We start from the raw sequence: 114,951 nt of genomic DNA on the forward strand, positions 1-114,951 counted from the left end.
ACTCGGGCGCCAGCGAGTCGATCGCGCATTGGAAGGAGAGGATCGGCCGCGCCAGCGACGGAGCAGCGTCGGAGGCCACGAGCACGGTCGAGCAGGTCACGGCCGGCTCACCGTGCATGTCCGCCGTCCGGTAGAGCAGCTGAACTGCTCTGGCCTGCAACGGAATCCGCCCCAGGAAGGCAATGGTGACGTCGCGGCTGCGCAGCGGTGTGCCGGGCGCCGCCGACTCCCACCCGGGTGGCGGCACACAGAACGGATCCGCGGCGGGCGGGACCGGTGCCACGGCGCGTTCATCGGTGTGCTGCGCCGGACCGGTCCACCGCGCGGGATCGACTGAGGTCATCATGCCGTCGGGACCCCCGGATGACGGATGGGCTCGTGACTCCCGTGGCCACGTCCGGCATGCAATTGCAGGGCACTGGTCACGAGTGCGAAGTGACTGAACGCCTGCGGCGTGTTGCCCAGTTGGCGCTTCCCTGCCGGGTCCCATTCCTCGCTGAGCAGCCCGACGTCGTTGCGCAGGTCGAGCAGCCGCTCGAAGAGCTCAACGGCCTCCGGCTGCCGCCCGGCCAGATGCAACGCGTCGACCATCCAGAAGGAACAGGCCAGGAAGAGACCCTCGCCGCCCGGTAGCCCGTCGTCGGAGTCGGAGTTCTGGTAGCGCAGCACCAGGCCGTCCCGGGTCAGCTCCCGGGAGATCGCGTCGATCGTGCCGAGCACCCGCGGGTCGTCGCCGGGAAGGAATCCCACCCTCGGGAGGATCAGCAGGCTCGCGTCGAGTGCGGTGGCGCCATACGACTGCACGAAGGTCTTGCGGTCGTGGTCGAAGCCGTGGGCGAGGACGTCGGCATGGATGGTGTCGCGCAACGCCTCCCATCGGTCGGCCGGCCCGTGCAGGGTCGGGTGACGGCGGACGGCCCGGGCCATCCGGTCGGCGGCCACCCAGGCCATGACCTTGGAATGTGTGAAGTGCCGCCGCGGTCCACGGACTTCCCACAGCCCGTTGTCCGGGGTGTCCCAGGTGCCCTCGAGATGTTCCATCAGCGCCACCTGGAGCGCCCAGGCGTCCTCCTCGCTCGCGAGGCCGGACTCGCGAGCCAGCGCCAGACCGTCGAGGGTCTCGCCCCACACGTCGATCTGGAGCTGGTCGGCGGCCGCGTTCCCGACCCGAACCGGCGACGAATTCTCATATCCCGCAAGCCAGTCCAGCTCGCTCTCGGGAAGCCTGCGAGTGCCGTCCAGGGCGTACATGATCTGCAGGTCGGCCGGGTCTCCGGCGACCGCACGGAGCAGCCACTCGCGCCAGGCCTTCGCCTCGTCGAGGTAGCCGCCCGCGATCAACGCCTGCAAGGTGTATGTCGAGTCGCGCAGCCAGCAGTAGCGGTAGTCCCAGTTGCGCGGGCCGCCGAGCTGCTCCGGCAACGATGTCGTTGCGGCGGCGAGGATCCCACCGGTCGGTTCGTAGGTCAGCGCCTTCAGCGTCAGCAGGGAGCGTCGGACCGCACCCTGGTAGGGGCCGGTCAGGTCATGACCGCGGTCGCACCATCCCTGCCAGTAGGTCAGCGTGTCCTGCAGCGCCTCCTCCGCGTCGACCGGCCTCGGGTGCTGCGCATAACTGGCCGACCAGGTCAGGACGAACGGGACCCGATCGCCCGCCGAGACGGTGAAGTCCGAAATGGTCGACCACTCATGGCCGCTCGTGGGCGCGGGCGTGCGCAGCCGTACGGCGTCGGGACCGGCGACGGCGAGCAACTGGTCGCCGTCGTGGTGCACCCACGGTCGCACTCTGCCGTAGTCGAAGCGCAGGGTGAGCTCGCCGTGCATCGACACGCGGCCGCTGACACCCTCGACGATCCGGACGATGTCGGGAGCCTGGCCGCGTGGCGGCATGAAGTCGATGATCCGCACCGTGCCGTCGGTGGTCTCCCACTCGGTCTCCAGGACGAGGGAGTCCTCGACATACCGTCGCCGCGTGCAGGTGCCGCCTGCTGCCGGTGCCAGGATCCAGCGTCCGGCATCCGGACCGTCCAGTAGGGCGGCGAAGCAGGCGGGCGAGTCGAAGCGGGGCAGGCACAGCCAGTCCACCGAGCCCTCGTTGCTGACCAGTGCTGCCGTCTCCAGGTCACCCAGGAGTGCGTAGTCCTCAATCCGCGCCATGCTTCGGCATGCTGCCACACCAGCCCGGGGACGGCCGGCCGCGACCGCTACCTGTGTCCGTCCGGCGGCGTCGTGCCGCAGATCAGTGCACGCGTGCGGGACGGTGTCTGCCCGAAACGTTCGCGGTATGCCGCTGCGAAGCGCCCGAGATGCGTGAAGCCGGCCGACCAGGCGATGTCCGCGACCGGCGCGTGCGGGTCGGCCAGCAACGCGCGATGGGCGTGCTCGAGCCGGATCTCCAGGAGCACCTGCGACGGTGACTTGCCCACATACTCCTGGAAACCGCGCTGCAGGCGGCGCACCCCGACCCCGGCTACCTGCGCGAGGTTCGCGGCGGTCCAGGACGCGGCCGGATCCGCCTCGATCGCGTCGATCACGCGGGTGACGATGCGAGGACGGGCCGGGGTCGTCGTTGCGTCCTGGTCCGGGAAGGCAGCAGCGACGAAAGCAGCGCTGATGGCGTGGGCGAGGTGCTCGGCGACCGTGCGATTGCGCAACATCGTCGGTGCGGCGAGCGCCTGATTCGCCAGCGACGTGACGAGCTCGATCCAGCTGCGTCCTTCGGGTGTGCGCAGGTCGAGCTGAGCAGGTATGTCGGAGTCGTTGCGCGCGGCGAGGGTGAGGACATCCCGCGTCAGCAGGTCCTTGTCGATCTTGACCCCGGTGATGGTGCAGTCCTTGGACCACCGCGACATGCGCGTCATGGTGTCGGGCGGGCACACCGTGGCGAACCCGTCGACCGAGGAGATCTCGCGACCGTCGACGCGTGCCTCGAGATACCCGCTGCGCGGGACGTTGATGGCATAGGCCCCGGGATGACCGGACTCGACGGAGACGTCGGCGCCCCAGCCGATGCTGGCAACGGTCAGCGGGCCGAAGCTGACGTGGCGCAGCGCCATCCGCGCGTGCTGGTCGGCGCGCAGCACGCGCAGGTCATGGGGGAAATAGGCGGCCGCCACCGAACTGGACGCTTCGTTCCAGTCGATCGAAGCCGCAGGGCCACCGCCGTCTTGCTGCATGTCATTCCGTCCGTGCCGTCGACTCGTCACATCACCGGCGTAGGTGGCAACGCTACTGCATCCCGCCCGCTGCGAACCCGGACCGCAACTGCCGGTTTCGCTATCCGGATCGTCGGTGCGCGATCCGGATTGTTGCGTGGGTCACATCGTTCCTAACGTCTCTGATCACCCGAACAGGAAGGAGGCCACTCATGGATGGACGAGCACTGCGCACCGTCTTCGGTGAGTTCGCGACCGGCGTCACGATCATCACGTGCACCCGTGATGACGGAACTCCGCACGGTGCCACTGTCACCGCGTTCATGCCCTTGTCACTGGAGCCGCCGCTGCTGCAGGTCGCTCTGACGCGCAGTTCGAAGGCGTGCACCTATCTGCGGAACGCCGCGTTCACCGTCAACATTCTCGCCGCCGACCAGTTGGAACTCGCGATGCATTTCGCCGGCCGCCCGATGGACGGCGAACCGGAGTGGGACGAGGGCCCCGCAGGACCGATCCTGCGCGGCTCAGCGGCAGCCATCCCATGTGGCCCGTGGGCCGACCACGACGGTGGCGACCACATCGTCTTCACCGGCGAGATCCTCGACGCCACCGTCCGCGACGTCGATCCGCTGCTGTTCTACCGGGGTTCGTTCCACGGCATCGGCGACGACCGCGCAGCCACGAAATGGACCGGTTTCCAGGACGACTCACTCTCCGGCTGGTTCGACGCAGGGACCAGCTTCACCGCCATCACACCGCAGCCCGTCGCCTCCGCGCCGGGCATCTGAGAGGACCGACAATGACCCAGACGACCGCACCGACCGAAAGCGTCTTCGACGGCGAGACCAACCCCGCCGCCGACCATCCAGCCAACCAGACCCAGACCTACGCGACTCGTCCGATGACCGGTGACGAGTACATCGAGAGTCTTCGGGACGACCGTGAGATCTACCTGCGCGGTGAGCGCGTGCAGGACGTCACCACGCATCCGGCGTTCGCGAATCCCGTGCGTATGACGGCCCGCCTGTACGACGCGCTGCACACGGGCGAGCACGTCGACACGCTGACCTCACCGACCGACACCGGCAGCGGCGGCGTCACGATGCCGTTCTTCAAGACCCCGAAGTCGTCGGCCGACCTGATCAAGGAACGTGACGCCATCGCCACGTGGGCACGGATGACCTACGGCTGGATGGGCCGCTCCCCCGACTACAAGGCCAGCTTCCTCGGCACGTTGCACGCCAACAAGGACCTGTACTCGCCGTTCGAGGCCAACGCCGAGCGTTGGTACCGCGAGTCGCAGGAGAAGGTCCTCTACTGGAACCACGCGATCATCAACCCGCCGGTGGACCGCCAACTGCCGCCGGACGAGGTGGGCGACGTCTACATGAAGGTCGAGAAGGAGACCGACGCCGGCCTGATCGTCAGCGGTGCCAAAGTGGTCGCCACCGGTTCGGCCATCACCAACTACAACTTCATCGCGCATTACGGGCTGCCGATCGGCAAGAAGGAGTTCGCGCTCATCTGCACGGTGCCGATGAACGCGCCCGGCGTGAAGCTGATCTGCCGCACGTCATACACCGAGGCGGCGGCGAAGCTCGGCACGCCGTTCGACTACCCGCTGTCGAGCCGGATGGACGAGAACGACACCATCTTCATCTTCGACAAGGTGCTGGTGCCCTGGGAGAACGTCTTCATGTATGGCGACGTCGACCGGATCAACAGCTTCTTCCCCCAGTCGGGATTCCTCCCCCGGTTCACCTTCCAGGGTTGCACCCGCCTCGCGGTCAAGCTCGACTTCATCGCCGGCCTGCTGATGAAGGCGCTCGACTGCACCGGCTCAGGAGGCTTCCGCGGCGTTCAGACGCGGGTCGGCGAGGTGCTCGGCTGGCGGAACCTCTTCTGGTCGCTCACCGAGTCGATGGCTCGCGACCCCGAGCCGTGGATCGGCGACGCCGTCATACCCAAGCTCGAATACGGGCTGACCTACCGGATGTTCATGATCCAGGGCTACCCGCGGATCAAGGAGATCATCGAGCAGGACGTCGCGTCCGGGCTGATCTACCTGCCCTCCAGCGCGCAGGACTTCCAGAGCGATGCGGTGCGCCCCTACCTCGACAAGTATGTCCGCGGGTCCAATGGCATCACCGCCGTCGACAGGGTCAAGGTGATGAAGGCACTGTGGGACTCGATCGGTTCGGAGTTCGGCGGGCGCCACGAGCTGTACGAGCGCAACTACTCGGGCAACCACGAGAACGTCAAGGCCGAGTTGCTCTTCGCCGCCGAAGCGCGCGGCGGCGCAGCATCGATGCGCGGTCTCGCGGAGCAGTTCATGAGTGAGTACGACCTCGACGGCTGGACCGTCCCCGACCTGTTGTCGCCGAAGGACTTCGAGTTGCTGGGTCGCTGAAACGCACGCGCCGTCGCTGCCCCGGCGCACCTTGCCGGGGCAGCGGCACCTCCAGGTCCAGGGTGCGGAACGCTCGGACGGCACCGCCGCAATCCGTCATACGCTCGCAGCGCAAACGAATCGGCCTGTGACAGCGACGAATTCGGTCGTATGGCGGGTCGCACCCTGCGGTAAGGAAAGATCGTGGCTTCGCCCATCCTGTGCAACGACCCAGGCAGCTTCCCGTGGAGTGTCTTCCACGTCCGCTATCCGGAGCTGCTCCAGCGGGTGCGTGACGCCTCGCCGTTCGGTCCCGAAGTGCGCGACCGACTCGACGAGCTGGGCAAGGAGATCGTCGCCGGTCCCATCGTGCCGCCGGACCCCCAGTGGCATGACCATGACAGTTGGGCACGGTGGCACGAGCCGTATGCCGGGAAGCCGTGGTCGGAGACGCCGTTCCTGTGGGCGGAGAACTACTTCTTCCGGCGGATCCTGGCGGCCACCGGCTTCTTCGAGCCGGGCGCAATGCACGGCATCGATCCGTTCGGGCCGTTCAAGTCGGCCGAGCTGGCGTCCGAGGCCACGGATTCGTTGCTGACCGAGTTCAATGCGCTGGCCACCGGTGCCGCAGACGATGCGCAGACCGAGGCACTGTTCTATGCGTCGCTGCAGGCCAATCACGCCGATCTCTGCTTCAATCTGGGCGCCGCCGGAGTGGGTGGCGCTCCGCCGGGAGCCGGCCTCCTGGTCGATGACACTCCGGCTGCGGTGCAACAGCTCACCTCGACGGCACCGGGCCGGATCGCCCTGATCGCGGACAACGCGGCCAGGGAACTCCTGCCCGACCTGTTGCTCATCGATCACCTGCTGCACCGCGGCCTGGCCGCCGAGGTCGACCTGTACGTCAAGCCCAGCCCGTATTTCGTCTCCGATGCCATGCCCAGCGACGTCATCGCCGCCCTCGACCGCTTGATCGGATTCGGCGGTCCGGCGACCGAGGCCGGTCGCAGGTTGTGGGACGCCGTACAGGTGGGACGTGTGGCGCTGCACTGCCAGCCCGACTTCTGCGCGCCCTTGCACCTGTGGGAGTTGCCCGCCGACCTGGTGCGGCGTCTTGCGACGGCGTCGATGGTCATCACGAAGGGCGACCTGAACTACCGCCGCCTGGTGGGCGACAACTGGTGGTCACCCACTCGTCCCTTCCGGGAGGCGGTGGACTGGCTCTCGGCGCCGGTGGTCGCCCTGCGCACTCTGAAGTCGGACGTGATCGTCGGCTTGGATCCTGCCGTGGTCGAGTCGCTCGACCAGGAGTCGGACGGGTGGCGCAGCGCAGGCACCAGAGCGGTCATCCAGTTCGCGGCGGACTGACCCGACAGGGCAGCGTCTAAGGTCGGTCTCGTCCTGATACGCCCTGCGGGAAGGAACCCGGATGACCTTCGAGACCCTGGAGCACGCGGTCGATGACGGCGTCCTGACGGTCACTCTCCATCGTCCTGAGCAGCTCAACGCGTTCACCGTGACGATGGCCGACGAACTGGAGCGCACCTTCCGCGAGGTCAACGCCGACGACACCGTGCGCGCGGTGATCGTCACCGGCGCCGGCCGCGCCTTCTGCGCCGGTATGGCGCTCTCCGTCGAAGGCAACGTCTTCGGGCTGGACGAGACCCGCGAGCCGGCCCTGGCGGACATGAGCGACCTGTCCGATCCGTCGCTGGCGCGGATCCGGGACACCGGAGGCCGGGTGACCCTGGCGATCCACGACTGCACGAAGCCGGTCATCGCCGCCATCAACGGTCCCGCTGTCGGGATCGGGGCGACGATGACGCTGGCGATGGATGCGCGGCTCGTGTCGACGAAAGCGCGTTTCGGCCTGGTCTTCGGGCGACTCGGCATCGTGCCGGAAGCAGCGTCGTCGTGGTTCCTGCCGCGCATCGTGGGGCTGCCGCGCGCTGTGGACCTCGCGTTGTCCGCGGACATCCTGGACGCTGCTGCCACCGTCGAAAACGGTTTGGCCACAGCGTCATACGAGCCGGATGAGCTGTTGCCCGCGGCGCGCCAGCTGGCCGACCGGTGGACCAGGGGCCGCTCCCCCGTCGCGGTCGCACTGACGCGTCAGATGATGCGTCGCAACTCGGCATACGAACATCCCGCGGACGCCCATCGCGTGGACTCGCTCGCGATGTTCTGGACGAGCGTCGGCGACGGCAAGGAGGGCGTCGCCGCCTTCCTGGACAAGCGCGACGCCGAGTTCACCGGCCGGGCATCCAGCATGCCCGGCTTCTACGACGAGTGGCTGGACGAAACACCCTGAAAACCCCAGAAGGAGACTGCAATGGCCGGACGGATGGATCCTGAGATCATGAAGCGGTTCCCCGTGGTCGACATCGAGGAGCTGCCCGAGGATCTGCGGGAGCGCATCATCGCGGTCGAGGAGAAGTCGGGATTCATTCCCAACGTCTTCGTCGGCATCGCCCAGCGACCCGATGAGATGCGCGCGTTCTTCGACTTCCACGACTCGCTGATGGACCGGGAGACACCGGGTCTGTCCAAGGCGGACCGCGAGATGATCGTGGTGGCGACCAGCGCCGAGAACGACTGTCTCTACTGCGTGGTCGCGCACGGAGCGATCGCCCGGATTCGCAGCAAGAACCCCTACATCTCCGATCAGCTCGCGACCGACTGGCGCAAGGCCGACCTCGACGAGCGGCAGCACGCCATCATCTCGGTCGCGGTGAAGCTTGCCTCCCGCCCGTCGGAGATCGTCGATGCCGACTTGGATCTGCTTCGGACACAAGGCCTTTCGGAGGATGACGTCTATGATGTGGGCGCCATCACGGCCTTCTTCTCGATGAGCAACCGGCTGGTGCACTGGAGCGGCCTGATGCCCAACAAGGAGTTCTACCTGATGGGTCGAGTGCCCCGCGAGAGCTAGTCGCTCGGTCAGGCCCTGTATGCCGCTCGCGTACGCTCGTCGGCCGGCAGGAACGTCTCCAGGTGCAGCCCTTCGAGTGCGGCATCGGTCGCCGTCGTCAGCCGTGCCACGGTGCTGAAGAAGCGCAACGGGCCGTCGTCCGATGACAGCTCGAGCACCACGACCGGCCCGCCGACAGGTGGCAGGGACTCGATGTCCACCAGCTGCGCGATCTCGTCCGCCAGTTCGACGTGGCGTGCATCGCGCGTCTGCGCCGCGCGATGACGCAGCTGCTGATGCAGGTGCGCGGCCCAGACGGGCAGGTTGCGGATCCGCGGCGCCATACCGTCCGGATGCACGCACAGCCGGATCACGTTGATCGGCGGCTCGAGCAACTCTGCCGAGCAGCCGGCCATCAGTCCGTCGACGGCAGCATTGGCATCGACCACGTCCCAGTGATCGTCGAGCAGCAGTGCCGGATACGGCAGATGCGCGTCCAGCAGGTCACGCAGCCCGTCCATGACACTCGACAACGACGCATCGTCGAGCGCACTGTCGGCATACCGCGGTGCGTAACCGCCGGCCAGCAGAATCCGATTGCGTTCTCGCAGAGGGATTTCCAGATGTTCGGCCAGGTGCAGGATCATCTGTGGCGTCGGTTGTGCCCGGCCCGTCTCCACCCGGCTCAGGTGTCGTGTCGACACGGTGGAGACGTCCGACAGGGCCTGCTGGCTGAGCGAACGGCTCTCCCGCCATTCGCGCAACATCTCTCCAACGGCTGCGCTCATGGTCGCAACCCTAAGCGAGCGGGGCACCGCCTCCATGACCTCCGAGGTCATGGCCGACCAGCACTCGCAGGTCGCATTCTCGTGTCGTTCACAAAAGCGCAGGCCGAGGAGAGAACGACATGAGCACCGCGGCACCCGGATACGTCATCGGCTACCTGGAGAACGTCGATGTCGGGCCGGAGATCATCGAATACATCGAACGTATCGAGGGAACCTTCGAGCCGTATCGCGGTCACTGGCTCGTGCACAACATGCCGCACGTCAACCATGAGGGGAATCTCCCGGGCAACATCATCGTCATCGGTTTCCCGTCCGTGACAGCAGCCCGCGAATGGTTCGCCTCCGAGCCGTACCAGCAGATCGCGCCGCTGCGGACCGAGCACGCCGAGTCGATCGTGCTCAGCGTCGAGGGCGTGCCCGAGGGCTACCGGGGCGCGGACACCACGGCGAAGATGCGAGCGAGCCTCGGGGCGGACTGAGCGTCGCCGGCCGCGGTGAGGATAGTGTGAGCTATATGCGACACAGTCGCATATAGCTCACACTCGTTCTCGCGAAAGGTGATCCACGTGTCCGACTACGACCTTCCGGACCTGCCCTACGACTACTCCGCCCTGGAGCCGCACATCTCCGGCGCGATCATGGAGTTGCACCACGACAAGCACCACGCGGCATACGTCAAGGGCGCCAATACCGCCCTCGACCAGCTCGCGGAAGCGCGTGACACCGACAAGCTCGGTCCGGTGAACCTGCTGGAGAAGAACCTCGCGTTCAACCTGGCCGGGCACGTCAACCACTCGGTGTTCTGGCCGAACATGAGCCCGGACGGCGGTGACAAGCCGGACGGCGAGCTCGGGCAGGCGATCGACGAATTCTTCGGATCCTTCGACGCGTTCCGCGCCCACTTCACCGCGAACGCCCTCGGCATACAGGGCTCCGGCTGGTCGATCCTCGCCTGGGACAGCCTGGGCGCCCGCCTGATCATCTGTCAGCTCTACGACCACCAGGGCAATCTGCCGGTGGGGCTCACCCCGCTACTGATGCTCGACATGTGGGAGCACGCGTTCTACCTGCAGTACCGCAACGTCAAGAACGAATACGTCGACGCATGGTGGAACATCGCCAACTGGGCGGACGTCGCGGACCGCTTCGCGCGTGCCCGCACGCAGACCGCGGGGCTGATCGTCCCGCAGGCCTGAGCTACGGAAGACTGCGCCGAGTGACGGCTCTCTCAGCGGGTGACGGTCGGTTCACGCCGTCACTCGCCGAAGAAGCCGTCACTCGCGGGGGTGATCCAGCTTGTCCAGGGCCGCCTTGAAGCGCGCGACGGTGCCGTCGACGTCGGACAGCTTGTCGAGACCGAACAGGCCGATCCGGAACGTCGAGAAGTCATCCGGCTCACCGCACTGCAGCGGGACGCCGGCCGCGACCTGCAGGCCGACCGGCTTGAACTTCGCACCGCTCTTCAGCTCGGGGTCGTCGGTGTGGACGACAACCACACTGGGAGAAGCGAATTCGTCGTCCGCGACGGAGTTGAAGCCCGCCTCGGCCAGCACCGCGCGCACCTTCGCCCCCAGGTCGACCTGCGCAGCGCGCAAGGTGTCCAGCCCGATCTCGCGGGCTTCGACCATCAGCGCCGCGTTGTGCGCGAGACCGTCGGTCGGCATCGTCGCGTGGTATGGCGTCTGGCCCTCGACATACGACTCGGTGATGAAGAGCCACTTCTTCAGATCCATGGCGAAGCTGGTGGACGTGCTCGCCTCGACAGCGGCACGTCCGGCTTCGTTCAGCATCACGTAACCGGCGCAGGGCGTGCCGCTCCAGCCCTTCTGCGGCGCGGTGACGAGCACGTCGACACCGAGATCGCCCATGTCCGCCCAGAGAGCACCGGATGCGACGCAGTCGAGCACGAAGAGGCCGCCCACTTCGTGCACCGCGGCCGAGACCGCCTGCACGTAGTCGTCCGGCAGGACGATGCCGGACGCCGTCTCCACGTGGGGCGCGAACACCAAGTCGGGGCGCTTGTCCCGGATCTCGGCGACGACCTCGTCGATCGGCGCGGGCTGCCAGGCCGCCTGATGCGCATCGCTGACCGGACGCGCGGGGCAGACGGTGGTCTCGTCGGTGATGTGACCCGCGTCGAAGATCTGCGACCAGCGGTAGGAGAACGCCCCGTTGCGTATGACGAGCGCCCGCTTCCCGGTCGCCAGCTGCCGGGCGACGGCCTCCATGCCGTAGGAACCACCACCGGGCACGATCGCGACGGTGTGCGCACTGTAGGTGCTGCGCAGGACGTCGATGATGTCCTGCATGACGCCTACGAAGCGCCTCGACATGTGGTTCAGGGAGCGATCGGTGAAGACCACCGAGTACTCCAGCAGGCCGTCCGGGTCGATGTCATCGTGTGGCAAGTTCACGATCGCACCGTGCCACATCCACCGCGGTCGGTGGTAGCGAGGTCCACCCTGCGGTTCACTCGGGCGTCGGCAACTCTCCGCCGTTGGTCCGCGAAGCCGCCTGCCTGGTGGCCAGCTCGGTCAGCCCCGCCGCCTCCGCGATGGATCGCCAGGTCATCCCGAGCTCGCGCGCCTCGACGATCAGGCGATCGCGCTCCGTGCGTGCCTTCTCCATCCGCCGGGCCGTCCGACGCAGCGCGTCAAGTTCGTTGCTCACGCCGCTTACCATACGTTCAATTAGGGGGATCGGACGGTTTCCCGGTCCATCCACACCGGCACTCCCTGCACATTCGATGTGCCGATGATTGCACGGGCGACGAAGCTGCCGCCCATGGTGGCGGCCGCATGATTCGCGGCCAGGAGATCGTGAGCGGTCCGTCCCGACTCCGCGAAGCTGACCGGACGCGACGGCTCGATCCTGTTCATCCGCGCTGCCACCATCCCGGCCCCGTGCCACACGAGTCCTGCGGCGATCGCGAAAAGCCCGAGGCCCACGGCGAGCTTCCTGAGCACGCGCAGCACGGATCGCAAATTGTTACTTCTGATGACGCCCCCCGATACCCTGACAACCTACTGTCACGTAAGTTGGTTGCTTACGTAAGTGACTGTAGATCCGCGGGTAGTGCTTGCATTGATTAATTGCAAGAGTTACTAGCGGGTTTCGTTACCCAGTGGTCATTTGTGCGCGACCGGAACCGGGCATCAATGCGAGCCACCGACCGGGACGGAACGATCTGCTGCGTTGCGTCGGGGCCGCGACCCCGAAACCACGCAGTGGTGGGCGACGTACCCCTGCGCCGGGGCGCTGACAGGTCAGCCGAGCACGCGCACGGTCGCGATCACGTCGTCGAGCATCGATTCGGTGAGCCGCCCGGTGAAGGTGTTCTGCTGGCTGACGTGGTAGCAGCCGACGAGTTCGACGGGGCCGCCCGGTGTGACCAGGGTGGCCCGAGCGCCGTGCCCGAATCTCGGCTTCGGCCGGGGCACCTCCCACCCGATCGCACGGGCGGTGGAAATCGTTGCGTCCCAACCGATCCCGCCGAGCACCAGGATGACGCGCAGCCTGTCGGCCGAGAGCTGGAGCTCACGCTCCAACCACGGCCGGCAGGTGGCCTTCTCGCCGGTGGTGGGCTTGTTGGCCGGTGGCGCGCAGTGCACGGGTGCCGTCATCCGTATGCCGTGCAGTTGCAGCCCGTCGCCCGCCGCCACCGACGAGGCCTGTGTCGCGAAGCCGCCGCGGTGCAGCGCCGCGAAGATCCAGTCGCCCGAGCGGTCCCCGGTGAACATGCGGCCGGTGCGGTTCGCGCCGTTGGCGGCCGGTGCGAGCCCGACGATCAGTCGTGTCGCCTCCGGATCCCCGAACGACGCGGCCGGCCGGCCCCAGTAGGGCTCCCCCACGAACGACCTGCGTCGACCGGTGGTCGCGACCTCCTCGCGCCACGCGACCAGGCGCGGGCAGGCTCGGCATACGGACACCAGGGCATCGAGTTCGGCGATCGACCCGGCAGAACGCGCCAGTCGGCGAACGCCGGCGGGGGTCCTGGCCACCGTGGTCTGCCCCGTGGCCGGGTCGCCCGGCCAACCGGTCCCGGGCTGCACCGGGGACTCGAAGGGCTCTCCGGTGACGGGATGCGGCTCGGGCATACGTCCTCTTGTACCGGGTGTCGGTGGTCCGTGCCAAGATTCGTCGGGTGTCGACGATCGTTTTCTTCCACGCCCATCCTGATGACGAGAGCTCGCAGACCGCCGGCTCCATGTCACGTGCGTCCGACGAGGGCCACCGGGTGGTCGTGGTCTACGCGACCGGAGGAGAGCACGGTGAGGTGCCCGACGATCTGGCTCCCGGCGAGTCGCTCGCGGACCGTCGCCGCGCCGAGGCCGAGGCGTCCGCCCGCATCACCGGCACCGCGCGGGTCGCCTGGCTGGGCTACCACGACTCGGGCATGACCGGCTGGGAGCAGAATTCCGACCCGAAGTCCTTCCACCAGGCGCCGCTCGATGAGGCTGCGGCCCGGCTGGCCGCGATCCTCGACGAGGAGGAGGCCGATGTGCTCGTCGGTTACGACTGGCACGGCAGCTACGGTCACCCCGATCACGTCAAGGTGCATGCGGTGACGTATGCCGCAGCGGCCCGTGCCGTCCGGGCACCGCGGGTGCTCGAGGAGACGATGAACCGCGACGTCATGCGCGCCCAGATGCAGGCGGCTCGCGACGCCGGCATGGGTGACTCCTTCGACCCGGACGGCCCGATGGACGATGGCAACCCGATGGGTATGCCGGAAGCCGAACTCCACTGGGCCGTCGACGTTTCCGAGCACATGGACCGTATCCGCGCGGCGATGCAGGCCCATCGCAGCCAGGTGTCCGACATCGGCATGTTCATGTCGATGCCACCGGAAGTCTTCACCGCGGCCTTCGGCACCGAGTACTTCATCGAGCGTGGCCGCCCGGCCGGCATGGTGCGCGGCTGGTTCCTGGACGCGTCACCCCGCTGAGCCGGTCAGGCCGCTTGTGCGCGCGAACCAGCAGCCGGGTCGAGTGCGCGACGAACGGCCCGTCCCGGCGGATGCGGGCGTCCAGGGCACGCAGCCGCTCGGCATACCGCTGCACGGTGAAGTCCGGCACCCACCAGACGCACTTGCGCAGGATGTAGACCACTGCTCCGATGTCGTGGAACTCCATCCGGCAACGGGCGGTTCGCAGCTCGTCCACGATCAGGCCCGCGGCCGTCGCACCGGCGCGGTCGTGCCGCGGGTGTCGCCCGTCGCGGATCTCGGCGGGCAGAGGCCCCAGGAACCACTCGATGAGTTCGAACGCGGACTCCGGACCGACGTGCTGGCCCAGGTAGCGGCCGCCGGGGCGCAACACCCGGGCGATCTCCGGCCATGGAGTGGTCACCGGGTGCCGGGATGAGACCAGCTCGAAGGAGCGGTCGGGCCACGGCAGCGGCTCGGTCTCACCCGCCGCCACGACATCGACTCCCCTGTGCCCCAACCGGTTTCGTGCCATCGTGACATTCAGCGGCCAGCCCTCGGTCGCCGCCATCATCGCCGGAAGGACCGGTGCGGAGTCCAGGACCTCTCCCCCGCCGGTCTGCAGGTCCAGCGCGCTGTCCACCTCGGCCAGCGCATCTGCGAGCAGCGCGGCATACCCCCAGCCCGGACGCTCCTCGGTGGCGCGCCCGTCGAGCCAGGAGAAGTCCCAACCGGACACATCGACGTTCTGGGCCTCGTCGATCAGTTCGTCATACGTCCGCATCCGTCCATGGTCCCGCCGGGGTCAACCACATTTCCCCCGCGGGTGACGGCTTCTTCGCCGACTGACGGCGCGATCTGACCGTCAGTCGGCGAAGAAGCCGTCACTCGGGATGGGGTTGTGGGCGTGTCACCACTGGGGCGGATCGGCCTTGCAGAGTGCCGGGTCGTCGGCCCGGAACGTGCGCACCCGCCCCGGCTCGGTGGTCGGGCCCTCGAAACGCACGGTGACCCGGCCCAGGCCGCTGCCCCAGACCCAGCCGGCGCCGTGCTCGGTGTGCGCGATGTCCTGCCCCGGCCACCAGGTCGGTGGCCCATCCGCGTATGCCGCCGGGCCCGGCGTTCGCCGGACATCGCCGGCGGGCGTCACGGGCACATCGGCTTCCGCGGCCGCTTCCTGCGACGCGGTCTCGTCGGACTCGGCGAAGAGCGACAGAGTCTCATGCGCCCCGTCGAGCTCGCCGAATCGGAGCTGCTCCTGCGCGTGCGCGCTCAGCCCGGAGACGCCAACACCCAACAACCGCAGGCCGTTCGAGACATCGACTCCGGCGAGGAGCCGCCGCGCGACATCGAGGATCACGCCGGCATCACCGGTCGGGTGCAGCAACGTCTCGGAGCGGGTCGAGGTGGCGAAGTCGTGCTGCCGGACCTTGATGGTCACCGTCCGCGCGAACGCCGCCGACTTCCCGAGGCGTGCCGCGGTACGACGAGCGAGGCTGACCAGTTCGGCATCCAACACGTCGCGGTCGACGACGTCGTGCTCGAAGGTCTCCTCCGCCGAGACGCTCTTGGCCTCACGTTCGACCACCACCTCACGGTCGTCGCGCGCACGCGCGAGTTCGTGCAGGCTGCCGCCGTGGGCCGACCCGAAGATGCTCACGAGGTCGGCGCGCTCCATGCGCTGCAGGTCGGCGACGGTCTCCACCCCGAACGACCGCAACCGTGCCTCGGTGGCCGGGCCGATACCGCTCACGACCCGCACCGACAGCGGCGCAAGCAGCTGCAACTCGCGTCCGGGCGGCACCACCACGAGCCCGGCCGGTTTCTCCAGCTCGGAACCGATCTTGGCCAGCATCTTGGAGCTCGCAATACCCGCCGATGCGGTCAATCCCCCTGTCGCATCACGGATCTCGGCAATCAGGCCTTCTGCTGCCGCTCGCACCCCGGCTGGACTCAGGTCGATGGCAGAACCTGCTGCGAGGTCGACATACGCCTCGTCGACGCTGACCTGCTCGACGACCGGCGACACCGCACGCAGCAGGTCCATGACGATGCGACTGGACGCGCGGTAGGCGTCGCCGCGTGGGTAGAGGAACGCCGTCCCCGACGGGCATCGGCGCCGGGCTTCTGCGGTCGGCATCGCGGACCGGGCGCCGAACCGCCGCGCTTCGTAGGACGCGGTCGCCACCACACCGCGCGCACCGACCCCGCCGACACACACCGGCTTACCGCGCAATGACGGCTTGTCGCGCTGCTCGACGGCTGCGAAGAATGCGTCGAGGTCCAGATGCATGATGCTGGCCGTGGAACGCACCCGATGATTGTCCCTGAGAGCACTGACAGCCCAACCGGCAGCACGACGGTCGTCCCCAAAGCACGCGAAACCACGTAGACCCCGCAACTCCCGGACGACCGTCGTCCCAAAAACACGCGCGGTCAGGAAAGCGTCAGGACCACCTTCACGTCGTCGTCCTGCGGCGCGAACGCGTCGGCGAACTTCTCCAGCGGCACCCGCCGGGTGACCAGCCGCTCCAGCCACTTCAGGTCCGCGGCGGCGAGCGCCTTCGCCGCTGCCTCATAGTGCCGCAGATTGGCATTCACCGAGCCGGCGATCGCGGCGTTGCCGAGCACTGCGGCCCGGTTGATGGTGCCGAGGTCCACCGTCTCCTCGTCGCCGGGATCCGAGATGCCGGTCAGGATGGTGATGGCGTAGGGCTTCGGGTTGGCGAGGGCCGCCTTGATGACCGGCGTGGCTCCGGTGCCCTCGATGATGACGTCGGGTTCGATCTTGTCGATCACCGTGTCGACGGGGTCGGTGTGGTAGGTCCCGCCGAGATCCTCGACCAGTTGCGGCTTCGGGCCACCCTTCACCCGGTCCAGGACGTGTACGTCCAGACCACGCGCCGCGCCGATCATCGCGGCCAGCAGGCCGATCGGTCCGGCGCCGGTGATCAGCACCGACTTCGGCTCGAACCACCCGCGGTCGCCGATCCGGTCGACCTGCTCCCACGCCTTGGCGACCACCGTGGTCGGCTCCATCAGCATGCCCACCGACTCCAGTGCGGGGTCGAGCTTCACCGCGTGCTCGGCCCGCACACGCCACTGCTGGGCCGCGAACCCGTGCAGCGACTTGATGCCGTGCTCGGTGTATTCGCCGTTGCGGCACATGTCCCATTCGCCGTGCGCACAGGCTCCGCAGGGCTCGGGGTCCGGCATCCGCACAACACCGACGATCAGGTCGCCGGCAGCGAAACCGCTGCCCTTCGGTGCTTCGCGCACCCTGCCGAGCGACTCGTGCCCCAGGATCAGTCGGTCCGAACCCTCCGGTGCCCAGCCGTAGTCCCCGTCCGCCAGCTCGTGGTCGGTGCCGCACACGCCGACGGCGAGGCCGTCGACCAGGACGTCACCGAGCGCCTCGTCCGGCTCGGGCATGTCCTCCACTGACAGGCTGCCGGATTTTCCAGGGATGACCGTGAGTGCTCGCATGGGCCCGAAGCTACCGGACGTCCCCGGAGAACTCGTGAACCCCGGGTCAACGCCGGGTGCCGTCAGCCGATTGTTCGATGCAGCAACAGCGGGAGTATGACGCGAGCGCCCGCCATACGCAGTCGCGCCGCCGCGATCGTGACGACCCACCCCGACGACGAGGCGTCGACCACGAGCAGCACCGACTGCCCGGCGAGGTCCGGGATCTCGCTGCGCTCCAACGCATCTCGCCAGAACGTCGCCTCGTCGACCGATGTCGCGTCGGCCGGTGGTGTGCCGTCGACAGCCCAGTGCTGCACGGGCAGGCGACCCGCGGAGCCGAGCGCGTCCGCGACACCGCCGACCAGCTGCGGGTGCCCGGCAGCGCTCAACGCGACGACCAGCTCCGGCCTGCTGCTCCACGTCCATTGCGCCAGCGTCCGCACACACGCGTCGAGCAGGTCGGCGGGCGGTGGTGCGTCGACACGCAACGCACCGGCAAGCAGGTCGCCCCACTCGGCGGCATCGGCGTGCACGATGACACGGCCCTCCTCCGCTGCCTCGGCCGCGGGGATCCGCCCGCGCCGGCCGAACGCTCCCCCGGGCCACATCTTCCGCGGCTCCAGGATCTGCTGCTGGGACCGCAGCAGCTGTCGCACCCCGGCCACAGTGTCGCCCGATGCCTCGGGACGCAGCGGCTCCGGCAAGCGGCCCAGGCACACGGAGCAGCGACCGCACGGCTCGGCCTCCGGGTCATCCAGGGACTGCTGCAGCAGCTGCATCAGGCACTGATCACCGCGGATGTAACTGCGCATGATGTCGGCCTCGCGGCGACGCACCGCCAGCACTCCGTCGTAGTGCGCCTGGTCGTAGCTCCATGCCGTGCCGGTCGCGCTCCACCCGTCGGCGGTGCGCTCGGTGATGCCGTCGACCGCGAGTTGCTTGAGCAACAGGTCGACCTTGGTGCGACGCAACCCGCTCTCGGCCTCGAGCTGCGGCACCGATACCGGCTGGCCGGCACCGTCGAGTGCGTCGAGCAATCGGCGGACCTGCGGCTCCTTCGGGATCGTCGCGGTCGCGAAATAGTCCCAGACGCCGTCATCCCCCGCGGACGGCAGCAACGCCACCAGCGCGTGGTCGATAGCACGGCCGGCACGGCCGACCTGCTGGTAGTAGGACACCGGCGACGGCGGCGCCCCGACGTGTATGACGAACCCCAGGTCCGGCTTGTCGTAGCCCATCCCGAGCGCGGAGGTGGCGACCAGGGCCTTGACCCGGTTGGCCCGCAGGTCCTCCTCCAGCGCCTCGCGCGAGTCGGAGTCCAGCTGCCCGGTGTAGGCGGCGACCGGGGCGTCCGCGCCATACCTGTTCCGGATGGCCTCGGTCAGCCGCTCGGCATCCGCGACGGTCAGGGTGTAGACGATGCCCGATCCGGGCAACTGCGGCAGGTGGTCGACCACCCACGCGAACCTCTGCAACGGGTCGAGCTGCGGAAGCACCGCCAGCTGCAGACTCGCCCGGGCCAGCGGGCCGCGCAGCACGACAGTGTCCTCACCGAACTGCGCCGCGATGTCCTCGACCACACGCGCGTTGGCGGTCGCCGTGGTCGCCAGGACCGGCGTCTGCGGGTTGAGCCGACGCAGCACGTCGGTGACCCGGCGGTAGTCGGGGCGGAAGTCGTGCCCCCAGTCCGACACCGAGTGCGCCTCGTCGACCACGACCAGCCCGAGTGCGCCGGTGAGCGACTGCATCACCCGCGCGCCGAAGGTCGGGTTGGCCAGCCGCTCGGGCGACACCAGCAGCACATCGATCGAGCCGGCCGCCAGCTCGCTCTCGATCTCCTGCCACTGACCGACATTGGAGCTGTTCAGCGTCGCCGCCCGCAGCCCGGCACGCTCGGCCGCAGCCACCTGATCGCGCATCAGCGACAGCAGCGGCGAGATGACCAGGGTCGGCCCACGACCGTGGGCGCGCAGCCACGACGTGGCGATCCAGTAGACCGCCGACTTGCCCCAGCCGGTCGCCTGCACCACCAGCACGCGGGAGCCGGGCCTCGTCAGCGCCTGCAGCGCCTCCAGCTGGCCATCACGTAGTCGCGCACCGTCGCCGGCGAGCACCGCCAGGGTCTGGTCGGCGATGGTCTCGATGGTCGGTGAAGTCACGCTCGTCATGGTGACAGTCTGTGTCCGGGGTCCGACAACCGCCGCTGGGCTCAGCTCATTTCGATACGGCCGCTCGTTCATTTCGATACGCCGGCTCGTTCCTCACCGGCTTCTCAATGCGGCGCCTCGCGGCCTACTCGATGCGCTGTTGTGCGGCGCGCTTGGCTGCCTTTCCTTCGAGACGCCGCTCGTCCCTCACGGCTCCTCACGACGACGCTCCTGCGCTTCCTTCTCGTCGAGCGCGTTCGCCTCTTCGAGGGTCGGCGCCGTGCCGCCGAGCCGCGCCGGCAGGTACTTCAGGTCATCGCCGGTCATCGGCTGATAGCTGTCCTGCACCGCGTGCAGCATGGTCTCCATCCGAGCCCGCAGCGCCGCGGTCTCGGCATCGACGTCCGCGTCCGGCGCGATGTCGATCGGCGCGCCCGCGTCCAGCCGGATCGGCACCTTGGGTCGCCGCATCTGCCGCGGCAGGCCCTTGGTCCACACCCGCTGCGAACCCCAGATGATCAGCGGTATGACGGGGACGCCGGCCTCTTGCGCCATACGGACCGCGCCGGACTTGAACTCACGCAACTCGAAGGACCGGGAGATGGTGGTCTCGGGGAAGACGCCGATGAGTTCGCCGGCCCGCAACGCATCGACCGCCGCCCGGTAGGCGCCCGCGCCGGCCGCACGGTCGACGGGGATGTGCTTCATGCCGCGCATCAGCGGGCCGGACACCTTGTGGTCGAAGACGTCCTTCTTGGCCATGAAGCGCACCAGCCGCCCGACGTCGCGCGCGGAATAGCCGGCGTAGGAGAAGTCGAAGTAACCGATGTGGTTCATCGCGATCACCGCCCCGCCGGTGCGTGGGATGTTCTCGGACCCGGTGCGTTCGAATTTCAGCCCCTGCACGGCGAATACGCCACGTGCGAAGTTGATGACGCCGGAGTAGATCGGTTCCATGCCCGAACCCTACCGACCGGTAAGCCATCTGTCCGAGTCGTGGAATGCCCGCCGGGTCGCGCGGCGTTGGACGATGGGTGACTGATGCCGCCATACCCCTGTCCGTGCTGGACCTCTCCCCCGTCGCCGCCGGCCGCACCGCCTCTGCCGCACTGCAAGAGACGATCGCCCTCGCGCAACACACCGAATCGCTTGGCTACGAACGGTATTGGGTCGCCGAACACCACAATCTGCCCAGCGTCGCGAGCTCGTCGCCGGTCGTGATGATCGCCACCGTCGCCGCTGCCACGAAGCGGATCCGGGTGGGCGCTGGTGGCATCATGCTGCCCAATCACGCGCCCCTGCAGGTGGCCGAGACGTTCCGGGTATTGGAGGCACTGCATCCCGGCCGCATCGATCTCGGGCTCGGCCGAGCCCCGGGCACCGACCAGCTCACCGCGTTCGCACTGCGCCGCAGCAAGGAGGCGCTGGCCGCCGACGACTTCCCGCAGCAGTATGCCGAGCTGCGCGCGTATGTCGACGGCTTCCCCGACGACCACCCGTTCGCACCGATCAGCGCACAGCCGACCGATGTCCCGTTGCCGCCGATCTGGATCCTCGGCTCCAGCCTGTATGGCGCACAGGCCGCCGGCCTGCTCGGCACCAACTTCGCGTTCGCGGGCCACTTCGGCAGCGTCGACCCGACCGACGCGTTCGACGCCTACCGCAACTCGTTCCAGCCCAATGGCCGCCCGGACGGGCTCACCGAGCCGCACAGCATGCTCGCCGTATCCGCGATCGCAGCCGAAAGCGCTTCGCGCGCCACCGAACTCGACCTCGCGGCCTCCCTGTCGACCGTGCGGCTCCGGCAGAACAACCCGGGCCCGCTGCCCACACCGGAGGAGGCGGCCGCCCACGAGTGGACCCCGCTCGAGCACGGCATCGTGGAGAAGCTGGGCCGGTTCGTGACGTCCGGGACCGGCGAGGAGGTCTACAAGGGCATCGTCGCGCGAGCGCAGGACTGTGGCGCGGACGAGCTGATGATCACCAGCAACATCCACGATCCGGCGGAGCGCCGGGCGTCATACACACTCATCATGGAGGCTGCTCGCGCGAGTGCCTGACCGGAAGTACGTTGGGAGCATGGATCTCGAACGCCCCGAAGCCCCCGACCCCTACTCCTTGCTGCCGCGGACCGCATCGCTCACGGTGACCAGTGAGACCTTCGCCGACGGAGACACTCTGCCGAACGAACAGGTCTACAACGACTGGGGATTCAGCGGCGGCAACGTGTCGCCGCAGCTGTCGTGGTCCGGCGCGCCGGAAGGCACGAAGGGTTACGTCGTCACCTGCTTCGACCCGGACGCCCCGACGCCGTCCGGCTTCTGGCACTGGCTGCTGCTCGGCGTCCCGGCCGACGTGACGTCCCTGCCGGCCGGCGCGGGCGCGGGCACCGGTCTTCCCGAGGGCGCATTCCACCTGCGCAACGACTTCGGTGACAAGGCGTATGACGGTGCCGCCCCGCCGGTCGGCGACCGCCCGCACCGTTACATGTTCGCGGTGCACGCGGTCGGTGACGACCTCGGGCTCGATGACTCGGCAAGCGCTGCAGTCGCGATGTTCACCACGGGCGGGAATCTCCTCGCCCGTGGCGTCATCACCGCGACATACCAGGCGAAATAGCCTGTCGGATCAGCGATTCGGCCGCTCGTCCGGGCCGTTGTCACGAGCGTGACGACCGAACAACCGGTTGACCTTGTCGCGGACCTGGAACCCGTCGGACTCGTCTGCGCCATCCTCGGCCGCCGGCAGGTCGTCGTCGGCACGCCGGTCGCCGGGGACCGCGTGTGAGCCGACGTCACCTTCGGGGCGAACGTCGCGCTCCTGGTCGTAGCCCGCCGCCGGTCGCGCGTCACCAACCGTGCCGTCGGGCCGGACGACGTGCTGCCGGCCGGAGGCTTCCGGACCGTCGGCCCCAGCGACGCCACCATCCGGGCGAGTCTCGCGCTGCTGGTCGTAGGCCGCCTGGTGGTGGCCACCGACCACGTCGCCCTCCGGGCGGACCTGGCGCTGCTGGTCGTAAGCACCCGACTGCTCGTAAGCACCTGTCTGGTCCGGGGCTGCCTGGTGGTGGCCGCCGACCACGTCGCCCTCCGGGCGGACCTGGCGCTGCTGGTCGTAAGCACCCGACTGCTCGTAAGCACCCGACTGGTCCGGGGCCACCTGCTGCTGCTCGGCAGCCGCATGGTGCCGGCCACCGACCGCACCGCCCTCCGGGCGAACGTCTCGCTGCCCGTCGTCCACCGCAGGTGCACCCGCGTCCTGCGCAGGGCGGTTCGCACGAACGTCCCGCTGTCGTGCTGCTTCCTCGACCGGCTGTCCCGTGTTCGGGTCGACGCGGCTCTCGCCCTCGCGGTCGCCACCGGAACCCGTGCCCTCGACCCGGTTGCCGTGCCGGTCGGTGGGAGTGTCGGGATCGAGCTGATCTGCCTTGCGCAGCGTCTCCGCGTGGTCGCGCTCAACGGCCTCCGCCGTCTTCTGCTCGTGCTGCGCCTCAGCCTCCAGCCGGTCTGCTTCCTGCTGCTTGGCCTCCGCTTCTGCTCGAGCCCGCTCCGCCTGCTCGGTCGCCGACTCGGCGCGGTGGCGGGACTCTACGACCGTCCCTTCGTTCTCTCTCGCCCGGCCGCGCAGTTCCTGCGCCTTGTCACGCCGGGCCGCGGTACGCCGCTTTCCCTGCCACGCCGCGATGAGAATCAGGATCAGAATCACCACGATGATCGCGATGATGATCCACCAGGTCTTGGTATCCATGACGTACCTTTCGGACGATCTGAAATGCCGCTGACCCTTCGAAACTACTGGTCATTCGGGTCCGACGGTACCGCTGGGGCCAGTGAGGCGTGTCGCCCAGAGCAGGCGGTGCTCGGCCTCAGCCAGCTGGTGCCCACCTCGGACAGCGAAGCACCGCAGTGAGGACAGGTTCCAGCAGCAGCCTTGACCTCCTCGGCGCACCCGCCACAGCGGAGCTGGAACCGCTGCTCGAGTTCGGGGCCGGCGGTATGCGCGCCGCCCCAGTCTGCCAACGCTTCCAGGACCGGCTTGGCCGCTTTCCCCGACGGAGTGAGGTGGTACTCGTACCTGGGGCGCGCAGTGCCCGAGTACTGCTCGCGCCTCACGAGACCATCGCGGACCATCTTCTCCAACCGGTCGGCCAGCGTCTTGTCGGTCGCCTCCGTGTTCTTCTTCAGTTCCTCGAACCGGTGCACGCCGTACATCAACTCGCGCAGGACCAGGACGGTCCACGGATCGCCGAGGAAGTCCATGCTTCGTGCGATAGGACAGGGCCTGTCCGACCAGGTCGAGCGAAGCGGCATGATGGCCCTCCCAAGGGGTCACTTCCTTGAAGGTAGTTACTCACCGTACTCTACGTCGTGTGACCAACATCATCGACCGACGAGCATCACGGCGCTCCGGTGTCGTCCTCATCGCCGCCCTCGGCGCGAGTGTCCTGGTCTCGCTGGACCTGTTCATCGTCAACCTCGCTCTGCCGCGCGTGGCAGAGGCGTTCCCATTGGCATCGGCCCCGGTCGTGTCGTGGGTACTCAACGGATACACGGTGGCATTCGCGGCGCTGTTGGCCCCGGCCGGCCGCGTCGCGGACCGGTACGGCCGCCGCACCGTCTTCCGCGCCGGCATGGTCCTGTTCGCCGCCGGGTCGGTCCTCACGACACTGGCCCCGGACATCTCGTGGCTCATCCTCGGCCGTGTCCTCCAGGGCGCGGGCGCGAGCGTCGTCGTGCCGACAAGTCTCGCGCTGCTGCTCGAGGCGTTCCCCGAGGGCGCGCACAAGCGGATGGTGTCTCTGTGGACGGCCACCGGATCGGTCGCAGCAGCCGTGGGCCCGGTACTCGGCGGGATGCTGGCCGACCTCGACTGGCGTCTCGTGTTCGCCATCATGGTGCCGCTCTCGGTCCTCACCCTCCTCGCCACTTTCGCGCTTCCCCCGTCGCCAGTGACCGGTGGGCGCGCCCCGGACTGGGCAGGTGCTCTCGCCCTGGTCGCTGCCGTGGCCGCGTTGATCATCCTCCTCACGTACTGGGCGGACTGGACCCCGGCAGATTCTCGGACCTGGCTCGCCGCATGCCTCGCCGTGCTCTCGTTCGGGGTCTTCATCAAACGCAGCCGACGGCACGCGTCGCCAGTCATCGATCTCTCCCTGTTCCGCGTGCTCCCGTTCGCCTCGGCGACAGTTGGTATGGCGGCGTTCTACACGGGCTTCTCCATGATGTTGCTGGGTTGTTCTCTGTGGGCGACGAACGTGTGGCACTGGGACTCCGCGACAACAGGGATCGCCTTCATCCTCGGACCGGGGCTGGCGGTCGTCTCAGCGCTGGCGGCTGGGCGGCGGAGCACCGGACCCGCGGTGCTTTCGGCCATCGGGGGCGCGCTCTTCGTAGTGGCCGGAGTGGTGTGGGCGCTGACCTTGACCGGCCCGAAGGCGTCGGCCGCGGGCTTCCTGATCGGCTTCGCCTTGACAGGAGTGGCAGCGGGGATCGCCCAGACCGGCTTCCTTTCCGGCGGAGCCGGTGCACTCCCCGCGGGCGACTACGCGGCCGGGACCGGCATGATCAACACCGCTCGTCAGATCGGAGCGGCGCTCGGGGTGGCCCTGCTGACCCTGTGTGTGGGTTCGGGGTATGACCCCGGCACCTACCGGCCCGTCTGGATCATCATCATCGCCGCCGGTGCCGTCTCCGCCATCACGATCCTGCCCGCATGGCTGCGAGTGGGACACAGCCCGAAAAGCGTGCGGTGTCCCCAGCTACGCTGACAGATCATCAGCGTGTCGCGTAGAAGGCGACCGCTGATGACGCTGCGACGTTCAGCGAATCCACGCCACCAGCCATCGGGATCGTAACCCGGACGTCCAACAGTCGTTCGCCGGCGGCCGTAAGTCCGACCCCCTCGGTGCCGAAAACCAGAGCGAGTCGCTGGTGGTCCTGGGCAACCAGTTCATCGAGCGCGATGCATCCCTCCCCCAGTGACATACCAGCGACCACGTAGCCGAGTTGCTGGAGCATTTCGATGCCGTCCGGCCAGGGTTCGATGCGTGTCCATGGCACTTGGAAGACGGTGCCCATCGAGACACGGATCGAGCGACGGTAGAGCGGATCAGCGCAACGCGGCGTCACGAACACGGCATCGACGCCGAGCGCCGCGGCCGATCGGAAGAACGCGCCGACGTTCGTGTGGTCCACCACGTCTTCCAAGATCGCGATCCTCGACCGCGCACTGACTCGACGCCCGTCCCCCAGCAGTTCGGTGTATGGCGGCAACACCGGCCGATGCATGGACGCGAGTGCGCCGCGATGCAGGTGGAAGCCGGTCATCTCCTCGATCACGTCATCCGCGCCGACGTACACCGGGACACCGGAGGCGTCGGCGTCCGTGACGACGTCGGCCAGATCGGTCAGCCAGCGACGTCCCATCAGGTAGGAGCGCGGCCGGTGCCCGGCTCCGAGCGCCCGGCGGATGACCTTCTCGCTCTCGGCGAGATAGAGGCCGTTCTCCGGCTCCAGCCGCCGTCGCAGCGCCACGTCGGTCAGCCGGAAGTAGTCGCGCACCCGTTCGTCGGCCGGGTCGGTGATCTCGATGACTGGCACGATGCCCAACTCTAGGAGGTCGGTCGTGCGGTCAGAACATCTGCGTCAGCGCCACCACACCGACGATCACGATGACGGTCCGCAGCAGCCATGGTGGCAGCCGGCGACCGACCTTCGCCCCGATGAGGCCGCCGATGAAGGCACCGATCGCGATGAGGAGCGCGACGGCCCAGCGCACGTTGTGGAACGACACGATGATGAAGGTGATCGCGGCGACCGCATTCACGATCAGGCTGAGGATGTTCTTGATGCCGTTGAGCCGCTGCAGCGGATCCGCGAGCATCGCACTCATCAGGCCCATGAGCAGCACACCCTGTGCCGCACCGAAATAGCCGCCGTAGACACCGGCCGCGAAAATGCCCGCCAGCAACGCGATCCGGCGCGGCCGCGACATCTCCTGGCCGGAGTCGGGGTGCCGGGCTGCGGCACGCTTCTGCAGCCATGGTCCGATGACGACGAGCACGATGCCGATGATGATGAGCGTCGGCACGATGGCCTTGAACGCCGACGGTGGCAGCCAGATCAGCAGCAGCGCGCCGGTGATGCCGCCGAGCAGTGACATCGGCATGAACTGCTTGAGCCGCTCGCGGGCCTGCGAGACCTCGGCGCGATAGCCCCACGACCCGGAGATGCCACCGGCGACCAGGCCCACGGAGTTGGAGATGTTCGCCGGCACTGCCGGATAGCCGAAGGCGAGCAGGGTCGGGAACGTGATCAGGGTGCCGGATCCGACGATGGTGTTGATGCAACCGGCCGCGACGCCGGCAAGGGTGATCAGCAGGATCTCGGTCAGGGACATGATCCGAACAAATTACGGCAGCAGGCTCAGCCGGCGGCGTGCCGTCCACGTGGCGGTTGGACAGCTCGTGCCGCCCATCGATCACCGACGCGTTCGAGTGTCAGGCTCAGCCCGAAGGTCGCGCTGAGGTTCTCGGCGGTCAGCGTCGACTCGAGCGGACCGGCGGCGACGACCTTGCCGTCGCGGAGCAGCAGCACATCGGTGAAACCGGCCGGGATCTCCTCGACGTGGTGGGTCACCAGAACCTGCGCCGGCGCCTCGATGTCCTGCGCGATCTCACCGAGGCGAGTCACGAGATCCTCACGCCCGCCAAGGTCCAGCCCGGCTGCCGGCTCATCGAGCAGCATCAGCTCCGGGTCGGTCATCAGAGCGCGCGCGATCTGCACCCGCTTGCGCTCCCCCTCGCTGAGGGTTCCGTAGCGCCGCTCGGACAGGTGGCCCGCTCCGAGCGCATCGAGCAGCTCCTTCGCGCGGCCGTGATCGAGCTCGTCATACAGCTCGCGCCATCGGCCGACCATCCCGTATGCCGCCGTCACGACCACGTCGCCGACACGCTCGCCGTTCGGGATGCGTTCGGCAATCGTGGCTGATGCCAAGCCGATTCGCGGTCGCAGCTCGAAAACGTCGACGGTGCCGAGGACCTCGGACAGGACTCCCGCCACACCCGCGGACGGGTGCATCCGGGCGGCGGCGATCTGCAGCAACGTGGTCTTCCCGGCGCCGTTGGGGCCGAGCACGACCCAGCGTTCGCCCTCCTCGACCTCCCAGTCGACGCCGTCCAGTAGGCGCTTGTGGCCGCGGACCACGCTCACTCCGGCAAGTGCCAGCACATCGGACATGTGAGGCACCTTACGGCGTGGGCATACCCGCCACGGCGACCGGTCAGCAGTTGGTCTTGTGCGTGCGTCATACGCTGGTGCGGCCATGTCCGATCTGCCTGCCGCCGTCCGCCTCAGCCTGTGGGTCACCGCTGCCTGGGCAGGACATCTCGATCTCGAGGAGGCGCTGCGCCGGGCCTTGCCGGACGCCGACCACGTCACGGGCGATGTGCAGCACCTCGCCACCTGGCAGGACTTCGGGGAGCGGGTCCTGGCGTGCGCGCTGCCGCGGGCCGGCGACATCTCGGGTATGCCGCGAGGCAATCCCGAACTCACCGCTGCCGCGACCGAATCCGGTGAGTGCGTCTACGTCCCGGCCATCGGCGGCGCGCTCGTCCCGTCGGTCGAGATCTTCGGCCCCGAGGGCGACGAGGGTATGGCGGTCCGGCTGACCGCCTTCGACTGCGCGCCCACCCCGGCCCACCGGCTGGAGGAGTTGCACGAGTCGCAGATCGAGCGCGAGTTGCGGACCCGGCTCGCGCACGCGACGACCACCCTGGAGGCGCTGGACATCCAGCCGTTCGCCGGATCGAACCTGCGCGCACAGGCCGACGAGGTCGCCACCCTGCGCGAATGGGGCCTGCCCTCGGGACTTCCCGGACGGGCCATTCGCGTCCTGCAGACGGCCGGAACCGTCGGTGCCGCGGTCGACTTCGCGCTCGGGCACTCCCCCGCCATCGACGTCGGAGCGGATGTCGGCCGGCAGCGCGCCCTGCGCGAACTCCAGTCGTTCACCGATCAGGCGATGGCGCAGGCCACCACCGCCGCCGCGCTGCACCTGGCCGGCATGCGGGCCTGACGCGGGTCGAGTAGCGGTGAGGTACGAGCCGCGTATCGAGACCTGTCAGCTTGGTCTCGATACGCTCCTGCGTCGCTACTCGACCCGCACGGTCTCGTAGACCTCCTGGGTGCGCCGGGCGATCGTCTCCCAGCCGAACTCCCGCACGGCCCGTTCCCTGCCGGCGTCACCGCGCCGGCGCGCCTCGGCAGCGTCGCTCACCGAAAGCTTCAGCGTCCGCGCCAGGTCCGCCACGAAGCGGTCCGGGTCCTTCGGGGTACCGGTGCCGTCGGCGACCTGGTCGATCGGGACGAGCCAGCCGGTGTCACCGTCGGCCACCACCTCGGGGATGCCACCGGTCGCGGTGCCCACCACCGGACAGCCGCACGCCATGGCCTCGAGATTGACGATGCCGAGGGGTTCATAGACCGACGGACAGACGAAAACGGTTGCGGCGGAAAGCAATGCGATGACCTCGGCACGCGGCAGCATGTCCGGGATCCACACGACGCCGTCCCGCGTCTGGCGCAGCCCGGCGACCAGGTCCTCGACCTCGCGCAGGATCTCCGGGGTGTCGGGTGCCCCTGCACAGAGCACGAGCTGGACGTCCTTCGGCAACTCGGCGACCGCGCGCAGCAGATAGGGCAGCCCCTTCTGCCGGGTGATGCGCCCGACGAACGCCACGCTCGGCCGCTCCGGATCCACGCCGTGCCTGCGGACCGTCGCCGTCGCCTCATCGCTGGTGTCGCGGCGCCACAGGTCCGAGTCGATGCCGTTGTGGACGACATGCACCTTCGCGGGGTCGAGGGTCGGGTAGCTGGCCAGCACGTCCTTGCGCATCCCGTGGCTCACCGCGATCACGGCAGCGGCTGCGTCATACGCCGTGCGCTCGATGTATGAGGAGACCCGGTATCCGCCGCCGAGTTGCTCGGCCTTCCACGGCCGCATCGGTTCGAGGCTGTGTGCGGTCACGACGTGCGGGACGCCGTGCAGCAACGACGCGACGTGTCCGGCGAAGTTGGCGTACCACGTGTGTGAGTGCACCACGTCCGCCCCGGCGCAGTCGTCCGCCATCAGCAGGTCGACACCCATGGTCCGCAGCGCGGCGTTCGCACCGCCGAGGTCGGGCAGGTCGGCATAGCCGGTGGTGTCCGTCTCAGCCACCGGACTTCCGAAGGCCCGAACCTGGACGGTGTCACCGAGTCCGCGCAAGGCGCGCACCAGCTCGGCAACATGCACGCCCGCGCCGCCGTAGATGTTGGGCGGATATTCCTTGGTCAGCAGATCCACTCTCACAACCCCTGACGCTAGTCCCTTCGGGGGCCGTAGGTTATGACCATGTCGAGACGAGGCGAACCATCCGTGCTGGCGATCGTCCTTGCCGGCGGCGAGGGCAAGCGACTGATGCCCCTTACCGCGGACCGGGCCAAACCTGCTGTGCCGTTCGGCGGCATCTATCGGCTGATCGATTTCGCGCTGTCGAACATCGCCAACAGCGGTTTCCTGAAGATGGTCGTGCTGACGCAGTACAAATCGCACAGTCTCGACCGGCACATCGCCAAGACGTGGCGTATGTCGACGATGCTCGGCAACTACGTCGCTCCCGTGCCCGCCCAGCAGCGGCGTGGCAAGCAGTGGTTCTCCGGGTCCGCCGACGCGATCTACCAGAGCCTCAACCTGATCCACGACGAGAAGCCGGACATCGTCGTGGTAGTGGGCGCCGACCACGTCTACCGGATGGATTTCGCCCAGATGGTGGACCGGCACATCGAGTCCGGGGCACGCGCCAGCGTGGCCGCCATCCGGCAGCCGATCGAGCTGGCCGACCAGTTCGGCGTGATCGAGCTCGCCGAGGGCGACGGGCAGAAGATCAGCGCGTTCCGCGAAAAGCCCTCGGATCCGGTGGGACTCACCGACGCGCCGCACGAGATCCTGGCCTCGATGGGCAACTACGTCTTCGACACCGACGCGTTGGTCGAGGCGGTCACGTCCGATGCCGACAACCCCAGCAGCAAGCACGACATGGGCGGAGACATCATTCCCGCGTTCGTCGACAAGGGTGAGGCCCACGCCTACGACTTCCGCGACAACTGCATCCCGGGTGCCACCGACCGCGACTTCGGCTACTGGCGCGACGTCGGGACGATCGATTCCTTCTACGACTCGCACATGGACCTGGTGTCGATCCACCCGATCTTCAACCTCTACAACTACGCGTGGCCGATCCGGACGAGCGACGTCGGCTACCCGCCGGCCAAGTTCGTGCACGGCGCATCCGACCGCAGCGGTATGGCGACCGGCTCGATGATCTCCCCCGGGTGCATCGTCAGCGGCTCGGTGATCGGCAACTCCGTGCTGTCGACCAACGTCAAGGTGCACTCGTTCGCCCAGGTGGACGACGCGATCCTGATGGACAACGTGGAGATCGGCCGGCACTGCCGGATCCGCCGCGCGATCATCGACAAGGACGTCTACGTGCCGGACAACGCGAGCATCGGTCTCCACCACGACGAGGACCGTGACCGCGGCTTCACCGTGACCGAGTCCGGGATCACCGTGGTTGGCAAGGGCACCGTCATACAGGCCTGAATGTGCCTGTGCCATCATCGATTCCACACATGAACACACTCCTGGTGACCCTCTCCGGTCGAGATCGCCCTGCCGTTTCAGCGCGCCTGTTGCATGCCGCGGCCGACGCGGGGGCGCTGGTCCTGGACCTCGAGCAGGCCGTCGTGCGCGGACGGCTGCTGCTCACCGCACTGCTGCAACCGGTCGGTGACGTCACCGAGCTCACCGCGCGCATCGAGCAGGTCGCGTCGGAGTTCGATCTTGCGATCACGGCCGAACCCGGCCAGGGTGACAACCCGGCCCGTCGCACCGGTCGGGCGTCGGTCGCCGTCCTCGGTATGCCGTTGTACGCGACCGCGCTGGCGGCGATCACCGCGGCGATCGGTGATCAGGACGCCAACATCGACCGCATCCGCCGACTCTCACGCGATCCGGTCACGACCCTCGAACTCGACCTGTCCGGCGCGGACGTTCCGCAACTGCGTCGTGTGCTCGCCCTGCTGGCGGCAGAGCACGACGTCGACATAGCGGTCTCCCCCGGAGGTCTGGCACGGCGGGGCCGCCGGTTGCTGGTCATGGACGTCGACAGCACGCTCATCCAGGACGAGGTCATCGAGCTGCTGGCCGCCCACGCCGGACGCGCCGCAGAGGTTGCTGCCGTGACCGAACGCGCCATGCGCGGCGAGCTGGACTTCGAGCAGAGCCTGCACGAAAGGGTGCGCTGCCTGGCCGGACTCGACGTCTCGGTGTTCGACGAGGTGCGCCACGCCATACGCCTCACGCCCGGTGCACGGACCCTGGTGCGCACCGTCCGGCGGCTCGGGTTCTCGGTCGCCGTCGTGTCCGGCGGCTTCATCGAGATCGTCCAGCCGCTCGCGACCGAGCTCGGGATCGACCGCGCGCACGCCAACAGGCTGGAGGTGCGTGACGGCAAGCTCACCGGCCGTGTCGACGGGCTCGTCGTCGATCGCGCGGAGAAGGCGCGTGCGCTGCGCCGGTTTGCCGAGGCCGAACGACTGCCGCTGTCCCGGACGGTCGCCGTGGGCGACGGCGCGAACGACCTCGACATGCTCGCGACCGCCGGCCTCGGGATCGCCTTCAACGCCAAGCCGATCGTCCGGGAGCAGGCTGACACCAGCGTCAACGTCCCCTATCTGGACGCCGTGTTGTTCATGCTCGGCATCTCCCGGGAGGACGTCGAGGAGGCGGATCGGCTGACCGGGATGTCCGACGTCCCGGACCCGGACCCGCGCTCTTCCATAGAATCGCCCCATGTCTGATCCAGCTGCGCGTTCCCTGCTGATCATCGGCGGCGCCGAGGACAAGGTGGGTCGCGTGACGATCCTGCGTCGATTCGTCCGGCTGGCGGGCGGTCGCAAGTCCCGGATCGTGATCATCCCCACCGCGTCGTCGGTCCCGGACGAGGTCGTCGATGTCTACTCGACGGTCTTCTCGCGACTCGGCGCGCCCCAGATCGACTCGGTCGACCCGAGCGACCGCGCGCACAGCAGCGACGCCGACCTGCAGCAGTTGGTCGACGACGCGACCGGGATCTTCCTGTCGGGTGGCAATCAGCTCAAGCTGAGCCAGCTGATCGTCGGCACGCCGCTGGGTACGGCGATCCTGCGCGCCTACGAGCGCGGCGCGGTGATCGCCGGCACCTCCGCGGGCGCGTCGATCATGAGCCAGTTCATGATCTCGATGGGCGACGAGGGCGTGACCCCGCGCCAGCGGTCCAGCCAGCTGACCGCCGGACTCGGGCTGCTGCCGGGCGTCATCATCGACCAGCACTTCGACCAGCGGGCCCGCTACGGACGGCTGCTGTCGCTGGTCGCCTCGTCGCCCAGCCTGCTCGGCATGGGCATCGACGAGGACACCGCCGCCGAGATCACCCGCGGCACCGAGCTCACGGTCGTCGGGTCCGGCGCCGTCTTCGTCGTCGACGCACGCACCGCGGTCACCGACGCGCACCAGGCCGAGCGCGACGCTCCGCTCCTGGTGACCGGCGCCGTCGTCCACACGCTGCCCTTCGGCGCAACGTTCGACCTCGAATCCGCCACTCTCACAGACTTTTCCGAGAAGTATGCCGATCTGGCCGTCTCCACCAGCCGGGACCGCCACGACACAGCCACCGCCGCCGCCGCACTACGCCGATAGGAGCCAGCAGATCGTCACAGTCGGGTCTTCGCCCACACCACCCACGAGAGGAGCAGCCACCATGCAAGGGTCGCCGACCGATGGACAGCTGCAGGTCCTGCGCACCCGGGTCTACCGGGGTCCGAACATCTGGGCCTACGAGCAGGCAGTGCACCTGCTGGTCGATCTCGGTGAGCTGGAGGAGTTTCCGACCGACAGGCTGCCCGGCTTCACGGACCGGCTGCTGGAGTGGCTCCCCGGACTGGAACACCACACCTGCTCGCGCGGCCGGCGCGGTGGTTTCGTGGAGCGGCTGCGCGAGGGGACCTGGCTCGGACACGTCACCGAGCACGTGGCACTGCAGTTGCAGCAGGAGGCCGGACACGACATGCGCCGCGGCAAGACCCGCGGTGAGAAGGGGCGCCCCGGCGTCTACAACGTGATCTTCGGCTATTTCGATGAGCGGGTCGGTGTCTCGGCCGGCGAGCTCGCCGTGCGCATGGTCAACGAACTCCTTGAGCCCACAACCGAATTCGACTTCGAGGACGAGCTCGACCGGTTCTTGCGGCTGGCCGGCCGGAAGGCGTTCGGTCCGTCGACCGCTGCCATCATCGATGAGGCGGTCAGTCGCGACATACCGTGGCACCGCCTCAATCAGTACTCCCTCGTCCAGCTCGGTCAGGGCGTGCACGCCCAGCGCATCCGGGCGACGATGACGTCACGCACGTCGGCACTGGCCGTCGACATCGCCGGCGACAAGAACCTCACCTCCACCCTGCTCGGCTCCGCCGGGTTGCCGGTGCCGAAGGCCATCACCGTGCGGGACGCGGAGGCGGCCGCCGAGGCTGCCACCAGGATCGGGTTCCCGGTGGTGATCAAGCCGCTGGACGGCAACCACGGCCGCGGTGTGATCCTCAACCTCGGCTCCGCCGAGGAGGTCCGGACGGCATTCCCGCTCGCGGCCGAGCAGAGCCGCCGCGGGGTGGTCCAGGTCGAGTCGTTCATCACCGGCAAGGACTACCGCTGCCTGATCATCGGTGGGCGGATGGCGGCGATCGCCGAGCGGGTTCCGGCGCATGTGGTCGGCGACGGAGAGCGCACGGTCGAGGAACTTGTCGACGTCACCAACGCGGACCCGCGCCGTGGGGTCGGCCACGAGAAGGTGCTCACCCGCATCGTGGTCGACGACGCCGCCATCGAGTTGGTCCGTGAGCAGGGCTACGCCATGAGCGACGTCCCGCCACAGGACGAGATGGTCAAGCTCGCACTCACCGGCAACATGTCGACCGGCGGGATCTCCATCGACCGCACCTTCGACGCGCACCCGGACAACGTCGAGATCGCCGAGGAGGCAGCGCAACTCATCGGTCTCGACGTTGCGGGCATCGACTTCATCTGCCCCGACATCACGGCACCGGTGCGCGAGACCGGTGGCGCGATCTGCGAGGTCAATGCAGCACCCGGCTTCCGGATGCACACCCATCCGACGGTCGGCGAGCCACAGTTCATCGCCAAGCCGGTCGTCGATCTGCTGTTCCCGCCCGGCTCCCCGTCCCGTGTTCCGGTCGTCGCGGTCACCGGCACCAACGGCAAGACAACGACCTCGCGGATGCTGTCGCACATCATGAAGAGCCTCGGCCGCAAGGTCGGTATGACGTCGACCGACGGCATCGTGATCGATGAGCGGCTCGTGATCAAGGCCGACGCCTCCGGCCCGCGATCGGCCCGGATGGTGCTGCAGAATCCGCGGGTCGACTTCGCGGTGCTCGAGGTCGCGCGGGGCGGGATCCTGCGGGAGGGCCTGGGCTACGACCGCAACGACATCGCGATCGTCACGAACATCGCACCGGATCATCTCGGGATGCACGGGATCGACACCCTCGAACAACTCGCCCGTGTGAAAGCCGTTGTCGTCGAAGCGGTTCCGCGTGACGGGTATGCCGTGCTCAACGCCGACGACCCGCTGGTGCGGGCGATGCGTCGGCGGTGCTCCGGCACCATCGTGTGGTTCTCGATGGAGCCGCCGGGCAGCCGGGTGCGCGAGTTCATCGACGAGAAGTGCCGGCGCGGTGCGCGCGCCGTCGTGCTGGAGCCGTCGGACCGCGGCGAGATGATCGTCCTCAAGCAGGGTCGACGCTCGATGCCGCTCGCCTGGACCCACCTGCTGCCGTCCACCTTCGGTGGCACCGCCCGGATGAATGTCGCCAATGCGCTGGCCGCGGCCGGTGCCGCGTTCGCGGCCGGTGCGCCGCTGCACGACATACGACAGGGACTGCGGACGTTCACGACGTCCTACTACCTCTCCCCCGGCCGGCTGAACCGCGTGGAGGTCAACCACGCCGAGGTGTTCGTCGACTACTGCCACAACCCGCCCGGGATGCATCGTCTCGGCGAGTTCGTGCAGGGGTATGTCGATCAGCGCCAGGGTGCCGCGGAGCACCGGATCTCGCGCATCGGCATGGTCGGCGCGGCCGGGGACCGGCGCGACGACGACATCCGCGAACTCGGCAGGGCGGCCGCGCGATATTTCGACGTGCTCGTGCTGCGCGAGGACGACAACCTGCGCCGTCGGGCGCCGGGCGAGTCGGCGGCGCTGGTCGAGGAGGGGGTGCGGGAGGCGATGGCCGACGGTGCACGCTGCCGTCAGGTCCTCACCGTCCTGAACGAGCTCGAGGCGACGCGTCACGCGGTCCACCTGGCCAATCCGGGTGACCTGGTGATGCTCTGCGTCGACCAGCACGGTGCCGTGCTCGCCGAGCTGGAAAGCTTTACGCACCAAGCGAATGCGGGTGCTCGAACCGATGACGAGCAACCGGGCGACCCGGATTTGGACCCGCGACAACTGGCGACCGAGGCCACGGAGGCGTCGGCCGTCGAGGACACCGAGTGGCGTGAGGTCGTCGAGGCCCAGCCCGCCGTCGAGCAGTTGTGACCGCGTCGTACGACGTCGTCGTACGACGCGGGCGGCCGGGCGAAACCAGGAAACACACGAGAGGATGAAGGCCCGGGAGGGCCGCGGGTTCGCGCCCGGCCGCCGCGACTAATCGACGGTTACGGTTTCTTCCGCGGTGCTACTCGCCTCCCTTCGGCATGCGTTCCGATGTTTCGGCCGTTGACGTCACCAGGTGCTGCTGCTCGCTGTCCTTGGCGTGTGCGACCTTGATCTGGCGTGGCTTGGCTCGCTCGTGCAACGGGATCGTCAGGTTCAGCACCCCGTTGTCGTAGCTGGCCTCGATCCGCTCGGTGTCGATGTCGTCCCCGAGGGTGATCTGTCGGCGGTAGACGCCGGCGAAGCGTTCGCTGGTCAGCCACTGCACGTCGTTCTCCGGCGGTGCGGTCCGGTGCGCGGTCAGTGTCAGGACGCCGCGATCGATGTTCACGTCGATGCTGCCGGGATCCATGCCGGGAAGATCGGCATGCAGCACGTAATGGTCCTCGACCCGGTAGAGGTCGATCGGCATGAACTGTGGCGACCGGGCCGAGCCGGCACGCATGCCCAGCAGATTGCGGGCGAGGGCGTCGAAGTCAGAAATCGAGTCAGAGCGCATAGCAACCTCTCATCGTCAGGGGCCGCCTACCGGTCACCCGGAGGCAACCAACACGAATTCCTACGGCTCAAAAATTAGCACTCTCCACCCGAGAGTGCCAGATTCCCGGCGACGGAATTTTCGGCGCGTCCGCCGCAGCCATCAGGTCGTCAACACGATCTTCCCGACGTGCGCACCCTCGTCGAGACGGCGATGGGCGGCGACGACATCCTCCAGCGCGAAGACACTGTCGACACGCGGCCGCAGCGCGCCGAGACGCAGTCCGGCGTCGAGGAAGGCCGCCATACGGCGCACCACGATGGGATCGAGGGTGTGCTCGAAACTCATGTAGCGGTAGATCGTCAGCGGCGCGTTCGTGGGCATCGAGGCCGGCCGCGCGTCCATCCAGCCGACCAGCACCACGCAGCCGCCGGGCTTCGCAGCCGTGGCAAGTGCTGCCACGCCGGGACCCGCCACAGCATCCATGATGATGTCGACGCCCGCGCCGCCGGTGAATTCCCGCGCGGCCGCCGCCACATCCCCTTCCTCACTGGCGAACACCGCCGCGGCGCCCGCCTCGAGCAGCAGTTCCCGCTTGGCGGAGGTGCGCGTCGTGGCCAGGGGGACGGCACCGATCTGCCGAGCCACCTGCAGTGCAGCCAGACCGACCGAACTCGACGCGGCGGTGATCAACACCGTGTCCCCCGGTCGCATCCCGGCCTTCTCCACCAGGGCGCCGTATGCCGTGGAGTAGGAGACCCAGAGCGCGGCGCCATCAACGGCAGTCAGGCCCTCGGGCCGGCGAATCAGTCGATCGGCAGGAACGACGACCTGGTCGGCATACGTGCCATCGACGTCCATCGCAGGGACTGCGGTGATGATCACCGGGTCCCCCTCCGCGAAGCCGTCGACCTCGGAGCCCAAGGCGTCCACGATCCCGGTGCCCTCGCAGCCGATGCGCGCGTGCGGCAACCGGAACGGTCTCGGGAAGGCGCCAGTGCGCATCATGTGGTCCAGACGGTTCACCCCGATCGCCTCGATGCGCACCCGGACCTCACCGGCGCTGGGTTCCTTCGCCGGCTCGTCGACGATGTGCAGGACGTCGGGTTGGCCAGTGCGGTCGAATATCACGACTCTGGACACGGTGAACTCCTCGGTTTTGAACGAACGAAGTGGGACGATGTCCCATTTAGACAATACGGTACGCTGTTCCACTTAGGAAGTGGTACCCGAGGGGAGAGGAGGCACCGTGGCCACGCGCGCACGTCCCGCCCCCTCGACGTCCCGCCCCAAACGCGCCGACGCACGCCGCAACGAGCAGGCTCTGCTGGACGCCGCGGCACGGATCTTCGTCACCGCCGGCGTCAATGCGCCGATCCGACAGATCGCCGCCGAAGCCGGCGTCGGGACCGCCACCATCTATCGGCACTTCCCCGCCCGAGCGGACCTGATCGTCGCCGTCTACCGGCACCAGGTCGACACGCTCGCCGAGGCCGCCCCCGCACTCCTGGAGTCAACGGCCGGCTCCTACGACGCGCTGGTGCAGTGGATCGACCGATTCGTCGACTTCCTGGTCACGAAACTCGGACTGGCCGAGGTGATGCAGTCCGACGATCCCTGTTTCGATCCCCTGCACGACTACTTCCTGGAACGCCTCGTGCCGGCGTGCGCCCAGTTGGTCGGCGCAGCCGCCGAGCGCGGCGAGATCCGCGCCGACATCGAACCGCTCGAACTCATGCGCGGAGTCGGCAACCTGTGCGCCGGGGCCGGCGGAAGCCATGGCTTCGATGCGCGGCGGCTGGTGGGGCTGCTGGTCGCCGGGCTCAGGCTGGGCTGAGCACGACGCGATGCGTCATACCTCGTCGATCGCCGCGGTGAAGCGCGTCAACGAGTTGAGGTAGCGCTGCACGTCCGCCTCGGCACTCATCGTCACCAATTGCATTGTGGTTGCTCGCAATGCCTCAGTGTCACGGCCGAGATCGTGCAGGGTCAATGCGCGGAAGAGGACGACCGCGCTGTTGTCCGGATGGTCCGCGACCAACCTGTCGAGTATGGCGAGGGACTCCTCCAGCCTGCCGAGGAGCCGCAGCGTCGAGGCCTGCTGGATCAGCGCCCGGTGCCGATACGGCTCGTCGATGCGCTGCGCCAGTGCCTTGTCGTACCAGGCCAACGCCTCCGCCTCACGACCTGCGGAGTCGTGCGCGCCGGCGAGCTCGTAGAGCACCCGCCCGTCCTTCGGAAACCGTTGCTGCAGTGCGAAAGCCGCGTCGATCCTGGCAGCGTCGTCCTCGAGCGACCACAGTGCAGCGATGTCGGACTCCGCCTCGTGCTCGCCGCGCGCAACCACTGCCTTACGTCGTATGGCGGAGGCGTCGTCCGAGGTCGCACCGTTCCTCATCAGCCACTGGTGCAACGTCGCCCAGTGCGAGTGCGTCATCAACGCCAGCACGTCACCGTCATGCGCGGCCGTCAGGAGTCCGGTCAGTCCGCTGAACTCGTCCGGCCACGATGCCGTCGGCAACACACCGACATGTGAAAGCCCTTGCCGTAGAAAGCTTTCCAGCTCCTCCATCGACCGGCCGCGCAGATAGTGCTCCTTGTGCTGGATCTGTACGCGGTCGGCGCCCAGGCCGGCCATCTCCCCCATCCGCACCAGGATCTCGTCGGTGCGGTCGCCGCCCGTGCCGAGGCCGAGTTGCAGTTGTGATCCGGGACGCACCAGCCCGCGACCGACACGAAGCAACGCCTCGAGGCCGGCCTCGTTGTGCGCCATGTCGAGCACGACGGTCGCCATACCGCCTTGCGGCAGCGAGACCGAGTAGATGTTCATCCGTCCGGGGTTGAGCCGGTGGTCCGGGGTGAAGGTACGGAGTCCCTCGACCACGGCCTCCCTCGGCAGGCCGGCGCCGAGCCCGGCGGCCGCTCCCGCCAATGCGTTCGCGATGTTGTGCTCGGACAGCCCGGCCAGCGTCATCGGCACGTCCACCAGGCTGATCAACCGGTCCGGCGACGCGCCGGGAAGGAGCACCGCGATGTCGCCGTCGAGGACGGTGATCCCCCGACCGCGCGCGTCGAGTGCTTCGCGCAGCGACGGCGACTCGGGGTCGAGGCTGAAACACCACGGCCGCCCGCCCGCGGTCGCACGCATGGCCCACACCCGGGGATCGTCGCCGTTCAGCACCACCCAACCCTCGGGCTTGGTGACCTTGGTGATGATCGCCTTGACCTCTGCGAGCTGGTCGAGAGTGTCAATCCCGTCCATTCCCAAGTGATCCGCACTCACGTTGGTCACGACGCTCACGTCATTGTGGGCCGTGCCCAGGCCGCGCCAGAGCATGCCGCCACGCGCTGTCTCCAGGACGCCGAACTGCACGCCCGGCGCATCCAGCACGGCGCGTGCACCCCCCGGCCCGGAGTAGTCGCCCTTCTCGACGACTTCCCCCTGCACGAGTACCCCGTCGGTCGAACTCCAACCGGTGCGCTTGCCGGCCGTCATACCCAGGTGCGCGATCAGGCGCGTCGTCGTCGTCTTGCCGTTGGTGCCGGTGACGGCCACCACCGGGACCTTCGGTCGCAGCGCACGCACGCGGTCACCGAGCGGCTGGGCGCGCACGTGGGCGCCGGCTCGCGCGAAGACCTCCGCGACCGGCTCGGAACCGAGCAGGTCGTTCAGCAACGGCCCGATGCCGTCGGCCACCGCCTGGGCCCGCCCCGCGTTGTTCAGCGCGATCGCAACGACGACCTCGTCGGTGGTCTCGCCGGGACGCACCCGCACGCCGACGCGCACCACCCCGGCCTCACGCATCAGCAGTCGCACGGCCCGCTCCACGATGCGCAGCACCACGCCCCGACGGGCCGCGGTGCCCGGTTGCCCGGTGTCCTTCGCGCGGACCGCCATCTCGCGCGCGAGCAACCTCAGCCGTGCCGGCTCGGCACCCAGATAGCCGGGCACGCGCAACGTGAGCTTGGCCGCCGGTCGCGTGAAATAGAGGTTCGGGCCGCGCAGGATCCGCGCCCCGACGACCTGGGCAGCGTCCGACGAACTCATACCCGGATCGTAGTGCCGGACCTACTGACCCATCGCGTGCACGCCGCCGTCGACGTGCACGATCTCACCGGTGGTCGCCGGGAACCAATCGGACAGCAGCGCGACACACGCCTGCGCGGCCGGGACCGGGTCGGTGATGTCCCACCCGATCGGGGCACGCTCGCCCCAGACCTGCTCGAACTGCTCGAATCCGGGGATCGACTTGGCGGCCGTGGTCCGGATCGGGCCGGCCGACACCAGGTTGGACCGGATGCCCTTCGGCCCGAGGTCACGGGCCAGGTAGCGGTTCGTCGACTCGAAGGCAGCCTTCGCAACGCCCATCCAGTCATAGACCGGCCACGCGAACTTCGCGTCGAACGTCAGGCCGACAAGGGACGAACCCTTCGTCATCAACGGAAGCGCAGCAACCGCAAGGGATTTCAGCGAGTATGCCGAGGCCTGCAACGCCACCGAGGCGTCCTCCCAGGTGCCGCCCATGAAGTCGAACGCTCCCGGCGGTGCGAAGCCGATGGAGTGCAGCACGCCATCGAGCGAATCGAACCCGGCCTCCTTCAACCGGTCGGCGAGGCTGTCGAGGTCATCGTTGTTGGTGACGTCCAACTCGAGCAGCTCGGGCTGCTTCGGCAGCCGCTTGCTGATCGTCTGGGTGATGCGCTTCACGCGCCCGAACGATGTGATCACCACCTCGGCGCCCTGCTCCTGGGCGATCTTCGCCACGTGGAACGCGATGGACGACTCCATCGTGATGCCGGTGATCAACAGCCGCTTGCCTTCGACGATGCCTGTCACGTCGACTCCCTCGCTTCGGTGGTGCTTCGGTGTGTGGTGTCTTCAGGGGTATGCCGGTCAGTGGCCCATGCCGAGGCCGCCGTCGACCGGGATCACGGCGCCGTTGATGTATGCCGCGGCGTCGCTGGCGAGGAAGCGCACGACCTGCGCCACCTCGTCGGGCTGCGCGAACCGGGCCGCCGGGATGGAATCGACATAGGCGGTGCGCTGCGCCTCGGGCAGGGCGCGCGTCATGTCGGTGTCGATGAAGCCCGGGGCGACCACGTTGGCAGTGATCGCCTTCTTGCCGAGCTCGCGGGCGATGGAGCGCGCCATACCGACCAGGCCGGCCTTGGACGCCGCATAGTTGACCTGGCCGGGACCACCGAGAAGCCCGACAACACTGGAAACAAAGATGATCCGGCCGCCCTTGCGTCGGATCATGCCCTTGGTCGCGCGGCGCGCGCAGCGGAAGGCACCGGTCAGGTTGGTCTCCAGGACACTGTCGAAGTCGTCGTCCGTCATACGCATCAGGAGTGTGTCGTGGGTGATGCCGGCGTTGGCGACGACGACCTCGACCGGTCCGCCGAAGTGCTCCTCCGCGGCGGTGAATGCCGCATCGACCGAAGCCGTGTCGGTGACATCGCAGGCGACGGTGGTCGCACCCTCGGGGCCGTCGGAGCCGCTGCGGGACGTCACGACCACGTCGTCACCGGCCGCGACGAATGCCTCCGCGATCGCCCGGCCGATGCCTCGGTTTCCCCCGGTGACCAACACGTGCTGCGGCATCTGGCGCTCTCCTCGTTCAGTCCTGGAATGGCCCCGGACGGGGCCGAGTGCACAGGCTATTGGACTACCAGGCGGTAGCCCGCACGGCGTGTCCGAGCACGACGCCAAGGCACCCCACGAAGTTCTCTCCTCCGCTTCGCTCCCCCGAGATACTTCGCGGGGGACCCCGCCTAGACTGAAGTGGTGCCGCGCCGGAATGAACGTCCTTCAGTGCAGTCGGCAACCGACCTGCCGCTGCCGGGCAAGCACGATCTCGATACCCGGATGCGCAACTACGCCATCGCGATGGGGATCCGCACCGCCGCCTTCGTCCTCGCCTATTACCTCGACGGGCCGTTGCGCTGGATCTGCGTGGGCCTCGCGGTGCTGCTGCCGGAGGTCGCGGTGATCGGCGCCAACGCCGCCAACCAGAAGCGCCAGCAGGTCCGTGGCCGCGGTGTGGTGACCGACCAGCGTCGCCAGCTGCACGGGCACCGTCGATGAGGCTGCCCGGGGCAGCGCCGGATCAGCCCACCCAGTGCAGCGCGAAGGGGTGTCGGCGCGATGCGTCATACGCCCTCGTATGGCGAAACCCGAAGATCCACGACGAGGACCGGCGCAAGACCTGGCTCGCCTGCGACGAGCACCGCACCACCCTGTCGGAGTTCCTGAGCTTCCGCGGATTCCCGTTGCAGGTCAAGCCGATCGACGAATTGTCGCCGAACGACTGACCGAAGCTGTCAGCCGCCGATCGACGACATGGGCCGATCGGGTTGCTGGAAGTTGGGTTCACCGATGCCGTGGCCGCGACGCTTGGCCAGCATCGTCCCTCGTATGACGTCAGCCAGCTCCTCGTCACTGGCGCCCGACCGCAACGGACCGCGCAGGTCCCCCTCGTCACGGGCGAACAGGCAGTTGCGGACCTGACCGTCGGCCGTGAGCCGCACGCGGTCACACGCCGCACAGAACGGGGCCGTGACGCTGGCGATCAGGCCGACCGTGGCGGGGCCACCGTCGACCAGGAACAGCTCGGCCGGGGCGCTGCCGCGGGTGCCGTCCGGCATCTCCGTCAGCGTGAAGCGCTCCCCCAGCCGCTCGCGCAGCTCGCGGCCGGTCAGCATCGTCTGCCGCTCCCAGGTGTGTCCGGCGTCCAGCGGCATCTGCTCGATGAAGCGCAGCTCGAGTCCGCGGTCCAGGCACCACTGCAGGAGATCGGCCGGGTTGTCCTTGCCCTCAGGGTCGTGCATCGCGACGGCGTTGATCTTCACCGGCTTGAGGCCGGCGTCCTGGGCGGCCTTGATGCCGCGCTCGACGTCGGCGAAGCGGTCGCGCCGGGTCAGCGCCTGGAAGCGTTCGGGGTTGACGGTGTCCAACGAGACGTTGATCCGTTGCAGGCCCGCCTCGGCGAGCGGTTGCGCCAGGCGATCCAGGCCGATTCCGTTGGTGGTCATCGCAATTCGCGGCGCGTGCTCGAGCGATGCGAATCGACGAACCACATCGGGCAGGCCGCGGCGCAGCAGTGGCTCGCCGCCGGTGAGCCGGATCGAGCGCACGCCGAGCTGGGTGAAGATGTCGACGATGCGCACGAGCTCGTCGTCGGTGAGCATCTCCGGACGTGGCAACCAGTCGAGACCTTCGGCGGGCATGCAGTAGGTGCAGCGCAGGTTGCATCGATCGGTCAGCGACACGCGAAGATCCGTGGCGACACGACCGAAAGTGTCCGGCAGTCCTGTGCCGGTCTTGTCGAGGCTGCTCATAGGACTCCAGAGTAGGCCAGTTACGGTCTGTGGGTGCTCCGCAGGCTACTTACCCGACGCTGGTTGACCTGGTTGTTGATCGCCATCGTGTGGGCCGTCGCCTGTGTCTTCCTCGGCCGATGGCAGTGGCATCGCTATGAGGCGAAGTCGCTGTCGCAGCACCAGCTGTCGGACAACTACAACGCCAAACCCGTTGGGGTCACATCGATCCTGCCCCACAAGGACTCGACGTTGTCGCCAGACGACACGTGGCGGCAGGTCAAGCTCGTCGGACGCTACGAGCCCGCGAAGAAGCTGCTCGTGCGCAACCGGCCGAACGACGGCACCTTCGGGTACGAGCTCGTCATACCGTTCCGACAGACGGACGGGCCGACCGTGCTGGTCGATCGCGGCTGGCTGGACAACGGCCGCACCGCCGCGGCGCCGACCTCGGTGCCGCCGACCCCGAGTGGGACCGTGACGGTCATCGGCTGGCTGAAGCCGGGCGAGCGGGCGACCGACAACAAGCGGGTGCCGGGCCAGGTCTCGTCGATCAACCTGGACACGATCGCGACGCTGACCAAGGACGATCTGCTGACCGGCGGCTACGTGCTGTCGCGGTCGGAGAAGCCGGCCCCCGCCGCGACCAAGCACGGTCTGGCCCCGCTTCCCAAGCCGTCACCGGGCACGTATGCCGGGATCAACTTCAGCTACGCGCTGCAGTGGTGGGCCGCTGCGATCGGCGGGATCCTCTTGATGCTCTATCGCTGCTGGAAGGAGGAGCAGGAAGCGGTCAACGGCCCCGAACCGGCGAAACCGAAGAAGCCCAAGAAGGTCCGCATCTGGGACGAGGAGGACGAATGAAACCTCACTTCTTCTTCCGCTGCAGGAACGCCTGCATCGCCGCCTTCGCCTCGTCCGAACCGAACAGACGCGCGGACAGCTCTGCCAGCTCAGCGCCGTGTGCGTCGATGTTGGCCAGCAATGGAGCCGCGACCAGCGCCTTGCTCTCGCGCAACCCTTGCGGGCTGGCCTGCGCCAGCTGCTCGAGGACGGCGGCAATCGCCTGATCCAGCTCGTCGGCCGGCACCGTCTCGGTGATCAGGCCGAAGTCGGCCGCCGCTGCGGCATCGAAGGTTTCGGCCGTCAGGAACGTCCGTGCCGCTGCCCGGCTCGTCATCCGCGGCAGGGTCGTCAGCGAGATCAACGCCGGCGCGAGGCCGAGGCGTGCCTCGGTGAAGGCGAACGTCACCGTGTCGGCCGCGATCACGATGTCGGCAGCACCGACGAGGCCCAGACCGCCGGCGCGTACCGGCCCGTGCAGCCGTATGACGACAGGCTTGGCGGCCGCCACGATCTGCCGCTGGAGGGAGACCAGGTCGTGCGCACCCTGCTCCATCCCGCCCAGCTTGGCCTCGGACAGGTCGGCGCCGGAGCAGAACACCGGTCCGGCTGCGGTCAGCAGCACCGCCCGGACGGTCTCGTCCCGATCCGCCGCCGCCAGCGCATCGGACAGCTCCGTCACGAGCTGCCGGCTGAGCGCATTGCGGTTGTGCTGGCTGTCCAGGGTGATCGTGGCGATCCCGGCGTCGGACTGCAGGTGGACCAGCTGCGTTGTCGTCATACCGCCGACCGTAGCGGGACTCAGTCGGTCACCGGCTCCGGGGATTTCACCGGCTGGTCCCGGAATTGGGTGTGGTAGAGGTCGGCATACGTGCCGCCGGCGGCCAACAGCTCCTCGTGGGATCCCTGCTGGACGATCCGTCCCTGGTCCATCACCAGAATGAGATCGGCGTCCCTGATCGTGGACAACCGGTGCGCGATCACGATCGAGGTGCGGCCGGCCAGCGCGGAGTCCAGCGCCCGCGAGACGGCGGCCTCGGACTCGGAGTCCAGGTGCGCGGTCGCCTCGTCGAGCACGACGACCGACGGGGCCTTCAGCAGCAACCGGGCGATCGCCAGTCGCTGCTTCTCGCCGCCGGAGAGCCGGTGTCCGCGGTCGCCGACCATCGTGTCGAGACCGTAGGGCAGCCGACTCACCAGGCCCCACACCTGCGCCTCGCGCAGCACCCGTTCCAGGTCGGCATCGGTCGCGTCGGGCTTGGCATAGAGGAGGTTCGCGCGGATGGTGTCGTGGAACATGTGCGCCTCCTGCGTGACGACGCCCACCCGGTCCCGCAGCGACTCGGACGACACCTTGCGCAGGTCCCGGTCACCGATCCGCACCGCGCCGTTGATCGGGTCGTAGAGACGCGAGACCAGACCGATGGTGGTCGTCTTGCCGGCGCCCGACGGGCCGACGAGCGCGATCATCTGGCCGGGCTTCGCATGGAACGAAATCCCTTGCAGGACAGTCGATCCGTCGCCCTTGTCCCTGGTGAGGACCGTCTGCAACGACTCGACCGAAACCTGCTCGGCAGTGGGATAGCCGAAGACCACATCGTCGAACTGCACGCCGAGCGGACCGGCCGGCAGCTCCACCGGTTCCGGGTCCTCGGCAACCAGCGGCTTCAGATCGAGGACCTCGAAGACCCGCTCGAAGGAGATGAGGGCGGTCAGGACGTCGACGCGGACGCTGGACAGCTGGGTCAGCGGGGCATAGAGCCGGCCGAGCAACGCGGCGAGGGCGAGCAACGTGCCGATGGTCAGTTCGCCGTGCACGGCCATCACGCCGCCGATGCCGTAGACCACCGCCGTCGCGAGGGTGGCCAGCAATGTCAGACCGACCAGGAAGATCGCGCGCTGCACGGCGATGCTGATGCCGTAGTCGCGAACCTTCGCGGCCCGCTCGGCATACTCATCGTCCTCCTGCTCAGGGCGACCGAAGAGCTTGACGAGCAACGCGCCGGCGACGTTGAAGCGCTCGGTCATCCGGGCGCCGAGGTCGGCGTTCTCGGTCATCTGGCCGCGGGTGAGGCCGGCCACGCGGCGTCCGATGATGCGTGTCGGGATCAGGAAGAACGGCACCAGCAGCAACGCGGCGAGGGTGATCTGCCAGGACAGCGCGGCCATCGCGACCACGATGACGAGCACACTGACGAGATTCGAGACGACGTTCGACATGACGGAGGTGAACGCCTGCTGCGCCCCGATGACATCGGAGTTCAGGCGGGTCACCAGGGCACCGGTCTGCGCGCGGGTGAAGAAGGCGATCGGCTGGCGCAGGACGTGGCCGAAGACCTCCCGCCGCAGGTCGTAGATCAGGCCCTCCCCCAGGGTCGCCGACAACCAGCGCTCGACGACTCCGAGCACCGCGTCGACGACGGCGACGAGCGCCGCGGCCGCCGCGAGCCAGATGACGAGTGCGGTGTTCTTGTCGCCGACGCCCTTGTCGACGATCTCCTTGAGGATCAGCGGTGTTGCGACCACCAGCAGTGCGTCGATCACGACGAGGACGAGGAAGGTGGCGATCTGGCGCCGGTAGGGCCGGGCATAACCCAGCACCCGCCGGGTGGTGCCGGGCTTCAGCTTCGACATCTCGGTCGACTCGCGCGTCAGCGAGTGCAACACCTGCCAGTTGCTCATCGTCCTCCTCCGGAGCAGGTCGGCGAACTGCCGGTCCGTCAGTCGCCAACAACGGCAAGGGCAGAAGTATGCCGTGGCGGGTCGCTCCGACGGCTCACCGCCGGAGCGGCACCGGTCAGCACGAGGGCGACCGCGGCGGTCCCGAGCCACAGCGGCACGCCGTCGCCGACCGAGAGCGCGGCACCGATCACCAGTGGTGCGACGGTGGTGGCGATCCCCCAGCTGATTCCGAACATCGCCAGGTAGCGACCGGCGGCACCCTGCGGCGCGAGCCGGGAGACCTGGGCGTAGAGGTGGCTCATCAACAGCACGTCGGCGACCGCCCCCACGATCCCGGACAGCATGATGAGCGCTGCGGAGTGCGCCATGGCGATGCAACTGATCGAGAGCATCAGTCCGACGAATCCGACTGTGAGAGCGAGGCTTCCGCCGCCCCGGTTGAGGGCGGCGACGCGCAACAACGGTTGCGCGAGGACGGCGACGACTGCCGACAGCGCCGTGTTGACGCCGATGGCCCACAGACCGAGTCGGCGGTCGGCGACCGTGAGCGGCATACCGAACACGACCACCATGTGGACGAGGGTGAACATCGTCGCCACACCGAACAGGCCGAGGAACCGCCGGTCGCGCCACGGCTGCGCCGGGGACCTGATCGTATACCGCGCTTCGCGGGCCGGCAGGAACGCACGGATCACCGCAGCGCACAGCAGGCAACTCACTGCATCGATCACGAACAGCATCCGCAGGTCCCACCCGGCGACGATCGCCGCGAGCCCGCCGGCTCCCACCGCGGCGATCGCCATCGACACGAAGAGCAGGCCGAAGAGCGCCGGTCCGGTGTCGTCGTCGCTCTCCGCGGCGATCATTGCCTGAGTGGGCGGCTCGATGAGCTCGTAGGACAGCCCGAGGCCGACCGCACCGATCAGCGCCACGACCGTCGTGCCGGCCGCGGCCAGAACGAATTGCGTTGTCGCACAACCGATCAGCCCGAGCATGATCGTGACCCGCGGGCCAATGACATCGAGCAGCCATCCGCCGGCGAGCCGCGACGGGATGGTCGCCATACCGAAGGCGGCGACGATGAGTCCGGCGGTGTGCACGGACTCGTGCAGCTCCTCGGTGAGCAGGACGGCGAGGAACGCCATCGAGAAGCCGCCCACCCGATTGACCATCCGCGCGATGAGCAGCCCCTTGGCGCCGCGGGACAACAACTGCCACGCGCCCAATGGATGCGCCACGGCATACCTGCCGTCTATGCTGTTACCAGTCACGCAAGAAACACAACCACGAAACGGAGTAACTGGTCAAGTGCGTTTCGACAGTCATATCGAGCGGTTACTGACCGCCGCCACCCGACTCGTCAACCAGCTCACACCCGGACTCGACGGGGGGCGACCGGTCGTCGTGCCGAACGGAACGGCGCTGAGGACCGTGATCGGCGAGGCCCTGGCGTTCGACGGCAGGACTCCCTCGGTGCCGGCTACCGGAGCCCGGGTGCTGGTCGACGCCGTGACCGACGTACGGCGGGTGTTCGAGGCGGCGGACGACGGCGACACCACACGCGCGGCAGAACTCACCAACGACCTGCTCAGGCGCACCGGCGCCCGACCCCAGCTCAACCCCGACCCCGACGGGACGTGGCACCTGCACTTCCACGGGCCGAGCAACCACTTCGGCCCCGGATGGGCAGCCGGCCTGGCCGCGGGCCTCACCATGGCACTCGGTGTCGACGAGATCGGCCGGCTGGGGGTCTGCTCCGCCGACCGCTGCGATCGCGTGTATGTCGACAGCTCCCGCAACGGCACCCGGCAGTTCTGCTCGACGCGGTGCCAGAACCGCATGAAGGCCGCCGCGCACCGAGCGCGCCAGAAGTAGGACGCGATGAACGGGCGTCATACCCGCGCCTTTCCGCACGACGGTCGTCCCAAAAACACACGTACGCCTCCCAAACGTGCGCGTTCCCCACGACCGTCGTCCCAAAAACACGCAGCCTCAGCCAAATCGCGCGCCCTCCGGACGACCGTCGTCCCAAAAACACACGTATGCCGCCCAAACCTGCGCGTTCCAGACGACCGTCGTCCCAAAATGACGAGGCCGAGCGGGCACACTGCCGCATCCGCTGTGGATAACTTCTGCGAACGACGCGATCTCTCTGGAACCGTTCCCTGATGACTTCGCCAGCGCCGCTGCTGGGGCCGGACTCGCGGCTCCCCGACTTCTTCACGACCGAAGAGGCGCTTGCCGCCGGCGTCCGGCCGCGCGACCTGGCGACCAGCAGCGCGTTCCGACAGGTCTTCTGGGGTGGCTATGTCAAGACGGGCGCGAGGCCGACGTATGCCGACTACGTGTCGTTCGCTCTCCGTGTGGTTCCGACCGCAACCTTCGCGACCGAGCACAGCGCGTCCCGGCTGCACGGCGGAATTGCCCCCAGCGCGTCCAATCTGCACCTCGGCACCACCGTCCGGCACAAGTGCAAGCGCGACGGCATTCAGCTGCGCTTCTACACGCATCCGCCGGAACTGGTGCTCGTCAAAGGGATTTGGGCCACCTCACCTCCCCAGACCTTCCTTGACCACGCCCGCTCGCTTGAATTCGCCGATCTGCTCGTACTCGGCGACTCTCTGGTGCGAAGGACAAGTTGCAGCCCGACCGACATACGTGAGTTCGTCGCGGACTCATCGGCCCACGGGGCAAGCCACGCCCGTGCGGTGGCCAAGCTGGTCCGCAGTCGAGTCGAGTCACCGAACGAAAGCCGGCTTCGACTACTCATGGTGAGCGGCGGCATCCCGGAGCCGGCCCTGAACCTCGTGGTGCACGGCACCACCCGACGCGCCACGCGCAGAATCGATCTCGCATTCGAGGACTACAAGGTGGGAGTCGAATTCGACGGCCGCCACCACATCGAGCAGATCAGTCAGTGGAACGAGGACATCCTGCGTCGGGAGGAGCTCGAGGCGATGGGCTGGCGTTTCGTGATCGTCACCTCATCGACGATGTACTCCGATCCGGGCAGCGTACTCAGGCGCATCATCGATGCGCTGGCACTGGCGGGCGCACCCACGATTCAAATGCGCGACGACTGGCGGCGCCATTTCGCGTAGGACCAGAACGACCGTCGTCCCCAAAACACGCGTATGCCGCCCAAACCCGCGCGTTCCGCACGACCGTCGTCCCAAAAGCACGCGTATGCCGCCCAAACCCGCGTGTTCCGGACGACCGTCGTCCCCAAAACACGCATGTCCGTCAGGCGAGCTCGACCAGGTCCTGGTAGTCCGGACCCCACAGGTCCTCGACGCCGTCCGGGAGCAGCAACACCCGCTCGGGTTCGAGCGCCTCGACGGCTCCCGGGTCGTGCGTGACCAGCACGACGGCGCCCTCGAAGGCGCGGAGCGCACCGAGGATCTCCTCGCGTGACGCAGGGTCGAGGTTGTTGGTCGGCTCATCGAGCAGCAGCACGTTCGCGGCCGAAACCACAAGCAGCGCAAGGGAAAGCCGCGTCTTCTCCCCACCGGAGAGCACTCGCGCCGGCTTCTCGACGTCGTCGCCGCTGAAGAGGAACGATCCGAGCACCTTGCGGGTCTCGGTCTCGTCCAGGTCCGGCGCCGCCGACTTCATGTTGTCCAGCACGCTGCGATCGACGTCGAGGTTCTCGTGCTCCTGCGCGTAATAGCCGAGCTTCAGACCATGCCCCGGCTGCACCTCACCGGTGTCCGGCTGGTCGACACCCGCGAGGATCCGCAGCAACGTCGTCTTGCCGGCGCCGTTCAGTCCGAGGACCACGACCTTGGAGCCGCGATCGATCGCCAGATCGACATCGGTGAAGATCTCCAACGAGCCGTACGACCGGGACAGACCCTCGGCCATCAGCGGTGTTTTACCCGACGACGCCGGGGTGGGGAAGCGCAGCTTGGCGACCTTGTCCTGCTGTCGGCTGCCCTCCGCACCGTCGAGCATCCGCTCCGCACGCCGGATCATGTTCTGGGCGGCCGTCGCCTTGGTCGCCTTGTAACGCATCTTCTCGGCCTGCGCCAGCAGCGCGGACGCCTTCTTCTCGGCGTTCTGCCGCTCCCGGTGCCGCCGGCGCTCGTCGGTCTCCCGTTGCTTCAGGTAGGTCTTCCAGCCGACGTTGTACTGGTCGATCTCGCCACGGTTGGCGTCCAGGTGGAACACCCGGTTGACGACCTCGTCGAGCATCTCGACGTCGTGGCTGATGATGATCAGCCCTCCCGAGTAGGTCTTCAGGTAGTCGCGCAACCAGTGGACCGAGTCGGCATCCAGGTGGTTGGTCGGCTCGTCCAGCAGCAACGACTCCGCACCGGAGAACAGGATCCGAGCCAGCTCGACACGCCGGCGCTGACCACCGGACAGCGTCTCCAGCGGTTGGTCCAGGATGCGCGTCGGCAGCCCGAGCGACGATGCCAGCGAGGCGGCCTCGGACTCCGCGGCATACCCGCCCTTGCCGAGGAACTCGGCGTCCAGCCGGGCATAGCGCCGCATCGCGCGCTCCCGCTTGTCGTCGTTCTCGTCCGCCATCGCCTTCTCGGCGGCGCGCAGATCACGTATGACGACATCAAGGCCGCGCGCCGACAGGATCCGGTCACGCGCCAGCATGGCGAGGTCACCGGTGCGCGGGTCCTGCGGCAGGTAGCCGATCTCCCCCGACGACGTGACCGTGCCCGCAGCGGGCTGCCCCTCGCCCGCGAGAACCTTGGTCAAGGTCGTCTTGCCGGCACCGTTGCGCCCGACCAGGCCGACCCGGTCGCCCGCTGCGACCCGGAAGGTCGCGTTCTCCAGAAGGATCCGGGATCCCGCACGCAACTCGATCCCTTGTGCGGTGATCACGTCGTTCCTTCCCTGCCCACGGGCATCACCCGCGGTTGTTCGGTGGCTGTCCGGCGTCTCACATGACGGTCACATGCCGGTCACATGGCGGGGCGCCCGCCGCCTGCGCTGTCCCCAGCGCGTGCTTCAGGCGCCCGAAGCCGTTCACTCGCTAGTGTACGTGCAGGGTCATTGGCGCCCCAATCCGTTTACGGCGCCGCAGAAGCGAAGGGAAACCGGCCGTGACGTTCAATGACAACGCGGGGATCGGCACAGGGGACGTCTCCAGCGGGGGCAGCTCCGGAGGCGGGGGCGGCGGTCTCGGCGGCATGATGCCCGGCGGTATGGCGGTCGGCGGTGTCGGCGGCGTGATCGTGATGATCCTGATGGTGCTGTTCGGCGGTGACCTGACCGGCGGCTCCGGCGGCAGCAGCGGCTACCCCGGGCAGCTCAACGGCAACCAGGCCAACCCCTATGGCCAGAACCAGATCGACTCCGGCGGCGACGCGATCCAGCAGCAGCTCGACAAGTGCAAGACCGGCGCCGACGCGAACAAGAACGACCTGTGCCTGATCAAGGGCACGGTCGCCAGCGTCGAGGGCTTCTGGAAGGTCTACCTGCCGAAGGCCGCGAACAAGGACTACTCCCCCGCGATGACCAAGGTCTACTCGGGGCAGATGCAGTCCGGTTGCGGCACGGCCACCACCGAGATGGGCCCGTTCTACTGCCCGCTGGACAAGCAGGTCTACATCGATGCGGGCTTCTTCCAGGAGCTGCAGAGCCAATACGGCTCGGACGGGGGCCAGCTCGCCAAGGAGTACGTCCTCGCGCACGAGTACGGCCACCACATCCAAGACATCCTCGGCCTGCTCGGCCGCGCCCAGCAGGACCCGCAGGGTGCCGAGTCCGGCTCCGTGCGCACCGAGCTGCAGGCCGACTGCTTCGCCGGCATCTGGGTGTCGTATGCCGATGGCTCGCGCAACGGCCAGAACGGCGTCACCATCGACCCGTTGCTGAAGAAGATCAGCCCCCAGGACATCGACTCGGCGCTCTCGGCGGCTGCCGCCGTCGGCGACGACCGCATCCAGCAGAAGGCGCAGGGCCGGGTCACCCCCGAGACCTGGACCCACGGGTCATCGGCCGCCCGACAGAAGTGGTTCAAGACCGGCTACGACAAGGGCAGCCTGAACGCGTGCAACACGTTCGACGCGGCCAACGTCGAGTGAGGCGTAGACCGCAGGTCAGCCGCTGGCGCCGATGATGATCTCGGTGTCGATAATTTCGCCGGGTTCGTCAGTCGGGCCGTCCTCGAGTTCGTGCAGATAGCGCTGCAGCACGTGCTCGGTGATCCGCTCCAACGGAATGCGGACCGTCGTCAGCCGCGGAATCAGCGTCCTGCTGACCAGTCCGCCGTCGAATCCGGTGACCGAGACGTCTTCGCCGACCGTCCGGCCCGCTTCCGCCGCGGCTGCGTAGATCGCGGTGGCGAGCTTGTCCGATCCACCGACGATCGCCGGCGCCGGCGATTCGGTGACCAGCCGGCGGGCCGCCGCACGGATCTCCCGCTCGTCGTTGGCCACGAGTACGCTGCGTGCCGGCAGCCCGGCATCATCCATCCGTTGCTGGTATCCCTGCCGCCGTTCGACATCCCAATACGCCTGTGACTCGAGCCCGAAGAACACGATGGTGCGGTGCCCGGCCGCGATCAGGTGATCGGTCATCGCGCGCGTACCCACCGCATTGTTGACGTCGACCCAGGCCTGGCGGCTGTCCGCGGTCGTCCGGCCGAAGGCCGCGAACGGCACCTCCAGCCGGGTGGCCAGCCGCGCCCGCTCATCATCGATCGACATGTCGGAGAAGATGAAGCCGTCGGCGCGACGCGAGTTGATCAGCTCACGTAGGTCGTGCGGCGTCGGGTCGGACACGACCAACAGGTGATGTCTGCGTTCACCCGTCGCGCGGGCGAGACGCTGCAGGAACTCCATGCCCAATGCATTGTCGGTGGCCAGTTCGTAGGGGTGCGTCGGGTACGCGACCTGATGGACCCGCTGGGAGCGCATACTGCTCGCGCCTAGGTGGAGCGTGTAGCCGAGCCGTTCGATGTGTTCCTCGACGCGCCGTGCGGTGGACGCACCCACGCGACCGGTGCCGTGGATCACGTTGGACACGGTCTGCCGGGACACTCCGGCGGCCGCGGCTACGTCATCGATCGTGATGCGTTGGATGGTTTTCTCCCCATGGTCGAACAAAAGAATTTGTTGAGAACTGTTGACATACGAGTGCCAGCAGCGGAAGTCTATCCTCCACTACGCCGTTGGTGGAACGTTCCACCAAACCCCCGCCCAGCCCCTCGTGGAAGGACTCCGAAGATGACGAGACAGCGATGGTCCAGATGAGTTCGGCAACGCTCCTGACCAGCGACCGGCGCCTGCAGGCGAACGGCGAGACCCAGCAGGACCACGAGAAGCGGGAACGGCGGGTGGCATACGGCCTGCTCGCTCCCAGCCTCTTCGGGGTGGGCGCGTTCCTCTTCATTCCCGTGGTCCTGGTGTTCGCCTTCTCATTCCTCAAATGGAACATGCTCGGTGCGCCACAGTTCGTGGGGCTGAGCAACTATGCCGACGTCTTCCGGTACGAGGGCGCCGGACACGCCTTGCTCGTGACCTGCCTCTATGTCCTGTTGAACATCCCGGTACAGACCGTCCTCGCGCTGGGTATGGCCTGGCTGATGAATCGGCCAGGCCGCTTCACCGCGGTGATCCGGGTCCTGTGCGTCCTGCCGTACCTCGCGACGCCGGTGGCGATGGGGCTGGTCTGGCAGTGGATTTTCGACCCGCACTCCGGCGTGGTGAACGTCCTGCTCTCCGGCGTCGGCATCACCGGCCCGGCCTGGCTCAACTCCACCACCTGGGCGCTGCCGGTCGTCGTGTTCGCCAACATCTGGCAGTACGTCGGCTACAACATGCTGTTCTTCCTGGCCGGCCTGCAGGGTATACCGCACACCCTCTACGAGGCCGCGTCCCTGGACGGTGCGTCGAAGTGGCAACAGTTCCGCACCATCACCCTGCCGCTGCTCCGGCCGACGCTGTTCTTCGTACTGGTGACCGGCGCGATCGGATCGTTCCAGGTGTTCGACACGGTCTACGTCATGACGAACGGCGGCCCCGGCACCGCTACCACGGTCATGAACCAGTTGATCTACAAGAACGGTTTCGTCGGCTTCCGGATCGGTGCCGCGTCGGCGCTGTCCGTGATCCTCTTCCTGGTCATCCTCGCGGTGACCCTGATCCAGTCCCGGTACTTCAGCAAGCGCACCACGTACGAAATGGTCTGAAGGAGCAACCAATCGTGAAAACTCCGTCCAGCGACGCACGTCGCAAGGGTTATGCCCGCAAGACCACCTACGTGCTGACGCTGCTGCTGATCGCAGCCGTGTTCCTCGTCCCGTACGTCTTCGCCGTGATGGCGGCATTCAAGCCGTTGGGTGAGATCCAGTCCGCCCACGCGTGGGACCTGCCCAGGCACTTCACACTCGACAACTTCCGGACGATCTTCACGCAGTACTCGTTCGGCACCTATCTGCTGAACACGGCCGTCGTCACGGTCATCCTCACTGTCGGACAGGTCGCCTTCTCTCTGATGGGCGCGTATGCCTTCGCCCGACTGAACTTCCCCGGGCGTGACGCCTTGTTCTGGGGATATCTGGCCATGCTCATGGTCCCCAACGTCGTCACGATCATTCCGCTGTACGTGATGATGTCCAAGGCGGGGCTGATCGACACCTACTGGGCGATGATCCTGCCCTACGTCTTCGGTACGCCATACGCGATCTTCCTGATGCGGCAATACCTGTTGAGCATCCCCGGGGAGGTGATCGAGGCGGCGCGACTGGACGGCTGCTCCGAGATGACCATCCTGCGACGGGTGATCGTGCCGATGTCCCGGCCGGTGATCGTCACCGCCACGATCATCGCGGTCATCTTCGGCTGGAACAACTTCCTGTGGCCGTTGATCGCCACCGACTCCGAAACGATCCAGCCGTTGACCGTCGGTATCGCCAACTTCAATTCGAGCTTCTCCCAACAGTGGAACCTCGTGCTCGCGGCGTCGCTGGTCGCACTCATCCCGATGGTGATCATGTTCGCGATCTTCCAGAAGCACATCGTCAACTCGGTCAATCTGACGGGAGCCAGCCGATGAAACGTCGAGACTTCCTCAAGCTGTCCGGCGTCGGCGGCGCGGCGGCGCTCAGCACGGGTGCACTGACCGGGTGCTCGCGGCGAGGCTGGGGCCTGCCGGCCGCGGACGGCGGCAGGGTCGAGCTGACCTACGCACTGTGGGACGCGACGCAGCAGATCGGTTACCAGAAATCGATCGACGCCTTCATGAAGCTGCATCCGCACATTCACGTGACGATCCAACAGGTCTCGTACACCAACTATCAGCAGAAGATCACCCAGCAGTACATCTCCGGGAACGCCCCCGACGTGTTCTGGGTCAACACCCCGTGGATCGGTGACTGGGTGGTGGGCGGCGTGATGGCGGACATCAGCGACAGGCTCGCTGCGGAGAAGCTCGACATGTCGATCTACAACCAGAGCCTGCTCAAGCTGCACCAGTACCGAGGGCGCACCTTCGGGCTGCCCAAGGACTGGGACACGGCCGCGTTCTTCACGAACCGAGCGCACTTGGCGAAGTGTGGTTTCCGCACGGCGCCGACGGACCTGAGCTGGAACCCGAAGGACGGCGGCAGCTATCTGCACTTCCTCAAACAGCTCACCGTGGACACGAAGGGCCGTAACGCACTCGATCCGAAGTTCGACCCCGGCTCGGTGGACGTCTACGCCACCGCCGCACCGAACGACTTCCAGACGACATACGGCAACTTCTTCGCGATGAACGGCGGCAGCCTGCTGCCGCACCCGTACGCGACCCGAAGCGTGATCGACACTCCGCAGAACCTGGAGACGCTCACCTTCCTGACGCGGATGCTGCGGGCCGCTCACGTCATCGTTCCGTGCAACCAGACCGGCCCGAACGGCGACAGCACCAATACCCAGACCTTGTTCTCGTCGGGGCGGATGGCCATGTGGCTGACCGGCGACTGGACGGCCGCGTCGGTCTCGAAACTGTCCGGGATCAAGATCGGTTCGATGCCGATGCCGACCGGGCCACGCGGCCGGATCAGTGTGCTCAACGGCCTGTGCGACGGGATCGCCGCGAACACCGCGCACCCGGACGAGTCCTGGGCGCTGGTCAAGTGGCTGGGGGGCGCCCGATCGCAGGAGATCATGGGCAGCGGCGGCTACGTCTGGCCGGCGATCACCGCGCTCGACCCTCATTTCGAGCGGTATTGGCTCCGCAAGGGATTGGACATGTCGCCGTTCCTCGAGGAATCACACGGCCGGACCGTGAACTTCCCGGTGAGCAGCGGGATGCAGGACGCCCTCAACGACCTGACCGTCGCACTCGGGCCGACGTTCCTCGGCACCCAGTCGCCGGCCGAAGGGCTTCGAGCGGCCCAGCGCATCTTCGATTACCGGATCTCGTACAACACACCCGAGAAATGACCGCACTGCAGCGACGACGAAACGGAGCAGGCACAGCCATGAGGTTCCCCTCCAGACCAGGCACCACTCTCTTCCTGGACGACCCCACCGCGGGCGAAGCGTTGCCGCAAGTCCGGCATGTGGCGCCGACCACCGACGCCGATGCCGGGCCGGCGCCGGTCGACGAACGGCCCGGATGCCCACTGCTCACCGAACACTCCCGCAGTGACTTCCTGCGGCCGGGCCTGGCGGGACACCGGCTGGTCGAGCCGACACCATCGGATCCGGGCACCGGCCGGTCCTGGTCCACCTTGTTCCGGGTCGTGGACTCGACCGTGGCGAACGACCGCTGGCGGCTCGTCGCGAAGGACGCGGACGCCGGCCTCGGCCTCGTCACCGAGGTCGAAGCGCTCGCGGGCGGTCCACTACGGATCCGGCATACGCTGACGAACGATGCCGCGGGCCCGTATCTGTTGGAGGAGTTGTCCGTGAGCGTGCCGCTCCCGGACGATCATGCCGAACTGCTGGACTTCACCGGACGACACGAACGGGAACGTTCCCCGCAACGCCAGCCGATCAACGACGGCAGCTGGCTGCGGGAGTCACGCACCGGCAAGCCCGGGTGCGAGTCCGCGAACCTCCTGGTCACCGGGACGCCCGGGTTCGGTTTCGGGCACGGCCGGGTGATCGGTATGGCGGTCGCCTGGAGCGGCAATTCGCGGCTGGGTGTGGTCCGCGGTGCGCAGGGGCCGGCTCGGCTCATCGGCGGGGAGCTGTTGCGGCCGGGAGAGGTGACCCTCGCGCGCGGTGAGAGCTACTCGACGCCGTGGGTCTTCGTCGTCGCAGCGGACGACGGCCTCGACGGCATTGCTGCCGCATTGCACACCTGGCAGCGGCAGCTGCCGAGCAACCCGGGCCCGCAACCCGCGACGCTCAACGTGTGGGAGGCGGTGTACTTCGATCACGACACGGACAAGCTCACCGAACTCGCCACCCGTGCCGCAAGGGCCGGGATGGAGCGATTCGTGCTGGACGACGGCTGGTTCCACCTGCGCCGCGACGACCACGCCGGCTTGGGCGACTGGTGGGTCGACCCGGAGGTCTGGCCGCAAGGGCTGACTCCCCTTGCGGACACCGTGCACGGCCTGGGGATGAAATTCGGCCTGTGGTTCGAGCCCGAGATGGTCAACCCCGACTCCGACCTGTTCCGGAACCACCCGGAGTGGGTGCTGCAGCCAGCCGGCAGGCTGCCCCTCGAACACCGCAACCAGCAAGTGCTCGACCTCACCCACGAGGGCGCATGGACCACTGTGCGCGACCAGATCGACGCGGTGTTGTCCACGGTGCCGGTCGACTTCGTCAAGTGGGACCACAACCGTGAGTTGCTGGAGGCGGGCACCACAGCGCGAGACGGCGCGCCCGCGATCCACGCACAGACCACGGCATACCTGCGCCTGCTCGATGACCTGCGCGGCCGTCACCCGGACGTCGTCTGGGAGTCCTGCGCCGCCGGTGGTGGCCGGATCGACCTCGGCACGATCGAGCACGTCCAGCGCTTCTGGACCTCGGACATGACCGATGCGTTGGCACGTCAGCAGATCCAGCGATGGACCGCGCAACTCGTAGCCCCGGAATATCTCGGCGCGCACATCTCGTCGCCGACGTCGCATCAGACGCACCGAACGCTCGAACTGGATTTCCGTGCCGGCACCGCGTTGTTCGGATCCTTCGGTGTCGAGTGGGACCTGACAGCCGCGACCGAGGAAGAACTCGACCGCATCGCCGCGTGGACGAAGCTCTACGCCACGCATCGCGAGTTGCTGCACCGCGGCAGGATGTTCCGATGTGACCTGACCGAACCGACCGTTCACGGCCACGGCGTCGTTGCCGGCGACGGCACCGAGGCGATCGCCGCGCTGGTCCAGCTGGACGAACCGGTGTCCAACCGCGGGGTCACCCTCCGCATCCCCGGACTGCAACCCGGCGCGGCATACCGGATCGACTGGCTCGGGCCCGTCGACGCGTCCGAGCTGTCCTACGCACCGGGCCTGCACCCGGACGGACCGTTGCGGGGACACCCGATCGCCGGTGCCGCACTGGTCGACACCGGTGTGTGGCTGCCTCGGCGGCGGCCCGAGTCGGTGACCCTGCTGCACATCACCCAGAGCTGACCGGAGCTGGAGCAACCTTCGGTATGACGACGGCGTCCTTCCTGCACACCACACTCCGTGGTGTGCAGGAAGGAAGGAAACGTCATGTCTCACACCATCATTCGGGGCATACGCAGCAAGGCTGCGCTTGCGGTGTGCGGTCTGACTGCAGCCACCGTCATACCCCTGGCCGCCTCCGGTACGGCGCACGCGGCGCCATACTGCGGCATCACCTGGGGTTCGACCGCCAAGGTCGCGGCTGCGCTCACGTCGGACACCGTGCGCGGTGCCCGCACCGGTCAGCACACGTGCTATGACCGGCTTGTCATCGATCTGGGCGGCTACGGTCGCAGCACCGGCTATCGCGTGCGGTACGTCAGCACCGTCACCGGGCCGTCCGGCACTCCGGTGTCGCTCAGCGGCGGCGCCCGCCTCCAGATCGACATCAATGCGGCGGCAACGCACTCCCAGGGGCGTCCGACCTACCGACCCGCTGATCCCCGGCACGTCGCGAACGTCGCCGGTTACCGGACGTTCCGCCAGGTGGCCTACGTGTCGTCGTTCGAGGGTTACACGACCTTCGGACTCGGCGTGCGCGCCCGGCTGCCCATGCGGGCGTTCGTACTGCAGGACCCACAGGGCCAGCGCCTGGTGATCGACGTCGCCCACCAGTGGTGACCTCATCCTCTCCAGCCGAACCACAACCGGACGCCGCGAGACGACGACCAAGGCTGAGGGCCGGGTTCCCGAGCTTGCTCGGTGAACCCGGGACCTCAGTCCTGCGAGGAGAGGAAGTATCAGGCAACAGGCCCGCAGAACCCGACCGCACGACAACCGGACGCCGCGGAGACGACGACCAAGGCTGAGGGCCGGGTTCCCGAGCTTGCTCGGTGAACCCGGCCCTCAGCCTTGCGAGGAGTCGAAGCAGAGAACGCGGCTCAGATGTTGAAGCCGAGCGCGCGCAACTGCTCGCGCCCGTCATCAGTGATCTTGTCCGGGCCCCACGGCGGCATCCACACCCAGTTGATGCGGTGCGACTCCACGAGACCTTCCAGAGCGCTCGCCGTCTGGTCGGCGATGACATCGGTCAGCGGGCAGGCCGCCGAGGTCAGCGTCATGTCGATCACGGCGTTGTTGTCGGCGTCGACGGTGATGCCGTAGACCAGACCGAGGTCCACGACGTTGATGCCGAGCTCGGGGTCGACGACGTCGCGCATCGCTTCCTCGACGTCCGCGACATTGGGCGGGGTGACTACGTCAGCCATGATCACACTTCCGATCCGGTTGTCAGCTTGCTGATGTCCACGCCGGCCTGGGCCAGCGCGTCGGTGTATGCCGCCCACGGCAGCAGTGCGCACTTCACGCGCGCGGGGTATTTGGATACTCCGGAGAACGCCACGCCGTCTCCGATGATTTCCTCGTCGCCGGGATCCTGGCCCTTCGAGGTCAGCATGTGCCGCATCGCCTCGTAGGTCTCCAGCGTCTCGCGCACCGGGTGACCGATCACTTCCTCGGCCAGCACCGAGGCGGAGGCCACCGAGATCGAGCAGCCGAGGGAGTCGTAGGAGACGTCCTGGACCGTCGCGTCATCGCCGGAGCCGGTCACGTGGACGCGCAGCGTCACCTCGTCACCGCAGGTGGTGTTGACGTGATGGGTCTGTGCGTCATACGGCTCGCGCAGGCCGGCGTGCGTCGGGTGCTTGGAGTGATCGAGGATCAGCTCCTGGTAGAGGTCCATCAGACGGCCACCCCGAAGATGTCGGGGACGCGGTCGAGTGCCTCGAGGAAGGCATCAACCTCGTCCAGCGTGGTGTAGGGGCCGAAGCTCGCCCGTGTGGTGGCGGTGATCCGGCTCGCCCGGTGCAACGGCCACGCACAGTGGTGGCCGGTGCGTACGGCGACTCCGGAGTCATCCAGCACTTGGCCGACGTCGTGCGGGTGCACGCCGTCGATCACGAAAGCCACTGCGCCCGTGCGCTTCTCGACGTCGAGCGGCCCTTGGACACGCACCCACGGCCGCTTCCCCAGGCCCTCGAGCACGGCAGCGGTGATCGTGCGGTCGTGTGCCGCAACGGCGTCCATGCCCAGTGCGGACAGGTAGTCGCACGCGGCAGCCAGACCGACGGCCTGGGACTCGTTGGGCACGCCGGCCTCGAAACGCTGCGGCGGGGCTGCGTAGGTCGAACCCTCCATCCGCACCACCTCGATCATCGAGCCGCCGTAGAGGAACGGCGGCATCGCGTCGAGCAGCTCACGACGGCCGACGAGCACACCCACGCCATACGGGCCGAGCATCTTGTGACCGCTGAACGCCATGAAGTCGACGCCGAGCGAGGCGAAGTCGACCGGCAGGTGCGGCACCGACTGGCACGCATCCAGCACGGTCAGCGCACCGACCGCACGCGCCTTGCGGGCGATCTCGGCCACCGGGTTGATGGTGCCGAGAACATTCGAAACGTGGGTGAACGCAACGATTTTCGTCCGCTCACCGATGACGTCGTCGACCTGTGCGAGGTCGAGCTCGCCGTCGTCGGTCACGTCGATCCAGCGCAAGGTGGCACCGGTGCGCCGTGCCAGCTCCTGCCAGGGCACGAGATTGGCGTGGTGCTCCATGACGGTCGTGACGATCTCGTCGCCGGGACCGATCCGGAAACGCTCGGTCACCGCCGGGTCGGCTCCGGAGATGCCCAGGGCTCCTGGTGCCGACGCGTTGCTGAACGCGTAGGCCACCAGGTTGATCGACTCGGTCGCGCTCTTGGTGAAGACGACCTCGCCGACCTCGGCACCGACGAACCGCGCGACGGTCTCGCGGGCACCCTCGAACGCCTCGGTCGCCTCCTCGGCCAGCTGGTGAGCGCCGCGGTGCGCGGCCGCGTTGTGCTGCTCGTAGAAGGCGCGCTCCGCGTCGAGCACGGCACGCGGCTTCTGCGACGTGGCCCCGGAGTCCAGGTAGACCAGCGGACGCCCGTCGCGGACGGTCCGCTGCAGGATCGGGAAGTCACCGCGCAACTTCTCGACATCGAACCCGGTCATTCCGGTCATCTCCTCACCAGCTCCGAGTGTGTATGGCGTGCAGACCGACTCAGGCGCTCGGCGTCAGGAAGCGGTCGTAGCCCTCGGCCTCGAGGCGGTCGGCCAGCTCGGGGCCGCCCTCCTCGGCGACACGGCCGTTGACGAACACGTGCACGTGGTCGGGCTTGATGTAGCGCAGGATCCGCGTGTAGTGGGTGATCAGCAGGATGCCGGCGTCGGTGCTGTCCTTCACCCGGTTGACACCCTCGGACACGACGCGCAGCGCGTCGACGTCCAGGCCGGAGTCCGTCTCGTCGAGGATCGCCATCTTCGGCTTCAGCAGCTCCAGCTGCAGGATCTCGTGACGCTTCTTCTCACCACCGGAGAAGCCTTCGTTGACACCGCGCTCGGCGAACCCATCCTCCATGCGGAGGGCGGCCATGGAGTTCTTGATGTCCTTGACCCAGGTGCGCAGCTTCGGCGCCTCACCGTCGACCGCGGTCTTGGCGGTGCGCAGGAAGTTGGACACCGTGACGCCCGGGACCTCCACGGGGTACTGCATGGCCAGGAAGAGTCCGGCGCGGGCGCGCTCGTCCACCTTCATCGCCAGGACGTCCTCGCCGTCGAGGGTGACGGTGCCACTGGTGACGTTGTACTTCGGGTGTCCGGCGATGCTGTAGGCGAGGGTCGACTTGCCCGAGCCGTTCGGGCCCATGATCGCGTGGGTCTCCCCCGAGTTCACGGTCAGGTTGACGCCCTTGAGGATCTCCTTGCTGCCCTTGTCGGTGTCGACGGACACGTGCAGATCGCGAATCTCCAGCGTTGACATGTATTTCCAGCTCTTTCTTCAGCTCGACGGAACGGAGACGAAAACGTCGCCGTCCTGAATTCGTACGGGGTAGACGGCAATGGGCGCCGTGGCGGGCGGGCCGGTGGGCTCGCCGGTGTTGAGGTCGAAACGCGACCCGTGCAGCCAGCACTCGATGGTGCAGCCGTCGACGTCGCCCTCGGACAACGAGACGTTGGCGTGGCTGCAGGTGTCGTTGACAGCGCGTACGACGTCCTCGCCGTCGCGCACCAGCGCGACGCGCACGCCGTTGATCTCGGCCAGCGCAGGCTCGTTGACCGAAAGCTCACCGAGTTCACACACTCGGATGAACTCGTCGGTCAGCTGCTCGGCTTCACTCATACGTTGGCTCCGGAGGCGAGCTCCGCGTCGATCGCCTCCATGAGCGGGTCGACGACCGCGGGAACACCGATCTTGCTGATGACATCGGCGAAGAAGCCACGCACCACGAGGCGACGTGCCTCGGGCTCGGGGATGCCGCGGGCCTGCAGGTAGAACAACTGCTCGTCGTCGAACCGGCCGGTCGAGCTGGCGTGCCCCGCACCGGCGATCTCGCCGGTCTCGATCTCGAGGTTCGGCACCGAGTCGGCGCGCGCACCGTCGGTGAGCACCAGGTTGCGGTTGAGTTCGTAGGTCTCGATGCCCTCGGCCTCGGCGCGGATCAACACATCGCCGACCCAGACCGAGTGAGCCGAATCGCCTTGCAGCGCACCCTTGTAGGTGACCAGCGACTTGGTCCGTGCCGCGTTGTGATCGATGAACGTCCGGTGCTCCAGGTGCTGTCCGGCGTCGGCGAAGTAGACACCCAGCAGGGTGGCGTCGCCGCCGGGCCCGTCGTACTTGACGTTGGAGTTGATCCGCACGACCTTGCCGCCGAGCGTCACGGCGATGTGCCGGTAGGTCGCGTCACGACCGACCAGCGCCTCGTGCTGCGCCAGGTGCAGGGCATCGTCGTCCCACTGCTGCAGGCTGACCACGGTCAGGTGGGCGCCGTCACCGACGACGACCTCGACGTTGGCCGTGTGCTCGCCGGAACCGGTGTGCTCCAGGATCACCAGACCCTTGGCGTGCACCCCGGCCTCGATCACGACATGACCGTTGGAACGCTTCCCGGCGTTGCCGTGCACCACCACACGCACCGGCTCGTCGTACTCGGTGTCGGCGGCGAGCTTGAGGTGCAGCGCCTTGGGGCTGCCCGCGTGCGCCAGCACCGAGGCACGGTCACCCGGCACCAGCGCGGTGCCGCGGGCGCCTTCACCGGCGGCCAGGGGCTCGGCGAGCACCGACTGGTCGGAAACCTCGACCGTGACCGCATCGTCGGCGGTCGGCTCGTCGGCGAACAGGCCGGTCAGTCGGTCGACCGGCGTGAATCGCCAGTCCTCCTCGCGGCCGTGCGGCACCGGGAAGTCGGCGACGTCGAACGACGTCTTGCGCTCGGCACGTGATTTATCGGGCACCGACGCCTGGGCGGCAGGGTCGACGTGGGTCTTCGCATCGGGTGTCAACAGGGACATCGTGGGGTCAATGGTCCTTCCAGGAGCAACATGCGGGTTGAGTGGCGGTGAGCGTGCGAGCGCCGTATCGGAACCGGGCACCGGCCGCTCATCGAGGCGTTATCCGACCGCGCCCTCCATCTGCAGCTCGATGAGCCGGTTGAGTTCGAGTGCGTACTCCATCGGCAACTCGCGCGCGATCGGCTCGACGAAGCCGCGCACGATCATCGCCATCGCCTCCTCCTCGGTCATGCCGCGCGACATCAGATAGAACATCTGGTCCTCGCTGACCTTGGAGACCGTTGCCTCGTGGCCCATCTGGACGTCGTCCTCGCGCACGTCGACATACGGGTAGGTGTCCGAGCGGCTGATCTGGTCGACCAGGAGCGCATCACACACGACGCTCGACTTCGAGCCGTGGGCGCCCTCGAGGATCTGGACCAGGCCGCGGTATGACGTGCGGCCACCGCCACGCGCCACCGACTTGCTGACGATGGTCGAGCTGGTGTTGGGCGCCGCGTGCACCATCTTGGATCCGGCGTCCTGGTGCTGGCCCTCACCGGCGAAGGCGATCGACAGGGTCTCACCGCGGGCGTGCTCGCCCATCAGGAAGACGGCGGGGTACTTCATCGTCACCTTGGAGCCGATGTTGCCGTCGATCCACTCCATGGTCGCGCCGGCCTCGCAGGTCGCGCGCTTGGTGACCAGGTTGTAGACGTTGTTCGACCAGTTCTGGATCGTCGTGTAGCGGACGCGGGCGCCCTTCTTGACGACGATCTCCACGACGGCCGAGTGCAGCGAGTCCGACTTGTAGATCGGTGCCGTGCAGCCCTCGACATAGTGCACGGAGGAGTCCTCGTCGGCGATGATCAGCGTCCGCTCGAACTGGCCCATGTTCTCGGTGTTGATCCGGAAGTAGGCCTGCAGCGGGATCTCGACGTGCACGCCCTTGGGGACGTAGACGAACGATCCACCGGACCAGACCGCGGTGTTGAGCGAGGCGAACTTGTTGTCGCCGGCCGGGATGACCGAGCCGAAGTACTCCTTGAAGATGTCCTCGTGCTCGCGCAGGCCGGTGTCGGTGTCGACGAAGATGACGCCCTGGGCCTCCAGGTCCTCACGGATCTGGTGGTAGACGACCTCGGACTCGTACTGCGCTGCGACACCGGCGACCAGGCGCTGCTTCTCCGCCTCCGGGATGCCGAGCTTGTCGTAGGTCGCCTTGATGTCCTCGGGGAGCTCGTCCCAGGTGGTGGCCTGCTTCTCGGTCGACTTCACGAAGTACTTGATGTTCTGGAAGTCGATCCCGGTCAGGTCCGAGCCCCACCACGGCATCGGCTTCTTGTCGAAGAGCTTCAGCGCCTTCAGACGGTTCTTGAGCATCCACTCGGGCTCGTTCTTACGGCCCGAGATGTCGGCGACGACCTCGTCGGACAATCCGCGGCGCGCACTCGAACCGGCGACGTCACTGTCGGCCCAGCCGTATTCGTAGCGGCCGATGCCCTCTAGTCCTGGGTTGAGCTCTTCGATGGTGCTCATCGTGAATCCCTTTCAGTCGCTGGGGAGTTGGGAGTTGGAACGAATGTGGTGCACACGTGGTCGCCCTGGGCGAGCGACGACAGTCGCTGGACGTGAACGCCGAGGGTCCGCGAGAACGCCTTGGCTTCTTCCTCGCAGAACTGCGGGAACTCCGTGGCGACGTGCTGCACCGGGCAATGGCCCTGACACAGTTGAACCCCGGCCAACGGAGTGTCATTCCCGACCGGACGGGTCGTGGCGGCGAAACCCTGCTCGGTGAGCGCTGCGGCCAGCGCCTGGGTGCGGCTGTCCAGGTCACGCCCGGCGGACTCGACGACCGGGGTGGCCTGCTCGGCCATCTTCTGTGCGCGCTGCCGCGCGAACTCGGTCACCGCCTCCTCGCCGGAGTTGTCCCGCAGGAAGCGCAGCACGGACCCGGCGAGGGGTTCGTAATCGCCACGCAGCGCCGCATGCCCGGCGGGCGAGACCACGAAGGCACGTGCCGGACGGCCGCGCTTGCGCTCGGTGGCCCCGGTGGACCCGTGCTCCTCGACCAGGTCATCATGTGCCAGGCAGTCCAGGTGCCGGCGCACGGCGGCAGGCGTCAGACCGAGCGAATCCGCGAGCTCGGCCGCCGTGATGGGGCCGCGCTCGGAGATCGTTCGCAGCACACGCTCGCGCGTGCCGGTCTCGCCACCGGGGATAAACACAACATCAGTGTGACGTAATTACCTGGGAACGTTCCAGCCAGGCTTACCTAAGTCGGGCCAGGGCGCGTGGTGCCAACCCCACGACATACACTTGACGGTCGTGAGTGCTCCCGTTCCGCCGGTCGTCGTCAACGGGGTGACACACCACTACGGCAGCAAGCTCGCACTCGACAACATGAGTTGGAGCGCCCCGCAGGGTGCGATCACCTGCGTGCTCGGCCCCAACGGCGCCGGCAAGACCACGATCATGGAGATGGCCGAGGGTCTACGTCGCCCGGAGACCGGCACGGTCCGCGTGCTCGGCACCGATCCCTGGGGCGCCGGCGCCGCCCATCGCCGCCGTGTCGGCGTCATGTTGCAGGACGGCGGGCTGCCCGCCTCGGTCAAGCCGCTGCGTCTCCTCGAGCACTTCGCCACGCTGTATGACGCGAAGGACGAGTTCCCGGCGCTGGTGGAACAACTCGGCATCAACGACTTCCGCCATACGTCCGTACGACGGTTGTCCGGCGGACAGCGCCAGCGCGTCGCCATGGCGGCAGCGCTGATCGGCAGGCCCGACGTCGTCTTCCTGGACGAACCGAGCGCCGGGCTCGACCCCCATGCCCGACTGGACGTCTGGGACCTGATCCGGCAGACCCGCGACCGGGGCTCGTGCGTCGTCGTCACGACCCACTCCTTCGACGAGGCCGATCGACTGGCCGACCAGGTCATCATCGTCGCCGCCGGTTCGGTCGCCGCGCAGGGCACCATCGCCGACGTCAGCGGTTCCAGCGGCCTCGAGCACACCTACTTCGCGTTGACCCGACACGACCACAGAGGGGTGACAGGAGCATGAGCGAGCGCAGCGAGCGACCAGACAAGCTCAGGGCGAATGCCGACACCCGAGGAACGAGGGGATCGGCTTGACCACCCCGGTGCTGCGCGCGCGCAGCCAGGCAGCGTTCGAGGCACGCACCCTGCTGAGTAACGGCGAACAACTGCTGGTCTCGCTGCTGCTGCCGGCACTCGCCCTGGTCGGCCTCGCGGTCGCCACCAGTCCCAGTCTCGGCCCCGGACGCCGTATCGACATCGTCGTGCCGAGCGTGCTCGCGCTGGCGGTCGTGTCAACCGCGTTCACCGGGCAGGCCATCGCCACCGGCTTCGATCGTCGGTATGGCGTGCTGCGCCTGCTGGGCGTCACGCCGCTCGGCCGGTCCGGCCTGCTGGCCGGGAAGGCGCTGGCGGTCCTGCTGATCGTCGCACTGCAATCGGTGCTGCTGGCGGTGCTGGGTGCGTGCTTCGGCTGGCATCCCGACCCGCTCGGCGTCGTCGTCGGACTGGTCCTCATGCTGATCGGCACGTGGACCTGGGTCGCGTTGGCGCTGTTGATCTCCGGCGTGCTGCGCGCCGAGGCGGTGCTGGCCGTGGCCAACCTGCTCTGGGTGATGTTCGCCGCGGTCGGCGGCCTGCTCTACCCCTCGGGCGAACTGCCCGACGCCGTCGGAGTCATCGTCCGACTGCTTCCGTCCGGAGCCCTCGGCGACGGGCTGCGGGACGCCATGACCGGACACTTCGGCTCACTGGGCGAGCCCGTCGTGGTGCTCCTCGTATGGGGCGCCGCCGCCACCGCCCTGACCGCCGCCACCTTCCGATGGGACGACCGATGATCACCGAAGCCAGGCCGGACACCGAGACATCGGAGGGTCGCACCGGCTGGTCGCCGCTGCCGCCCACGCAGCCCGCGACCGGGATCACCGCCTGGCTGCACCGGCTCTTCTGGCTCAACCTGTTCGTCGAGATCCTGATCGTCGCGACCGGCGGACTCGTCCGTCTCACGGCCAGTGGCCTCGGGTGTCCGGACTGGCCGCAGTGTGTGCCCGGATCGCTGACGCCCGTCAAGCACCAGGAGCAGTCCTGGCACAAATACATCGAGTTCGGCAACCGCACGATGACGAGCGTCGTCAGCATCGTGGCCGTCGCGCTGCTCGTCGCGTTGATCGTCGACCAGCGCAAGGGCTCCGGCCGCCGTGGTCTGTGGCCACCGGTGGCCTGGATCCTGTTCGGCATCGCGGTCCAGGCCGTGGTCGGTGGCATCTCGGTGCGCACCGGCCTCAACCCGGCGATCGTGGCAACCCACTTCCTGGCGTCGATGGTGCTGGTCGCGGCGTCCGCCTGGCTGGTCTACCGGTCCCGGGAGACCGACGGGCCTCCCGAACCGCTGGTCCCCCGGGAGGTCCGCTGGCTCGGCGCGGCCACCGCCGTCGTCGTGGCGGTCGTGCTGCTGCTGGGCACGCTGGTCACCGGTTCGGGCCCGCATTCCGGGGACGACGCCGAGCACCCTGCTCGCCTGAGCTTCGACGTGCGCACGGTCTCCTGGCTGCACGCCGACACGGTCATGCTGCTGACCGGGCTGGTCATCGCGATGCTCGTCGCGACGTTGTTGATCGCTCGGCATACTCGCGCACCGAAGGCGTGGGGCTGGGTCGCCGGTGTGATCGTGATCCAGGGCATCGTGGGCTACACCCAGTACTTCCTGGAGGTGCCCGCCGGCCTCGTGGAGATCCACATGATCCTCGCCAGCCTCCTCGTCGTCGTGACCACCTGGGCGTTGCTCAGCCTGCGCAAGCGCTGACGGACGACGGCCTGTTCGGCTCGAGCCGCTTTTGTAAGGTGCATCACCTACGCTGGTCCGATCTGTCCCCAGCCAGAAGGGTCTTCCATGTCCATTCGGTCAGCCGTCGGATCCACCTTGCGCAGCACGCTCGGCGGTCCTCGAACCGACAACCTCCGGCGTCGTGAGGTCGCCGTACGCGCGAATCTCGCTCGTCGGCTGACACCGCAGGCAGCTCCGTCCAAGTCCGCCGGCGCCGCTTCGAAGGCCACTTCGAAGGCCGGCCCGGGCGCCTCGGGCAAGCTGACCCGCCAGGAGACGATCGATGCCCTGGGACGTGCCGGAACCGAGGGACTGGGGGCCGGCTCGAAGCCGCCGAACGGCCTGAAGTGGGCGTCGCCGGACCCCTTCGAGCACACCAGCAGCGGCACCCACAAGCACACGCTGCTGGCCACCATGCACGACCTGCTGGAACCCCGCACCTATTTCGAGATCGGTGTCGACCAGGGCCAGAGCCTGACGCTGTCGAGCGCCCGCACCATCGCGGTGGATCCGGCCTACCGCATCACCCGGTCGATCCAGTGCGACGTCCGGACCTTTCTCCAGACAAGCGACGACTTCTTCGCCACCGCAGGCAATTTCGATCATTTCCACGGCGTCCCGGTCGATCTGGCGTTCATCGACGGGATGCATCTCGCGGAGTTCGTCTTCCGCGATTTCATGAACATCGAGAAGCACATGTCCCCCGGCGGCGTCGTCATCCTGGACGACATGCTGCCGCGAAACTCCCTGGAAGCACAGCGGATTCGCCGCACCGTGTCGTGGGCGGGCGATGTCTACAAGGTGCACGAGGTACTCCGCCGGCACCGACCGGACCTCACGCTGCTGCCGATCAACACCGATCCGACCGGCAGCTACCTGATCGTCGGACTCGACCCCACGTCCACAGTGCTCGACGAGGTCTACGAGCAAGTGCTCCCCGAGCTCAGTGCGCCGGACCCGCAGAAGGTGGACACCGACTGGGTGCGCCGCACCCACGCCTACGACCCGAAGGCGGTCATGTCCTCACCGGTCTGGGCCAAGGTGCGTGCCCTGCGGGACGGCGGCGCGAGCGCTGCCGACTACACCGAGCTCTGGCAGGAGTTGCGCGACCCGCGCTGAGGTCGCCACGTCACCGGCTCACGATCCGCTCACTGCGGAACGGTGACGCGAGGAGCACCACGGTCACAGCGACGAACGCGACGGCGGCGACCACGACCGCCATACGCGTTCCGATGGCTGCGACGCACACTCCGGCGAGCGGCGCGACCACGACGATGACGGTGCGGTTCGCCGCGCGCATGGTGATGTTGACCCGCGCCTGCAGGTGATCTGCCGTCGTCGCCTGCCGGTAGCTCATCTCGTGCGAGTTGCTCATGCCCATCGCGAGCCCGTGGCCGCACTGCCCCGCGGCCAGCACCGCCGTCGCGACCCAACTGCCCCTGCCCGGGCCGGCCAGCGCCATCACGCCGACACCCACGGCACTGATCCCGTGCGCGGCGATCACCGCACCGCCGGTGCCGAGCCGGTTGCCGACCCGCGTACTGATGGCGGCGCCCACGATCGCACCCACACCCGCCAGTGCGGTCGCAACGCCGAACTGGAGCGCGGACAGGTCGAGCGTGTGAAGTGCGAACGTCGGTATGGCGACGCCCAGCAGCGAGTTGGCTGCGAACCACAGGTGGGTGCCGATCGCCAGCCACCGCTGGGCGCCCGGGCGATAGACCCATCGGACGCCCTCGCGGATGTCCCGGCGAACGCTCGAGCGGGCCGCCGCAGCACGGCCCGACTCCCGTGCCGGCAGGCCGGCCATCATCGCCGCCGAGAACAGGTAGCTCAGGGCGTCCACGAGGATCGCCCACGGCGCACCGAACAGCTTGATGAGACCGCCCGCGAGGGTCGGCCCGGCGGTCTGGGCCACGGCGGACGAGCCGTCGAGCCGTGCGTGCGAGCGCTGCAGTTGGTGTCGCGGGACCAGGGCAGGCAGGTACGCCATCGACGCCGCGTCGTTGAAGAGGGCCGCTGCGCCATACAGCAGGACGATCGTGATCAGCACCGGTATCGACAGGACGTCCAGCGCCCACGCGGCGGGGATCGCCGCGACGAGCAGCCCGCAGGCCAGGTCGGTGCCGACCATCATCGGCCGGCGACGGCACCGGTCGACGATCACGCCTGCGAAGAGTCCGAGGACCAGGTAGGGCAACCAGCGCGCGGAGTTCAGCCAGCCGACATCCTGTGGGCCGCCGTGCAGAGTTCGCAGCACCAGGAACTGCAGGCCGATCAGGGTGACGTAGGTGCCGAACGAGGAGACCGTCTCCCCCAGCCACAACCGTCGGAATGGCAGGGGCAGCGTTTCGGCCGGCCCTGCCGCAGCGGTCATGCAGCCACCCTACGCAGGCGGCGTCCGACGACGTATCAGTGCAACGCGATGTGCAGTAGCGGGTCGATGGCGACCGCCACGAAGACCAGGGTGAGGTAGCTGATCGAGTAGTGGAACAGCCGCATCGGCTTCAGCACCTTGTATGACGCACCGGCGCGCGCACGGCGCAGCAGCAGGTGCGCTTCGCGCAGGAACACCGCGCCGGAGACCAGCGCGATGACCGTGTAGATCACGCCCATGTCGGCCACCGGCACCAGGGCCAGCGTGGTGGCGACGGTCACCCAGGTGTAGATCACGATCTGCCGCGCAACGGCGATGTCCTCGGCGACGACCGGCAGCATCGGCACACCCGCGTTGGCGTAGTCGTCACGGAAGCGCATCGACAGCGGCCAGTAGTGCGGCGGCGTCCAGAAGAACACGACCAGGAAGAGCACGATCGCCGACCAGCTGACCGAGTTGGTCACCGCGGACCAGCCGATGAGGGTCGGCATACAGCCGGCGATGCCGCCCCAGACGATGTTCTGGGACGTGCGGCGCTTGAGCAGCAGCGTGTAGAAGCCGACGTAGAGCACGATGGCGCCGAAGGACAGCGCGGCCGACAGCCAGTTGACCAGCAGGCCGAGCCAGAGGACCGAGATCGCACCCAGCACGACACCGAAGATCAGGCCCGCGCGCGGACTGATCGCGCCGGTCGCCAGTGGGCGTCCCTCGGTGCGGTGCATCAGCCGGTCGATGTCGCGGTCGAGATAGCAGTTGAGCGAGTTGGCCGAGCCGGCCGACAACGATCCACCGATCAGCGTCGCCAGGATCAGCCAGACCGACGGGACGCCCCTGTCCGCGAGGAACATGACCGGGAACGTCGTGACCAGCAGCAACTCGATGATGCGCGGCTTGGTCAGGGCGACGTAGTCGCGCACCACGGCGCCGAACGGCTTACGGGGCGGGGTTTCGAGAGTGCGGTCGGCGGTGGCACGGCCTTCGGCCGAGCGCGGCTCGATCGCAGTCACTCTCGTCACTTCCGTTGCTCGGGGATTGCGTAAGAGGTGGGCATCTCACCACCTGAACTGCCCGCAGTCTATCCCGCTGCAGGACGTTGCTTCCCGCCTGGGTGGCAGGGCTAGGCTCGGGTGGGAAAGAACCAGACCGGTCGACTATTCGTGGGAGCAATCTGCCGTGAGCCAGGACACCTCAGCCACCACCGGACCGCGGGACCCAGCACTCGCTGAGCCCGTCGCCACCAAGGCCGGCTGGACGCCGGTCGACGTTCGCGCGGTCGACACCGTGCGGGTGCTCGCCGCCGACGCCGTACAGAAGACGGGCAACGGCCATCCGGGCACCGCCATGAGCCTGGCGCCGCTGGCCTACCTGCTCTACCAGAACGTCATGCGCATCGACCCGAGCGACCCGCACTGGATCGGGCGCGACCGGTTCGTGCTCTCCTGCGGCCACTCGAGCCTGACCCAGTACATCCAGCTCTACTTCTCCGGCTACGGCCTGGAGCTGAAGGACCTGGAGTCGCTGCGCACCTGGGACTCGCTGACCCCTGGCCACCCGGAGTACGGCCACACCGACGGTGTCGACATCACGACCGGGCCGCTCGGCTCCGGCATCGCCTCGGCCGTCGGTATGGCGATGGCGCAGCGCCGCCAGCGCGGTCTGCTCGACCCCGACGCAGCACCCGGCGAGAGCCCGTTCGACCACCACGTGTGGGCCATCGCATCCGACGGTGACCTGATGGAAGGCGTTTCGGCAGAGGCGGGTTCGCTTGCCGGGCACCAGGAGCTGGGCAACCTCATCGCGTTCTACGACCAGAACCAGATCTCCATCGAGGACGACACCGACGTGTCGTTCACCGAGGACGTCGCGGGCCGCTATGCGGCATACGGCTGGCACGTGCAGACGGTCGACTGGCGTCCCGGTGCCAAGCCGGACAGCGACCGCGACAGCTACACCGAGAACGTCGACGACCTGATCGATGCCATCGAGCAGGCGAAGTCGGTCACCGACAAGCCGTCGCTCATCTGCCTGCGCACCATCCTCGCGTGGCCGGCGCCGACGAAGCAGGGCACCGGCAAGGCGCACGGCAGTGCGCTGGGTGACGACGAGGTCGCCGGCACCAAGAAGCTGCTCGGCTTCGACCCCGAGCAGACCTTCCAGGTCGACGACGAGGTCATCCAGCACGTCCGCAAGGTCAAGGACCGCGGGCAGCAGGCACACGCCGAGTGGGACAAGTCGTTCGCCGCCTGGCGCGACGCCAACCCCGAGGGCGCGAAGCTGCTGGCCCGGTTGCAGGACCGCAAGCTCCCCGACAACTTCGCCGACGCGTTCCCGGTCTTCGAGCCCGACGCCAAGGGCATCGCCACCCGCGCGGCGTCCGGCAAGATCCTCACCGCGCTCGCGCCGGTGCTGCCCGAGCTGTGGGGCGGCTCGGCCGACCTCGCCGAGTCCAACAACACCACCATGGAGGGCGAACCCAGCTTCGTCCCGGAGAACTGGCAGACCGAGGCCTGGCAGGGCGGCCCCTACGGGCGCACGCTGCACTTCGGCATCCGCGAGAACGCCATGGGTATGGCGCTCAACGGCATCGCCCTGGAAGGCCTGACCCGCCCCTACGGCGGCACCTTCCTCGTCTTCTCCGACTACATGCGCCCGGCGGTGCGCCTGGCCGCGATCCAGAAGCTGCCGGTGACGTTCGTGTGGACGCACGACTCGATCGGGCTCGGCGAGGACGGCCCGACCCACCAGCCGATCGAGCACCTGGCGTCACTGCGCGCGATCCCCGGCCTGGATGTCGTCCGTCCGGCCGACGCCAACGAGACCGCCGTCGCGTGGCGCACGATCCTGGAGCACACCGACCGCCCGGCCGGCCTGATCCTGTCCCGTCAGGCGCTGCCGACGGTGGACCGCACGGAATTCGCCTCCGCCGAGGGTGTCGCGCGCGGCGCCTACGTGCTGGCCGACACCGACGGCACACCCGACGTGATCCTCGTGGCGACCGGCTCCGAGGTCGGCCTCGCGCTCGACGCGCGGAAGGCTTTGGCCGAGAAGAACGTTGCAGCTCGTGTGGTGTCCATGCCGAGCCGTGAGTGGTTCATGGAGCAGGACGAGACCTACCGGAACGACGTCCTTCCGCCGTCGGTGCGGGCTCGGGTCAGCGTCGAAGCCGCCGCGACCTTCGGCTGGCACGACATCGTCGGAGACGCGGGACGCACCATCGGCATCGACCACTTCGGCGCCAGCGCCGCAGGCACCGTGCTGATGGAGAAGTTCGGCTTCACGGTGGACGCTGTGGTGTCCGCCGCGCAGGAGTCCATTGCAGCCGTAGGAGGCAACTGAAGATGGCAAACGAAAACACGCAGGCACTGAGCGACCTCGGCGTCTCGATCTGGCTGGACGACCTCAGCCGCTCGCTGATCGGTGGCGGTGACCTGGAGAAGCTGGTCTCGGACAAGAACGTCGTCGGTGTGACGACCAACCCGACGATCTTCGCCACGGCGCTGTCGGACGGCTCGGCATACAACGATCAGGTCGCCGAGCTGGCCAAGGCCGGCACGAGCGTCGACGACGCCGTCTTCGAGATCACCACCCGTGACGTCCACAACGCGTGCGACGTGCTCCGTCCGGTGTATGACGCGACGGACGGCCTCGACGGCCGGGTGTCCATCGAGGTGGACCCGCGCCTGGCTCGCGACACCGACGGCACCGTCGAGATGGCCAAGCGACTGTGGGCCAAGGTCGACCAGCCCAACGTCATGATCAAGATCCCGGCCACCGAAGAGGGCCTGCCGGCTATCACCGCCGCACTCGCCGAGGGCATCAGCATCAACGTGACGTTGATCTTCTCGCTGGAGCGCTACCGCGGTGTGATGAACGCGTTCCTCGCCGGTCTGGAGCAGGCCAAGCAGGCCGGCAAGGACCTGTCCAAGATCCGCTCGGTCGCGTCGTTCTTCGTGTCGCGCGTCGACAGTGAGGTCGACAAGCGGCTGGACGCCATCGGCTCCGACGAGGCCAAGGCGCTCAAGGGCAAGGCCGGGGTCGCCAACGCGCGCCTCGCCTACCAGGCGTTCGAGGAGGTCTTCAGCACCCCGCGCTGGAAGACCCTCGCCGACGAGGGTGCGCACACGCAGCGCCCGCTGTGGGCCTCCACCGGTGTCAAGGACCCGGCATACCCGGACACGATGTATGTCGTGGACCTCGCGGTCAAGGACACGGTCAACACCATGCCGCCCAAGACCCTCGACGCGCTCGCCGACCACGGTGCGCTCTCCGGCGACCAGGTGACCGGCAACTACGCGGACGCCGCCGGAGTGCTGGACGCCCTCGACAAGCTCGGTGTGTCCTACGCCGACGTCGTCGAGGTGCTGGAGACCGAGGGTCTGCAGAAGTTCGACAAGTCCTGGGACGAGCTGCTCGGCTCGGTGAAGGGTGAGCTGGAGAAGGCAGGGGCGACACTTTGAGCGCCGACCTCACGGTGACTGCGGTAGGTGGGGCCGCGGATGCGATCACGGCCCACGTCCCGCAACTGGTCGCCGACGGTTTCGCCGGCAAGCTCTTCGCACAGGACGCGACCCTGTGGGGTCCGGATGCCGAGTCCGAGGCGAGCAAGCGACTGTCCTGGGTCGGCCTGGCGTCGTCCTCGCGGCCGTTGGTCGGCGAAATCGCCGCATTGCGAACCAAATTCACGGACAAGGGTCTCGACCACGTCGTGCTCTGTGGCATGGGCGGCTCCTCGCTCGCGCCCGAGGTCATCTGTGAGTCCGACCATGTCTCGCTGACGGTGCTGGACTCCTCGCAGCCGGACATGGTCCGGGCCGCTGTGGAGGACCGCCTGGAGCAGACGGTCGTCGTGGTGTCGTCGAAGTCGGGCTCGACCGTCGAGACCGACTCGCAGCGTCGCGTCTACGAGAAGGCTTTCCAGGACGCCGGCATCGACCCGGCGGAGCGCATCGTCGTGGTCACCGATCCCGGAAGCCCGCTCGACAAGCAGTCCCGCGAGGCCGGTTACGCCGTCTTCAACGCCGATCCCGGCGTCGGCGGGCGCTACTCCGCCCTGACCGCGTTCGGTCTGGTGCCGAGCGGGCTGGCGGGCGCCGACATCGGCCGCCTGCTCGACGAGGCCGAGGCCGTGACGCCGGCGCTGGCTTCGGACGACGACGCCAACCCCGCGCTGCGGCTGGGCGCTGCCCTGGGCGGCACCAGCCCGCTGCGCGACAAGACCGTGCTGATCGACGCCGGCAGCCCGGCCGTCGGTTTCGGTGACTGGGCCGAGCAGCTGATCGCCGAGAGCACCGGCAAGAACGGCAAGGGGCTGTTGCCCGTCGTCGTCGGTGACTCCCCCGTCGGCGACCAGCTCGGCGACGAGCTCTACGTGCGCCTCGTCGCCGCCGATGACGAGGCGCAGCCGTCCGGCGACGCGGTCGTCAATGTCGGTGGTTCGCTCGGCGGCGCCATGCTGCTGTGGGAGGCCGCGGTCGCCGTCGCGGGTCGGCTGATCGGGATCAACCCGTTCGACCAGCCCGACGTCGAGAGCGCCAAGGCAGCGGCGCGGGACCTGCTCGGTGCGGGCACCGGCTCCGCCGACGCTGCGGCATACACCGACGGCGCGGTCGAGGTGCGCAGTGCCGGCCCCGACTTCCTGGGTGACGCGTCGACCGTCGCCGATGCCCTGCGTGCGCTGTTCGGTCAGGTGCCGGACAACGGTTACCTCGCGGTGATGGCGTACGTCGACCGGATCGCCGACCGCTCCCTGGCCGATGTGCGAATCCCGTTGGCTCGCAAGCTCGCCCGTCCGGTGACGTTCGGCTTCGGCCCGCGTTTCCTGCACTCCACCGGCCAGTACCACAAGGGCGGCCCGGCCGACGGTGTCTTCCTGCAGATCACCACGGTGCCGACCGAGGACCTGCCGATCCCGGGACGAGACTTCACCCTGGGCAACTTCATCGACTCACAATCGGGCGGCGATGCCAAGGTGCTCGCCGAGCACGGGCGTCCTGTCCTGCAATTGCACCTGACCGACCATGAGGCCGGTCTCGCCCAGGTGCAGCACGCGATCGCGGAGGTCACTGGTTCATGAGCTCCGACCCGAGCGAGGACACGAACGAAGTGAGGCCCGGAGCGCGGGAAAGAGGAGCGTCCAAAGCATGAGTCCGGCGCGTGTCGCGCCGGGAGCAAACCCCTTGCGGCAGGCCGACGACCGTCGACTGCCCCAGATCGCCGGGCCCTGTGCCCTCGTGATGTTCGGCGTCACCGGTGATCTGGCCCGCAAGAAGCTGCTCCCGGCGATCTATGACCTGATCAACCGCGGCCTGCTGCCGCCGGGCTTCTCGCTCGTCGGGTTCGCCCGCCGGGACTGGGAGGACCAGGACTTCGCGCGCATCGTCAAGGATGCGGTGAAGGCCGGAGCCAGGACCCCCTTCCGGGAGGAGGTATGGCGCAACCTCGAGGACGGCCTGCGCTTCGTGCACGGCAGTTTCGATGACGATGCCGCGTTCGACGAACTCGCCGAGACGCTGCACCAGCTCGACGACGAGCGGGGCACGGACGGCAACACCGCGTTCTACCTGTCGATCCCGCCCGGGGCGTTCGAGACGGTCTGCTCCCAGCTGGACCGCTCGGGCCTGGCCCGGCCGAAGAACGGCTCGTGGAGTCGGGTGGTCATCGAGAAGCCGTTCGGTCATGACCTGGCGAGCGCACGGGACCTGAACGCCACCCTGGAGCGGGTCTTCCCTGCCGACGCGATCTTCCGGATCGACCACTACCTCGGCAAGGAGACCGTCCAGAACCTGCTGGCGCTGCGGTTCGCGAACCAGCTCTTCGAGCCGGTCTGGAACGCGCACTACGTCGATCACGTGCAGATCTCGATGGCCGAGGACATCGGCATCGCGGGCCGCGCCGGCTACTACGACGGCATCGGGGCAGCGCGCGACGTCATACAGAACCATCTGCTGCAGCTGCTCGCGCTGACCGCCATGGAGCAACCCAATTCGTTCGGCGCCGACCAGTTGCGCGCCGAGAAGGAGAAGGTGCTCGCGGCGGTCCGGTTGCCCGACGACCTGGCCACCGCGACCGCGCGTGGGCAGTACACCGCCGGCTGGCAGGGCAGCGAGAAGGTCATCGGTTACCTCTCCGAGGACGGCATCGACCCGAAGTCGACGACCGAGACGTATGCCGCGGTGAAGCTCAACGTGCACACGCGACGCTTCGCCGGTGTCCCGTTCTACCTGCGGACCGGCAAGCGACTGGGCAAGCGGGTGACCGAGATCGCGGTCATCTTCAAGCGCGCCCCGCACCTGCCGTTCACCGACACGGCGACCGAGGAGCTGGGGCAGAACGCCATCGTCATCCGGGTGCAGCCGGATGAGGGCACCACGATCCGGTTCGGCTCGAAGGTGCCGGGGGCCGGTTCGATGGAGGTCCGTGACGTGACAATGGACTTCGGTTACGGCAGTGCCTTCACCGAGTCCAGTCCCGAGGCCTACGAGCGCCTGATCCTGGACGTCCTGTTGGGCGAGCCGCCGCTCTTCCCGCGACACGAGGAAGTCGAGTTGTCGTGGCATATCCTCGACCCCGTCGAGCGGTTCTGGGCGCGCAAGGGCCAGCCCGAGGGCTACGAAGCCGGCACCTGGGGGCCGCGCAGCGCGGACGAGTTGCTCGCCCGCGACGGACGTGAGTGGAGACTGCCGTGATCACCGAATTGCCTGACACCACAACCAAAGACGTCAGCAAGCAGCTCGTGCGCCTGCGTGGCGAGACCGGCACGATGACGCTCGGTCGCGTGATGACGTTGATCATCGTGGTCGACGAAGCCGACGCCGACGATGCGCTCGAGTGCGCGATCCACGCGACGCGCCAGCATCCGAGCCGGATCATCGCGCTGGTCTCGGGCAGTGCCCGTGGCGCCGGCCGCCTCGACGCACAGGTGCGGCTCGGCAACGACGCGGGCGGTAGCGAGATCGTCGTGCTGCGCCTGTTCGGCGAGCTCACCAAGCACGGGGCGAGTGTCGTGACGCCGTTGCTGGCTGCGGACACCCCCGTGGTGGCGTGGTGGCCGAACGCCGCCCAGGACGTCGCCTCCTCCCCCATCGGTCGCCTCGCCAGCCGCCGCATCACTGACGCGTCGCTCACCAAGAACCCGCGAAAGGCGTTGCAGCGCAGGCGTGACGACTACGCCGGTGGCGACACCGACATGGCGTGGTCGCGCACCACCAGGTGGCGCGGCCTGCTGGCAACGGCGCTCGACCTGCCGCCATACGAACCGGTGACCGAAGTGACGGTCACCGGCTCCTCGGACTCGGCCAGCACCGATCTGCTGGCCGGCTGGCTCGCCGTGCGGCTGAAATGCCCGGTGCAGCGCGCGCAGTGCGAGCCCGGCCGAGGGCTGGTCAATGTGCGTATGGAGCGGAAGTCCGGGCCGATCGAACTCGTGCGGCCGGACCGCGAGACCGGCACACTCACCCAGCCCGGCCAGCCGGAACGACGGCTCGACCTGACCCGGCCGGGCACCGCCGAGTCACTGGCGGAGGAGCTCAACAGGCTCGGTGAGGACGTCGTCTACAAGGAGGCTCTGGTCAAGGGCCTCCCGCGAGTCACCGACGTTCCCGCCGGCCGCAAGACGCGATCCGAAGAGGTGACCGCATGAGCACCCCACGAAGTTTCTCCCCCGCTCCGCTCCGCCGAATACTTCGCAGGGACCCCGCATGACCATCGAGAAGCGCGACACGAAGGATGAGCTGGGTGCGGCGATCTCGGATCGTCTCGTCACCGAAATCGTTGCTGCACAGCGGGATCGGGGCGTCGCGCATATCGTGCTCACCGGTGGCTCGATGGGCGGGCTGTCGCTGCGGTCGTTGCCCGGCGCCACCGGCGTCGACTGGTCCGGCGTGCACTTCTGGTGGGGGGACGAGCGTTTCGTGCCGGCCGGTGACGGCGATCGCAACGACGTGGAGGCCGACCAGGCTGCGCTGACCGCGCTGCCGGTGCCGGCTGAGAACGTCCATCGGGTCGCCGGGCCGGACGAGGTCACCGATGCCGAGGCGGCTGCCGCGGCATACTCGGCAGCGATCCGGGCACCGAAGCCCGGCGACGGGATGTTCGACATCGTCATGCTCGGCATGGGTCCGGACGGGCACGTCGCGTCGCTCTTCCCGCACCACCCCGCGCAGCGCGCCGAGAACGCCATCGCGATCGCCGTCCACGACTCCCCCAAGCCACCACCGGACCGGGTGTCGCTGACCTTCGAATGCCTGAACCGCAGTCGCCAGGTGTGGCTCCTGGTCGCCGGCGCCGAGAAGGCCGACGCCGTCGCGGCCGCCCACGCCGCCGGCGCCGATCGCTGGGACGTACCCGCGGCCGGTGTGCACGGCCGGGACGACACCGTCTGGTGGCTCGACTCCGCGGCCGCGGGCAAGCTCCCCGACTAACGAGTCAGCTCTTGCGGAGGTCCGCCGTCCGGGTCGGTTTCCCGTGCGTCGGCCTCGCGTGCGTCAGCCTCGGGCAGTTGTCCGGCGTCGCGTCGCCCGCCCAGCGGTGTTCGGTCCAGGTAATCAGTTGCGGCAGGAACGGCGAGTTGCCCCTGGCGACGCCACCGTGGTTGCGGCCGGGATACTCGCGGTAGTCCAGGCGCTGGCCGTTGTCGCACAGGCCCTTCACGAACCCCCGCTGCACCGCCGGCAGGATCAGCGAGTCGCTACCGCCCTGGGCTACGAGCAGCGGCGTGGTGCCGACACCGGTCGGGGTGTTCTCCCGCAGCCGCTGACCCAGTGGGCCGGTGAGCGGCGAACGCTTCAGCAGCGGACCCGTTCTCGTCGATGCGGCGTTCCGGACGACGAGGTTCGCGGCCGTCAGGCACCGCTCGGACGCGGCACGGACCAGCTTCCGGTGTGCCGGTGACACGTAGTCGTCCATGTGCACGTCGGGGTATGCCGCGGTGTACGCGGTCATGATGTACGCCATGAACACCATGCCGCCGCGCACGGCGTTCATGTGCGCTGCGATCGCCGGCATGTCGCTCGTCGGTGCGATGGCGGCGACGCCCACGAGTGGCACGTCCGGTGCGTAGGCCCGTTGGATCTGGCCGGTCCACAGCGCCGCACCGCCGCCCTGCGAAAGTCCCCAGACGACAGTCCTGTTCGACGCCGAGACCTGCCGCAACTGCCGGGTCGCGCGAACGGCGTCCAACATCGCCCGGCCCTCGCTCTGCCCGATCAGGTAGGGCTGCGGACCCTTGGTGCCCATGCCGGTGTAGTCGGTGGCGACGAGCACCCAGTGCCGCCGGATCACCTCCCCGAGCTCCTGCCGGATGCCGGACCCGAACGGCTGCGTGAACAGGCTGGGTGCGCACGCCTCGGCATACCCCGAGGTGCCGTGTGCCCAGGCGAGCACCGGGTGCCGACCGGCCGGAGCGTGTTTGCCGAGCAGCACGATCGCGCTGGCCACGGCGGGGCTGTTGTCGGCACGCGTCGTGGTGTAGAGGATGCGCCACGCGCGCGCCGTCTGCGGTATGCCGCGCGTGAACGGCTCGGCGCGGAGCAGGCGCCCCGGTCGGTCCAGCGCAGCGGCCTGCGCGGTCCGGCTCTGTGCCACCGAATTCGGCGGGTCGTAGAACGCATCGACGCTCGGCGAAGCACGGTGCTGCGAGTAGCCGACCACCAGGAGTGCCAGCACCACCAGCACGGCAGTGGCACTGCCCAGCAGGCGTCGCGCCGGGCGTCGGCGCCGCGGTGTCACCGCACCGCTCGCCTTCGCCCGACGACGGACGCGCAGTGGCACGTTCATACGGATGGACCCCCCGGACCCCACGCGCCGCGACGGACGCGCTCGACAAGACACGTCATCTTACGATGATTTCTTGGTCAGCCTTCCGCCAATTCCCGGCGAGCCGCGAACTCCACCACCAGCCGTGTCGTGTATGGCGACCGGGTCGGGTTCCTCACCCGATCAGTTCTCGGACCGGCCCCTCGTGGATCGCGAGGTAGACGGCGTCGCGCAACCGGTTCGCCTCGTCCGCGGTCAGCGTGTGGTCGATGGCCCGCAGAGTCATCCGCACCAGCGCGTTCACCTGTCCGGCACGTAGGCCCAACCGCCGGCGAGCACCCTCCGGCAGGTCGTCGTATGACGTGACTCCCACCAGCTCGACCGCTTCCAGATCCTCGGCGCGGTCACCGAGCGCCGAGCGGATGCGATCGCCGAGCACCTCCTCGTCGGTGCCCCAGCGCAGGACAACTGACAGGTCCCGCCGCACCGGAGGCATCATCGAAATTGGTTGATACGACGACAGATCCAACATCTGCCGCGCTACCCGGGGGTCGCCGGAGCGGAGCAACCGGATGTCCGGCACGTGCTTGCGTAGCATCAGAGCGCGATCGAGTCCAAGACCGGCAGCCACCCCGGTCCACCGCTCGGACGGTAGTCCGGCGGCATCGAGCAGCCACGGTGCGACCAGGCCACCCTCGGCCAGCTCGAGCCATTCGCCCGAGGCGTCGTCCCACACGTCGAGTTGCAGCCCACCGACCGTGTAGCTGTGTAGCGACGACGTCACCCGCCAGCGGCATCCGGGCAGCACGGCGTCGGCGATCGCCCCCAGTTGAGCGACCAGGTCGTCAGCGGTCCACGACGTGGTGCGGCCCACCCGCCACAGGTCGAGCTGATGCGGCTCCCCCGTGTGCGTGCGGTCGATCGCATCGCGCCGGTAGGCGAGTCCGGCGGCGGCATACAGCACGTTGTCCACGCCATCGTGACTCGCGAGTGCGACCGGCATCATCGCGCTGGTATGGCTGCGCAGCATGACGGTCGGGCTCACGTAGCGCGAATACCTCCCATTACGAGTCACATCCGCGGCGCCATAACCGAGCGCGTCGTAGTTCGCTGCCACCGACACGAGGGGACTGTGCCGGACGCGGCGGACTTCGCTGCCGCTCAGCCGGGCCACCGCACGGACGATCTCGTCGTCGAGCTGCTGCATGGCGTGCGGTCCCGCATCCGGGTCGGTCAGATCGCGCAGTTCGAGGGCAGCGCGCAGTTCGTCGTCACTCAGGTGGTCGGTCTGGTTGGTGGTCATGAAGGATCCTCTGCTCGGTCGGGTCGGGAAGCTCACTCCCTCGACCGGCGCGGCGGACCTCAGCTGCGCACGGCGCCGAGCCCACGACCGAACACCGGTCGAGGGCAACGAAATCGCCGCGGGTATGCCATGACCGGAACGATAGACCCGGACGGCCGGCAGCCGCCAACGATTTTTACTCAACCAAATGGTTGACAAGACGCGACGCAGCCGCCTAGATTCTCATTATTCAACCAATTGGTTGACTACCTACGAGACAGGACGATGATGGATCAGCTCTCCCAGGTGTTCGCGGCATTGGCCGACCCGACGCGGCGCGACATCGTCGCTCGGCTGACCACCGCGGACGCCACGGTCAGCGAGCTGGCCGCGCCGTATGACGTCAGCATCCAGGCCGTGTCCAAGCACCTGAAGGTGCTGGAGGGTGCCGGGCTGGTTTCGCGCGGCAAGGAGGCGCAGCGGCGTCCGGTCCATCTGGAAGCAGAGGTCTTCGACCTGATGAACAAATGGATCGAGCGCTACCAGCGCCAGGCGGAGCAGCGTTACCAGCGGTTGGACGCGGTGCTCGACGAACTCAACGACCGCAGCAGCACTCCGGCACAGAAGGGCCACGCATCATGAACACCACCGATACCCGCGAAGCAGTGATCGAGGCGGACGAGAAGCTCCCGATCATCCGAACGACCCGTGATTTCAATGCAACTCCGGCGCAGCTGGTCAAGGCGCACACCGACCCCGAGCTCTACGCGCGATGGGTCGGACCGCACGGCATCACCACCGAGATCGACTACTGGGACGCCCGCACCGGCGGCAGCTGGCGGTTCCTGAACACGCACGACGGCGAGGAGTACGCCTTCCGCGGCTGCTTCCACGAGGTCACCGACTCACGCATCGTGCAGACCTTCACGTGGGAGGCGATGCCCGAGGGCGTCTCCCTCGAGACACTCACCTTCGAGGACCTCGGCGACGGTCACACCCGGCTGCACGCACAGTCCCTCGTCGAGTCGTTCGAGGCCCGCGACGGCTGGCTCGCCAGCGGCATGGAGGTCGGCATCAACGACGGTTACGCGAAGCTGGACGCCCTGTTGACCGAAGGGGCGCTGTGATGAGCGAGCTGAACGCGATCCGCCCGTGCTTGTGGTTCCACGACAACGCGGAGGAGGCGATGAAGTTCTACGTCGACGTGTTCCCGGACTCACACATCGACGGGATCGAGCGCTACCCCGACGAGTCGCTGGACGAACATTTCCAGGGCATGGCCGGAAAGGTCATCAATGGCCGGTTCACCCTGAACGGCGTGCAGTTCAGCTGCCTCGACGGCGGCCCGGCCTTCACCTTCAACGAGGCGGTGTCGTTCACGGTCGCGTGCGCGGACCAGGCGGAGATCGACCGCTACTGGCAGGCGCTCTCGGCTGTTCCGGAGTCGGAGCAGTGCGGCTGGTGCAAGGACAAGTACGGCGTCAGCTGGCAGATCCTGCCGGCGAACCTGGATGAGTTGATGACCGGCCCGGCCGCCATACAGGCGCTGATGGGCATGCAGAAGATCGTCATCGCCGACCTGCAGGCCGCGACCGACGCCCGAGAGTGACGCCTGGGAGTTACTGGATGAGGCCGCGCTGGCGCAGGGTGTCGAGCGCCTCGTCGAGGATGACCGCGCCCTCCTCGTCGGAGCGACGCTCCTTCACGTAGGCGAGGTGAGTCTTGTACGGCTCGGCCCGCGGCGCAGCCGGCGGGTTGGCCTCGTCCTGGCCGGCGGGCAGGCCGCAGCGCGGGCAGTCCCAGGTCTCCGGCACCGCGAGGCCCGGCTCCTGGGCGAAGCTCGGCCGGGTCTCGTGACCGTTGGCGCACCAGTAGGAGACGATCACTCGAGGAGCTGCATCGCCGCGCTCGGCCTCGCCCATCGGCCCGGCTCCGACACGACTACCTCGAATTGCATTGCCACCGGCCACGATTGCTCCTTGACAGCGTCAGGTTTGAAACGGGGATGTAGAAGAGATTACGACTACTGGAAGCGTGCGACGAGGCCCAGGCCGACAATGGCCAGAACCCAGATGATGCTGGCGATGATCGTCAGGCGGTTGAGGTTCCGCTCCGCGATCGAGGACCCGCCGAGGCTGCTGCTGACACCGCCACCGAACATGTCGGAGAGGCCGCCACCCTTGCCCTTGTGCATCAGAATCAGCAGCACCAGGAAGAGGCTGCTGATGACCACAACCGCCTGGAGCGCGATGCGCATGCCGTCCACGCTGGAGACTCACCTTCACGTCGAGAAGAACTGTATCGGCGCCATACGGGCACCTCGGACAACGTTACACGGCCGGGCGGCCGAAAGCCGCGCCGACCGTGCCAACGGACCGTCCGGTCAGAGCACCGCGCCCTGGTGCGCCTTGAACCGGCAGATCGCGGCGAACTCCGCGGGGTCCAGGGACGCACCACCGACGAGTGCACCGTCGACGTCATCGCGCGCCATGATCGACGCGACGTTGCCGGACTTGACCGACCCGCCATACAGGACGCGCACCTGGTCGGCGATGTCGGCGGAGTGCAACTCGGCGACCGTGTTGCGCAGCGCGGCACATGCCTCCTGCGCGTCATCGGGCGTCGCCACCTCGCCGGTGCCGATCGCCCAGATCGGCTCGTAGGCGACGACGAGGGACGCGACGTCACTCGCCGCGATGCCGTCGAGCGCCGCGGTCAGCTGCGCCACGATGTGAGCGACCTGGCCGCCTTCCTTGCGGACCTCGAGCGGCTCGCCCACACACAGGATCGGCGTCAGCTCGTGGCGCAGCGCCGCCTTGACCTTCGCATTGACGATCTCGTCGGTCTCCTGATGGATGGTCCGTCGCTCGCTGTGTCCGACGATGACGTAGGAGCAGCCCAGCTTGGCCAGGAACTCACCGGAGATGTCGCCGGTGTAGGCGCCCGAGTCGTATGGCGACAGGTCCTGCGCGCCGAGCTGCAGCTTCAGCCGGTCACCGTCGATGAGGGTCTGCACCGACCGGATGTCGGTGAACGGCGGGATGACCGCGACCTCGGTCTCGTCGTGGTCGTGCCGCTTGTCCTTCAGCGTCCAGTCGAGCTTCTGCACCACGACGGTCGCCCGCTGGTGGTCCAGGTTCATCTTCCAGTTGCCGGCGATGAGCGGGATGCGTCCCGCCGGGGTTTCCTTGCTGTCCGCCACTGTTCAGTCCTCCAACACGCTCAGGCCGGGCAACGTCTTGCCCTCCAGGAATTCCAGGCTCGCGCCGCCGCCGGTCGAGATGTGCCCGAAGTCGTCGTCCGCGAAGCCGAGCTGCCGGACCGCGGCGGCCGAGTCGCCACCGCCGACAACGGTCAGGGCGCCGTCCTTGGTCACGTCGACCAGCGCCTGCGCGAGCACCTTGGTGCCCTCGGCGTACGGCGCCATCTCGAAGGCACCCATCGGGCCGTTCCAGAAGACCGTCCTGGCGGTGCTGATCGCATCGCCGAACGCCTTCGCCGACTCCGGGCCGATGTCCAGGCCCATCCGGTCCGCGGGTATGGCGTCGACCGCCACCACCTCGTGATCGGCGTCGGCCGAGAATTCGGTGGCGGCCACGACGTCCGTCGGCAGGACGATCTTGACTCCGCGGTTCTCGGCGTCGGCGAGGTAACCCTTGACCCGGGAGACCTGGTCCTGCTCGAGCAGGCTCTTGCCGACCTCGTGACCCTGGGCCGCCAGGAACGTGAAGACCATGCCGCCTCCGATGAGCAGCATGTCGGCCTTGCCCAACAGGTTCTCGATGACTCCCAGCTTGTCGCTGACCTTCGCGCCGCCGAGCACCACGGCATACGGGCGCTGCGGTGACGTGGTCAGCCGGCGCAGCACGCCGACCTCGGTCTCGACCAGGCCACCGGCCGCCTGCGGCAGCCGCTCGGCGATGTCGTAGACGCTCGCCTGCTTGCGGTGCACGACGCCGAAGCCGTCGGAGACGAAGGCGTCGGCGAGGTGGCTCAGCTGGTCGGCGAACGCGCCGCGCTCGGCATCGTCCTTGCTGGTCTCACCCGGGTTGAAGCGGAGGTTCTCCAGCAGGGCCACCTCGCCCTTGTGCAGCTTGTCGACGGTCTCGTTGGCTGACTCCCCCACCGTGTCGGTGGCGAAAAGCACTGGGAAACCAAGCAATTCGGACAGTCGGTCTGCGACGGGACGCAAGGAGAACTTCGGGTCGGGCGCGCCCTTGGGCCGGCCCAGGTGCGCGCACACGACGACCCGGGCGCCTGCATCGGCCAGCCGCCTGATGGTCGGCACCGACGCACGGACGCGTCCGTCGTCGGTGATCTCACCGGCGTCGTTCAACGGCACATTGAGGTCACTGCGGACCAGCACGGTCTTGCCGGCCAGGTTGCCCAGGTCGTCATACGTTCGCATGGGGATTCCGTTCCTCCCGGAGGTGAGGGCGTGGACTCAGAGGCTCTTGCCGACGAGCTCGACGAGGTCGGCCAGCCGGTTGGAGTAGCCCCACTCGTTGTCGTACCAGCCGACGACCTTCACCTGGTTGCCGATGACCTTGGTCAGGCCCGAGTCGAAGATGCAGGAGGCCGGGTCGGTGACGATGTCCGAGGAGACGATGGGGTCCTCGGTGTAGCGCAGGAACTTGCCGTCGGCGGCCTTCTTCACCGCGGCGTTGACCTCCTCGACCGTCGTCTCACGGCTCGCCTCGAAGGTCAGGTCCGTGGCCGAGCCGGTCGGCGTCGGGACACGCAGCGCGTAGCCGTCGAGCTTGCCCTTCAGCTCCGGCAGCACCAGGCCGATCGCCTTGGCTGCGCCAGTGGAGGTCGGCACGATGTTGATCGCGGCGGCGCGTGCACGGCGCGCGTCCTTGTGCGGCCCGTCCTGCAGGTTCTGGTCCTGGGTGTAGGCGTGGATGGTGGTCATCAGGCCCTTGACGATGCCGAACTCGTCGTTGAGGGCCTTGGCCATCGGGCCGAGGCAGTTGGTGGTGCAGGACGCGTTGGAGATGATCGTGTGCTTGGCCGCGTCGTAGGCGTCATCGTTGACACCCATCACGATCGTGATGTCCTCGTTCTTGGCGGGCGCGGAGATGATGACCTTCTTGGCGCCACCGTCGATGTGCACCTTGGCCTTCTCGGCGTCGGTGAAGATGCCGGTCGACTCGATGACGACGTCGGCGCCGAGGTCACCCCACGGCAGCTTGGCCGGGTCGCGTTCGGCGAACGCCTTGAACGTCTTGTCACCGGCGGTGATGTCGGTGTCCGTCGAGGAAACGTCACCGGGGAAACGGCCCAGGATGGAGTCGTACTTCAGCAGGTGCGCCAGGGAGGCGTTGTCGGTCAGGTCGTTGACACCGACGATCTCGATGTCGGCGCCGGACGCGACGACCGCCCGGAAGAAGTTGCGGCCGATGCGGCCGAAGCCATTGATTCCCACACGGACGGTCACAGGCGACTCATCCCTTTCTGTTGGTCAGGTGATGTGCATCTGAGGCGGTGTCGAGGCCGGCACCGCCGTATCGACAGCATCGAGCCTATTTGATCGCGGCCATCCGCTCGAATGCGTCCTACTGATCGAGCATGTCCGCCGTCAGCGCCGCCTCGGTGTTGGGTATGCCGAGGTCGGCCGCGCGCTTGTCGGCCATCGCCAGCAGGCGTCGGATGCGACCGGCGACCGCGTCCTTGGTCATCGGCGGATCGGCCTTCTGACCGAGCTCCTCGAGGCTGGCCTCCTTGTGGGTCAGCCGCAGGCGGCCGGCCTCGGCCAGGTGGTCGGGCACCTCGTCGGCCAGGATCTCCAGCGCCCGCTCCACCCGGCTGCCGGCCTGGACCGCTGCCTCGACGGAGCGACGGAGGTTGGCGTCGTCGAAGTTGGCCAGGCGGTTGGCCGTGGCACGCACCTCGCGGCGCATCCGCCGCTCCTCCCAGGCCATGAAGGCATCGGTCGCACCCAGCCGGGTCAGCATCACGCCGATGGCATCACCGTCGCGTATGACGACACGGTCGACACCTCGCACGTCACGGGCCTTGGACTGCACACCGAGCCGTCGTGCCGCACCGACCAGGGCGAGCGCCGCCTCCTGGCCCGGGCAGGTGATCTCCATCGACGAGGAGCGTCCCGGTTCGGTGAGCGAGCCGTGCGCGAGGAAGGCGCCACGCCAGGCAGCCTCGGAGTCGCAGATCGAACCATTGACGACCCGAGGAGGCAGGCCACGAACCGGCCGGCCACGATGGTCGATCAGTCCGGTCTGCCGGGCGAGCGCCTCACCGTCGTGTGCGACCCGCACGATGTAGCGACTGCCGCGTCGCAGCCCGCCGCCGCTCATCACCAGCACCTGTGGTGTCTGGCTGTAGAGATCGGCGATCGCCTGCCGCAGCCGACGAGCGGCAGCCGCGGTGTCCAGCTCCGCCTCGATGACGATCCGGCCGCCGATGATGTGCAGGCCACCCGCGAACCGCAGCATCGCCGAGATCTCCGCCTTGCGGCAGCACGTTTTCGTGACGACATGTCTGCTGAGTTCGTCCTTGACGGCTGCGGTCATCGACATGTCGTTTCAGTTCCTTGGTATTGCTCTGGAGAGGTGTGCTCATGCTACGTGTCGTGGCGACGCGAAACAGTCACTCCACCACATCACGATAGGCCGCTGCCAGACGCAGGGTGTCGTGCGCGCCCGGTCGATCCGAGTCTGCCACGTCCGCGAAAACTACTTCAGCGCCTAGCGATTGGGCAGTGGAGCGCAACTGCTCGCCGCCGTCGAACACCACAGTAGGGTCGGCCAGCACCACATCGAGATGCAACTCGGGCGCGTGTGCGGCCAGCACCTCGAGGTGATCGGAGGCACTGAATCCGGTTGTCTCACCGGTGTTCATGACCATGTTGAGGGTGAGCATCCGCTTGGCCGTCGTGTGCACCAGCGCCTCGCGCAGGTCGGGCACCAGCAGGTGCGGCATCACCGAGGTGAACCACGATCCCGGTCCGAGGATCACCCAGTCCGCGTCATACACGGCGTCGACGGCCTCCTGGCACGCCAGTGGCGGATCCGGGTTGAGACGCACACCGAGGACCCGACCCGGGGTCGTGGCGACCTCGACCTGGCCGAGGATCTCGGTCACCTCGTCCGGTTGCTCCGGGTCGGCGCCCAGCACGCTGGCCTCGATGCGCAGCGGCTCGGCGGCCATCGGCAGCACGCGGCCGCGGGCACCCAGCAGCCGGCCGACCAGGTCGAGTCCGGCGATGGGTTCGCCGAGCAGATCCCACAGCGACGCGATGATGAGGTTGCCGAGCGAATGACCACCGAGCGGGCCCTCGCCCGCGAAGCGGTGCTGCAACGCGTCGGCCCACTGCAGGCCCCACTCGGAGTTGTCGCAGAGCGCGGCCAGCGCCATCCGCAGGTCGCCGGGCGGGAGGATGTCGAACTCCTCACGCAACCGCCCGCTCGAGCCGCCGTCGTCGGCGACCGTCACGATCGCGGTGATCTTGTCGGTGACCAGTTGCAGGGCCTGCAACGACGCGAAGAGCCCGTGACCGCCACCGAGGGCGGCCACCGCCGGACGCCGGGTCACGACCGGTGTCCCGTGCGGCGCTTCACTCGCGCCCCAGATCGCGGTGTACGACGAGAGACTTCACCTCACGCGAGTTGAGCCGGTCGGCCAGCGCCTCGGCCATCGCCACCGACCGGTGCTTGCCGCCGGTGCAACCCACGGCGAGCGTGACGTAGCTGCGACCCTCGCGCAGGTAACCCGCGGTCATCGGCTCCAGCAGGCTCAGCGTGCGGTCGAGGAATTCCTTCGCGCCGGGCTGGGCCAGCACGTAGTCGGCGACGATCGACTCCTGCCCGGTGTGCGGTCGGAGCTGCGGATTCCAGAACGGATTGGGCAGGAACCGCATGTCGAAGACGAGGTCGGCGTCCAGCGGGATGCCGTACTTGAAGCCGAACGACATGACCGCGATCCGCAACGCGGGCCCGTCGTCTCCGCCGACGAACTCGCGCACCTTGCTGCTGAGCTGGTGGACGTTCAGGCCACTGGTGTCGATCAGGATGTCGGCGGTCGCGCGCAGGTCGCGCAGCGCTTCGCGCTCCCGTTGTATGCCGTCCAGCAGCCGCCCCTCGTCCTGCAGCGGGTGCGGCCGGCGCACGGACTCGAAGCGCCGTACCAGGGCCTCGTCGGTGGCGTCCATGAAGATGACGGTGGGCCGCCAGCCCTCGTCGCGCAGGTGGTCCAGGCCTTCGCGGAAGTCGGTGAAGAATTCCCGGGACCGGACGTCGACCACGGCCGCGAGCTTGGGCACCGACTCGCGGTTCTCGATGCCCTGCTTGGCCAGCAGGTCGGCCATCGCCACCAGCAGCTGGGGCGGCAGGTTGTCGATGACGTACCAGCCCCGGTCCTCCAGCACGTTGGCCGCGGTGGTGCGGCCGGCACCGCTCATGCCGGTGACAACGATGAGCTCCGGCGCCAGCTCCGGGGACTCGTCCACGTCCGTCATCGGGTGGTCTCCTTCTCATTCGGCGCGTCGTTCGGCGCGTCGTTCGGCGCGTCGTCGGGCTCATTGTCGGGCTCGTTGTCGAGATTGTCGTCGAGAACTTCACCTGTGGTGAGGTTGACCGCAGGTGTTGTGGCGTCATCCTCTCGCAGGTGTGAATGCACCGTAGCGGCGAGCGCCGGGCCGATGCCCGAGACCGCCTCGATCTGCTCGATCGACGCCGCGCGCAACCGCTTGACCGAGCCGAATTCGCGCAGCAACGCCTTGCGCCGGACGGCGCCCAGGCCGGGTATGTCGTCCAGCGCGGACCGCGTCATCGCCTTGGACCGGCGCTGCCGGTGGAAGGTGATCGCGAACCGGTGCGCCTCGTCGCGGACGCGCTGCAACAGGTAGAGCCCGTCGCTGGTCCGGGGCAGGATCACCGGGAAGTCGTCGCCGGGCAGCCAGACCTCCTCCAGCCGCTTCGCCAACCCGACGACCGCGACATCGTCGATGCCCAGCATCTCCAGCGCGTGGGACGCTGCATCGACCTGGGGCTTGCCGCCGTCGACGACCACGAGCTGCGGCGGGTAGGCGAATCGCTTGGGTTTGCCGGTGGTTTCGTCGATCGGGCCGCTGCCCGGTCCGGGCTCGTCACCGGCCTCGTCCAGCTCGATGTCCCCGGCGTTGTCACGGTCCTGCAGGTAGTGCCGGAACCTCCGGGTGAGGATCTCGTCCATCGCCGCGGTGTCGTCGAGTCGCACGGATCCGTCCGGCTGCGGTGTGCCGCGGACGATGAACCGGCGGTATTCCCCCTTACGGGGCAGGCCGTCCTCGAAGACCACCATGGAGGCGACGACGTTGGTGCCCTGGACGTGACTGACGTCGAAGCACTCGATCCGCAGCGGCGCCTGCTGCAGCTCGAGCGCGTCCTGCAGGTCCTGCAGTGCCTGGCTGCGCGCGGTGAGGTCGCCCGCCCGCGCCACCTTGTGCCGCGCCAGCGACTGTTTCGCGTTCCGGTTGACGGTCTCCATCAGGGTCCGCTTGTCACCGCGTTGCGGCATACGCAGCTCGACGCGGGAGCCGCGGATCTCGGTCAGCAGCTCGGCCATCGCCTCCGGCTCCGGCGGCAGGGCCGGCACGAGCACCTCCCGGGGCACACCCTCGGGTGACTCGCCGCCGTAGACCTGGCCGAGCAGTCGCTCGACGACGTCGGCGAGCCCGAGGTCGCCCTCGCTCTGCTTGTCGACCACCCAGCCGCGCTGACCGCGGATGCGGCCGCCACGGACGTGGAAGACCTGCACCGCTGCCTCGAGCTCGTCGTCCTCGATGCCGAAGACGTCGGCATCCGTGGCGTCGGGCAGAACGACGGCCGAGCGCTCCAGGGCCTTCTCCAGCGCGGCGATGTCGTCCCGTCGGCGCGCGGCGGTCTCGAAGTCGAGATCCGCACTGGCAGCACGCATTTCGCGTTGCAGACGCTTGACGAAGCGGCCGGTGTTGCCGGCCATGAAGTCGCAGAACTCCTCGGCTATCGCGCGGTGCTCGTCGGCGGTCACCCGACCGACGCACGGCGCCGAGCACTTGTCGATGTAGCCGAGCAGGCACGGCCGCCCGACCTGTCCCGCCCGCTTGAAGACGCCACTGCTGCAGGTGCGCACCGGGAACACACGCAGCAACTGGTCGAGCGTCTCGCGGATCGCCCAGGCGTGCGCGTAGGGCCCGAAGTAGCGCGTGCCCTTGCGCTTGGAACCACGCATCACCTGGGCGCGCGGGAACTCCTCGCCCATGGTCACCGCGAGGTAGGGGTAGGACTTGTCGTCGCGATACTTGACGTTGAACCGCGGGTCGAACTCCTTGATCCAGGAGTATTCGAGTTGCAGTGCCTCGACCTCGTTGCGCACGACGGTCCACTCGACGCTCGCGCCGGTCGTGACCATCGTCCGTGTCCGGGGGTGCAGCGCCGCGATGTCCTGGAAGTATGACGACAACCGGCTGCGCAACGACTTGGCCTTGCCGACATAGATGACCCGGCGGTCCTTGTCGCGGAACTTGTAGACACCGGGATCGACCGGGATCTCCCCCGGCTTCGGGCGGTAGGTCGACGGATCAGCCACGACTCCACTCTATGGAGTCCGTCGGACACCCACGAACACCATGCCGAATGACGGCTTCTTCGGCGAGTGACGGCGAGATCTGACCGTCACTCGGCGAGAGAGCCGTCATTCGGCATGAGGGGGGTGTCAGCTGACGATGACCTGGGAACCCTGCACCGTGGCCTTCATCGGGGTGAGTGGTTTGGTGGCGGGGCCGTTCTTGACCGAGCCGTCCTTGGTGCTGAATTCGCTGCCGTGACAGGGACAGGTGATCGTGTCACCGCTGATCTGGCTGACGGGGCAGCCCTGATGGGTGCAGACGTAGCTGAAGGCCTTGAACTCACCCGACGCGGGTTGCGTGACGACGGCCTTCAGGTCGTTGTCGATGACGCCGCTGCCCACCGGCACCTTGGACTTCGCGATGCCCTTTCCACTGCCGGCCGCGCCGGCACCGCCACTCGCGCCGGCCGACCCTGCGTCCGCGGACGACGGGGCAGCCGACGCCGCGCCGGCCGATGATCCCGATGATCCCGATGAGCCGCCACACGCCGCGAGAGCCGCGGACGCCGCCACAGCGCCACCCGCCAGCCCGGCGGAGCGCAATACGACCCGTCGCTGCGTGCCATGGGAAGTGTTCGATGCTTCGTTGCTGTCCGAAGTAGTCATGCACCCCAGCATGCAGTCATTGAATGATCAATTGGTGACCTGGGGCTATGGAACTCCTGTGTGCCGGGACTACTTCCTGCTCATTTCTTGGCCGCCCGCTTCACCGGCTTGCTCACGGTCGCCTTCGCCGTGGCGGCCGGGGTCGCCGACTTCTCGACGGCGGCCGCCGTCCGGGTCCGGCTGGTCGCCTTCTTGGCGGCGGGCTTCTTCGCCGCGGTCTTCTTCCCGGTTGCGGTCTTCTTCGTGGTCGCCTTCGTGGCTGCACTGCGCTTCGCGGCCGCGGCGCTCTGCGAGGGACGCTCGGCTCTCGTCGACTTGGCCAGCAACGCACCGAGGTACTGGCCGGTGTAGCTCTCGGCCACCTCGGCGACATCCTCGGGAGTGCCCGTGGCCACGACGGTCCCACCGCGGTGACCGCCCTCCGGGCCCATGTCGACGATCCAGTCGGCGGACTTGATCACGTCCAGGTTGTGCTCGATCACGATCACGGTGTTGCCCTTGTCGACCAGCCCCTGCAGGACCCCGAGCAGCTTGCGGATGTCCTCGAAGTGCAGACCGGTCGTCGGCTCGTCGAGCACGTAGATCGTGCGACCGGTCGAACGCTTCTGCAGCTCGGCCGCGAGCTTGACACGCTGCGCCTCACCACCGGACAGCGTCGGCGCGGGTTGCCCGAGCCGGACGTAGCCGAGGCCGACGTCGACCAGGGTGTTCATGTGCCGCGCGATCGCCGGCACCGCCGCGAAGAAGTCCTTGGCCTCCTCGATGGGCATGTCGAGCACGTCGGCGATCGTCTTGCCCTTGAAGTGGACTTCGAGCGTCTCGCGGTTGTAGCGCGCGCCGTGGCAGACCTCGCACGGGACATAGACGTCCGGCAGGAAGTTCATCTCGATCTTGAGCGTGCCGTCACCGCTGCACGCCTCGCAGCGACCGCCCTTGACGTTGAACGAGAAGCGGCCCGGCTGGTAGCCGCGCACCTTCGCCTCGGTGGTCTCGGCGAAGAGCTTGCGGACGTTGTCGAACACACCGGTGTATGTCGCCGGGTTGCTCCGCGGGGTCCGGCCGATCGGGCTCTGGTCGACGTGGACCACCTTGTCGAGCTGCTCCAGGCCCTCGACGGTGCGGTGCCGCCCGGGCACGTGCCGAGCACCGTTGAGCTGGTTGGCCAGCACGCTGTAGAGGATCGAGTTGACGAGCGTCGACTTGCCCGAACCCGAAACACCAGTAACTGCAACGAGATTGCCGAGCGGTATGGCGACGTCGACGTTCTGCAGGTTGTGCTCACGCGCACCGCGCACGACGATCTCCCGGCCGTCCTGCGGCCGTCGGATGGCGGGAGTGAGGATCTCGCGCTGCCCCGACAGGTAGGCCCCGGTGATCGAGCCGTCCTGCTCCAGCAGGCCCTTGACCGGGCCGGAGTAGACGACGTTGCCGCCGTGCTCCCCCGCCCCGGGCCCGATGTCGACGACCCAGTCGGCCGTGGCGATGGTGTCCTCGTCGTGCTCGACGACGATCAGCGTGTTGCCGAGATCCCGCAGGCGGGTCAGCGTGTCGATCAGCCGGTGGTTGTCCCGCTGGTGCAGCCCGATGGACGGCTCGTCCAGGACGTAGAGCACCCCGACCAGACCGGAACCGATCTGCGTCGCCAGCCGGATGCGCTGCGCCTCGCCGCCGGACAGGGTGGCGGCCGGGCGGTCCAGTGACAGGTAGTCGAGTCCGACGTCGAGCAGGAACCCCAGCCGCGCGTCGACCTCGCGGATCACCCGCTCGGCGATCTGCCGCTCGCGGGGTGTGAAGTCGACGGTCCCGAGGAATCCGGCGGACTCCGAGATCGGCAACGCACAGACCTCGGCGATCGAGCGGCCGCCGATGGTGACGGCCAGCGACTCGGGCTTGAGTCGTGCCCCGTGACAGACCGGGCATGGAACCTCGCGCATGTAGCCCTCGTAGCGGTCGCGGCTCCAGTCGGACTCGGTCTCCTGGTGCCGCCGCTTGACGAACGGGACCACGCCCTCGAACCCGGTCGAGTAGCTGCGCTCCCGGCCGTAACGGTTGCGGTACTTGACGTGGACCTGGTGGTTCTTGCCGTGCAGCAGAGCTTCCTTGGCGCGCTCCGGCAATGCGTGCCAGGGCGTGTCGAGCCCGAACTTCAGCTCCTCGGCCAGCGCACCGATCACCCGCAGGAAGTAGTCGGACGACTGCGCACCCTGTGCCCACGGCAGGATCGCGCCCTCACGGATCGACTTGTCCTGGTCGGGGATCAGCAGGTCGACATCGACCTCCAGCTCGGTGCCGATGCCGGTGCACGCCGGGCACGCGCCGAACGGGCTGTTGAAGGAGAACGACCGCGGCTCGATCTCGTCCATCGACAGCGGGTGCTCGTTGGGGCAGGCCATCTTCTCGGAGAAGCGGCGCTCTCGCTTCGGGTCGTCGGCGTCGAGGTCGACCATGTCGACCAGCAGCACGCCACCGGCCAAGCCGAGCGCCGTCTCGACCGAGTCGGTGAGGCGCTGCTTGCCGGAGGTGTCGCCCTCCTTGGCCACGAGACGATCGACGACCACCTCGATGGTGTGCTTCTTCTGCTTGGCCAGCTTCGGTGGCTCGGTCAGGGTGACGACCTCACCGTCGACGCGAGCACGGGAGTAACCCTTGGACTGCAGCTCGGCGAACAGCTCCAGGTATTCACCCTTGCGGGAGCGGACGACCGGTGCCAGCACCTGGTAGCGGGTGCGGTCGGGCAGGGTCAGCAGCTGGTCGACGATCTGCTGCGGCGTCTGGCGGCCGACCGGCTCGCCGCAGACGGGGCAGTGCGGGCGTCCCGCCCTCGCGAACAGCAGGCGCAGGTAGTCGTAGACCTCGGTGATGGTGCCGACGGTCGACCGCGGGTTGCGGTTGGTCGACTTCTGGTCGATCGAGACCGCGGGCGACAGGCCCTCGATGAAGTCGACGTCCGGTTTGTCCATCTGGCCCAGGAACTGCCGGGCGTATGCCGAGAGGGACTCGACATACCGACGCTGCCCCTCGGCGAAGATGGTGTCGAAAGCCAGCGACGACTTGCCCGATCCGGACAGCCCGGTGAAGACGACGAGCGCGTCGCGCGGGATGTCGATGGAGATGTTGCGAAGATTGTGCTCACGGGCACCACGCACCCGAAGGTGGTCGTGACCCCGACTGGATGGCACGGTGAGAGACGTCGACAAAGGCACGACGACCATGCTAGGTCGCACCACCGACAACCCGGAATCCGCGGACGACCGACAGGAGAATTCGATGACCTACGACGGCACAGTGACACCAGGTGACCCGCCCGCCACACGTGACATCGGCATCGCCCGGATCAGCAAGATCAGCGTCTCCGACATGCACAACAACGTCTACCTGATCACCGATGCCGCGACAGGTGACGCGCTGCTGATCGACGCCGCGAACGAGTGGCCCGCCATCCGCGCGATGATCGAGGCCGACGGTGGCCGGGTGACCCACCTGGCCACCACCCACCGGCACTTCGACCACGTCGGTGCCCTGCCCGAGGCAGCGCGCGAGACCGGTGCGCAACTGCTGGCCGGCACGGACGACGCCGAGCATCTCCCGGTGCCCGTCGACCGCGGCCTGCATGACGGCGACACCGTGCAGGTCGGCGACCTGCGCTTCGACGTCGTCGTACTGCGCGGCCACACGCCCGGCTCGATCGCGCTCTCCGTGCGCGGCACGGACGGCGGCACGCATCTCTTCACCGGCGACTCGCTCTTCCCCGGCGGCGTCGGTGCGACGAATCGCTATGATTACCAGTCGTTCCCACAGCTGATCGATGATGTCGAGGAGCGCATCTTCGGTCGGTATGACGACAACACCTGGGTCTACCCCGGACACGGCGACGACACCACGCTCGCGGCCGAACGCCCCCATCTGGCCGAATGGCGGGAGCGGGGGTGGTGAGTGCACGAGCCGGTCGCACCGTGTTTGATGGCATGGTGACGAATGACACGGATTCGACCCGGACGGCAATTGTCAACGTGGACATCACCGGCTTGTGGAACACACCGGATTCCCCGCGCCCGATCGATGCGCCGCTGATCGCCGACCGGCCCGACCACAGCCGCTGGCTGGCCGACATGGATGGCACGCCGACCCTCGAGGAGGGCCGCCTCGGCCTCTACGACCGCTTCGACTCCGAGCTGCTGCACGGCGAGCCGGTCATCGTCACGTCCGGCGACACCGGCGGCTGGACGAGGGTCACGTCACCGTGGCAGCCGTATGACGGCAGCGACACCGGTTACCCCGGCTACGTGCGCACCGCGCACCTGCGGCCGGTCGAGGGCACCTCGCCGGAGGAGCTGCCCGGTGGTAGCACCGCGGCGTCGATCGACGCGTTCCTCGAGGAGGCACGCACCCACATCGGCCTGTCCTACCTGTGGGGCGGCATCTCCCCGAGCGGCCTGGACTGCTCTGGCCTGGTCCACTACAGCCTGCGCCGGCTCGGCCTCGTCTTCCCGCGGGACGCCGGCGACCAGTACCGCGCCTGCGAGGACACTCCGATCGAGCAGGCCCGACCCGGCGACCTCTACTTCTTCGCGCAGCCGGGCAAGCCGATCCACCACGTCGGCATCGTCACCGGGCCGGGTCGCATCCTGCACTCCCCCTCCACCGGCGAGGACGTCGTCGAGGAGGACATGCCCGCGAAGCGCCTCGAGACGCTGACCCAGGTCGGCCGCATCCGCCAGCTGCAATGACGCCTCGGCCGCGCGACACATGAGACCACGTGTGCTCGAAAGCCGATACGGCGCGGGGCCCGTCCCCGCGCCGTTCCTCGTGCTCGGTGCCATCCTCTCCGTGCAAGTGGGCGGAGCACTCGCCGCCACCCTGCTGCCCATGGTCGGCGTACCCGGGTCCGTCGCGCTGCGGTTGCTGATCGCTGCGATCATCGTGCTCGCCTGGACCAGGCCCTCCCTTCGCGGCCGCAGTCGTGCCGATTGGACGGCCGTCGCGTCATACGCGATGGCGCTGGGCGCGATGAATCTGTGCTTCTACGGGTCGCTGCAACGGCTGCCGATCGGGGTCGCGGTCACCATCGAATTCATCGGTCCGCTGATCCTCTCGGCGGCTCTGTCCCGGCACGCGCGCGACGGCGCCGCGGTCCTCCTCGCCGCTGCCGGTGTCGCGCTGGTGTCCGGCGCCCTCGGCACTCCACTGCACGAACTCGACGGCATCGGCATCCTGCTGGCGCTGGCCGCCGGTGCCTGCTGGGCGGCATACATCATCACGTCACGGCGGACGGGACAGCACTTCGCGGGCGTCGACGGGCTGGCCATCGCGATGGCGCTGGCCGCCGTGGTGGTGCTGCCCTTCGGCGTGCTCGAGGCCGGCCGGGACCTGATCGGTGGTGAGGCCCTGCTCAAGGGGTTGGGCATCGCGGTGCTCTCCTCGGCACTGCCCTACTCGCTGGAGATGGTGGCGCTGCGACGCCTGCCGCCGAACATCTTCGGGATCCTGCTCTCCCTCGAACCGGCCGTCGCAGCCCTGGCCGGACTGGTCGTGCTCGGCCAGCAACTGCCCCCGGTGAAGCTGCTCGGCATGGTTCTCGTGGTGAGCGCGAGCGCGCTCATCCTCGGCGCGCGACGCGACGACACCGCCGAGCCTCCCCCGCAGGATCTATGACTAGCATCGGACGGCATGGGAGCGAGCTACACGATCGATGTCATTCCCGGCGACGGAATCGGTCAGGAGGTCATCCCGGCAGCGACGGCCTGCGTCGACGTGCTGGCCGAGCGTTTCGGCTTCGAACTCCAATGGCGCGAACGGGATTGGGGTTCGGACTTCTATCGCGCCAATGGCCGGATGCTGCCGGTGGACGGGCTGGAGCAGATGGCCGACGCGGACGCCATACTCCTTGGCGCAGTGGGTGATGTCGACATCCCGGACGACGTCACGCTGTGGGGCCTGCTGATCCCGATCCGGCGTGAGTTCGACCAGTACATCAACCTGCGACCCAGCCGCACCCTGCCGGGCGTGCCGTCACCGCTGGCCGGTGACAAGAAGCTCGACGTCGTCGTCGTACGCGAGAACGTCGAGGGGGAATACTCCGAGATCGGTGGCCGGTTCCGCCGTGGGCAGCCGGACGAATTGGCTTTGCAGGAAGCGATATTCACTCGCAAGGGGGTCTCCCGGGTCACCCGCTTCGCCGCCGAGCTGGCGACGGAGCGAAGCGGCCGGCTGGTGTCGGCGACCAAGTCCAACGGCATCATCCACACGATGCCCTTCTGGGACGAGGTCGCGCGCGAGACCGTCGAGGAGTTCCCGGGCGTCACCCTGGAGAAGGTGCTGGTCGACGCGCTCGCTGCGCGCGTGGTGCTCGCGCCGGAGAGCCTCGACGTGATCGTCGCGTCCAACCTGTTCGGTGACATCCTCTCGGATCTGGCTGCGGCCGTTGCGGGTTCGCTCGGCGTCGCGCCCAGCGCCAACCTGAACCCCGAGCGCGAGCACCCCTCGCTCTTCGAACCGGTCCACGGCAGTGCACCGGACATCGCCGGCAAGGGTATGGCGAACCCGGTCGCCGCCATCTGGGCGGGCGGCATGATGTTGCGCCATCTCGGTCAACCGGAGGCGGCCGACACGTTGGAGGCGGCGTTCGGCGCAGTGCTGGCCGAGGGCACCCGCACCCGCGACCTCGGCGGCACCGCGTCGACGACCGAATTCACCGAGGCGGTCCTGGCCCGGCTGCGCTGACCCGTCGCGTCCTCGGCAGCACCGGGACGCGGCATCGGCAAGGCCGTCGCCATCGCCTACGCCCGAGAGGGCGCCGACGTGCTCATCTCCCATCTCAGTGAGGACGCCGACGCCGAGGACACCAGTTACGTCTCCGGCGCACGAGTCGCCGTCACGGGTGGGCGACCCATCCTCTGACGCGCGTCCGTCACTGCTCGCGCCGTGGGCGGCGCCCGCGAGTCCCGAACTCCCTTGAGACGTCACGGATTCCGGACACGTTGTGGATGCCGCTGCGCTCGCGGCGCTCCTCCTCCGCCGGATCCTCACCCGGGATCCCACGGCCGCGGATCGAACGACCTGCAGTCTCGGGCACCTTCACCAGCCCGATCGCACCGATGACCATCGCCAGCATCATGTAGTAGGCCGGCATGTAACGGCCGCCCCAGCCGACCATCCAGTCGTTGACCAGTGCCGAGGTGCCGCCGAACGCCGCGGTGGAGATGTTGTAGCTGATCGCCATACCCGCGTAACGGACGTGTGCTGGGAACATCGCCGGGAAGGTCGCCGAGATCGTGCCGAGCTGCGGCAGGTAGACCAGACCGAGAACCGTGAAGCCGACGATGGCCCAGCCCATGCCGTGGCCCATCAGCCAGAAGCACGGGATCGCCAGCACGAACATCGCAGTCAGCGAGAACCACCACATCGGCTTGCGGCCGACCCGGTCCGAAGCGCTCCCCGCGATCCAGATCAGCGCCACCATGATCAGTTGTCCGATGAGCAGGACGATGTCGGACTGGGTCGCCGAGATGCCGAGTGAATCGCTCATGTAGGTCGGCATGTACGTCAACAGCGTGTAGTTGGCGATGTTGAGGGCAACCACCATCAGGAACAGCCGCACGATCGGCTGCCAGTAATTCGTGAACAAGTCCTTGAGCGCACTGGTGGCCGCTTGTTCCGCCTCCTCGTTGTCCTGCAACTCACGGAAGACCGGCGTGTCCTCCATCCTGCTGCGCAGGTAGAGCCCGACCAGACCCAACGGCAGTCCGATCAGGAACGGGATGCGCCAGCCCCACGAGGTCATCGCGTCGTCGCTGAGCGACGCGCGCAGGATGAGCACGACGGCCAGACCGCCGCTGAAGCCCAGCAACGTGCCGCACTCGAGGAACGAGCCCCAGAAGCCGCGCTTCTTGTCCGGCGAGTACTCGGCCATGAAGGTCGCGGCACCGCCGTACTCACCACCGGTGGAGAAGCCCTGCACGATGCGCAGCAGCACCAGGAAGATCGGCGCCCAGACCCCGATCGACTGATAACTGGGGATGAAGCCCACCAGAGCCGTGCCGACCGACATCAGGATGATGGTCATCGCCATCACCTTGTTGCGACCGAGCCGGTCCCCGATCGGCCCCCAGACGATGCCGCCCAGTGGACGAAGCACGAAGGACACCGCGTAGACCAGCAGCGTGGCCGCGTTGCCCGCGTTCGGGAAGAAGTTGTGCGTGATCTCGGCGGTCAGGTAGGCGTAAACGCCGTAGTCGTACCACTCCGTCGCGTTACCGATCATCGACGCACCGACTGCGCGTCTCAGCGTCTTTTCGTCAACCTCTTGGTCGGAACCACCCGACTCGGCGTGCTTGGTCGTATCCACTGGCATGCGTGCTCCTCCTTGAGGGATGTTGCACTTCTTGTCAGGTGCTACGACGCCCGTTTCCGGGGCGCCGGCAGGGCGTCAACGTGCTCAGCCCTGCAAAACGGAACCGACCGACTCTGCCCACAACGTCGCTGCTTCGTCAATTTCCGACGCGCTCACGACCAGCGCCGGGATCAGCCGGACGACCTCGCCCCACGGGCCACAATTGAGCAGTAGCAACCCTCGCCGGGCGGCCTCCTGCTGGACCGCAGCCGCCGTCGCACCGTCCGGATTCCCGTCCGCATCGCGGAACTCGGTGCCGATCATCAGGCCCAGACCACGCACGTCATGGACCGCGTCATACTTCTCGGCGGTCGCGCGCAGTGCATCGATGAGTTGCCCACCACGCTGCGCCGCATTCTCGACCAGGTTCTCCTCCTGTATGACGTCAAGCGTCGCGATGGCCGCAGCGCATGCGACAGCGTTCGCGCCATACGTACCCCCTTGCGAGCCGGGCCACACCTTCTCCATCAGCGCGGCCGGGGCGGCGATGCCGGACAGCGGGAAGCCGGAGCCGATGCCCTTGGCGGTGACCAGGATGTCCGGCGTCACCCCGAAATGCTCCTGCGCCCAGAACTTGCCGGTCCGACCCCACCCGGTCTGCACCTCGTCCAGGATCAGCAGGATGCCGTGCTTGTCGGCCCGCTCGCGCAGTCCGGCGAAGAACTCGGTGTTGCCCGGGACGTAGCCGCCCTCACCGAGGACCGGCTCGACGAGGAACGCCGCGGTCTCGTTGGGCTGGCTGAGCGTCTGCAAGGTGTGATCGAGCTCCTTGAGCGCGAACTCGGTCGCCTGCTCCACGCTCCAGCCGTAGTAGGTCGGGTTCGGGAACGGCGACACGTGCACGCCGGCCATGAGGGGCGCGAATCCGGCGCTGTACCGGGTGTGGGAGGTCGTCAGCGATGCGGTCGCCACGGTCCGTCCGTGGAAACCGCCGTGGAACACCACGATGTTCGGGCGTCCGGTCGCCTGCCGGGCCAGCCGCAGCGCTGCTTCGACCGCCTCCGAGCCGGAGTTGGCGAAGAAGAGCCGGTCCAGGCCGGTCGGCAGCACCTCGCCGAGTCGCTCGGTCAGGGTCAGCAGCGGCTGGTGCATGACCGTCGTGTACTGCGCGTGGATCAGCTTGCCGACCTGCTCCTGCGCGGCCGCGACCACCTTGGGGTGGCAGTGCCCGGTGCTGGTCACGCCGATCCCGGCGGTGAAGTCGAGGTATCGCCGGCCCGACTCGTCATACAGATTCAGGCCCTCGCCGTGTGTGGCGATGACGGGTGTTGCCTGCTTGAGTGCTCCGGAAAGCTGAGCCATGAGGCCTCCTCTGGACGGGTTGCTCTTGATAGATTGTCGACAATCAGACTAACTCGCTGGGAGAGCAGATATGAGCAATTCGAACGCCGCATCGACCACCGGATCCACCGACGCCGCACACGTCCTGGGCGCGGTCCCGACCGAGCTGTTGATCGACGGGAAATGGGTCCCCGCGACGGGGGACGCGACGTTCTCGGTGTCCGACCCGGCCACCGGCGAAGAGCTGGCGCAGGTCGCCGACGCGACGCCGGAGGACGGCCGGCGGGCACTCGACGCCGCGGTGGCCGCCCAACGCGAGTTCGCCGAGACCTCGCCGCGCGAGCGCTACGACATGCTGATGAAGGCGTTCGACCTGCTGACCGAGCGCATTGACGACCTCGCCCTGCTGATGACGCTCGAGATGGGCAAGCCGCTGGCCGAGTCACGCGGTGAGATCACGTATGCCGCGGAGTTCTTCCGGCACTTCGCCGGCGAGGCGTTGCGCATCGACGGCGGCTACCAGACCGCCCCGGCCGGTGGCGCGCGCTTCCTGGTGACCAAGCAGCCCGTCGGCCCCTGCCTGCTGATCACACCGTGGAACTTCCCGATGGCCATGGGTACGCGCAAGATCGGTCCGGCGATCGCCGCCGGGTGCACGAGCGTCGTGAAGCCCGCTGCCCAGACTCCGCTGTCGATGCTGGCGCTCGGCCAGATCCTGCTGGAGGCGGGCGTGCCCGCCGGCGTCGTCAACATCGTCACCTGCACCCGCGCCGGCGACGTGATGGAGCCGCTGATCAGGTCCGGCAAGGCACGCAAGCTGTCCTTCACCGGCTCGACAGCGGTCGGCAAGGTCCTGCTCGCGCAGTGCGCCGACAACGTGATGCGCACCTCGATGGAGCTGGGCGGCAACGCGCCGTTCCTGGTCTTCGAGGACGCCGACCTCGACGAGGCCGTCACCGGTGCGATGGCGGCGAAGATGCGCAACATGGGCGAGGCGTGCACCGCGGCCAACCGCATCTACGTCCACCGCAGTGTCGCGGAGGACTTCGCCGAGCGGCTCGCAGCGGCCATGGGCGCCCTGCAGGTCGGTCCCGGCGTCGCGGACGGCACGCAGGTCGGCCCCTTGATCGACGACGCCGGACGATCGAAGGTCGTCGAGCTGGTCGCCGACGCGACGGAGCGCGGCGCCCGGGTCCTGACCGGCGGCGAAGCACCCGAGGGAGCCGGATTCTTCTATCCCCCAACGGTTCTGCTCGACGTCCCCGGCGATGCGCGGATGGCGAGGGAGGAGATCTTCGGCCCGGTGGCGTCGATCATCCCGTTCGACGAGGAGGAGGAAGTGATCGCGGCCGCCAACGACACGCCATACGGACTGGTCTCCTACGTCTTCACCAACGACCTGCGTCGAGCGCTGCGGGTGGCCGAGAAGATCGAGTCCGGCATGGTCGGGCTCAACCAGGGTGTCGTGTCGAACCCGGCGGCGCCGTTCGGCGGCATCAAGGAGTCCGGGCTGGGTCGTGAGGGCGGCAGCACCGGCATCGACGAGTTCCTCGAGGTGAAGTACATCGGGATCAGCGTCTGACGCCGGCTCCCTCAGCTCGCCGGCGGCTGCTCCTCCTCCTCGTGGATCAGCCGCCGGACCGCGTCGGCCATGTGCAACTGCAACAACCTGTCGGTCTCGGCCGGGTCGCGCTCGATGAACGACCGTGCAATGGCCCGGTGCTCGGCGACGCGGGTGTCATCGCCGTCGTAGGTCGGGTCGAGCGCGTGGATGCCCATGCGGGTCTCGGTCAGCAGGGTGCGGTGCATCCGGGACAGGCGCGGGCTGCCGGCGAACCCGACCAGCACATCGTGGAAGGCGATGTCGGCCTCTCCGACACCGCTTCGATCGTCGACCTCGGCGGTGGCACTCATCGCGTCGGTGATCTTCAGCAGCTCGGCGCCGGCCTCCTCCGGTGTGCCGAGGTGGATCTGCTCGGCGGCGGCGCGTTCGACGGCGGACCGGGCGACATACATGTCGCGCACCCGGTCCGGCGTCATCTCGATGACGAAGAGCCCTCGGTTGCGGATGGACAGCAGCAAGCCTTCCTGCGTGAGCCGCTGCAATCCCTCACGCAGCGGACCGCGACTGACGCCGAGTTGTCGGGCGAGTTCCGCTTCGCCCAGCTGTGCGCCGGGCGGGAGATCCCCACGCTCGAGCGCACCGCGGACACTGTCGGCGATCATCGCCGCGGTGGACTTCCGCATCACCGGTTTGAGGGGGCGGCGTTCCGTCCCGGCGCTCGTCATCGTGTTCGTCTCCTTGCCTGGCCGATCCGCAGACTACTCGCTGGTATGGCGCCCGCCCGTCACACCGGCGCTGCCTGCGCCGCGAGCAGCCGCGCGGCCACACGCACGTAGGTCTGCGCCGCCGTGACCAGCTCGGCGATCGACACCGATTCGTCGGGCCGATGTGCCTGGTCATTGACCGAACCGGGACCCAGCACCACTGTCGGCACACCGAAGTCGCGGCTGACGAAACCGCCGTCGCAGGCGGCGGTCCAGCCGCCCGGCGGCAACCCCGGACCGCCGGACTCGGCGAGTGCGAGGTCGACGGCCGCTGCGAAACCGTCGCCTGCCGGCGTCTCGAAGCCCGGCATACTCATCGGCATCCTGACGTCGGCGTGCAGGTCGTCCCGGTCCAGGCCTAGTGCGTCGATCCGTGCGATCACCGCCGCGAGAACGGCATCGGGATCCTCACCGGGCAACAGCCTCCGGTCAGCCTGGACCCGGCAGGTCGCCGGCACGATCGCGGTCCCCTGCCCGCCGGTCACGATGCCGACGCTCCAGGTGGCCGGCCCGACGAGCGGGTGCGGCTTCTTGGCGTGCTCGTCGTTCCAGGAACGCAATGACTCGATCACCCGCGCGGCGCCGTAGATCGCGTTGCGTCCGTCCGACGGGCGGCCGGCGTGGGCCGCCTGCCCGTGCACGGTGATGTCGAGGTAGCAGTCGCCGCGCGCGGCGACGATCGTCTGCAGGTCGGTCGGCTCGGCCGTGATGCAGCCGACGTATGCCGGCGGCTCGTCCTGCATGAAGCGACGTATGCCGAGGCCGCCCTCCTCCTCGTCGACCACGGCGGCCAGCTCGATCCGGCCGGAGAGCGCTGTGCCGGTCGCGGCCGCCGCACGCTGCACGGCATCCATCGCCACCACGCTCGCGGCCAGCCCCCCGAGCATGTCGCTGGTCCCGCGGCCGAAGATCCGGCCGTCGCGCACGAGCCCGCCGAACGGCTCGCCCGTCCAGCCGTCCCCCACCGGAACCACGTCGGTGTGCCCGAGCAGCAGCAACCGTGGACCGCCGCCACCGGTCGTCGTGGCACTGACGTTGTCGCGCCCGTCGGCCGCGCTCGTCGTGCGCACGGTGAGGTCGCGAGCGCGGCAGGCCGCGACGAGCGCGCTGACCCGCGCGGCCTCTTCACCCGGCGGGTTCTCGCCGGGGCAGCGCACGAACTCCTGCGTCAACGCGACCAGGTCGGCCTCCATGATCAGCTTGAGTGCGGCTGCCTCCAGTCGCGAAACCTGTTGTGTTGTCACGGAATCGGTCATGGAATCGGTCACGATGACGATCCAGCCCGATCGACCGCCCGTGCCAGCCGCGCGACTCCCTCACGGATCCGGTCCGGAGTGGACGAGGCGAAGCACAGGCGCAGCGCGTTCGGGAAGAACTTGCTCGGCGAGAAGGCGTTGCCCGGGATGAACGCGACCCCCTCGGCGAGCGCGGTCTCGAAGAGCGCCTCCGTGTCGACCGTCTGGTCGAACGTGACCCACAGGAAGAAGCCACCTTCCGGATCCGTCCAGCGCGCCCAGTCCCCGAGGTGCTTCGCCAGCGCCTCCTGCATCGCGATCTTCCGCTCGCGGTATGCCGCCTGCTGGGTGGTCAGGTGCTCGCGCAGGTGCCCGCCCTCGAGGAAGGCGGCGATCAGGCGCTGCAACGGCAGGTTGGTGCAGGTGTCCATCGCCTGCTTGGCATTGATCAACAGCTGTTGCAGCGACGGGTCGGCGTCGACCCAGCCGACCCGCAGGCCGGGCGCCATGATCTTGGAGAAGGTTCGCACCGACAGCACCAGCGGGTCGCCGTCCGCGAGCTCGTGCAGTGAGGCCACGTCGTCGCCCGCGAAACGCAGTCGACCGTAGGGGTCGTCGTCGATGAGCAGGCTCCCCCACCGCTGGGTGAGCTCGATCAGCCGGTGCCGTCGCTCGATCGACATCGAGGCGCCGGACGGGTTCTGGAAGGTGGGTATGGCGTAGATCGCCTTCGGCGCCCGGCCCGCCTGCTCGACCATCTGCTCGAGCCGATCCACCTGCATGCCGTCGTCGTCCACCGGGACCTCGAGCAGTTGCGCCTGGTAGGACATCGCCGTCGCCGAACCGTTGGTGTAGGTCGGTGACTCGACGACGACCAGGTCGCCCGGATCGACGAAGAGCTTGAAGGCCAGGTCGAGACCCTGCATCCCTCCGGCGGTGATCAGCAGCCGCTCCGGCGTGGTCCGGTCGGTCGTGCCGTCGAGCTCCGCGAGCAGCGCTTCGCGCAACCGCGGATCACCCTCGCTCGCGCCGTAGTCGTAGGCGTCCGGGCGACCGAGCTCGGACTTCGCGAGCTCGCCCAGCACCTGGGACGGCACCGCTTCCGCAGCGGGGCTGCCCATCGCGAAGCGCACGATGTCGTGTTGCTGCTTCGCGAGCAGCGACGTGCTCGAGTCGATCACCGAGCCCACCAGGTCGGTGGTGCGGGAGGCCAGGGGTAGCCGGGTCTGCTGCGTCATACTCACTCCTTCGCTGTCAGTCCACGGGGAACATCGGTCAACAGGTCCGGACCGTACGGCCCGATCAGCATCGATTCCGAGGTCTCGTAGCCCCAGCCGTCCATCCACATGCCGAGGATGACGTGGAACGCCATGTTCTCCTCGATGACGGTCTCGTCCTCGGGTCGCACGCTCATGGTGCGCTCGCCCCAGTCGGGCGGGTAGCCGATGCCGATCGAGTAGCCGATGCGCGACTCCTTGGTCAGGCCGTACTTGCCGATCGTTTGGGCGAATTCGCGGTGCACGTCGCAGGTCCGGTTGCCGGGACGCATCTTCTCCAGCAGTGCCGCCATACCCTCGTTGGTCGCGTCGGCACACTCGACCAGCTTCCGCGGCGCCTTGCCGAGCACGACCGTGCGGGCCAGCGGTGCGTGATAGCGATGGAAGACGCCGGCGAGCTCGATGGTCGTCGCCTCGCCCTTCTGCAGCGGCAGATCACTCCACGTCAGGTGCGGCGTCCCCGCCGTCTCACCGGTCGGGAGCATCGGCACGATCGCCGGGTAGTCACCGCCCAGCTTGTGCGCGCCGAGTGCCTGTGCGTGCTGGATCTCGGCGACGACGTCGCACTGCCGCCGGCCCGGTTCGAGCTCGCGCAGCGCGGTCTCCATCACCCGTTGCGCGATCTTGCCCGCGGTGTGCAGCTTCTCGCGTTCCAGCGGCGACTTGGTCACTCGCACCCAGTTGACCAGCTCGTTGCTGTCGACCAGTGCCGAGCACTTCAGTCCGGACTGGATGGCCAGATAGCTGCGCACCGAGAAGAAATGCGCGTCGAGTTCGGCGGCGACATACGCACCGACCTCGTCCACGAGCACCCCGATCTCCATCGCGCGCTCCACGACCCAGTCGAAGGGATGTGCATCCGGCCGGTTGACCAGGTAGTCGGGGTAGCCGTGGATGCGGTCGACCGGCAGGAACGCGGTGTAGTGCGCCCCGGCAGCATCCATCGTCCGGGTGAACAGGTGGCAATCACCCTCCACCGGGACGATCAGGCACTGCGGCATGTAGAAGGACCACGCGTTGTAGCCCGTCAGGTAGTAGATGTTCGCGGGGTCCGCGACGATCAGCGAACTGATCGAACGCTCCGCCATACGCTGCTGAACGGCGACGAGTCGCGTCAGGTATTCCTGCTCCGGGAACGGCCGGGAGCGAAGGCCACTGAGAGTGGCGTCGGAGGCAATCTGGGTCACGTGATCATGGTGCATCCAGAAACGATTGTTGACAATCGGACACGGCCACCTTTTTAGTGGCGGGGTGAGCACTTCTCCCCCCGTCATCACCGTCCTCGTCTCGGACACCGGCCCACGCCCGACCGGATTGGAGGTCCTCGAGCCCCGGGCGACGTTGCGTTACACGGACGCGGCCGGGCTCGGCGACGCCGTGCAGGGCGCCGACGCGCTCCTGCTCTGGGACTTCTTCTCCTCCGCCGTCGAAGGTGTATGGCGACGGTGCGACACGCTGCAGTGGATCCACGTCGCAGCGGCCGGCGTCGACAAGCTGCTGTTCCCGGAGCTGCGCGCGTCCGACGTGGTCGTGACCAACGCCCGTGGGACGTTCGACCGGCCGATCGCCGAGTTCGTGCTCGCGTCGGTGCTGGCGCACCTGAAGTTGATGCGGGAAGGGCAGGAACTGCAGCGCGAACACGTATGGCGGCACCGGGAGACCCTGCCGTTGCGGGGTCGCAGCGCTCTGGTCGTCGGGGCCGGCAACATCGGCCGGGAGATCGGGCGTCTCCTGCGCGCGGTCGACGTGGAGGTGACCGGGGCGGGTCGGTCGGCACGGACCGGGGATCCGGACTTCGGCACCGTCATCGCCAGCTCGGACCTGCCGGCTGAGGTGGGTGCGTTCGATTTCGTCATCAACGTGACGCCGTTGACCGATGCGACTCGAAACCTGTTCGACCGCAAGGTTTTTGCCGCGATGAAGCCCTCGGCATACTTCGTCAACGTGGGGCGTGGCGCGAGCGTCGTCGAGGACGATCTACTGGACGCGCTCCGTGCCGGAGAGCTGGCCGGGGCAGCACTCGATGTGTTCGAGACCGAGCCACTGCCCGCTGATTCGCCACTGTGGGACGAACCGCGGCTGGCGATCTCGCCGCACCTGTCCGGCGACTCGGCCGGGTGGCTCGACACCCTGGCCGGGCAGTTCGTCGACCTGGCGCAGCTCTGGCTGGACGGCGAGCCGCTGCCGCATCCCGTCGACAAGCAGCTGGGCTTCGTCCGCAGCGCCGGGAGCTGAGCCGATGGCCGACGCACCACTGCCCGGCATCGACGAGATCCGCGCCGCCGCCGTGCGCATCGGACCGCACATCCGCCATACGAGCACCCCTCGCAGCGACCACCTCAGCGCGATGACCGGCGGTGAGGTCCACCTGAAGCTGGAGATCGAACAACCCACCGGAAGCTTCAAGGTGCGCGGTGCGTGCAATGCGATCCTGTCCGCCACCGAGCGGGGCCACCTGCCCGGGGTGACGACCGCGTCGACCGGCAATCATGCGCGCGCCGTCGCATACATGGGCGGCCGCTTCGGGCTGCCGGTGAGCGCGTTCCTCGCCGAGTCGGTGCCGGCATACCGGGCTCGGGCTCTGGAGGAACTCGGTGCCACCGTCGACCGGAACAGCCGCGATCAGGGTGAGGCCATCGCCGCTGCCCGAGAGCAGGCGACCGAGCGCGGCTACGCGTTCGTGCCACCGTTCGATCACCCCGACGTCATCAGCGGCCAGGGCACGATCGGTCTCGAGCTGTGTGCCGATCTCGCCGACCTCGATGCGGTGGTGGTGCCGGTGTCCGGCGGCGGGCTGATCAGCGGAATCGGGTTGGCGATCAAGGCGATCCGGCCCGAGACGCTGGTGATCGGCGTCTGCGCGGAGCGGGCCGACGCGATGCTGCGGTCACTCGACGCCGGTCACCCGGTGCCGGTCCCCGAGGTCGACACGCTCGCCACCTCGTTGCTCGGTGACCTGGGTGCGGACAATCGCTACACGTTCCGCGCGGCGGGCCGGGTCGTCGACGAGATCAGCTCGGTCAGCGAGCAGCAGCTGCAGGACGCACTCGACGTGCTGGCGACTCAGGACGGTCTTGTGGTGGAGGGCGCGGCGGCCGCGGCCGTGGCGTACCTTCGTGCGACAGCGGCTCGCTGGCGCGGCAAGCGGGTGGCGGCGCTTGTCACCGGGAACACCGTGGACCCCGGAAATTCCTGAGCTCCACACCTACGACCAGCGGAGTGTGGGACTCTCGGTCGTGGACACCCGCGACATCAAGGAGACCGCCGATCAGGCGGGCGATTCCGCACCCGTCGAGTGGGGAGCACGGCTCGGCTTCGTGGTGAGCGGCGTGCTGCACCTGCTCATCGCCTGGATCGCATTCAAGGTCGCGTGGTCGTCCAGCCGCGGCAGCGCCAGCCAGTCCGGCGCGCTGGCCACCCTGGCGCACAGCCCGGGCGGTCCACTCCTGCTGTGGGTCGTATTTGCCGGCTTCGCGCTGCTCGCCATCTGGCAACTCGCCCAGGTCGTTCGGACCGGCTCACTGCAGGACCGTCTGCAAGCAGCCGGCCAGACCGTCGTCTTCCTCGCCCTCGGCTGGACGGCCTTCAAATTCGCGATCGGTTCGCCCACGTCGAGCGACGGCCGGACGAAGGACTTCACCGCGTCGCTGATACACCATCCCGGCGGTCGGCTCGCCGTGGCGGCGATCGGGCTGGCAGTGATCGTCGTCGGTGGCTATCACGTCTACAAGGGATGGCGGAAGCGATTCCTTGAAGACCTCCAAGAACATCCGGGCAATACACTCGTCCAGGTGGCCCGGGTGGGATATGTCGGCAAAGGCGTGGCGTTGTTCCTCGTAGGAATACTTTTCCTTGTCGCCGCCGTCCGCAACGCTCCGTCGAAGGCAACCGGACTGGACGGCGGCCTTCGGACGCTGCGCGACGCACCGGCCGGCGCCTGGCTGCTGAGCGCGGTCGCCGCGGGGATTGCGGCGTACGGGGTGTTCGCACTCGCGCGCACTCGATATGCGCGGACCTGACGACAGAGTTGCGGCCCGCCGTGACCGGTTCCGATCACGGCGGGCCGCACATTCGCGCTCAGTAGATACGTCGTCGGGATCCCCCGATCGGGACGAGGTTGAGCACCAGGCCGACGACGAGAAGAACGACGCCGATCCATAGCAAGATCTTGA

At 68.1% G+C, this 114,951-nt stretch carries 109 protein-coding genes and 1 pseudogene (2 of these 110 running past the window's edge); 50 read left to right on the plus strand and 60 right to left on the minus strand.

Annotated elements, in window-relative coordinates; all coding sequences use genetic code 11:
• The 3 genes in view from VG502_RS05765 to VG502_RS05775 are tightly spaced (at most 47 nt apart) and all read right to left on the minus strand, a layout consistent with a single transcriptional unit that may run on beyond the window.
• Positions 1–346 carry the 5' end (the start) of a lipase family protein gene (locus VG502_RS05765; RefSeq protein ID WP_325549069.1) on the minus strand. Its footprint begins 980 nt before the window's first position, so the window shows 346 of its 1,326 coding nt (coding positions 1–346); it begins with the start codon at positions 344–346; its stop codon lies off the left edge, out of view.
• Positions 343–2,157, minus strand: a complete 1,815-nt coding sequence (locus tag VG502_RS05770) for a glycoside hydrolase family 15 protein (RefSeq protein ID WP_325549070.1) — start codon at positions 2,155–2,157, stop codon at positions 343–345. Before VG502_RS05770 ends, VG502_RS05765 begins: the two co-directional genes overlap by 4 nt.
• 47 nt (positions 2,158–2,204) lie before the next feature.
• Positions 2,205–3,176 (minus strand): AraC family transcriptional regulator, encoded by a 972-nt coding sequence (locus VG502_RS05775; RefSeq protein ID WP_325549071.1) that lies wholly within the window; start codon positions 3,174–3,176, stop codon positions 2,205–2,207.
• Positions 3,177–3,367: 191 nt separating this feature from the next.
• Here VG502_RS05775 and VG502_RS05780 point away from each other — a divergent pair, with 191 nt between their 5' ends.
• From VG502_RS05780 to VG502_RS05800, 5 genes are all read left to right on the plus strand, one after another.
• Positions 3,368–3,943, plus strand: coding sequence for a flavin reductase family protein (locus VG502_RS05780; RefSeq protein WP_325549072.1), 576 nt, complete (start codon positions 3,368–3,370; stop codon positions 3,941–3,943).
• An 11-nt stretch (positions 3,944–3,954) separates the two neighbouring features.
• Complete coding sequence (locus tag VG502_RS05785; protein WP_325549073.1) at positions 3,955–5,565, plus strand: 4-hydroxyphenylacetate 3-hydroxylase family protein; 1,611 nt, start codon at positions 3,955–3,957, stop codon at positions 5,563–5,565.
• A 183-nt stretch (positions 5,566–5,748) separates the two neighbouring features.
• Positions 5,749–6,912, plus strand: a complete 1,164-nt coding sequence (locus tag VG502_RS05790; RefSeq protein ID WP_325549074.1) for an ARMT1-like domain-containing protein — start codon at positions 5,749–5,751, stop codon at positions 6,910–6,912.
• 61 nt (positions 6,913–6,973) lie between these two features.
• Positions 6,974–7,855 (plus strand): crotonase/enoyl-CoA hydratase family protein, encoded by an 882-nt coding sequence (locus VG502_RS05795; protein WP_325549075.1) that lies wholly within the window; start codon positions 6,974–6,976, stop codon positions 7,853–7,855.
• 48 nt (positions 7,856–7,903) lie between these two features.
• Positions 7,904–8,476 (plus strand): peroxidase-related enzyme, encoded by a 573-nt coding sequence (locus VG502_RS05800; protein WP_325549076.1) that lies wholly within the window; start codon positions 7,904–7,906, stop codon positions 8,474–8,476.
• Between the two features lie 8 nt (positions 8,477–8,484).
• Here VG502_RS05800 and VG502_RS05805 read toward each other — a convergent pair whose 3' ends face one another.
• Positions 8,485–9,243: a helix-turn-helix domain-containing protein gene (locus VG502_RS05805; protein WP_325549077.1), complete on the minus strand. Its 759-nt coding sequence runs from the start codon at positions 9,241–9,243 to the stop codon at positions 8,485–8,487.
• Between the two features lie 119 nt (positions 9,244–9,362).
• Here VG502_RS05805 and VG502_RS05810 point away from each other — a divergent pair, with 119 nt between their 5' ends.
• Both VG502_RS05810 and VG502_RS05815 read left to right on the plus strand, forming a co-directional pair.
• Positions 9,363–9,722 (plus strand): DUF1330 domain-containing protein, encoded by a 360-nt coding sequence (locus VG502_RS05810; protein ID WP_325549078.1) that lies wholly within the window; start codon positions 9,363–9,365, stop codon positions 9,720–9,722.
• Positions 9,723–9,809: 87 nt separating this feature from the next.
• Complete coding sequence (locus tag VG502_RS05815; RefSeq protein WP_325549079.1) at positions 9,810–10,439, plus strand: superoxide dismutase; 630 nt, start codon at positions 9,810–9,812, stop codon at positions 10,437–10,439.
• Positions 10,440–10,517: 78 nt separating this feature from the next.
• Here the strand turns inward: VG502_RS05815 and VG502_RS05820 are convergent, their stop codons facing one another.
• From VG502_RS05820 to VG502_RS05835, 4 genes are all read right to left on the minus strand, one after another.
• On the minus strand, positions 10,518–11,657 hold the full coding sequence (locus VG502_RS05820) for a pyridoxal-phosphate-dependent aminotransferase family protein (protein WP_325549080.1): 1,140 nt from the start codon (positions 11,655–11,657) through the stop codon (positions 10,518–10,520).
• Between the two features lie 55 nt (positions 11,658–11,712).
• A complete protein-coding gene (locus tag VG502_RS05825; protein ID WP_325549081.1) occupies positions 11,713–11,913 on the minus strand; it encodes a hypothetical protein in 201 nt (66 codons plus the stop codon).
• A 20-nt stretch (positions 11,914–11,933) separates the two neighbouring features.
• Positions 11,934–12,218 (minus strand): hypothetical protein, encoded by a 285-nt coding sequence (locus tag VG502_RS05830; RefSeq protein ID WP_325549082.1) that lies wholly within the window; start codon positions 12,216–12,218, stop codon positions 11,934–11,936.
• 291 nt (positions 12,219–12,509) lie between these two features.
• The gene (locus tag VG502_RS05835) at positions 12,510–13,340 is read right to left on the minus strand and encodes a uracil-DNA glycosylase (protein WP_325549083.1); all 831 of its coding nucleotides are present in this window, start codon (positions 13,338–13,340) and stop codon (positions 12,510–12,512) included.
• Positions 13,341–13,387: 47 nt separating this feature from the next.
• Here VG502_RS05835 and VG502_RS05840 point away from each other — a divergent pair, with 47 nt between their 5' ends.
• Positions 13,388–14,191, plus strand: a complete 804-nt coding sequence (locus VG502_RS05840; protein WP_325549084.1) for a PIG-L deacetylase family protein — start codon at positions 13,388–13,390, stop codon at positions 14,189–14,191.
• Here the strand turns inward: VG502_RS05840 and VG502_RS05845 are convergent.
• The 5 genes from VG502_RS05845 to VG502_RS05865 form a co-directional block, all read right to left on the minus strand.
• Complete coding sequence (locus tag VG502_RS05845) at positions 14,127–14,954, minus strand: methyltransferase domain-containing protein (protein WP_325549085.1); 828 nt, start codon at positions 14,952–14,954, stop codon at positions 14,127–14,129. The two genes, VG502_RS05840 and VG502_RS05845, sit on opposite strands and share 65 nt — an antisense overlap.
• A 126-nt stretch (positions 14,955–15,080) precedes the next feature.
• Positions 15,081–16,484 (minus strand): DNA polymerase IV, encoded by a 1,404-nt coding sequence (locus VG502_RS05850; protein WP_325549086.1) that lies wholly within the window; start codon positions 16,482–16,484, stop codon positions 15,081–15,083.
• 122 nt (positions 16,485–16,606) lie between these two features.
• Positions 16,607–17,656: a glucose 1-dehydrogenase gene (locus VG502_RS05855; RefSeq protein WP_325549087.1), complete on the minus strand. Its 1,050-nt coding sequence runs from the start codon at positions 17,654–17,656 to the stop codon at positions 16,607–16,609.
• Between the two features lie 62 nt (positions 17,657–17,718).
• The gene (locus VG502_RS05860; protein WP_325549088.1) at positions 17,719–19,806 is read right to left on the minus strand and encodes a RecQ family ATP-dependent DNA helicase; all 2,088 of its coding nucleotides are present in this window, start codon (positions 19,804–19,806) and stop codon (positions 17,719–17,721) included.
• Positions 19,807–19,992: 186 nt separating this feature from the next.
• Entirely contained in the window at positions 19,993–20,742 is a 750-nt protein-coding gene (locus VG502_RS05865; protein ID WP_325549089.1) for a lysophospholipid acyltransferase family protein, read from the minus strand.
• Positions 20,743–20,819: 77 nt separating this feature from the next.
• Here VG502_RS05865 and VG502_RS05870 point away from each other — a divergent pair, with 77 nt between their 5' ends.
• Complete coding sequence (locus tag VG502_RS05870) at positions 20,820–21,845, plus strand: LLM class flavin-dependent oxidoreductase (RefSeq protein WP_325549090.1); 1,026 nt, start codon at positions 20,820–20,822, stop codon at positions 21,843–21,845.
• A 19-nt stretch (positions 21,846–21,864) separates the two neighbouring features.
• Entirely contained in the window at positions 21,865–22,404 is a 540-nt protein-coding gene (locus VG502_RS05875) for a YbhB/YbcL family Raf kinase inhibitor-like protein (RefSeq protein WP_325549091.1), read from the plus strand.
• 9 nt (positions 22,405–22,413) lie between these two features.
• Here VG502_RS05875 and VG502_RS05880 read toward each other — a convergent pair whose 3' ends face one another.
• Together VG502_RS05880 and VG502_RS05885 are read right to left on the minus strand one after the other, a co-directional pair.
• Positions 22,414–23,532 carry a hypothetical protein gene (locus tag VG502_RS05880; RefSeq protein WP_325549092.1) on the minus strand — a complete coding sequence of 373 codons (1,119 nt, stop codon included), beginning with the start codon at positions 23,530–23,532 and terminating at the stop codon, positions 22,414–22,416.
• A gap of 44 nt (positions 23,533–23,576) precedes the next feature.
• The gene (locus VG502_RS05885; RefSeq protein WP_325549093.1) at positions 23,577–24,044 is read right to left on the minus strand and encodes a winged helix-turn-helix transcriptional regulator; all 468 of its coding nucleotides are present in this window, start codon (positions 24,042–24,044) and stop codon (positions 23,577–23,579) included.
• 110 nt (positions 24,045–24,154) lie between these two features.
• Here VG502_RS05885 and VG502_RS05890 point away from each other — a divergent pair, with 110 nt between their 5' ends.
• Complete coding sequence (locus VG502_RS05890) at positions 24,155–25,552, plus strand: MFS transporter (protein ID WP_325549094.1); 1,398 nt, start codon at positions 24,155–24,157, stop codon at positions 25,550–25,552.
• Between the two features lie 7 nt (positions 25,553–25,559).
• On the opposite strand, the gene VG502_RS05895 is transcribed toward VG502_RS05890, so the two are convergent.
• From VG502_RS05895 to VG502_RS05905, 3 genes are read right to left on the minus strand one after another with little or no spacing between them, the layout of a single operon-like run.
• Positions 25,560–26,384, minus strand: a complete 825-nt coding sequence (locus VG502_RS05895) for a TrmH family RNA methyltransferase (RefSeq protein ID WP_325549095.1) — start codon at positions 26,382–26,384, stop codon at positions 25,560–25,562.
• A gap of 31 nt (positions 26,385–26,415) precedes the next feature.
• Positions 26,416–27,183 (minus strand): sulfite exporter TauE/SafE family protein, encoded by a 768-nt coding sequence (locus VG502_RS05900; protein WP_325549096.1) that lies wholly within the window; start codon positions 27,181–27,183, stop codon positions 26,416–26,418.
• 26 nt (positions 27,184–27,209) lie between these two features.
• Positions 27,210–28,022, minus strand: a complete 813-nt coding sequence (locus VG502_RS05905) for an ABC transporter ATP-binding protein (protein WP_325549097.1) — start codon at positions 28,020–28,022, stop codon at positions 27,210–27,212.
• 85 nt (positions 28,023–28,107) lie between these two features.
• Here VG502_RS05905 and VG502_RS05910 point away from each other — a divergent pair, with 85 nt between their 5' ends.
• Entirely contained in the window at positions 28,108–28,860 is a 753-nt protein-coding gene (locus tag VG502_RS05910; RefSeq protein WP_325549098.1) for a hypothetical protein, read from the plus strand.
• Between the two features lie 75 nt (positions 28,861–28,935).
• Here VG502_RS05910 and glgA read toward each other — a convergent pair whose 3' ends face one another.
• Positions 28,936–30,135: a glycogen synthase gene (gene glgA, locus VG502_RS05915; protein ID WP_325549099.1), complete on the minus strand. Its 1,200-nt coding sequence runs from the start codon at positions 30,133–30,135 to the stop codon at positions 28,936–28,938.
• A gap of 42 nt (positions 30,136–30,177) precedes the next feature.
• Here glgA and glgC point away from each other — a divergent pair, with 42 nt between their 5' ends.
• The 4 genes from glgC to cphA all read left to right on the plus strand — a co-directional run bounded on the left by glgC (position 30,178) and on the right by cphA (position 36,475).
• The gene (gene glgC / locus VG502_RS05920) at positions 30,178–31,428 is read left to right on the plus strand and encodes a glucose-1-phosphate adenylyltransferase (RefSeq protein WP_325549100.1); all 1,251 of its coding nucleotides are present in this window, start codon (positions 30,178–30,180) and stop codon (positions 31,426–31,428) included.
• 29 nt (positions 31,429–31,457) lie between these two features.
• Positions 31,458–32,687 carry a phosphoserine phosphatase SerB gene (gene serB / locus VG502_RS05925; RefSeq protein WP_325549101.1) on the plus strand — a complete coding sequence of 410 codons (1,230 nt, stop codon included), beginning with the start codon at positions 31,458–31,460 and terminating at the stop codon, positions 32,685–32,687.
• Positions 32,680–33,564, plus strand: a complete 885-nt coding sequence (locus VG502_RS05930) for a cyanophycinase (protein WP_325549102.1) — start codon at positions 32,680–32,682, stop codon at positions 33,562–33,564. Before serB ends, VG502_RS05930 begins: the two co-directional genes overlap by 8 nt.
• Positions 33,565–33,625: 61 nt before the next feature.
• Positions 33,626–36,475, plus strand: a complete 2,850-nt coding sequence (cphA, locus tag VG502_RS05935) for a cyanophycin synthetase (RefSeq protein WP_325549103.1) — start codon at positions 33,626–33,628, stop codon at positions 36,473–36,475.
• A gap of 139 nt (positions 36,476–36,614) precedes the next feature.
• On the opposite strand, the gene VG502_RS05940 is transcribed toward cphA, so the two are convergent.
• A complete protein-coding gene (locus VG502_RS05940; protein WP_325549104.1) occupies positions 36,615–37,091 on the minus strand; it encodes an Hsp20/alpha crystallin family protein in 477 nt (158 codons plus the stop codon).
• Between the two features lie 141 nt (positions 37,092–37,232).
• Positions 37,233–38,213: a zinc-dependent alcohol dehydrogenase family protein gene (locus VG502_RS05945; RefSeq protein ID WP_325549105.1), complete on the minus strand. Its 981-nt coding sequence runs from the start codon at positions 38,211–38,213 to the stop codon at positions 37,233–37,235.
• Between the two features lie 106 nt (positions 38,214–38,319).
• On the opposite strand from VG502_RS05945, the gene VG502_RS05950 reads away from it, so the two are divergent.
• Positions 38,320–38,907 (plus strand): TetR/AcrR family transcriptional regulator, encoded by a 588-nt coding sequence (locus VG502_RS05950; RefSeq protein WP_325549106.1) that lies wholly within the window; start codon positions 38,320–38,322, stop codon positions 38,905–38,907.
• 15 nt (positions 38,908–38,922) lie between these two features.
• Here the strand turns inward: VG502_RS05950 and VG502_RS05955 are convergent, their stop codons facing one another.
• Genes VG502_RS05955 through VG502_RS05965 form a run of 3 tightly spaced genes read right to left on the minus strand, consistent with a single transcriptional unit; the run spans position 38,923 to position 42,675 of the window.
• Positions 38,923–41,118 carry a tetratricopeptide repeat protein gene (locus VG502_RS05955; RefSeq protein WP_325549107.1) on the minus strand — a complete coding sequence of 732 codons (2,196 nt, stop codon included), beginning with the start codon at positions 41,116–41,118 and terminating at the stop codon, positions 38,923–38,925.
• A gap of 21 nt (positions 41,119–41,139) precedes the next feature.
• Complete coding sequence (gene fabI / locus VG502_RS05960; protein WP_414655704.1) at positions 41,140–41,907, minus strand: enoyl-ACP reductase FabI; 768 nt, start codon at positions 41,905–41,907, stop codon at positions 41,140–41,142.
• Between the two features lie 57 nt (positions 41,908–41,964).
• Positions 41,965–42,675 (minus strand): beta-ketoacyl-ACP reductase, encoded by a 711-nt coding sequence (locus VG502_RS05965; protein WP_325549108.1) that lies wholly within the window; start codon positions 42,673–42,675, stop codon positions 41,965–41,967.
• Between the two features lie 210 nt (positions 42,676–42,885).
• Here VG502_RS05965 and VG502_RS05970 point away from each other — a divergent pair, with 210 nt between their 5' ends.
• Entirely contained in the window at positions 42,886–43,158 is a 273-nt protein-coding gene (locus tag VG502_RS05970) for a DUF3099 domain-containing protein (RefSeq protein WP_325549109.1), read from the plus strand.
• Positions 43,155–43,385, plus strand: coding sequence for a hypothetical protein (locus VG502_RS05975; protein WP_325549110.1), 231 nt, complete (start codon positions 43,155–43,157; stop codon positions 43,383–43,385). Before VG502_RS05970 ends, VG502_RS05975 begins: the two co-directional genes overlap by 4 nt.
• 9 nt (positions 43,386–43,394) lie before the next feature.
• Here VG502_RS05975 and moaA read toward each other — a convergent pair whose 3' ends face one another.
• Entirely contained in the window at positions 43,395–44,411 is a 1,017-nt protein-coding gene (gene moaA, locus VG502_RS05980; RefSeq protein ID WP_325549111.1) for a GTP 3',8-cyclase MoaA, read from the minus strand.
• A 33-nt stretch (positions 44,412–44,444) separates the two neighbouring features.
• On the opposite strand from moaA, the gene VG502_RS05985 reads away from it, so the two are divergent.
• Positions 44,445–45,254: an SURF1 family cytochrome oxidase biogenesis protein gene (locus tag VG502_RS05985; protein WP_473964765.1), complete on the plus strand. Its 810-nt coding sequence runs from the start codon at positions 44,445–44,447 to the stop codon at positions 45,252–45,254.
• Between the two features lie 4 nt (positions 45,255–45,258).
• Here VG502_RS05985 and VG502_RS05990 read toward each other — a convergent pair whose 3' ends face one another.
• From VG502_RS05990 to VG502_RS06000, 3 genes are read right to left on the minus strand one after another with little or no spacing between them, the layout of a single operon-like run.
• Entirely contained in the window at positions 45,259–46,014 is a 756-nt protein-coding gene (locus tag VG502_RS05990) for an enoyl-CoA hydratase family protein (RefSeq protein ID WP_325549113.1), read from the minus strand.
• 20 nt (positions 46,015–46,034) lie between these two features.
• Positions 46,035–47,915 (minus strand): ABC transporter ATP-binding protein, encoded by a 1,881-nt coding sequence (locus VG502_RS05995; RefSeq protein WP_325549114.1) that lies wholly within the window; start codon positions 47,913–47,915, stop codon positions 46,035–46,037.
• A gap of 38 nt (positions 47,916–47,953) precedes the next feature.
• On the minus strand, positions 47,954–49,186 hold the full coding sequence (locus VG502_RS06000) for an MFS transporter (RefSeq protein WP_325549115.1): 1,233 nt from the start codon (positions 49,184–49,186) through the stop codon (positions 47,954–47,956).
• 37 nt (positions 49,187–49,223) lie between these two features.
• On the opposite strand from VG502_RS06000, the gene VG502_RS06005 reads away from it, so the two are divergent.
• Positions 49,224–49,790: a CGNR zinc finger domain-containing protein gene (locus VG502_RS06005; protein WP_325549116.1), complete on the plus strand. Its 567-nt coding sequence runs from the start codon at positions 49,224–49,226 to the stop codon at positions 49,788–49,790.
• 293 nt (positions 49,791–50,083) lie between these two features.
• The gene (locus VG502_RS06010) at positions 50,084–51,016 is read left to right on the plus strand and encodes an endonuclease domain-containing protein (RefSeq protein ID WP_325549117.1); all 933 of its coding nucleotides are present in this window, start codon (positions 50,084–50,086) and stop codon (positions 51,014–51,016) included.
• A gap of 142 nt (positions 51,017–51,158) precedes the next feature.
• Here VG502_RS06010 and VG502_RS06015 read toward each other — a convergent pair whose 3' ends face one another.
• Positions 51,159–52,757: an ABC-F family ATP-binding cassette domain-containing protein gene (locus VG502_RS06015; RefSeq protein WP_325549118.1), complete on the minus strand. Its 1,599-nt coding sequence runs from the start codon at positions 52,755–52,757 to the stop codon at positions 51,159–51,161.
• Between the two features lie 221 nt (positions 52,758–52,978).
• On the opposite strand from VG502_RS06015, the gene ypfJ reads away from it, so the two are divergent.
• Complete coding sequence (ypfJ, locus tag VG502_RS06020) at positions 52,979–53,962, plus strand: KPN_02809 family neutral zinc metallopeptidase (RefSeq protein ID WP_325549119.1); 984 nt, start codon at positions 52,979–52,981, stop codon at positions 53,960–53,962.
• 15 nt (positions 53,963–53,977) lie between these two features.
• Here ypfJ and VG502_RS06025 read toward each other — a convergent pair whose 3' ends face one another.
• On the minus strand, positions 53,978–54,985 hold the full coding sequence (locus tag VG502_RS06025; RefSeq protein WP_325549120.1) for a LacI family DNA-binding transcriptional regulator: 1,008 nt from the start codon (positions 54,983–54,985) through the stop codon (positions 53,978–53,980).
• A gap of 143 nt (positions 54,986–55,128) precedes the next feature.
• On the opposite strand from VG502_RS06025, the gene VG502_RS06030 reads away from it, so the two are divergent.
• The 5 genes from VG502_RS06030 (at position 55,129) to VG502_RS06050 (ending at position 61,113) form a co-directional block, all read left to right on the plus strand.
• Positions 55,129–56,070, plus strand: coding sequence for a carbohydrate ABC transporter permease (locus tag VG502_RS06030; RefSeq protein WP_325549121.1), 942 nt, complete (start codon positions 55,129–55,131; stop codon positions 56,068–56,070).
• A 14-nt stretch (positions 56,071–56,084) separates the two neighbouring features.
• Positions 56,085–56,936, plus strand: a complete 852-nt coding sequence (locus tag VG502_RS06035) for a carbohydrate ABC transporter permease (RefSeq protein WP_325549122.1) — start codon at positions 56,085–56,087, stop codon at positions 56,934–56,936.
• A complete protein-coding gene (locus tag VG502_RS06040; RefSeq protein WP_325549123.1) occupies positions 56,933–58,306 on the plus strand; it encodes an ABC transporter substrate-binding protein in 1,374 nt (457 codons plus the stop codon). The genes VG502_RS06035 and VG502_RS06040 overlap by 4 nt, the downstream gene beginning before the upstream one ends.
• A gap of 38 nt (positions 58,307–58,344) precedes the next feature.
• On the plus strand, positions 58,345–60,456 hold the full coding sequence (locus tag VG502_RS06045) for an alpha-galactosidase (RefSeq protein WP_325549124.1): 2,112 nt from the start codon (positions 58,345–58,347) through the stop codon (positions 60,454–60,456).
• An 84-nt stretch (positions 60,457–60,540) separates the two neighbouring features.
• Positions 60,541–61,113 (plus strand): AMIN-like domain-containing (lipo)protein, encoded by a 573-nt coding sequence (locus VG502_RS06050; protein WP_325549125.1) that lies wholly within the window; start codon positions 60,541–60,543, stop codon positions 61,111–61,113.
• Between the two features lie 260 nt (positions 61,114–61,373).
• Here the strand turns inward: VG502_RS06050 and VG502_RS06055 are convergent, their stop codons facing one another.
• The 8 genes from VG502_RS06055 to VG502_RS06090 all read right to left on the minus strand — a co-directional run bounded on the left by VG502_RS06055 (position 61,374) and on the right by VG502_RS06090 (position 68,015).
• The gene (locus VG502_RS06055; protein WP_325549126.1) at positions 61,374–61,700 is read right to left on the minus strand and encodes a metal-sulfur cluster assembly factor; all 327 of its coding nucleotides are present in this window, start codon (positions 61,698–61,700) and stop codon (positions 61,374–61,376) included.
• 2 nt (positions 61,701–61,702) lie between these two features.
• Positions 61,703–62,173, minus strand: a complete 471-nt coding sequence (gene sufU / locus VG502_RS06060; protein ID WP_325549127.1) for a Fe-S cluster assembly sulfur transfer protein SufU — start codon at positions 62,171–62,173, stop codon at positions 61,703–61,705.
• The gene (locus VG502_RS06065) at positions 62,173–63,477 is read right to left on the minus strand and encodes an aminotransferase class V-fold PLP-dependent enzyme (RefSeq protein ID WP_325549128.1); all 1,305 of its coding nucleotides are present in this window, start codon (positions 63,475–63,477) and stop codon (positions 62,173–62,175) included. Before VG502_RS06065 ends, sufU begins: the two co-directional genes overlap by 1 nt.
• 40 nt (positions 63,478–63,517) lie before the next feature.
• The gene (sufC, locus tag VG502_RS06070) at positions 63,518–64,276 is read right to left on the minus strand and encodes a Fe-S cluster assembly ATPase SufC (protein ID WP_325549129.1); all 759 of its coding nucleotides are present in this window, start codon (positions 64,274–64,276) and stop codon (positions 63,518–63,520) included.
• A gap of 18 nt (positions 64,277–64,294) precedes the next feature.
• Positions 64,295–64,636 (minus strand): non-heme iron oxygenase ferredoxin subunit, encoded by a 342-nt coding sequence (locus tag VG502_RS06075; RefSeq protein WP_325549130.1) that lies wholly within the window; start codon positions 64,634–64,636, stop codon positions 64,295–64,297.
• Positions 64,633–65,808, minus strand: a complete 1,176-nt coding sequence (gene sufD / locus VG502_RS06080; protein WP_325549131.1) for a Fe-S cluster assembly protein SufD — start codon at positions 65,806–65,808, stop codon at positions 64,633–64,635. Before sufD ends, VG502_RS06075 begins: the two co-directional genes overlap by 4 nt.
• A 99-nt stretch (positions 65,809–65,907) precedes the next feature.
• Positions 65,908–67,326, minus strand: a complete 1,419-nt coding sequence (gene sufB / locus VG502_RS06085) for a Fe-S cluster assembly protein SufB (RefSeq protein WP_325549132.1) — start codon at positions 67,324–67,326, stop codon at positions 65,908–65,910.
• Complete coding sequence (locus VG502_RS06090; protein WP_325549133.1) at positions 67,323–68,015, minus strand: helix-turn-helix transcriptional regulator; 693 nt, start codon at positions 68,013–68,015, stop codon at positions 67,323–67,325. Before VG502_RS06090 ends, sufB begins: the two co-directional genes overlap by 4 nt.
• Positions 68,016–68,115: 100 nt before the next feature.
• On the opposite strand from VG502_RS06090, the gene VG502_RS06095 reads away from it, so the two are divergent.
• The 4 genes from VG502_RS06095 to VG502_RS06110 all read left to right on the plus strand — a co-directional run bounded on the left by VG502_RS06095 (position 68,116) and on the right by VG502_RS06110 (position 71,766).
• The gene (locus tag VG502_RS06095) at positions 68,116–68,850 is read left to right on the plus strand and encodes an ABC transporter ATP-binding protein (RefSeq protein ID WP_414655705.1); all 735 of its coding nucleotides are present in this window, start codon (positions 68,116–68,118) and stop codon (positions 68,848–68,850) included.
• Between the two features lie 67 nt (positions 68,851–68,917).
• Positions 68,918–69,661 (plus strand): ABC transporter permease, encoded by a 744-nt coding sequence (locus VG502_RS06100; protein ID WP_325549134.1) that lies wholly within the window; start codon positions 68,918–68,920, stop codon positions 69,659–69,661.
• Positions 69,658–70,626, plus strand: a complete 969-nt coding sequence (locus VG502_RS06105; protein ID WP_325549135.1) for a COX15/CtaA family protein — start codon at positions 69,658–69,660, stop codon at positions 70,624–70,626. Before VG502_RS06100 ends, VG502_RS06105 begins: the two co-directional genes overlap by 4 nt.
• Positions 70,627–70,713: 87 nt before the next feature.
• Complete coding sequence (locus VG502_RS06110) at positions 70,714–71,766, plus strand: class I SAM-dependent methyltransferase (protein WP_325549136.1); 1,053 nt, start codon at positions 70,714–70,716, stop codon at positions 71,764–71,766.
• A gap of 10 nt (positions 71,767–71,776) precedes the next feature.
• Here VG502_RS06110 and VG502_RS06115 read toward each other — a convergent pair whose 3' ends face one another.
• Positions 71,777–73,024 carry an MFS transporter gene (locus tag VG502_RS06115; RefSeq protein WP_325549137.1) on the minus strand — a complete coding sequence of 416 codons (1,248 nt, stop codon included), beginning with the start codon at positions 73,022–73,024 and terminating at the stop codon, positions 71,777–71,779.
• 35 nt (positions 73,025–73,059) lie between these two features.
• Positions 73,060–74,031 carry a heme o synthase gene (locus tag VG502_RS06120; protein WP_414655711.1) on the minus strand — a complete coding sequence of 324 codons (972 nt, stop codon included), beginning with the start codon at positions 74,029–74,031 and terminating at the stop codon, positions 73,060–73,062.
• A gap of 166 nt (positions 74,032–74,197) precedes the next feature.
• On the opposite strand from VG502_RS06120, the gene tkt reads away from it, so the two are divergent.
• From tkt to pgl, 6 genes are all read left to right on the plus strand, one after another.
• A complete protein-coding gene (gene tkt / locus VG502_RS06125; protein ID WP_325549139.1) occupies positions 74,198–76,360 on the plus strand; it encodes a transketolase in 2,163 nt (720 codons plus the stop codon).
• A 2-nt stretch (positions 76,361–76,362) separates the two neighbouring features.
• A complete protein-coding gene (tal, locus tag VG502_RS06130; protein WP_325549140.1) occupies positions 76,363–77,481 on the plus strand; it encodes a transaldolase in 1,119 nt (372 codons plus the stop codon).
• On the plus strand, positions 77,478–79,097 hold the full coding sequence (locus VG502_RS06135; protein ID WP_325549141.1) for a glucose-6-phosphate isomerase: 1,620 nt from the start codon (positions 77,478–77,480) through the stop codon (positions 79,095–79,097). Before tal ends, VG502_RS06135 begins: the two co-directional genes overlap by 4 nt.
• 67 nt (positions 79,098–79,164) lie before the next feature.
• On the plus strand, positions 79,165–80,709 hold the full coding sequence (gene zwf / locus VG502_RS06140) for a glucose-6-phosphate dehydrogenase (protein ID WP_325549142.1): 1,545 nt from the start codon (positions 79,165–79,167) through the stop codon (positions 80,707–80,709).
• Positions 80,706–81,662: a glucose-6-phosphate dehydrogenase assembly protein OpcA gene (locus VG502_RS06145; protein ID WP_325549143.1), complete on the plus strand. Its 957-nt coding sequence runs from the start codon at positions 80,706–80,708 to the stop codon at positions 81,660–81,662. The genes zwf and VG502_RS06145 overlap by 4 nt, the downstream gene beginning before the upstream one ends.
• A 58-nt stretch (positions 81,663–81,720) precedes the next feature.
• Positions 81,721–82,443 (plus strand): 6-phosphogluconolactonase, encoded by a 723-nt coding sequence (pgl, locus tag VG502_RS06150; RefSeq protein WP_325549144.1) that lies wholly within the window; start codon positions 81,721–81,723, stop codon positions 82,441–82,443.
• Between the two features lie 4 nt (positions 82,444–82,447).
• Here the strand turns inward: pgl and VG502_RS06155 are convergent, their stop codons facing one another.
• Both VG502_RS06155 and srmL read right to left on the minus strand, forming a co-directional pair.
• A complete protein-coding gene (locus tag VG502_RS06155; RefSeq protein WP_325549145.1) occupies positions 82,448–83,797 on the minus strand; it encodes a lipase family protein in 1,350 nt (449 codons plus the stop codon).
• Between the two features lie 154 nt (positions 83,798–83,951).
• Positions 83,952–85,079, minus strand: coding sequence for a PheS-related mystery ligase SrmL (srmL, locus tag VG502_RS06160; RefSeq protein WP_325549146.1), 1,128 nt, complete (start codon positions 85,077–85,079; stop codon positions 83,952–83,954).
• A 264-nt stretch (positions 85,080–85,343) separates the two neighbouring features.
• Here srmL and VG502_RS06165 point away from each other — a divergent pair, with 264 nt between their 5' ends.
• Genes VG502_RS06165 through VG502_RS06175 form a run of 3 tightly spaced genes read left to right on the plus strand, consistent with a single transcriptional unit; the run spans position 85,344 to position 86,667 of the window.
• Positions 85,344–85,700, plus strand: a complete 357-nt coding sequence (locus tag VG502_RS06165; RefSeq protein ID WP_325549147.1) for an ArsR/SmtB family transcription factor — start codon at positions 85,344–85,346, stop codon at positions 85,698–85,700.
• Positions 85,697–86,185: an SRPBCC family protein gene (locus tag VG502_RS06170; protein ID WP_325549148.1), complete on the plus strand. Its 489-nt coding sequence runs from the start codon at positions 85,697–85,699 to the stop codon at positions 86,183–86,185. Before VG502_RS06165 ends, VG502_RS06170 begins: the two co-directional genes overlap by 4 nt.
• Positions 86,185–86,667, plus strand: coding sequence for a VOC family protein (locus VG502_RS06175; protein WP_325549149.1), 483 nt, complete (start codon positions 86,185–86,187; stop codon positions 86,665–86,667). The genes VG502_RS06170 and VG502_RS06175 overlap by 1 nt, the downstream gene beginning before the upstream one ends.
• 10 nt (positions 86,668–86,677) lie before the next feature.
• Here VG502_RS06175 and VG502_RS06180 read toward each other — a convergent pair whose 3' ends face one another.
• From VG502_RS06180 to uvrA, 11 genes are all read right to left on the minus strand, one after another.
• Positions 86,678–87,028 carry an RNA polymerase-binding protein RbpA gene (locus VG502_RS06180; protein WP_325549150.1) on the minus strand — a complete coding sequence of 117 codons (351 nt, stop codon included), beginning with the start codon at positions 87,026–87,028 and terminating at the stop codon, positions 86,678–86,680.
• Between the two features lie 53 nt (positions 87,029–87,081).
• Positions 87,082–87,324: a preprotein translocase subunit SecG gene (secG, locus tag VG502_RS06185; RefSeq protein ID WP_325549151.1), complete on the minus strand. Its 243-nt coding sequence runs from the start codon at positions 87,322–87,324 to the stop codon at positions 87,082–87,084.
• Between the two features lie 117 nt (positions 87,325–87,441).
• Positions 87,442–88,260, minus strand: coding sequence for a triose-phosphate isomerase (tpiA, locus tag VG502_RS06190; protein WP_325549152.1), 819 nt, complete (start codon positions 88,258–88,260; stop codon positions 87,442–87,444).
• A gap of 3 nt (positions 88,261–88,263) precedes the next feature.
• Positions 88,264–89,466 (minus strand): phosphoglycerate kinase, encoded by a 1,203-nt coding sequence (locus tag VG502_RS06195; RefSeq protein WP_325549153.1) that lies wholly within the window; start codon positions 89,464–89,466, stop codon positions 88,264–88,266.
• Between the two features lie 36 nt (positions 89,467–89,502).
• Positions 89,503–90,498 carry a type I glyceraldehyde-3-phosphate dehydrogenase gene (gene gap / locus VG502_RS06200; protein ID WP_325549154.1) on the minus strand — a complete coding sequence of 332 codons (996 nt, stop codon included), beginning with the start codon at positions 90,496–90,498 and terminating at the stop codon, positions 89,503–89,505.
• Positions 90,499–90,616: 118 nt separating this feature from the next.
• Positions 90,617–91,597, minus strand: coding sequence for a DNA-binding protein WhiA (gene whiA, locus VG502_RS06205; RefSeq protein WP_325549155.1), 981 nt, complete (start codon positions 91,595–91,597; stop codon positions 90,617–90,619).
• A 70-nt stretch (positions 91,598–91,667) separates the two neighbouring features.
• Entirely contained in the window at positions 91,668–92,612 is a 945-nt protein-coding gene (locus tag VG502_RS06210) for a gluconeogenesis factor YvcK family protein (RefSeq protein ID WP_325549156.1), read from the minus strand.
• A gap of 22 nt (positions 92,613–92,634) precedes the next feature.
• A complete protein-coding gene (gene rapZ / locus VG502_RS06215; protein ID WP_325549157.1) occupies positions 92,635–93,534 on the minus strand; it encodes an RNase adapter RapZ in 900 nt (299 codons plus the stop codon).
• Complete coding sequence (gene uvrC / locus VG502_RS06220; RefSeq protein ID WP_325549158.1) at positions 93,531–95,624, minus strand: excinuclease ABC subunit UvrC; 2,094 nt, start codon at positions 95,622–95,624, stop codon at positions 93,531–93,533. Before uvrC ends, rapZ begins: the two co-directional genes overlap by 4 nt.
• A 126-nt stretch (positions 95,625–95,750) precedes the next feature.
• Positions 95,751–96,269 (minus strand): Rieske (2Fe-2S) protein, encoded by a 519-nt coding sequence (locus VG502_RS06225; protein ID WP_325549159.1) that lies wholly within the window; start codon positions 96,267–96,269, stop codon positions 95,751–95,753.
• Between the two features lie 80 nt (positions 96,270–96,349).
• On the minus strand, positions 96,350–99,481 hold the full coding sequence (uvrA, locus tag VG502_RS06230) for an excinuclease ABC subunit UvrA (protein ID WP_325549160.1): 3,132 nt from the start codon (positions 99,479–99,481) through the stop codon (positions 96,350–96,352).
• Between uvrA and VG502_RS06235 the strand changes: the two genes are divergently transcribed.
• From VG502_RS06235 to VG502_RS06255, 5 genes and pseudogenes are all read left to right on the plus strand, one after another.
• Positions 99,480–100,202 carry an MBL fold metallo-hydrolase gene (locus VG502_RS06235; protein ID WP_325549161.1) on the plus strand — a complete coding sequence of 241 codons (723 nt, stop codon included), beginning with the start codon at positions 99,480–99,482 and terminating at the stop codon, positions 100,200–100,202. The two genes, uvrA and VG502_RS06235, sit on opposite strands and share 2 nt — an antisense overlap.
• Before the next feature lie 35 nt (positions 100,203–100,237).
• Positions 100,238–100,996: a C40 family peptidase gene (locus VG502_RS06240; RefSeq protein ID WP_325549162.1), complete on the plus strand. Its 759-nt coding sequence runs from the start codon at positions 100,238–100,240 to the stop codon at positions 100,994–100,996.
• A gap of 31 nt (positions 100,997–101,027) precedes the next feature.
• Positions 101,028–101,921: an EamA family transporter gene (locus tag VG502_RS06245; protein ID WP_325549163.1), complete on the plus strand. Its 894-nt coding sequence runs from the start codon at positions 101,028–101,030 to the stop codon at positions 101,919–101,921.
• Positions 101,922–101,936: 15 nt separating this feature from the next.
• Positions 101,937–102,989, plus strand: a complete 1,053-nt coding sequence (locus tag VG502_RS06250) for a tartrate dehydrogenase (protein ID WP_325549164.1) — start codon at positions 101,937–101,939, stop codon at positions 102,987–102,989.
• A gap of 30 nt (positions 102,990–103,019) precedes the next feature.
• Positions 103,020–103,115 (plus strand): annotated as a pseudogene (locus VG502_RS06255) (NAD(P)-dependent oxidoreductase); the annotation flags it as partial.
• 61 nt (positions 103,116–103,176) lie between these two features.
• Here the strand turns inward: VG502_RS06255 and VG502_RS06260 are convergent.
• Both VG502_RS06260 and VG502_RS06265 read right to left on the minus strand, forming a co-directional pair.
• Positions 103,177–104,619, minus strand: coding sequence for an MFS transporter (locus VG502_RS06260; protein ID WP_325549165.1), 1,443 nt, complete (start codon positions 104,617–104,619; stop codon positions 103,177–103,179).
• Positions 104,620–104,703: 84 nt separating this feature from the next.
• Complete coding sequence (locus tag VG502_RS06265; RefSeq protein ID WP_325549166.1) at positions 104,704–105,960, minus strand: aspartate aminotransferase family protein; 1,257 nt, start codon at positions 105,958–105,960, stop codon at positions 104,704–104,706.
• Positions 105,961–106,030: 70 nt separating this feature from the next.
• On the opposite strand from VG502_RS06265, the gene VG502_RS06270 reads away from it, so the two are divergent.
• Positions 106,031–107,521 carry an NAD-dependent succinate-semialdehyde dehydrogenase gene (locus tag VG502_RS06270; protein WP_325549167.1) on the plus strand — a complete coding sequence of 497 codons (1,491 nt, stop codon included), beginning with the start codon at positions 106,031–106,033 and terminating at the stop codon, positions 107,519–107,521.
• An 11-nt stretch (positions 107,522–107,532) separates the two neighbouring features.
• Here VG502_RS06270 and VG502_RS06275 read toward each other — a convergent pair whose 3' ends face one another.
• Genes VG502_RS06275 through VG502_RS06290 form a run of 4 tightly spaced genes read right to left on the minus strand, consistent with a single transcriptional unit; the run spans position 107,533 to position 111,966 of the window.
• On the minus strand, positions 107,533–108,228 hold the full coding sequence (locus VG502_RS06275) for a GntR family transcriptional regulator (protein WP_325549168.1): 696 nt from the start codon (positions 108,226–108,228) through the stop codon (positions 107,533–107,535).
• Between the two features lie 59 nt (positions 108,229–108,287).
• Positions 108,288–109,535: a M20 family metallopeptidase gene (locus VG502_RS06280; protein ID WP_325549169.1), complete on the minus strand. Its 1,248-nt coding sequence runs from the start codon at positions 109,533–109,535 to the stop codon at positions 108,288–108,290.
• Positions 109,532–110,740 (minus strand): aminotransferase-like domain-containing protein, encoded by a 1,209-nt coding sequence (locus VG502_RS06285; protein ID WP_325549170.1) that lies wholly within the window; start codon positions 110,738–110,740, stop codon positions 109,532–109,534. The genes VG502_RS06280 and VG502_RS06285 overlap by 4 nt, the downstream gene beginning before the upstream one ends.
• A 2-nt stretch (positions 110,741–110,742) precedes the next feature.
• Positions 110,743–111,966 carry a M24 family metallopeptidase gene (locus VG502_RS06290; protein WP_325549171.1) on the minus strand — a complete coding sequence of 408 codons (1,224 nt, stop codon included), beginning with the start codon at positions 111,964–111,966 and terminating at the stop codon, positions 110,743–110,745.
• 64 nt (positions 111,967–112,030) lie between these two features.
• On the opposite strand from VG502_RS06290, the gene VG502_RS06295 reads away from it, so the two are divergent.
• Genes VG502_RS06295 through VG502_RS06305 form a run of 3 tightly spaced genes read left to right on the plus strand, consistent with a single transcriptional unit; the run spans position 112,031 to position 114,798 of the window.
• A complete protein-coding gene (locus tag VG502_RS06295) occupies positions 112,031–113,014 on the plus strand; it encodes a D-2-hydroxyacid dehydrogenase (protein WP_325549172.1) in 984 nt (327 codons plus the stop codon).
• A gap of 4 nt (positions 113,015–113,018) precedes the next feature.
• On the plus strand, positions 113,019–113,975 hold the full coding sequence (locus VG502_RS06300; RefSeq protein ID WP_325549173.1) for a threonine/serine dehydratase family protein: 957 nt from the start codon (positions 113,019–113,021) through the stop codon (positions 113,973–113,975).
• A gap of 40 nt (positions 113,976–114,015) precedes the next feature.
• On the plus strand, positions 114,016–114,798 hold the full coding sequence (locus VG502_RS06305; RefSeq protein WP_325549174.1) for a DUF1206 domain-containing protein: 783 nt from the start codon (positions 114,016–114,018) through the stop codon (positions 114,796–114,798).
• Between the two features lie 58 nt (positions 114,799–114,856).
• Here the strand turns inward: VG502_RS06305 and VG502_RS06310 are convergent, their stop codons facing one another.
• Positions 114,857–114,951, minus strand: partial view of a hypothetical protein gene (locus VG502_RS06310; protein WP_325549175.1) — the 3' portion only. The gene runs 52 nt beyond the window's last position; the window shows 95 of its 147 coding nt (coding positions 53–147); the start codon falls outside the window, past its right edge; it ends in the stop codon at positions 114,857–114,859.

This window comes from Flexivirga sp., from assembly GCF_035551235.1.
GTDB lineage: Bacteria > Actinomycetota > Actinomycetes > Actinomycetales > Dermatophilaceae > Flexivirga.

Bases quoted from the DNA above. Each gene is read 5' to 3' on its own strand.
- VG502_RS05770 (WP_325549070.1), bottom strand. From the start codon at position 2,157: ATGGCGCGGATTGAGGACTACGCACTCCTGGGTGACCTGGAGACGGCA.
- VG502_RS05775 (WP_325549071.1), bottom strand. From the start codon at position 3,176: ATGCAGCAAGACGGCGGTGGCCCTGCGGCTTCGATCGACTGGAACGAA.
- VG502_RS05780 (WP_325549072.1), top strand. From the start codon at position 3,368: ATGGATGGACGAGCACTGCGCACCGTCTTCGGTGAGTTCGCGACCGGC.
- VG502_RS05785 (WP_325549073.1), top strand. From the start codon at position 3,955: ATGACCCAGACGACCGCACCGACCGAAAGCGTCTTCGACGGCGAGACC.
- VG502_RS05795 (WP_325549075.1), top strand. From the start codon at position 6,974: ATGACCTTCGAGACCCTGGAGCACGCGGTCGATGACGGCGTCCTGACG.
- VG502_RS05800 (WP_325549076.1), top strand. From the start codon at position 7,904: ATGAAGCGGTTCCCCGTGGTCGACATCGAGGAGCTGCCCGAGGATCTG.
- VG502_RS05805 (WP_325549077.1), bottom strand. From the start codon at position 9,243: ATGAGCGCAGCCGTTGGAGAGATGTTGCGCGAATGGCGGGAGAGCCGT.
- VG502_RS05810 (WP_325549078.1), top strand. From the start codon at position 9,363: ATGAGCACCGCGGCACCCGGATACGTCATCGGCTACCTGGAGAACGTC.
- VG502_RS05835 (WP_325549083.1), bottom strand. From the start codon at position 13,340: ATGCCCGAGCCGCATCCCGTCACCGGAGAGCCCTTCGAGTCCCCGGTG.
- VG502_RS05845 (WP_325549085.1), bottom strand. From the start codon at position 14,954: ATGCGGACGTATGACGAACTGATCGACGAGGCCCAGAACGTCGATGTG.
- VG502_RS05855 (WP_325549087.1), bottom strand. From the start codon at position 17,656: ATGCGAGCACTCACGGTCATCCCTGGAAAATCCGGCAGCCTGTCAGTG.
- VG502_RS05860 (WP_325549088.1), bottom strand. From the start codon at position 19,806: ATGACGAGCGTGACTTCACCGACCATCGAGACCATCGCCGACCAGACC.
- VG502_RS05865 (WP_325549089.1), bottom strand. From the start codon at position 20,742: ATGGAACCGATCTACTCCGGCGTCATCAACTTCGCACGTGGCGTATTC.
- VG502_RS05875 (WP_325549091.1), top strand. From the start codon at position 21,865: ATGGATCTCGAACGCCCCGAAGCCCCCGACCCCTACTCCTTGCTGCCG.
- VG502_RS05880 (WP_325549092.1), bottom strand. From the start codon at position 23,532: ATGGATACCAAGACCTGGTGGATCATCATCGCGATCATCGTGGTGATT.
- VG502_RS05885 (WP_325549093.1), bottom strand. From the start codon at position 24,044: ATGGACTTCCTCGGCGATCCGTGGACCGTCCTGGTCCTGCGCGAGTTG.
- VG502_RS05900 (WP_325549096.1), bottom strand. From the start codon at position 27,183: ATGTCCCTGACCGAGATCCTGCTGATCACCCTTGCCGGCGTCGCGGCC.
- VG502_RS05905 (WP_325549097.1), bottom strand. From the start codon at position 28,022: ATGTCCGATGTGCTGGCACTTGCCGGAGTGAGCGTGGTCCGCGGCCAC.
- VG502_RS05910 (WP_325549098.1), top strand. From the start codon at position 28,108: ATGTCCGATCTGCCTGCCGCCGTCCGCCTCAGCCTGTGGGTCACCGCT.
- glgC (WP_325549100.1), top strand. From the start codon at position 30,178: ATGTCGAGACGAGGCGAACCATCCGTGCTGGCGATCGTCCTTGCCGGC.
- serB (WP_325549101.1), top strand. From the start codon at position 31,458: ATGAACACACTCCTGGTGACCCTCTCCGGTCGAGATCGCCCTGCCGTT.
- VG502_RS05930 (WP_325549102.1), top strand. From the start codon at position 32,680: ATGTCTGATCCAGCTGCGCGTTCCCTGCTGATCATCGGCGGCGCCGAG.
- cphA (WP_325549103.1), top strand. From the start codon at position 33,626: ATGCAAGGGTCGCCGACCGATGGACAGCTGCAGGTCCTGCGCACCCGG.
- VG502_RS05940 (WP_325549104.1), bottom strand. From the start codon at position 37,091: ATGCGCTCTGACTCGATTTCTGACTTCGACGCCCTCGCCCGCAATCTG.
- VG502_RS05955 (WP_325549107.1), bottom strand. From the start codon at position 41,118: ATGAGTTCGTCGGACGCTGCCCAGGTCGTCGGGGCGCGGATCCTGCGC.
- VG502_RS05965 (WP_325549108.1), bottom strand. From the start codon at position 42,675: ATGCCGCAGCACGTGTTGGTCACCGGGGGAAACCGAGGCATCGGCCGG.
- VG502_RS05975 (WP_325549110.1), top strand. From the start codon at position 43,155: ATGAGGCTGCCCGGGGCAGCGCCGGATCAGCCCACCCAGTGCAGCGCG.
- moaA (WP_325549111.1), bottom strand. From the start codon at position 44,411: ATGAGCAGCCTCGACAAGACCGGCACAGGACTGCCGGACACTTTCGGT.
- VG502_RS05990 (WP_325549113.1), bottom strand. From the start codon at position 46,014: ATGACGACAACGCAGCTGGTCCACCTGCAGTCCGACGCCGGGATCGCC.
- VG502_RS05995 (WP_325549114.1), bottom strand. From the start codon at position 47,915: ATGAGCAACTGGCAGGTGTTGCACTCGCTGACGCGCGAGTCGACCGAG.
- VG502_RS06010 (WP_325549117.1), top strand. From the start codon at position 50,084: ATGACTTCGCCAGCGCCGCTGCTGGGGCCGGACTCGCGGCTCCCCGAC.
- VG502_RS06030 (WP_325549121.1), top strand. From the start codon at position 55,129: ATGAGTTCGGCAACGCTCCTGACCAGCGACCGGCGCCTGCAGGCGAAC.
- VG502_RS06040 (WP_325549123.1), top strand. From the start codon at position 56,933: ATGAAACGTCGAGACTTCCTCAAGCTGTCCGGCGTCGGCGGCGCGGCG.
- VG502_RS06045 (WP_325549124.1), top strand. From the start codon at position 58,345: ATGAGGTTCCCCTCCAGACCAGGCACCACTCTCTTCCTGGACGACCCC.
- VG502_RS06050 (WP_325549125.1), top strand. From the start codon at position 60,541: ATGTCTCACACCATCATTCGGGGCATACGCAGCAAGGCTGCGCTTGCG.
- VG502_RS06055 (WP_325549126.1), bottom strand. From the start codon at position 61,700: ATGGCTGACGTAGTCACCCCGCCCAATGTCGCGGACGTCGAGGAAGCG.
- sufU (WP_325549127.1), bottom strand. From the start codon at position 62,173: ATGGACCTCTACCAGGAGCTGATCCTCGATCACTCCAAGCACCCGACG.
- VG502_RS06065 (WP_325549128.1), bottom strand. From the start codon at position 63,477: ATGACCGGAATGACCGGGTTCGATGTCGAGAAGTTGCGCGGTGACTTC.
- sufC (WP_325549129.1), bottom strand. From the start codon at position 64,276: ATGTCAACGCTGGAGATTCGCGATCTGCACGTGTCCGTCGACACCGAC.
- VG502_RS06075 (WP_325549130.1), bottom strand. From the start codon at position 64,636: ATGAGTGAAGCCGAGCAGCTGACCGACGAGTTCATCCGAGTGTGTGAA.
- sufD (WP_325549131.1), bottom strand. From the start codon at position 65,808: ATGTCCCTGTTGACACCCGATGCGAAGACCCACGTCGACCCTGCCGCC.
- sufB (WP_325549132.1), bottom strand. From the start codon at position 67,326: ATGAGCACCATCGAAGAGCTCAACCCAGGACTAGAGGGCATCGGCCGC.
- VG502_RS06105 (WP_325549135.1), top strand. From the start codon at position 69,658: ATGATCACCGAAGCCAGGCCGGACACCGAGACATCGGAGGGTCGCACC.
- VG502_RS06110 (WP_325549136.1), top strand. From the start codon at position 70,714: ATGTCCATTCGGTCAGCCGTCGGATCCACCTTGCGCAGCACGCTCGGC.
- VG502_RS06115 (WP_325549137.1), bottom strand. From the start codon at position 73,024: ATGACCGCTGCGGCAGGGCCGGCCGAAACGCTGCCCCTGCCATTCCGA.
- tal (WP_325549140.1), top strand. From the start codon at position 76,363: ATGGCAAACGAAAACACGCAGGCACTGAGCGACCTCGGCGTCTCGATC.
- zwf (WP_325549142.1), top strand. From the start codon at position 79,165: ATGAGTCCGGCGCGTGTCGCGCCGGGAGCAAACCCCTTGCGGCAGGCC.
- pgl (WP_325549144.1), top strand. From the start codon at position 81,721: ATGACCATCGAGAAGCGCGACACGAAGGATGAGCTGGGTGCGGCGATC.
- VG502_RS06155 (WP_325549145.1), bottom strand. From the start codon at position 83,797: ATGAACGTGCCACTGCGCGTCCGTCGTCGGGCGAAGGCGAGCGGTGCG.
- srmL (WP_325549146.1), bottom strand. From the start codon at position 85,079: ATGACCACCAACCAGACCGACCACCTGAGTGACGACGAACTGCGCGCT.
- VG502_RS06165 (WP_325549147.1), top strand. From the start codon at position 85,344: ATGATGGATCAGCTCTCCCAGGTGTTCGCGGCATTGGCCGACCCGACG.
- VG502_RS06170 (WP_325549148.1), top strand. From the start codon at position 85,697: ATGAACACCACCGATACCCGCGAAGCAGTGATCGAGGCGGACGAGAAG.
- VG502_RS06175 (WP_325549149.1), top strand. From the start codon at position 86,185: ATGAGCGAGCTGAACGCGATCCGCCCGTGCTTGTGGTTCCACGACAAC.
- VG502_RS06195 (WP_325549153.1), bottom strand. From the start codon at position 89,466: ATGCGAACGTATGACGACCTGGGCAACCTGGCCGGCAAGACCGTGCTG.
- whiA (WP_325549155.1), bottom strand. From the start codon at position 91,597: ATGTCGATGACCGCAGCCGTCAAGGACGAACTCAGCAGACATGTCGTC.
- rapZ (WP_325549157.1), bottom strand. From the start codon at position 93,534: ATGACGGACGTGGACGAGTCCCCGGAGCTGGCGCCGGAGCTCATCGTT.
- VG502_RS06225 (WP_325549159.1), bottom strand. From the start codon at position 96,269: ATGACTACTTCGGACAGCAACGAAGCATCGAACACTTCCCATGGCACG.
- VG502_RS06235 (WP_325549161.1), top strand. From the start codon at position 99,480: ATGCTAGGTCGCACCACCGACAACCCGGAATCCGCGGACGACCGACAG.
- uvrA (WP_325549160.1), bottom strand. From the start codon at position 99,481: ATGGTCGTCGTGCCTTTGTCGACGTCTCTCACCGTGCCATCCAGTCGG.
- VG502_RS06250 (WP_325549164.1), top strand. From the start codon at position 101,937: ATGGGAGCGAGCTACACGATCGATGTCATTCCCGGCGACGGAATCGGT.
- VG502_RS06260 (WP_325549165.1), bottom strand. From the start codon at position 104,619: ATGCCAGTGGATACGACCAAGCACGCCGAGTCGGGTGGTTCCGACCAA.
- VG502_RS06265 (WP_325549166.1), bottom strand. From the start codon at position 105,960: ATGGCTCAGCTTTCCGGAGCACTCAAGCAGGCAACACCCGTCATCGCC.
- VG502_RS06270 (WP_325549167.1), top strand. From the start codon at position 106,031: ATGAGCAATTCGAACGCCGCATCGACCACCGGATCCACCGACGCCGCA.
- VG502_RS06275 (WP_325549168.1), bottom strand. From the start codon at position 108,228: ATGACGAGCGCCGGGACGGAACGCCGCCCCCTCAAACCGGTGATGCGG.
- VG502_RS06285 (WP_325549170.1), bottom strand. From the start codon at position 110,740: ATGACGCAGCAGACCCGGCTACCCCTGGCCTCCCGCACCACCGACCTG.
- VG502_RS06300 (WP_325549173.1), top strand. From the start codon at position 113,019: ATGGCCGACGCACCACTGCCCGGCATCGACGAGATCCGCGCCGCCGCC.